Raw genomic sequence first — 115,343 nt, 5'->3', positions numbered from 1 at the left:
CGGTGCCACCAGGCCCCGGTGGTCCGAAGCTCCCGCCAGGTGGTGAACCGGTACCGGTAGAGCCGGGCGCGGACGTGGGCGGGGGGTGCGTCGGGGAAGGGGTTGTGCGCCAGCAGTCGCAGGGTGTCCCGGTCGTTCTCCAGGAGGCGTTGTACGAACGGACCGAACCAGGGGCGGGCGTAGACGGGGGAGAGCGCGGCGAACCACATCATCCAGTCGAGCCGCAGATGGTAGGGGGCGAACTGGCGGGGGAGGCGGCGCACGTCCGTCGGTTTTCCCTTGAAGCCGTACTCCCGCCAGACCGTGCCCTCGTGCGGTCGGGTCTCGTCGGTGCCCTCCACCACCAGCTCCATGCGGACCCGCCCCACTGTGCCGAAAGCGCCGTAGGCGTTGACCAGATGGAGGGAGTCGTAGGAGCGGTTCATCTGCTGCCGCCGGGAGAGCAGATTGCGTGCGGGGCGGTAACTCAGCACCAGCACGGCACCGGTGACCGCGATCACCGTGATCTCGTACCAGAGTGGGAACGGGGGAGGGTGTGCGGGCGGGGCGGTGAGGCGGGAGAGGTCCATGGCGGAGAGTGCGAGGGCGATGGTCAGCCAGTTCAGCCAGGAGAAGTTGCCCGAGAGCACCAGCCACAGCTGGGTCAGCACGATGGCGGCGGCGGCGAAGGTCGCCACCGGCTGAGGGGTGAAGAGCAGCACGGGCAGGACCAGTTGGACCGTATGGCTGGCGGCGGCCTCGGCCCGGTGCAGCGGCCGGGGCAGCCGGTGGAAGAACCAGCTCAGTGGGCCCGGCATCGGCTGGGTCTCGTGGTGGTAGTACAGACAGGTCAGATCGCGCCAGCAGCGGTCTCCCCGGATCTTGATCAGGCCCGCGCCGAACTCCACCCGGAACAGCACCCAGCGCAGCAGGAGGAGGACGAGCACGGGGGGAGCGGTTCGCTCGTTGCCGAGGAAGACGGCGAGGAAGCCGGTCTCCAGCAGCAGCGATTCCCAGCCGAATCCGTACCAGTTCTGCCCCACATTGACGATCGACAGATACAGCACCCACAGGACCGCCCACCAGGCCATCGCCGCCGCGAGCGGCAGCCGGTCCGCAGCGCCCGCCACCAGGGCCGCCGACAGCGCCGCCCCGGTCCAGCAGCAGAGTGCGAACAGCCGGTCGGAGTAGTACGGCCAGAAGAGCCCGGGAGCGTCCCGAAAGCGCGTCCGGCGGACGAACTCGGGCACCGGAAGCATGCCCTTCTCCCCGATCAGCGCCCGGAACTGCAACGCGGCGGTGAGGAAGGCGACCAGATACACGGCGGCCAGGACCCGCTGGAAGACCAGCCGGCTCAGCCAGTAGTCACCGTCGACGAACCACTCCATCACCACCAGTATCAGGGTGGGCGGCGATCCGGCGCACGGTGCGGCCGAGCCTTCGGGCGTACCACCGCTGGAACAGCGGGACGAGCGGCCCGGCCGCGCGGCTGTACCAGCGGGCCGGACGGCTGAAGGCCGTCACGGTGAACCACACCGAGCCGTCGTCCCGCAGCTCCACCACGAACGACTCCTCGCCGCACTCGGGATGGCCGGTGAGCGTGCCGTAGCCGAAACCGGCCCGCCGGCCGTCGTCCACCGCCCACACCACCTCGCACCGGCCGCCGAGCCGCAGCGGGCCCGTGCCGAGGGAGAGTTCGACCCGGACGCCGGGGTCGGCCCGCTCCGAGGACGCGCGCAGCCGGATCCCGGAGAGCCGGTGCATCCGCCAGTCGAGCACGGCCGCACCGGCTGCCTCGAAGACCGCCCGGCCGTGCCCCATCGGCGCGGTGTGGCGCAGATGGCCGTAGCCGTCGGGGAGCGGTTCGGAGCGGGTGGCGCCGACCTCCTGGTAGGTGAGCGCCCGCCGGACGGGCGAGGGCCGTCCGGCGGACGGGCACATGGGCCCGACGGCCGCCCCGACCCCCGAGCGGACCACTCTTCCGATCAGGCTGACCAGCACTGACATCCCCCGTGCCCTCCAGATCTGAACGTGTTCAAGTGTTGTGGCCCCGAGCGTACGCACCCTGCCCGGGGCGTTCAAGTGGCGGGGGCGGTGGGAGTCCGGCAGAACTTGAGGGACCGAAGCAGGGTGAGAAGGCGGGAGAGGCACGTGCGTTCCAATCGTCGTCGCGACACCGCGACGCGTCGTCGCCGGTACCCGGAGCGCGGCCGATGGCCGCGCCTGCCCGAAGCCCCGGGCCGCCGGCCCGTGGTCGTCGCGATCGCCGCCGGGATCTGTCTCGCGCCGCTGCTCGCCGGCTGTGGGACGGGCCCCGCCCCCGCGCCCCCCGCCGGCGAGGAGGTGATCCTCCAGCCGGTCGCCGCCCGGGGCCCCGACCCGTACACCGAATCGACGGTCCGGTCCCTCGCGGCCCCCGAGCCCCGGCCGCCCGCGCCGAACGCCGGGACGCGCGGAGCGCCGCTGCGCGGACAGACCCTGCGCACCCTCTCCGGCGGCACGCCCGGCCTCTACGGCGGGGTCGAGTCGGTCGGCAGCTGCGACGCCGAACGCCAGCTCGATCTGATCGGCGAGGACCGGGGCAAGGAGCGCGCCTTCGCCCGGGCCTCCGGGGTCTCCCCGGCGGGGCTCGCGGGCTTTCTGCGCGAACTGACCCCGGTCGTGCTGCGCACCGACACCAGGGTCACCGCGCACGGCTACCGGGCCGGTTCGGACGTCGCCCGGCAGGCCGTGCTCCAGGCGGGCACCGCCGTGCTGGTCGACCCGCGCGGTGTGCCGCGCGTCCGCTGCGCGGGCGGCAACCCGCTCCGGCCGCCGGTCGCGGCGGAGGGGGCCGTGGTCCACCGGGGCAGGCCCTGGGCCGGGTACGCGCCCGAGCGGATCGTCGTCATCGAGCCGTCGGACCGGGTGGCCGGCCATCTGGTGCTCGCCGACGTCCTCGACAGCGGCTGGATCGACCGGGCGACCGGGACCGACGGGGAGCGGGACAGCAGGCCCGAGCTGCTTCCGCCGGGCGATGCCCCGGACAACCTCTACAGCTATCCGCCCGCCGAATCGCTGTCGCGCACCCCCGCCCCGGCCCCGACGGCCCCGACCCCCGCTCCGCCACCGCCGCCGGTGGCGTCCGTACCGCGTACCGCCGAGCCCGTCCCCGAGCCCGTCCCCGACCCCGCCCTCGGTGACGACCTCGAACAGGACGGGGAGCCGGACGAGGACCTGGACGTGTACCTGGAAGAAGACCTGGACCCGGGCCTGGACGAGGGCTCCGACGTCTTCGCGGGCTGAGAGACCACCGACAGTCGAAGAATCCGACAAATGATGACAGAGTGGCTCCATGGTTGAGCGGGCGGCGGGGGCCCCGTCGCTTCCCGACGACTGGCCGGCGGGCCCGGAGGCGATCCTCGCCCTCACCCGTGTCGGCAGCTTCGACTGGGACCTGGCGAGCGGGCTCTGTCATCTGGACCGGACGGCCCTCGAGGTGCTCGGGCTGCGGCCGGGCGACTACGACGGCCGCCGGGCCAGCCTGACCTCCCGGATGCCGCCGGGCGAGGCCGCCCGGCTGGACGCGAAGGTGGCCAGCGCGCTCAAGGACGGCAGCGAGCACTACGGCGTGTACTTCCGCTTCCGCCACCCCGACGGCACTCTGCGCTGGACGCACACCCAGGGCCATGTCCACCGGGACGGCACCGGCCGCCCCCAGAGGATCGTCGGCACCGTCCGCGACGCCACGGAGGAACTGGCCGACTCCGCCGCCCGGATGGAGGCCGAACCGGCCCGCAGACGGCAGACCGGGGTGGTCGAGTCCACCACCGCCGCGCTGGCCCACGCCCGGACGGTGAAGGACGTGATCGACGTCCTCCAGGACGTCCACGGACTGGAGCACTTCGGGGCGGCCAGTCTGGTGATGGGCCTGCTGGAGGCGGGCGGCAGGATCCATCTGGTGGCGGAGGGCCCGCAGGCGGCGTTCATCCCCGGCACCCGCTACACCCATGTCGACGACCAGTACCCCATGAGCGAGGTGGTGCGGACCCTCGCCCCGTGCTTCATCGAGTCCCGCGAGGAGTTCGAGCGCTCCTTCCCCGTCCTCTGGCCCCATCTGGCGGGGCTCGGCATCACCTCCGCCGCCTATCTGCCGCTGATCGCCCAGGCCCGCCCGATCGGCGCGCTCGGACTGCTCTACAGCGACCGCACCGGATTCAGCTCCGAGGAGCGCGATGTGCTCGTCGCGCTCGGCAGCAGCATCGCCCAGAGCGTCCAGCGGGCGATCCTCTACGACCAGGAGCACGATCTCGCCGAGGGGCTCCAGCAGGCGATGCTGCCGCGCCGGATCCCCGAGGTGCCCGGCGCGCAGATCGCGGTGCGCTACCGCTCGGCGCGGATGGGCCGGGACATCGGCGGCGACTGGTACGACATCATCCCGCTGCCCGGCGGCCGGGTGGGCGCGGTCATCGGCGACGTACAGGGCCACGACACCGACGCGGCGGCGGTGATGGGACAGCTGCGGATCGTGCTGCGGGCCTACGCGGCCGAGGGCCACACCCCGGCCACCGTGATGGCCCGCGCCTCCGTCTTCCTCCACGAGCTGGACACCGACCGGTTCGCGACCTGTCTCTACGCCGAGGCGGACCTGTCCACCGGGGTGATGCAGCTGGTGCGCGCCGGTCATGTCGATCCGCTGCTCCGCGACACCGACGGCAGCTGCCGCAGAATCCCGGTGGAGGGCGGGCTGCCGCTCGGGCTCTCGGCCGAGTTCGGCCGGCTGGAGTACCCGGTGTCCACCGTGGAGCTGGACCCGGGACAGACCCTGCTGCTCTACACCGACGGCCTGGTCGAGCAGCCCGGCTTCGACCTCGACGACGGGATGCAGCTACTGACCGCGATGGTGCGCGGCGGGCCGCGCGATCTCCAGCAGCTGGCGGACCGGCTCTGCGAGGTGGTGGACGAGCGCGGCGGCGACGACGACGTGGCGATGCTGCTGCTGCGCCGGCGGGGGGCGTTCACTCCGCAGACGGGTGGCCGGCTCCAGCAGCATGTCGCCCAGAACGACCCCGAGGCGCTGGTCTCGGCCCGCCACATGGTCCGTTCGGCGGTACGCGCCTGGGGGGCCGGGGAGCGGACCGACGAGATCGAACTCGCCGCCGACGAGCTGATCACCAACGCGCTGCTGCACACCGACGGTGGGGCGATCGTGACGGCCCGGGTGCTCTCGGGGGTGGGGCGGCGGCTGCGGATCGAGGTGGAGGACCGCTCCAGCGCGCTGCCCAGACGGCGGGACGCGGGGGAGTCCGGGGTCTCCGGGCGCGGTCTGCTGCTGGTGGACCGGCTGGCCGACACCTGGGGTGTGGAGTCGCGCGGCACCGGAAAATGTGTGTGGTGTGAATTCCGGGTCGGAGCCCGATCGGGTCAGCGACGGACGGGCCAGGGACGGTCTGGTCAGGGACGGTCGGAGGACTGAGTGAATATCAGCTGGATATTTTATCTTGATTGAACGTGAATTGATCATACTTGGCCGCAATCGACCGAAGGCGATTGACTGCGGTTCTCCGGCCCGATAGGACATTCCTCCTGACGGCATCGATGGACACCGTTCCCTCCGGACGCGACGTCCGAGGACATGAGGACACCGTGAGCAGCGAGCTTCTCGCCCCCCTGGACCTGGCCTTCTGGCATCTGGAGTCCGACGGGCACCCCATGCACCTCGGCGCGCTCGCCTTCTTCGCCCCGGCGGACCGCCACCGCGGCGGCCACGACGTCATGGAACTCCTGACCGCCCGCACCGCCGCGATCCGCCGGCTGCGCATGCGGGTACGGGACGTCCTGCTCCCGGTCGGCGGCGCGGCCTGGCGGGCCGACAAGGAATTCGACGTACGACGCCATGTCCACCGGCTGCGGCTGCCGGGCGGCGACTTCCCCGCCGAGGCCGCCGCGATCGCCGGGGAACTCATGGAACGGCCGCTCGAACGGGGCCTGCCGCCCTGGGAGATGCATCTCCTCACGGGCCGGCCCGGCGGGGAGTTCGCCGTGCTCGTCAAACTCCATCACGCCCTCGCCGACGGAATGCGCGCCGTCGACATCGGCGCGGGCGTCTTCGACGAGATCGCCGCCCCGCGCGCCGCCCGCCTCCGCCGGATGCGGACCCCGCCCGACGAGCCCGGGGCCGCCGACCCCAGACGGCTCATCGGCTTCGCCCGCGACCGGATCGACGACCTGGGACGGGCCGTCGGCGTCGGAGCCTCGATCGTCCGGGCCAGCCGTCTCGACCCGCGCGGGCTGCCCGCCCTCTCGGCCGGGCCCAGCGGCACCCGCAGACTGGGCACCGCCCGGCTCGAACTGGAGGATGTGCGGCGGGTGCGCCACGTGGCCGGCGGCACGGTCAACGACGTACTGCTCACCGTGGTGTCCGGTGCGCTCCGCCGCTGGGCGGCGGAGCGCGGTGAGCCGCTGCCCGCCCCCGGGCCGCGCGCCCTGGTCCCGGTCTCCCGCCGCCGCCCCGGCTCCCCGCCCGGCTCGGCCAACCGGCTCTCGGCCTATCTGCTGGAGCTGCCGGTCACCGAGCCCGACCCGCGCGCCCGGCTGGACGCCGTCCGGACCGCCATGGACCGCAACAGGGCGGCCGGCCCGCTGCGCGGCGCGGGGGCCCTCGCCGTACTGGCCGACCAGCTCCCGCCGCTGGCCCACCGCTTCGGCGCACCGCTCGCGGGCGGCGCGGCCCGGCTGCTCTTCGACCTCCTCGTGACCAGCGTCCCGCTGCCGCGCTCGGCGCTCTCCCTGGGCGGCTGTCCGCTGAGCGCGATCTACCCGATGGCCCCGCTGGCGCGCGGGCAGTCCCTGGCGGTGGCGCTGACGATCTACGGGCGGCGGGTGCATGTGGGACTGGTCGCGGACGGCAAGGCGGTGCCGGACCTGGACCGGCTGGCCCAGGGCCTCGGCGAGGAGGTCGCCGAACTGCTCCGCCTGACCCGGTGAACCTGCGCCCCCGCCGCCGCCACGGCACCCTGGACGCATGCCCGAACTGCCCGAAGTGGAATCCCTCAGAGAGTTCCTCGACAGCCATCTCGTGGGACAGGAGATCGCCCGGGTCCTGCCGCTGGCGATCAGCGTGCTCAAGACCTACGACCCGCCACTGGGCGCCGTCGAGGGCACCCGGGTCACCGCCGTCGCCCGGCACGGCAAATGGCTGGACATCACCGCCGGAGAAGCACCGGACGCCCTCCATCTGGTCGTCCATCTCGCCCGCGCCGGCTGGCTCCGCTGGCAGGACGAGTTCCCCGCCGCGCCGCCCCGGCCCGGCCGGGGCCCGCTCGCCCTGCGTACCGTCCTCGCCTCCGGCGGCGGCTTCGACCTCACCGAGGCCGGTACCGCCAAGCGTCTCGCCGTCCATCTCGTCCGCGACCCCGCCGAAGTCCCCGGCGTCGCCCGCCTCGGCCCCGATCCGCTCGCCGCCGGATTCGACCGGGACGCCTTCGCCGCGCTCCTCGCGGGGGAGCGGCGGCAGATCAAGGGCGCGCTCCGCGACCAGAGTCTGATCGCGGGCATCGGCAACGCCTACAGCGACGAGATCCTGCACGCCGCGAGGATGTCCCCGTTCAAACCCGTGCGCAATCTCGGCGAGGACGAGATCACCGCCCTGTACGAGGCTCTGCGCGGCACCCTGGAAGAGGCCGTCGCCCGCTCCCGGGGAGTGGCCGCCGGCCGGCTCAAGGCGGAGAAGAAGAGCGGTCTGCGCGTCCACGGCCGCACCGGCGAACCGTGCCCGGTCTGCGGCGACACCATCCGCGAGGTCTCCTTCAGCGACTCCTCGCTCCAGTACTGCCCCACCTGCCAGACCGGCGGCCGGCCGCTCGCCGACCGCCGGCTCTCCCGCCTCCTCAAATAGCCCGCCCGGCCGGGCGGGTGCCTCAGCCGGCGAGCACCTGGCCGAAGTACGAAAGACCGGCGGCCCCGCCGACCTGGGCGGCGCCGAACGAGGTCGAACCGGTGGCGGTGACACCGCTCTTGTCGGACGGGAAGAGCCAGACCGAGCCCGCTCCGTCGTTCTCGGCGTACGCGCCGACCACCAGCTCCGCGCGGCCGTTCCGGTCGCTGTCCATGAGCCTGACGGCGGCGCCGAACTGGTCGTGGGCCTCGGCGGTGCCGGGGACCCCCGCCGTGTTCTGCGTGAAGCTCTTGGCGCCGGTGCCGGTCAGCCCGCCGCGAGAGCCGCGCAGCACGGTGACCGTGCCCGTCGCCCGAAGGCTCCCGGTGGCCTCGCCGATCGCGCCGATCGCGACATCCGCGTACCCGTCGCCATTGGTGTCACCGGCGGACACGCTCCAGCCGAACCGGTCGCCCTTCGCGGCGGTGCCGGGGACCTTGGCGGTGTCCTGGGTGATACGGACCGGGGTACGGGTGGACAGCCCGGCGGCGCTGCCGTAGGTCACCGTGATCGCGCCCCCGGGGCCGCCGTTCGGCTCGTCGGCGGACTTCTCCATGAAGTTGCCGGTGATGATGTCGCCGAAGCCGTCCTTGTCGACATCGGCTATGGCCGCCTCGTAGCCCCCGGCGACCTTGCCCGCGCTCTTGAGGCCGGACTTGCCCCCCTTGTACAGAACGCTGCGTGTCAGGTAGTTGTCGCCGCTCGACTGCTGGCCCATCACCAGCAGGTCGGTCGCGCCGTCGCCGTTGACGTTCCCCGCGAAGATGCCGGCCGCGCTGACGCCGGTCTCGTTGTCGGTGTCGATATTGGTCCGGCCCGCCGCCTTCCCGGAACGGGAGACCGGGCCCTTGAAGATGTTCAGCGTGGGCATGGAGTTGTTGAGGGCGGCGAGATCGGTCCGCCCGTCCCCGTCGAAGTCACCGGCGGCGACGCCCCAGCCCAGCTCGTTCCGGTACTCCGGCAGCGGCGAGGCGAGGTCGACGCCCGACTTCAGCCCCTTCGGGCCGCCCCAGACGACGGTGAGGACGCCGTAGGAGTCCGTGCTCCCGATCCGCTCGGAGTGCACGCCGACCACGAGATCGGTGTAGCCGTCACCGTCCAGGTCGCCGGTGGTGAGACGGTCGCCGAAGTAGTCCCCGCTCTCGGGTGTCCCCGGAATGCCCTCGGTGGCCTGGCTGATGATGGTGCGCCTGGACTTGTCGAGGCCGTTCTTGGTGCCGTAGACGACGGCCACGTACCCCGCCTTCGCCTTCCCGCCCGCCTTCCCGAGCGGCGCGCCGATCGCGAGGTCGCGGTACCCGTCGCCGTTGAAGTCGCCCGGCGTCCCGGCCGGCGCGGCGGCGGCCCCGCCTCCCGTGGCGAGGATCAGCCCGCCGACGAGGGCGGCGGACGCGGTGGTCGCGATGGTGGTGCGGAGGTGCTGTCGCTGTCGCTGTCGCATAGGTGTCTTCATTCTTCCTGCGCTGTGGTGACGGACGCCTCGGCGGCCGTCGGAGAAGCCCTTGTCCCGGTGTGACCGCCGAGAGCCCCCGGAGGTTGTACGGAATCCGAAGGGCCCGGGACTTCGCGGAGGGACGTCCTAGACTCCGCACCATGCTGCGCGTACTGGCCGTGGACGACGAGAGACCGGCGCTCGAGGAACTGCTCTACCTGCTGCGGTCGGACCCCCGGATCAGCCGTGCCGAAGGGGCCACCGACGCCACCGAGGCCCTGCGCCGCATCAGCCACGCCCTCGACGCGGGGCCCGGCGGCGACGAGGGGATCGACGTCGTCTTCCTCGACATCCACATGGCCGGACTCACCGGGCTCGACGTCGCCCGGCTGCTCGCCCGCTTCAGCGAACCGCCGCTGATCGTCTTCGTCACCGCCCACGAGGGCTTCGCCGTCCAGGCCTTCGACCTCAAGGCCGTCGACTATGTGCTCAAACCGGTCCGCAGGGAGCGGCTCGCCGAAGCGGTGCGGCGGGCCGGGGACCTCGTCGGAGCGGCGCGCGAGCCCCGCCCGCCGCGCGCCGGGCCGCAGGCCCCCGCCCCGGTGCACAGCGCCGCCGAGCAGATACCCGTCGAACTGGGCGGGGTCACCCGCTTCATCCCGATCGACGCCGTCACCTATGTCGAGGCCCAGGGCGACTACGCCCGGCTGCACACCGAGAACGGCAGCCATCTGGTCCGGATCCCGCTCTCCACCCTGGAGGAGCGCTGGGCCTCGCGCGGCTTCGTCCGCATCCACCGCAGCCATCTCGTCGCCCTCGCCCGGATCGACGAACTCCGTCTGGACGCGGGCACGACCACCGTACGGGTGGGCACGGCGGAACTGGCCGTCAGCCGCCGGCACTCCCGGCAGCTGAGGGAGCTGCTGATGCGCCACCCCCGGAGCTGACCGGCCGCCGCCGCCGTTCGTCGCGGAGCGGCGACCGCTCACCGCGCCCCGGCCGCCGTTCACCACCCCGTACACCCGCCCGGCGACCGCCGTCCCCCGTCGGCCGAGCCGCCTCCCGGATTCACCGTGCGCCGACTCGCCGGAGGCATAGCCTTGGCCGGGGAGTGAGGGGTCCGATGACCGACATCGAAGCGCTGCTGGAGGAACTCCGGAACCTGCCGGCGACCAGGGTGTCCGGCGCGCATGACGTCGAAGCCGTGCTGACCCGCGTCAGAAGCGCCGCCGGGCGCTGGGCCGATGTGCTCTACGAGATCCATGAATCCGCCCAGGGGCTCGTCGGCCCCCGCGCCGAGGCCGCGCTCGCGGTCGCCTTCCGGCGGGCCGAGGAGTCCTATGTCGAGCTGGAGATCGCGCTGAGCGCCTGCTCCCCGCCGCCCCGGCACTGAACCCGGGTCCTCTGCCTTCCGGCAAATCCCCTGCGTAGACTCCCCCATGCCGCCCGGGAGCCCTCCGGGAAGAACCGCCGAGAGACGCTGGAGCGGACGGACGATGTCTGCGGAACAACGCCCCCGCCGCGAGGTGGTCACCGGTGTGCCCCGCGCCGCCGGACGGGCCCCGGGCCACGCCCACGCCAGGTCCGAGATCACCGAACACACCACCCTCGGCACCACCTACGTCCGCTCCCTGATGCGCAGTCAGCTCCGCGCGGGGCTCTGCGCCCTCGCCTCGCTCGCCCTCCTCGTCGGCACACTCCCCCTCTTCTTCGCCCTCCCGGCGGCCTTCGACGACGGCTCCCCGGCGCCCGGCGCGGTCGTCTGGGCGGCCCTCGGCGTCGCCGTCCACCCCCTGATGTGGCTCACCGCCCGCTGGTACGTCCGCCGGGCCGAGCGCAACGAGCGGGACTTCCTCGGGCTCGTCGAAGGGCGCTGACCCATGCACCGCACCCACCGGCCCGAAGGCGGCGACCGCCGGTGAACCAGGCGTACGCGGTGACCGCCGTCGCCGCCGTGGTCCTCGCCACCCTTCTCATCGGCGGGCTCGGCCTGCGAATATCCCGTACCACCTCCGACTTCTACGTCGCCTCCCGCACCGTCAACCCCGGCCTCAACGCCGCCGCCATCAGCGGCGAGTACCTCTCCGCCGCCTCCTTCCTCGGCATCGCGGGACTGGTCCTGCTCCAGGGCCCGGACATGCTCTGGTACCCCGTCGGCTACACCGCCGGCTATCTCGTGCTGCTGGTCCTGGTCGCCGCCCCGCTGCGCCGCTCGGGGGCGTACACCCTCTCCGACTTCGCCGAGGCCCGGCTCGAATCCGCCGCCGCCCGCCGGATCGCCAGTCTCTTCGTCGTCGGGATCGGCTGGCTGTATCTGCTGCCGCAGCTCCAGGGCGCGGGACTGACCCTGGAGATCCTCACCGGCGCGCCCGGCTGGGCGGGCGGCCTGATCGTCGCCCTGGTCGTGGCCGGCGCGGTCGCGGCGGGCGGCATGCGCAGCATCACCTTCGTCCAGGCGTTCCAGTACTGGCTCAAGCTCACCGCGCTCCTGGTCCCCGCCCTCTTCCTGATCGCCGCCTGGACCGGCGACGACGCGCCGCGCGCCCGCTTCGACGCCCCCGCCGTCCTGCGCGAGCACACCGAGGTGCGGATCGAGGACACCGTACGCGTCGAACTCGACCGCCCCCTCACGCTCACCGTCTCCGGCTCGGTCGACGGCGAGGAGCACCACGGGCGCACCCTCACCCTCGCCGAGGGCGGCCACCGCGTCGGGGCGGGCACCGTGCTCGGCCTGCCCGCCGGCGCGCGGGTGCCTGCCCGTGTCACTTCGGAGACCGACCCGGCGAGCTGGTCCCAGCCGCTGTCGGCCGGGGACGGCCACGGCCTGTACGCCACCTACGGACTGATCCTCGCGACCTTCCTCGGCACGATGGGACTGCCGCACGTCGCCGTCCGCTTCTACACCAGCCCCGACGGCCGCGCCGCCCGGCGCACCATCCTCGCGGTCCTCGGCATGGTCGGCGTCTTCTATCTGCTGCCGCCGGTCTACGGCGCGCTGGGCCGGATATACGCCCCCGAGCTGGCCCTCACCGGGGACGCGGACGCCGCCGTGCTGGTCCTGCCTGAACGGATCATCGGCGGGACGGCGGGCGAACTGCTCGGCGCGCTGCTGGCGGCCGGCGCGTTCGCCGCGTTCCTGTCCACCGCCTCCGGGCTGACCATGTCGGTCGCCGGAGTCATCTCGCAGGACGTGCTGCCCTCGCGCGGGGTACGCCACTTCCGGCTGGCGACCCTGCTCGCGATGGCGGTGCCGCTCGCCGTCAGCGTCGTCGCCACCCATGTGCCGGTCGCCGACGCGGTCGGGCTCGCGTTCGCCGTCTCCGCCTCCTCCTTCTGCCCGCTGCTGGTGCTCGGCATCTGGTGGCGGCGGCTCACCCCGCCGGGAGCCGTGGCGGGCCTGATCGTCGGCGGCGGATCCGCGCTCACCGCCGTGATGGCGACCCGGGCCGGAATCGCCCCCGAGGGCTGGGCCCACACCCTGATGGCCTGGCCCGCCGTCTGGTCGGTCCCGCTGGGCTTTCTCACCATGATCGCCGTCTCGCTGGCCACCGCGCGCAGACTGCCGCCCGGCGTGGAGGCGACCCTCGCCAGACTCCACCTCCCGGAAGATCTCACCGGCCGTCACCGGCCAGAAGGAGCGGGGCGATGACGGGCACGGCGATCGCGGCGCTGACCGCCGCCGGACTGGTCCTGCTCGTCGCCGGAGTCCTCCTCGGCAGAGTGCTGGAGCGGCGCGCCGCCGGACCCGACCTCGATCTCGGCACCCCCGTCGAACGCGCCACCTTCCACACCCTGCACACCGCCTCCCTCGCCGCGCCCCCGCTGCGCGCCGGGCTCACCGAGGACACCGCGCGCAAGGCCGTCCGCCGGCTGCGCCCCCTGCTCGGCACCGAGGCCCTGTGCCTCGCCGACCGCCAGTCCGTGCTCGCCTGGGACGGACCGGGCCGCGACCACCACGAACAGCTGGTCATGGCGCGGGTGGCGCAGATGCTCGACTCCGGGCGCAGCCAGAGCGTGCAGAGCGAGTGCGCGGATCCGCAGTGCCCGCTGCGGTGGGCCGTCATCGCGCCGCTGACCGGCGAGGAGGGCGTCCTCGGCGCGCTCGTCGCCCATGGTTCACGGGAGTCGGCGGTGCTGGTCAGGGCGGCCACCGAGGTGGCCCGCTGGGTCTCCGTACAGCTGGAGCTGGCCGAACTCGACCGCTCCAGGACCCGGCTGATCGAGGCCGAGATCAGAGCCCTGCGCGCCCAGATCTCCCCGCACTTCATCTTCAACTCGCTCGCCGCGATCGCCTCGTTCGTCCGCACCGACCCGGAGCGGGCGCGGGAGCTGCTGCTGGAGTTCGCCGACTTCACCCGCTACTCGTTCCGCAGACACGGCGAGTTCACCACGCTCGCCGACGAACTGCGCTCGATCGAGCAGTATCTGGCGCTCGCCGGGGCCCGCTTCGGCGACCGGCTGAAGCTCACCCTCCAGATCGCTCCGGAAGTGCTGCCGGTGGCCCTGCCGTTCCTCTGTCTGCAACCGCTCGTGGAGAACGCCGTCAAACACGGGCTGGAGGACTCCCCGGGCGTCTGCCGCATCACCATCGCGGCCCAGGACGCCGGGGCGGAGGCCATGGTGACCATCGAGGACTCCGGGGTGGGCATGGACCCGGCCGTGCTCCGCCGGATTCTCGCGGGGGAGCGGACCGGTTCCCCGGGCATCGGCCTGTCCAATGTGGACGAGCGGCTGCGCCAGGTGTACGGGGACGATCACGGGCTGGTGATCGAGACGGGCGTCGGGGCGGGGATGAAGGTCACGGTGAGGGTGCCCAAGTACCGGGCGGGGGTGCACTCCTCGCCCGGCCGCCGGGCCCCGGGCGGAGCGGACTGAAGAGCGAGCCGGTCCCGGCGGCCGTCCGGCGTCAGAAGAGGTGGATGGCGAGATGGCTCAGCGGCAGTCCCAGCTGCCAGGCCGGTGTCCAGATCTGCTCGTACTCGTCCACATGGGCGTCGAGCGGCACCGCCGGGTGCCAGGGCTCCTCGTCGCCGAGGTCGGTGGCGAGCAGCTCGGTGGCGCGCAGCCACCGCCAGGACTGCCGGGCGAACGCGAGATCGGGGTCGTACCCGCCGTCGAGGTCCCGCTCGCACTCCTCCCGGGCGGCCATGCGCTCCCGTACCCAGTCCGACCAGGGGTGGCCGTAGGAGGTGAGGGTCAGCCACTCCTCGATCCTGGACATCGCGCGGACCCCGGCGAGTTCGTCGGAGGTGTCGCAGAGGTAGATGGTCAGGGCCAGCGTCTCCCGGCCCGCCCGGTACTCGAGCGATCCCCCCTCCACGAGCGCTCCGGTGCGGAGCATCTCGTCCGCCACGTATTCGGCGCAGAACCACGCCATGGGGATCGCCGGCGCGCCACCGCCGGTGCCGTCCGTACCCTCGGGGTGCACCCGTCCCACCTTCTTCCGTGCGCGTGCTCGTGCGGGCCTCGTCGTCTCGCGCCCAGAGACGAGCCTCCTCCGACTGGCATGGTTCGCGGCGGGTGTTTACCCAACTTCGGCGTGTCGATTCGCGCGGGACCGCACGGTTTCCGTGGCCCGAGGGGGAGGGGGGTACGGGCGGGATGTCCGGGACGCCGGTGACGGAGCCGCCGGACGGGTGCGGGCCGCTCGCGCTCATGCCCGTCCGTGCCCGGGGGAGCGGTGCGAGCGCGCGTAGCCGGGCAGACCCCGGGAGAGGGCGCGCAGGGCGTAGTGCGAGCGCGACTTGACCGTGCCGGGCGGTATGCCGAGCGCCTCGGCGGCCTCGCTGACGCTCAGTCCGTGGAAGTAGACGCTGATCAGCACCGCCCGGTGCTCGGGGCTCAGGGAGTCGACCGCCGCGCGGACGTCGAGCGCGGCGACGGCCTTCTCGGCGGGGTCGGCGGGGTCCGGGGTGGCGGCCAGCGCTCCGTCGCCGATCTCGACGGGGCGGGCCAGCCGGGAGCGGCGCGCGTCGATCGCCAGCCGCCGGCCGACGGTGAAGAGCCAGGGCCGCATGGACTCGTACGGGCGGCGGAACGCCTCGGGGTGCTGCCAGGCGCGGACGAGTGTCTCCTGGAGCAGATCCTCGGCGCGCTGCTGGTCGCCGTAGGTCAGCCCCTGGAGGAAGCTGAGCAGCGCGGGGCCGTGCTCGCGCTGGACCTCCGCCATGGTCTGCTCGTCGGTGGTCCGCTCGGCTGTGGTCGCTGAAGCGGGCGCGGTCGCGGTCGCCATGGCCAAACATCCTTTCGCGCGGAGTCGCTGTTACCTGGCTCACTGGTCTGGGGCGTATCCGAACGCATCGGGGCGCTCGGGGACAGACGGGCTCGCCGGGCCGTCGGCGAGCGGTCGCGGTGGAGCGGCGAGTGGTGCGCCGAACGGTTGGCCGGATCGGGACGGTCGGGGAACGGGCCGCTGAGCGGCAGTGAAATGGATGGCTGGGGTCCGTTTCAGTGACCGTGGCGGCTGTGACGCTTGACTCCGCACCGCCCGCGCTGTGCATTCACATAGTCATATTTAATGTGAATTGCAGCGATTGGGAGTCCCCCATGACACGGCAACCGAGCCGACAGTCGGCACTGCGGCCCGCACGGCGGCCGATCCGGCAGCCGGGACGAGGCCGGTCACCGCGCGCCCGCGCCGCCGCCCTCACCGCCGCCGCCCTCCTCGCGGCCACCGCCTGCGCGGGCCCCGGACGGCAGACCGACCCCTCCGCGCGGCGCTCCTCCCCGGCCGCCACCGCCGAACCCGCGCCCGCGCGCGAATTCACCCTCGTCGCCAGCGGAGACGTGCTCCCGCACGACTCGATCATCGACCGGGCCCGGACGGACGCGGGCGGCGACGGCTACGACTTCGCCCCCATGCTCGCGGCGGTGCGCCCGGTCGTCTCCGCCGCCGACGTGGCGATCTGCCACATGGAGACCGTCTACGGCGCGGACGGCGACTACAGCGGCTACCCCGCCTTCACCTCCCCGCCCGAGGTCGCGGCGGGCCTCGCCGCCACCGGCTACGACGCCTGCTCCACCGCCTCCAACCACTCCCTGGACGACGGCGCCGAGGGCATCCGCCGCACCCTGGACGCCCTGGACGCGGCGGGCGTCGCCCACCACGGCTCCGCCCGCACCGCCGCCGAGGCGAACACCCCGGCATGGCTGAGGGCGGGCGACGCGAAGGTGGCCCAGCTCGCGTACACCTACGGCACCAACGACTACCCGCTGCCCGAGGGCCGCCCCTGGGCGGTCAGCCCGCTCGACGAGGAGAAGATCCTCGCGGACGCCCGGGCCGCCCGGCGGGCCGGGGCGGACGTGGTCGTCACCAGCCTCCACTGGGGCACCGAGTGGCAGACCGACCCCGACGAGCGGCAGCTGTCCCTGGCCCGCTCGCTCACCGCCGCCACGACGGCGGGCCGCCCCGACATCGACCTGATCATCGGCACACACGCACACGTCCCGCAGGCCTACGAGAAGGTGAACGGCACCTGGGTGATCTACGGCATGGGCGACCAGGTCGCCGGGCCGATGTTCGACTACACGGGCGGCTACGACGCGCGTGGCAACCAGGGCTCCATCGGCCGCTTCACCTTCGCGCCGCCCGCCCGGCCCGGCGGGCGCTGGACGGTCCGGAAGGCCGAGTTCATCCCCCAGTGGTTCGACACCGGCACCGGACGGCTGGTCAATCTGCCGGACGCGCTGGAGCGCGAGGGGGAGCGGGACGACTACCGGGAGACCCAGGACTCCATCGCCGCCGCCGTCCTCGGCAGGGGCGCGGCCGCCGACGGGCTCACCATGGCGACCCGCTGACCGTCCGCCCGCCTCACCCCTGCCCGCCTCACCCCGCCCGGTCCGCCGCACAGCAGTGGGCCCTTCGCACGACTGCTCCCATCGGGTGCTTTCGTCCACCGGCGCGTGTTGATCATCATTCTGGCGCGGACACCGTGCGAGCTGTTGGGCATGACGAAGGATCAGAGACCGCCGGACCGCCGATCGGTGCTCCGCTTCACCGCGTTCCTCGGCGCAGCCGCCACGGCGGGCCTGCTGCTCCCCGAAGGGCTCACCCCCGGGGCGGCCACCCGCCCCGGAGCCGCCGCCGGGGGAGCGGCCGGGGCCGCCGGGCCCCCGATGGCCGCCGGACAGGCCGTACGGGCCTCCGCCTACCGGCTGGAGCCCATGACCGCCCAGCTGCCGGGGGGGCGCAGGGCCCTCCCCCCGGTGCGCCGCCGCCCCTTCCACCGACTGCCCGAGTCCACCGGCCGCACCATGGTCCTGACCTTCGACGACGGGCCCGATCCCCGCTACACCCCCGCCATCCTCCGCACACTCCGCCGGTACGACGTCCGCGCCATGTTCTTCCTCTGCGGCGAGATGGCCACCGTCCACCGCGACCTGGTGCGCGAGATCGCCGACGACGGCCATGTGATCGGCAACCACTCCTGGTCCCATCCGCTGATCCCCGGCCTCGCCCCGTCCGGCATCCGCGCCGAGCTGGGCCGTACCAGCGAGGTGATCGAGGAGGTGTCCGGGCTCCCCCCGCTCTGGTACCGCGCCCCCTTCGGGGCATGGAACCGGCACTCCTTCGAGATCGGGGCCGAACTGGGCATGGAGCCGCTCGCCTGGACCCTCGACACCCTCGACTGGACCGAACCCGGCACCGGCACCATCGTCAGCCGCGTGCTGGACGGCGCGGCCCCCGGAGTGGTGGTGCTCTCCCACGACGCGGGCGGCGACCGCTCCCAGAGCGTCGCCGCGATCCGCAACTATCTCCCCGAACTCCTGGAGGACGGCTACCGGATCACCGTGCCGCGCCGCTGAACCGCCCGCGCGGGCCGGTGGTCCTGCCGGTGCTCAGTCGCCGGTCAGCGCGGTGGCGAGGAGTCTCGCTGCGCTCTCTACCAGGGTGTTGTCCCAGGGGGCGTCGGGGGAGTCCTTGGCGGTGAGGACCGCGAGGACCACCGGGACGCCGTCCGGGGTCCAGGCGACGCCCACGTCGTTGGCGACGCCGTAACTCCCGGATCCGGTCTTGTCGCCGAGGGCCCAGTCGGCGGGGACGCCGGCCCTGAGGCGCTTGCCGCCGGTGGTGTTGGTGAGGAGCCAGCCGGTGAGCAGGCTCCGGGCGGCGCCGGTGAGCGCGTCGCCGACGACGAGCCGTTCGTAGCTCCGGGCGATGGCGTACGGGCTGGTGGTGTCGGTCGTACGGCCCGGCTCGGCCGAGTTCAGCTCGGGCTCCCAGCGGTCGAGGCGGGTGACCGGGTCGTCGATCGAGCGGCAGAAGGCGGTGATCGCGCCGGGGCCGCCCAGCTCTCGCAGGAGCAGATTGGCGGCGGCGTTGTCGCTGTGGTTGACGGTGGCGGAGCACAGCTCGTACACCGTCATGCCGCCCGAGATGTTCTTCTCCTCCGACGTGACCGACCCGCCGCCCGAGGTGTCGACGAACTCCCTGGTGTACCGGACGCGACGGCCGAGGAACCGGCCGTCCTGGTTCAGGTCCCGCAGCACGGCCGCCACGGCGAGCGTCTTGAAGACCGAGCACATCGGGAAGGTCTCGTCCGCCCGGTACCGCACGGTCCGTCCGGTGACCGTGTTCCGGGCGAAGACGCCGAGCCGTCCGCCGTGCGTCCGCTCCAGCTCCCGCAGCCGCCGCCGGACCTCGCGGTTCGCACCGGGCCCGGGTCCGGGTTCGCGGCCGGCCGGTGTCGCGGAAGCCGGCGACCCCGCGCCGAGGGCCAGCGCCGCTCCCGCGCCGAGACCGAGCACCGCCCGCCGGGCGGTTCCCCCGTCCGGTGCCGCCGTGCGTTCGTCCCTCTGCTGCCCAGCCTGTTCGGCGCGCCTCAACGCTCACTCCTTCGACGGTCCGCGGTGAGCCCACAGTCTGTGCCGACGGAAGGCCCGGGGACATGAGTACGCGTACTCAGGCCCCCGCGCCGACGAGGGAGCAGGCGGCCCGGACCCGGGCCGGGGGAGGGCCCGTCAGCCGGCCTTGACCAGCCGGGCGAAGACGACGACGTTCGCCTCGTAGCCGTCCGCCTTCGAGTAGCCGCCGCCGCAGGTGATCACCCGGAGTTCGGCGTGACCGGTGTCCCCGTAGACCTGGGCGGCGGGGAAGTCGTTCTTGGCGAACACCTCCACCCCGTACACCTCGAAGACGGCCTCCGAGCCGTCGAACCGGGGGACCTCGATCCGGTCGCCCCTGCGGACGGAGCCGAGACCGTAGAACACGGCGGGCCCCGAGCGGTTGTCGACATGGCCCACGACGACCGAGGTGCCGCGCTGGCCGGGGGAGATGCCGTTCTGGTACCAGCCCGCGATATTGGGATCCTTCGCCGGCGGGGCCTCGATCCAGCCGTCGGCGTCCAGACCGACGTCCATGATCGGAGCGTCGATCGAGAGGGCGGGGACACGGATCCGCTCGGCGGGGGCGAAGTCCATGGACTTCGGGGGGACCAGCGGGGCGAAGGTCTCCCCCGCCGTACGGCCGAGGGAGGCCGCGGCGGCGGGCTGCGGAGGGCCGAGCGAGACATCGACGCCGTCCTTCATCAGCGCGATCCCGGTCAGCATCACCAGGGCCAGCACCCCCCAGGGCGAGCGTCCGCGTGACTTCGAGCCGGGGTACCCCTCGCCCATGATTCTCCTTTTGTCCTATTTCTCTGGCGTCCAGGGGCACGCTAGGCGAGCGGCGGGGGAGCGGCGAGAAGGGAAGGGCGAACGGGTGGCGTCGGCCACTCGGGGTGGTCCATCCGTGGCACCGGCCGGACGGAATCCCGGAAAGGTCCATGACCTGCGCCTCCGTCAGATCGCGTCGGCGTGTCGCCGGTGTGTCGTCTCACTGGGGTGGACCAGCGCCGAAATGCGGGGAATGTCGGGTCCGGTGAGGGTTCGTCATGGAAGGCGTACTCGTCGAATCCCCGGAGCGCCGCTTCGGTGCGTCTTCCTCTGGAGGTTCACGATGCGTGCTTCACGCGCTCTCGCAGTGGCCGCCGCCGCGTGCGCTGCCGTAGGGCTGTCCGCCCCGGTGGCCGCCGCGGGCGGCGACAGCCAGGAACATGAATCGCTTCATGTCTCCGTCAGTCCGCACGCCGTCCATCAGGGCGCCACTCTGACGATCACCGTGCGCGGCTGCGGACGCGGGGGCACCATCACGTCCAACGCCTTCCCGCGCATCAGCCTGCACCGGGGGGAGAACCGCGAGGGCGGCCGGGGGGACGACCGGGGCGAAGACCGGGGCGAGGGCAGGGAGAACCGCGAGGACGACCGGGGCGGCGAGAACCGGGGCGGCGACAACCGCACCGACAACCGGGGTGAGAACCGGGGCGACGCGCGGGGCGGCGACGCGCGGGGCGAGGACCGGGGCGACGGCCGGGACAACCGGGGGAACTCCCTCAGCGTCGGCGCGCGGATCCACGACCACGCCTCACCCGGCCGCTACCATCTCGCGGTCCGCTGCCAGAGCAACTCGCAGGTGGAGACCGCGCGGTTCACCGTGCTCTCCGGCCGCGGCACCCATGGCGGCCTCGGCGGCTCGATGGGCCCCACCTCGGCCGAGATGGCCGTCGGCGCGGGCCTCGTCACCACGGCCGCCGTCGGCGGAACCCTCTTCATCGCCCGCCGCCGCCGCACGGTCGGCGGACGAGCCTAGGACCGCCCTCGCCCCGGTTCCCGGGCGGGAACCGGGGCGAGGCCGGCGGTGGGGTGAAGGGCGGTCAGTGCCGGTGGTCGTCCGCGGGCCGTCTGCGGACGGCGAGTACGGCCCCGCCGGACGCGGCCAGCACCAGCGCCGCGCCGATCACGATGTCCCAGATGTCCGTCTCCCCGACGCTGCCGCCGAGCCCGCCCCTGACGCCCTGCGGAGTGGCCGGGGCGCTGGAGCCGGGCGTGGCGCGGACGGTCGAGGCGGAACCGACGCTCACGGTGGAGCTGACGGTCGGGGTCGAGCTGCCGCCCGCGATGGTGAGATTGAACGAGCCGCGCCGGCTTCCGCAGGTGAACTGGACCGAGTGCTGGGTCCCGGGCCGGGCCCCGGCCGCCACGGTGACGACCGACGAGGTCCCGGGCTGGATGGTCACGGCTTCGAAGACCCCGGACGACGCGGTGGCCGTGGTCTCGCACCCGCTCGCGGAGAGAAAGACCCGACCGCCCGGCGTCACGGTCGAGGGGCTGACGGTGAAGAGGGGCGAGGCCTTTCCGTCGGCCGCGGTGGCGGCGGGCGCGGCCAGGGCGAGGGTCGCCGCTCCCAGCACGGCGGCGGACGCGGCACATATCGCGCGCATGGTGAGTCCTCCGGGTTCCCCGAGGAGCTGTCGCGGAACCGATTTCCACACAAGACAGGGAATGCCCCTCGATATCCGGAACGCTAAGAGCGCCGTCGCGGGCCCGCGATCCCTGCCGGGCGAATGGGTCATCCGCTTGGGCCGTGCGGAGGACACCCCTGAGGTGTCGGCCTCCCCCTGCCCCGCCCGAAAATGTCCGGCACCGGGCGTCCGGGCGTCCGGGCGTCCGGACGGACGACGGACGACGGAGAGCGGGAGCGGGCACGGGCGAGCGGCGCGGCAGCTCACTCGCGGTCACCGCGGTGTTCGTCCCCGTGCTCGCGGCGGCACCGGCGGACCGGCGGACGTGAGGGTTGTGTGACCAAGAACGGACCGCGAATTTCCGTTTGGACTCGCCCAATTGGCGGGCGATCAGTAGCCTCGGCTCGAACAGCGGCCATGAGCATGGCCGGACTTCCCCCGTGGCGACCCTGGCGACCTGGTTGGAGACATCGATGGAGCGTCCCGTCTGGGCCGCGCCCGGCATCGACATATCGATGCCGAGCGTGTCCAGAATGCACGACTTCTACCTGGGCGGTTCACATAATTTCGAGGTCGACCGGGAGGCCGCCCGCAGGGTCCTCGCGCTCCTGCCCGGCCTGCCGAAGGTCATGCAGGCCAACCGCGCGTTCATGCGCCGCGCGGTGCGCTACGCGGCATCCCGGGGCGTCACCCAGTTTCTCGACATCGGCTCCGGGATCCCCGCCTTCGGAGGCGTCCACGAGGTCGCGCTGAAGGCCGACCCCGACTCCCGGGTGCTCTGCGCCGACCGTGACCCGGTCGCCGTCGCACACGGCCGGGCCGCCCTCGGCGAAGGCCCGGCCGCCGCCTTCATCGCCGCCGATCTGCGCAGACCCGGGCAGATCCTCGACAGCCCGGAATTCGCCGGACTGTTCGATCGCGACCGGCCGGTGGCGCTTCTGCTGCTCTCCGTGCTCCACTTCGTCGAGGACGCGGACGACCCGTACGGCGCGGTGGCCGAACTGCGGGACGCCCTCGCGCCCGGAAGCCTGATCGTCATCAACCACGCCGCGTACGACGGAGTCCCGGTGCCGGAGGAACAGGCGGCCCGCGCGGTCGACGTCTACCGTGAGATCCGCAATCCGCTGATCATGCGTTCACAAGATCACATAGCTAGGTTCTTCGAGGGGTACGAGATGGTCGAGCCCGGACTGGTGTCGCCGCCCGACTGGCGGCCGGACGCCCCAGCCGAGCAGGAGGACCCATATGCCTTCACAGGCTTCGCCGGGGTGGGGCGCAAGGCGTGATGACGCCCTCGCAGATCGTGCACCCCGCGGCGGACCCGGACGGACTTGAGGACAGACTCCGCCGGTTCGCCACCATCTGGAGCCGTGCCGTCTTCCCCGTGACGGCGACCTCGCTCACCCGGGCCGAGGTCGAGGAGCATCTGCTGCCGCTGGCACGGATGCTGAGCGAGTCGCTGCACGCCCGGGTCTTCGACCCGAGGGCGGCCCAGCGGATCGGCGCGGCGCTCGTCGAGGCCCACTGCACCGACCCCGAGGCGCTCAGCCGTACGCTCGGAGTCGTCGACGCCTATCTGGTGCTCTACTGCGGCATCGGATCCGCGCAGGGCAACGACCCGGCGGCCGAGGACGGCCGCGCCCGCTGCGCCCGGCTCCAGCACGCGGTCGCCGCCGGCTTCGCCGGCGCGCTGCGCACCCGCACCCTCGGCGAGCAGGAGGCCATCGCCCGCTCCGCGCTCCAGGCCCGCTCGGACGCCGTGAGCGCGCTGCACGCCACCGAGACCCGGCTGCGCGCCGTGTTCGAGGGCGCGGCGATCGGCATCGGCATCGCCGATCTCGACGGCAATGTGCTGGAGCTCAACGAGACCCTGACCCGGATGTTCGGCGGCCTCGAACACCATGTCCGCGGCAAGAAGGTCACGGACTGGGCCCACCCCGAGGACCGGCCGCACGTCTGGCAGCTGCACCGCGAGCTGATCCGGGGCGAACGCGAGCACTTCCGGGTGGAGAAACCGTTCTTCCGCAACGACGGCACCGTGCTGTGGACCAATCTGACGGTCTCTCTGCTGCGCGACACCGAGGGCCGGCCGCAGTACCAGCTGGTGCTGCTGGAGGACACCACCGAGCGCCGGCTGCTCACTCTGCGGCTGCGGTACGAGGCCACCCATGACGCGCTGACGGGACTGCCCAACCGGACGCTCTTCTCCGAGCGGCTGGAGAAGGCGATCTCCGGCGGCGAGGACCGCCGTTTCGGCCTCTGCTATCTCGACCTCGACGGTTTCAAGGTCATCAACGACAGCCTCGGCCATGCCACCGGCGACCGGCTGCTGGTGGAGGTCGCCGACCGGCTCCAGAGCTGCGCCACCGCGCCGGGCGAGATGGTCGCGAGGCTCGGCGGCGACGAGTTCGTCGCGCTGACCACCGGCCCCGACACCCAGCACGAGGTGCGCGAGCTGGCCTCCAGGATCCTCGGCGTGCTCGCCGCGCCCATCCGGGTGGACGGGCGGGAACTCTCCGTCCGGGGCTCCATCGGCATCGTCGAGGGCCCGGCGGGGGAGCGCACCACGGCCGAGGTGCTGCGCAGCGCCGACATCACCATGTACCGCGCGAAGTCCGCCGGCGGCAACCGCTACGAGATCGCCGATCCCGAGCTGGACGCCCGCGCCATCACCCGGCACGGACTGACCACCGCGCTCCCCGCCGCGCTGGAGCGCGGCGAGTTCTTCATCGAGTACCAGCCGCTGGTGCACATGGACGACGGCAGCGTGCACGGCGCGGAGGCGCTGGTGCGCTGGCACCACCCCCAGCACGGGGTGCTGGGGCCGGACCAGTTCATTCCGCTGGCCGAGCACACCGGTCTGATCGTGCCGCTGGGGCGCTGGGTGCTCCAGGAGGCGGTACGCCAGGCGATGTACTGGCAGGAGAACCACGCCGACGGCGGCCCGCTGCGGATCAATGTGAACCTCTCGCCCACCCAGCTGCACCACCCCGGTCTGGTCACCGACACGGTCGCCGTCCTGGAGGGCTCCGGCCTCGCGCCGGGCGCGCTCTGCCTGGAGGTCACCGAGTCCGCGCTGATCGGCGCGGACGAGCAGCTGCTGAAGCCGCTGCGGCAGCTCGCCGACATGGGCGTCGACATCGCCCTGGACGACTTCGGCACCGGGTACTCCAATCTGGCGAATCTGCGCCGGCTGCCGGTCAGCGTCCTGAAGCTGGACCGCTCCTTCACCCAGGGCATGCAGCAGCTGCCGGTGGACCCGGTCGACGTCAAGATCGTGGAGGGGATCGTCTCGCTGGCGCACAGCCTGGAGCTGGCCGTGACGGTGGAAGGAGTGGAGACGGGAGCACAGGCGGCGCGGCTGAGGGAGCTGGGCTGCGACACGGCCCAGGGCTGGTACTACGCCCGCCCCGGACCGCCGGACCGGCTCCACGCGCTCTCGCTCGCCGACGCCGTCTGACCCGCGGGCCCGGCCCGTCGGCCCGTACGTACGCACCGCCCGCCCCTGCCCCACCAGGGGCGGCGTCCCCCGCCGCCGGTCGGTCCCCCCCCCGGAGGGCCGCCGTCTCACTCCCGGGAGTCCAGCAGCACCCGCTGCAACTCCCTCGCCGCCCTCGGCGGAGCCACATCGCTGCGATGGGCGAGCGCGATCGTCCGTCGCAGCCCCGGATCCGCGAGCGGGGTCACCCGGAACCCGGGCCCGGCCCGCCCCGCCACCATGCTCGGCACCACCGCGACCCCCAGCCCCGCCCGTACGAACCCCAGCACCGCGTCCATCTCGCCGCCCTCCACCGTGAACCCCGGCTCGAAGCCCGCCGCCCGGCACGCCGCCACCGTCAGCTCCCGCAGGTCGTACCCGTGCCGGAACATCACCAGCGGCTGATCCCGCAGATCGGAGATCCGCGCCGGCCGCCGGGGCGGCTTCCCCGACGCGGCCGAGACCACCACCAGATCCTCCTGGAGCAGCTCCACCGTCGTCAGCGCCGGCGACCCGGGCGGCAGCGGCAGCACGATCAGCGCGAGATCCAGCGCCCCCCGCGCCAGCTGGCGCACGAGATCGTGCGACCCGCCCTCCTCGATCAGCAGCCGGATCCCCGGATGGCGGTCGTGGAAGACCCGCAGCACCTCCGGCAGCAGACCGGTGCAGAGACTCGGCGTCGCCCCCAGCCGCACCCGCCCCCGCCGCAGCTGCGCCAGCTCCTGCACCTCCTGCCGGGCGGTGTCCGCGTCCGCCAGGATCCGGCGCGCCAGCGGCAGCAGCGCCTCACCCGCCTCGGTCAGCCCGATATTGCCCCGCGCCCGGCTGAACAGCTCCGCCCCCAGCTCCGTCTCCAGCGCCCTGATCTGCTGCGACAGCGAGGGCTGGGAGACATGGACCCGCTCGGCGGCATGGGTGAAATGCCGGGTCTCGGCGACCGCCACAAAGTACAGAAGCTGCTGAAATTGCATACTTCACGGTAGCGCACCATAGGCTTTGGCTATGGATATCAGCCGAATCATGTCTTGGACCTCTGAAGACTTCCGGCCATACCGTTCCCCCCATGGCTGTGGCAACGCGTACCGAAAAGGGACCGGCGGACCGGAAGACGCCACCCAGACGCACCTTCTGGGGATCGACGCTCGGCAAGAAGACCGTCATGGCGGTGAGCGGCCTGATGATGCTCGGCTACCTCGCCGCGCATGTGCTGGGCAACCTCAAGGTCTTCTTCGGCCCGCAGGAGTTCAACGAGTACGGTCACTGGCTGCGCACCATGGGCGCACCCGTGCTCCACCAGGAGTGGGCCCTGTGGATCGTCAGGATCGGCCTGCTCGCGGCGGTGGTGGCGCACGGCGTCGCCGCGTACCAGCTGAGCAGGCGCGACATCCGGGCCCGGCCCGTCTCCTACGCGCACAAGCGCAAGCGGGCGAGTTACGCCACCCGCACCATGCGCTGGGGCGGCATCATCCTCGCGCTCTTCATCGTCTGGCACATCCTCGATCTGACGACCCTCACCGTCAACGAGAACGCCCAGCCGGGACGCCCGTACGAGAACGTCGTCGCGACCTTCTCCACCTGGTACGGCAACGTCATCTACCTCACGGCGATGCTCGCCCTGGGCCTGCACATCCGCCACGGCTTCTGGAGCGCCGCCCAGACGCTCGGAGCCGGCAGCGCCACCCGGGACCGCGCGCTCAAGGCGGCCGCCAACGGTCTCGCCCTGGTGCTGACCGCGGGCTTCGTCGCCGTACCCGTCGCCGTCATGACCGGAGTGGTGAGCTGAGCATGGACTTCACGCAGTACACGACCGGCGCGCCGGTCGCCGACACCAAGGCCCCCGAGGGGCCGATAGCCGAGCGCTGGGACCGCCGCCGCTTCGAGGCCAAGCTGGTCAACCCGGCCAACCGCCGCAAGCACACCGTCATCGTCGTCGGCACCGGTCTCGCGGGCGGCGCGGCCGGAGCCACCCTCGGCGAGCAGGGGTACCACGTCGAGCAGTTCTGCTACCAGGACTCCCCGCGCCGCGCCCACTCCATCGCCGCCCAGGGCGGCATCAACGCCGCCAAGAACTACCGCAACGACGGCGACTCCATTCACCGTCTCTTCTACGACACGGTCAAGGGCGGCGACTTCCGCGCCCGCGAGTCCAATGTCCACCGCCTCGCCCAGGTCTCCGTGGAGATCATCGACCAGTGCGTGGCCCAGGGCGTCCCCTTCGCCCGGGAGTACGGCGGACTCCTCGACACCCGCTCCTTCGGCGGCGTCCAGGTCTCCCGTACCTTCTACGCCCGGGGACAGACCGGACAGCAGCTGCTCCTCGGCGCGTACCAGGCGCTCTCCCGGCAGATCGCGGCGGGCACGGTCACCCTGCACGCCCGCACCGAGATGCTCGATCTGATCGTCATCGACGGACGGGCCCGCGGCATCGTCGCCCGCGACCTGGTCACCGGCGAGATCTCCAGCCACTTCGCCGACGCGGTGGTGCTGGCGACCGGGGGCTACGGCAATGTCTTCTATCTGTCGACCAACGCCATGAACTCCAACGCCACCGCGATCTGGCGCGCCCACCGGCGCGGCGCTTACCTCGCCAACCCCTGCTTCACCCAGATCCACCCCACCTGCATCCCGCGCACCGGCGACCACCAGTCCAAGCTGACGCTGATGAGCGAGTCGCTCCGCAACGACGGCCGGATCTGGGTCCCCAAGGCCCCGGGCGACCAACGGCCCGCCCACGAGATCCCCGAGGACGAGCGCGACTACTACCTGGAGCGGATCTACCCCTCCTTCGGCAACCTCGTCCCCCGCGACATCGCCTCCCGCGCGGCGAAGAACGTCTGCGACGAGGGCCGGGGCGTGGGCCCCGGCGGGCAGGGCGTCTATCTCGACTTCGCCGACGCCATCGCGCGGATGGGCCGGGCCAAGGTCGAGGAGAAGTACGGCAACCTCTTCGACATGTACGCGCGGATCACGGCGGAGAACCCGTACGAGGTCCCCATGCGGATCTACCCCGCCGTCCACTACACCATGGGCGGACTCTGGGTCGACTACGACCTCCAGACCACCGTCCCCGGTCTCTTCGCCATCGGCGAGGCCAACTTCTCCGACCACGGGGCCAACCGGCTCGGCGCGTCGGCGCTGATGCAGGGGCTCGGCGACGGCTACTTCGTCCTCCCCTCCACCATCAACGACTATCTGGCCCGGGCCCCGCTCGGCGACCGGCCCGACGCCTCGCACCCCGCCGTCGCCGAGGTGCTCGCGGAGACCGAGGACCGGATCCGGCTGCTCCTCGCCGTCGACGGCGACCGCACCCCCGACTCCTTCCACCGCGAACTCGGCGAGCTGATGTGGGAGTTCTGCGGAATGGCCCGCACCGAGGAGGGGCTGCGCAAGGCACTCGACCGCATCCCGCAGATCCGCGAGGAGTTCTGGCGGCGGATCAAGGTCCCGGGCACCGGCGAGGAGTTCAACCAGTCCCTGGAGAAGGCCAACCGCATCGTCGACTATCTGGAACTCGCCGAGCTGATGTGCCTGGACGCCCTCCACCGCGCCGAGTCCTGCGGAGGCCACTTCCGCACGGAGTCCCAGACCCCGGACGGCGAGGCGGCCCGCCGGGACGAGGAGTTCGGCTACGCCGCGGCCTGGGAGTTCACCGAGACCGGCGCCGCGCCCGTCCTGCACAAGGAAGACCTCGTCTTCGAGTACGTCCACCCCACTCAGCGGAGCTACGCATGAAGCTCAAACTGCGTGTCTGGCGTCAGCGCGACGCCGGCGCGTCCGGCACGATGGCCACCTACGAGGTGGACGGCATCTCCCCGGACATGTCGTTCCTGGAGATGCTCGACACCCTCAACGAGGACCTCATCCTGCGCGGCGAGGATCCCGTCGCCTTCGACCACGACTGCCGCGAGGGCATCTGCGGAGCGTGCAGCCTGGTCATCAACGGCGACGCGCACGGCCCCGAGCGCACCACCACCTGCCAGCTCCACATGCGGTCCTTCGCGGACGGCGACACCATCGACGTCGAGCCCTGGCGGGCCGCCGCCTTCCCGGTGGTCAAGGATCTGGTGGTGGACCGCTCCTCGTTCGACCGGATCATCCAGGCCGGCGGCTATGTCAGCGTCCCGACCGGCGCGGCCCCCGAGGCCCACGCCACCCCGGTGCCCAAGCCGGACGCCGACTTCGCCTTCGAGCACGCCGAGTGCATCGGCTGCGGGGCCTGTGTGGCCGCCTGCCCCAACGGCTCGGCGATGCTCTTCACCTCGGCGAAGATCAATCACCTCAATGTGCTGCCACAGGGCGCGCCCGAGCGCGAGACCCGGGTGCTCGACATGGTCGCGACCATGGACGAGGAGGGTTTCGGCGGCTGCACACTGACCGGGGAGTGCGCCACCGCCTGCCCGAAGGGCATTCCGCTGCCGTCGATCACGGCCATGAACAAGGAGTGGCTGCGGGCAAACCGCAAGGTCAAGCGGTAGTCGGACGGCAGCCGAGCGAATCGGTGAATCGCTGAATCGGATGTACCCGACAAATGGTTGCTCGCTTTTCGGCCATGTTCACCCCTCGTATACAAGGCGTCAAGGCGTGACGGCCTCAGAAAGATCTTCACGCACAGGGCACACATTCAATGGAATCTCCTCTTCCGGACTGATGCGGCGCTTGCCCGCAGCAAGATCGAAGAGGTCGGTCCCCGTGTGACCCGCCAGGACGTGTCCGTATGACAGCCAACCGACGGACACCCTCTATTACGGGTGATCACTGTCCGTGTAGGCATGGTCAAGGCGGCCCCGACACCCGGGGGCCGCCTTCAGCCATGTCTCTCTGGGGGTTGTCTGTCATGTCCAAAATCACCCGCCGTCAGGCCGTGGGAGCCGTCACCGGCACCGCCGCCGGCCTGGCGCTCGTCGGTGTGGCCAGCGCCTGGGCGGACTCCTCGCCCGCCGACGGCGGCAAGAACAAGGCGGCCCCGCCCGGCGGCAACGGCGGGCCCGTGGCCTTCGACGAGGTCTTCCAGGGCCGCCGCATCCAGGGCGAACCCCTTGAGGGAGCCGCGGCCCACGCCCGGGGAGGGCACGCCGGACACGACTCCGCCTTCCGCGTCCTGATAGACGGCCGCGAACTCCATGTGATGCACCACGGGAAGAGCGGCTGGAGCAGCGCGATCAACCACTACGAGAGGTTCGCCTCCCCGCTGGAGACCGCGCGCACCGCCGTCACCTCACTCAAGGGCGCCTCCGTCGTCCCGTTCAACCCCACCGTCTGAGCCGGGAGCAGTCGCCATGACCGTACGCAAGAACCAGGCGAACCTCACGGCCGCCGAGAAGAAGGCCTTCGTCGACGCGGTGCTGGAGGTCAAGCGCATAGGCGTGTACGACGAGTTCGTCGCCGCCCACCGCCTCCGCTTCGCGCTGGACATGAACACCGGCGTCTACGTGGGCCACTTCGGCCCCTCGTTCCTGCCCTGGCACCGCAAGTTCCTCATCGACTTCGAGAACGAACTCCAGAAGATCGACGCGTCGGTGTCGATCCCCTACTGGGACTGGACCGTCGACAACTCCGTCGCCTCCTCGATCTGGGCGCCGGACCTCCTCGGCGGCACCGGACGCCCCCTGGACGACCAGGTGATGGACGGCCCCTTCGCGTACTCCGCGGGCAAGTGGCCGATCAACATCCAGGTCGACACCCGCCCCTTCCTCGCGCGCAATCTGGGCCACCGCGTCCCCACGCTCCCCACCCGCGCCCAGGTCGACGCCGCCCTCGCCATCCCCACCTACGACTCCGCGCCCTGGAGTGACGCCTCGGCCGGCTTCCGCTCCACGCTCGAAGGCACGGCGGCGTACATGAGCATGCACAACCGGGTGCACACCTGGATCTGGGGTCAGATGGAGACGAGCGTCTCCCCGAACGACCCGGTGTTCTGGCTGCACCACTCGTTCGTCGACAAGCTCTGGGCCGACTGGCACGCGCTCCACCCGACCAGCGCCGAGTACCTGCCCGCCGGGACCACGCCCAATGTGATCGACCTCAACGACACCATGCCGCCCTGGACCAACACGACCCCCCAGAGCATGCTGGACCACACCCAGTTCTACACCTACGCCTGACGCTCCCCGAGGGCGGACGCCAGAAACGGCGCCGTACGGCTCCCCGCCGCCGAGGCCACCTCGGCCGGGGTGCCCGCGGCGACGACGCGTCCGCCCTCGTCGCCACCGCCGGGCCCCAGATCGATCACCCAGTCCGCGTCCGCCGCCACCGCCATGTCGTGCTCCACGACGACCACCGAATGCCCGGCGTCCACCAGACCGTTCAACTGGCGCATCAGCACCTCCACATCGGCGGGGTGCAGACCGGTCGTCGGCTCGTCCAGGACATACAGGGTGTGCTCACGGCGCGGACGCTGAAGCTCCGTCGCCAGCTTGATCCGCTGGGCCTCGCCGCCCGACAGCTCCGTCGCGGGCTGCCCGAGACGCAGATAACCCAGCCCCACATCGAGCAGCGTGGCCAGGGCGCGGGACGCCGCCGGCACATCGGCGAAGAAGCCCGCGGCCGCCTCGACGGTCAGCTCCAGCACCTCGGCGATGCTCAGCCCCCGGTACCGCACCTCCAGGGTCTCCGGGTTGTAGCGAGCGCCCCGGCAGTCCGGGCACGGCGCGTACGTACTGGGCAGAAAGAGCAGCTCCACGGTGACGAACCCCTCGCCCTGGCAGGTCTCGCACCGCCCGCCCGCCACATTGAACGAGAACCTGCCCGCACGGTAGCCGCGCCGGCGCGCCTCGTCGGTGGCGGTGAACACCTTCCGCACCACGTCGAACAGGCCCGTGTAGGTGGCGAGATTGGAGCGGGGCGTACGCCCGATGGGCCGCTGGTCCACCGTCACCAGCCGTCCCACCCCCGGCGTATCCCCGGTGACCGACCCCACCAGGGTCGACTTGCCCGAACCCGACACCCCGGTGACCGCCGTCAGCGCCCCGAGCGGCACCCGTGCCGTCGCACCGCGCAGATTGTGCCGGGTGACCGGGCCGATCCCCAGCCACCCGGCCGGCTCCCGGACCGCCCGGGCGGGCGCGGGGGAGCGGTCGAAGAGAAACCGCCGGGTCGCCGACTCCCCGACGTCCGCGAGCCCCGCCACCGGACCGGAGTACAGCACCAGACCGCCGTGCTCGCCCGCCCGCGGCCCCACGTCGACGACCCAGTCCGCGCCCCGCACCACCTCCAGCTGGTGCTCCACCACGAACACCGAGTTCCCCGCCGCCTTGAGCCGCTCCAGAACCACCAGCAGCGCCTCGGTGTCCGCCGGATGCAGCCCGGCCGACGGCTCGTCCAGCACATACACCACCCCGAAGAGACCGGCCCGCAGCTGGGTCGCGAGCCGCAGCCGCTGAAGCTCCCCGGCGGAGAGCGTCGGAGTGGCCCGGTCCAGACTGAGATAGCCGAGGCCCAGTTCGGTGACCGTGCCGATCCGCGCCAGCAGATCGGCGGCCAGCACCCGGGCCGTCTCCTCCCCGTCCCCGCCCTCCCCGCCGCCGGAGCGCAGCACCCGGGCCAGCTCGGTGAGCGGCAGCGCCGCCAGGGCGGCGATCGTCCGCCCCGCGAAGGTCACCGCCAGCGCCTCGGGCCGCAGTCTGCCGCCCCCGCAGGACGGACAGGGCTCACTGGTGAGGAAACGTTCCGCCCTGGCCCGGAGCGCCGGGCTCTTCGAATCCGCGAAGGTGTGCAGCACATACCGCCGGGCACTGGTGTACGTGCCCTCGTACGGACGCTGGATCCGGCCCGCGTCCCGCACCGGGTGCACCGTCACCACCGGCCGCTCGTCCGTGAAGAGGATCCACTCCCGGTCCGCCGGGTCCAGCTCGCCCCAGGGCCGGTCGACGTCGTACCCGAGCGCGTCCAGCACATCGCGGAGATTCTTCCCCTGCCACGCGCCCGGCCAGGCCGCGATCGCGCCCTCGCGGATCGACAGCGAGGGATCGGGGACCAGCAGCCGCTCCTCGGTACGGTGCACCCGGCCCAGACCGTGGCATCGGGGACACGCCCCGGCGGCCGTGTTCGGCGAGAAGGCGTCCGAGTCCAGCCGCTCCGCGCCCTTCGGATACTCGCCCGCCCGGGAGAACAGCATCCGCAGCGAGTTGGAGAGCGTGGTGACCGTGCCCACCGAGGAGCGGGAGGAGGGCGCCGAACGCCGCTGCTCCAGCGAGACCGCCGGGGGCAGCCCCGAGATGTCGCCCACCTTCGGCGCGCCCACCTGGTGGATGAGCCGCCGGGCGTAGGGCGCGACGGACTCCAGGTAGCGCCGCTGCGCCTCGGCGAAGAGCGTGCCGAAAGCCAGCGAGGACTTGCCCGACCCCGAGACGCCCGTGAAGACGACCAGCGCGTCGCGCGGGATGTCCACGTCGACGCCCCGGAGATTGTGCTCCCGGGCCCCGCGGACGCGGACGAAGGGGTCATGAGGGTTGTGCATAACGGACAATTCTAGGCAGTGGTGCTGGTCAGGCGCTCACTCGGGGTCGGCGGTCCGCCGGTGTCCCCCGCGATCCGGGCCAGCCTGCGGTAGGAGTCCAGCAGCGCGTCACGCTCGTACGCGCTGGTGGTGACCAGCACTTCGTCCGCCTCCGTGGCCTCCAGCACCGACTCCAGCTCGGCCGCCACCTGCTCCTCGGTCCCCGCGATGTGGCCCCGCAGCGCCGACTCGTAGAACCCCCGCTCCCGCGCCGTCATCGTCATCGACTCGACCCGTCCGGCCGGGGCGAGCGGCGGGAAGACCCCATGGGTACGGGAGTGGGCCAGCGCCCAGGCCTCGGAGACGAGCAGCCGGCGGGCGGCCTCCTCGGTGGCGGCGACGGCGACCGTGCCGGAGTAAATCACCCGGGGATGCTCGGACCCCGACCCCGACCCCGACCCAGACCCCGACCCCGACCCGGACCCGGACTCCGGCTGGGCGGCGCGAAAGCCCTCGCGATAGCGGTCGATGGCCGCCAGCATCCGGTCCCGGCCCTGGAACCCGCTGATGACCAGGGGCAGCCCGGCCCGTGCGGCGATGTCCGCGCCCGAGCCGGTGGCCAGCACATACGCCGGGACCCGCAGCCCCTCGGCGGGATGCGCGTGCACCCCGGGGTACGCCGGCGAGCCGCCCGTACCGTGCTCGTCCGGGCCCCGGAAGAAGCCGAGCAGCTCGGTGAGGCGCGCCTCGAACTCCTCCGCGTCCGAGGCGTCCCGGCCCAGCGCCCGGCGTATCCCGTCGGTGAACCCGACCGAGCGGCCGAGCCCCATGTCGACGCGCCCGGGGAAGAGCGAGGCGAGCACGCCGAACTGCTCCGCGACCACCAGCGGCTGATGATTGGGCAGCATCACCCCGCCCGTGCCCACCCGGATCACCGAGGTCGCCGCCGCGACGGCCGCCGCGAGGACGACCGGCGCGGACCCGGCCACCCCGGGCACGCTGTGGTGCTCGGCGACCCAGAACCGGTGGTACCCGAGCGCCTCGATCCGCTGCGCGAACCGCACGGTGTCGCGCAGCGCGGCTGGTCCGTCGTACCCCTCCCGGGTACGGGACCGGTCGAGCACGGACAGCGGCGTGGACGCGAGTCGTGAGGTCACACTCGATTCAACGCTCCGCCGCCGCCAGGATTCCCGTGCGAGGGGCCTGGGCCGGCCGGGTGACGCGTGGGGCAGGAAGATGCCACGGAAGCGGGAGGGCGGGACGGGCGAAAGGAGCCCGGCGTGCGCCACCGGCGTGCGCCCGACCCGCGTACGCCCCGTCAGCCGCCGCCCTCCAGCCGGAAACCGACCTTCAGTCCCACCTGGTAGTGCTCGACGGATCCGTCGACGATCCTGCCCCGCACCTGCGTGACCTCGAACCAGTCGAGTTCGCGCAGGGTCTGGTTCGCCCGCGCGAGGCCATTGCGAATGGCTTGATCCACTCCATCGGGAGATGTGCCGACAATCTCAGTGACTCGATAGGTGTGATTGGACATGTTGTCGTACTCCTCTCGCTACACTCTCTCCACACGCTCTCCACCGTGCCCCACCAGGAGGCGGTGCGCGAGGCGTCGATATAGGGCTTGACCGGCCACTTTGGTACATACCAAAATCCAGCCACACCCGTGCGAGCCTGGAGCGCGCTTCCCCCCATCGGGTACACGTTTCCATGCCCTCGAAGGTGAACGCTGTGAAAATCCGCCGCCCGCTCTACACCTCTGTCGTACTTGTGTCTGCCCTCGCGCTCACCTCCGGCTGCGGCCTGATTCCGGGCAGCGGTTCCGAAAAGCGGACCGTGAAGATCTGGCTGATGCAGGAAAGCGTCTCCCAGGACTTCCTCGACCGTTTCACCAAGGCGTACGAGAAAGAGCACCCCTCGGTGAAGCTCCAGTTCAGCTTCCACTCCTGGACCGGCATCGGGAAGAAGGTCACCTCCGCCCTCGAGGGCAAGAACACCCCCGACGTCATCGAGGTCGGCAACACCCAGGTCGCCCAGTACGCCGAGAGCGACGCCCTCGTGGACCTCACGCTGGAGGCCGTGCGGGACCTCGGCAGCGAGGACTGGCTGGAGGGTCTCGCCGAGCCCGGCAACATCAACGGTTCGCAGTTCGGCATACCCTGGTACGCCGCCAACCGCGTCGTCGTCTACAACAAGGACATCTTCAAGGATGCCGGGGTCGACAAGTTCCCCAAGACGCGCGAGGAGTGGGTGGACCTCTCCCAGCAGCTCAACACCGACGGCACCCAGGGCATCTACCTCCCCGGCCAGGACTGGTACACCCTCGCGGGCTTCATCTGGGACGAGGGCGGCGACCTCGCGGTGGAGAACGCGGGCGACTGGGAGGGCCGCCTCCACACGGAGGAGGCGCTGCGCGCGATGGAGTTCTACAAGGAGCTCCAGGCGCAGGGCAAGGGTCCCAAGGACTCCGACGAGCAGAAGCCGCCGCTGGTCGACGTCTTCGCCAAGGGCAATATCGCCCAGATCATCGCCACCCCGGGCACGGCGGCCGTCATCGAGAAGAACAACCCGCAGCTCAAGGGCAAGCTCGGCTACTTCACCATCCCGGGCAAGACGGCCGACAAGGCCGGCGCGGTCTTCACCGGCGGCTCCGACCTGATCATCCCGGAGAAGGCGGACCAGCGCAGCGCGGCGATCGAGGTCGTCAAGGAGATGGCGGGCGAGCGCTGGCAGACCGAGCTCGCCCGGACGATGAACTACGTGCCCAACAAGAAGGCGCTCGCCCATGTCATCAAGGGGCAGGAGTCCGCTGCCGCGATGGCGGCCGGCGCGGCGGCCGAGGGCAGCAAGGCCACCCCGAACACCGTCAGGTGGGCCGAGGTCGAGGTCGACAACCCGATCAAGCCCTTCATGACCAAGGTGCTGCTGGGCGGGGACGCCGAGCGCGCGGGCAAAGAGGCCTCCGACCGCATCAGTTCCATCCTCGCCCCCTGATCCGCCGACGGCCCGCCGACCGCCTGCCGCGCCCGACCGGCGCGACGGCCCGTCGGCGGGCCGCTCTGTGACCGGACCTCTGTGACCGGACCTCAGCGACCGGAGCTCAGGGGGCCACCGTCGCCAGCGAGAGCGCGAACCTGCCCCGTACGTCCGTCCACCACCGGGACAGCTCCATTCCGGCGTCGGCCAGCTCCGCGCGCACCCCTTCCCGGCGGAACTTCGCCGAGACCTCCGTCCGCAGCTCCTCGCCCTCGTGGAACGGCACCACCACATCCAGCTCCGGGATCTTCACGGTCACCGCCCGGCGGGCGCGCAGCCGCATCTCGATCCACTCGTGCTCCCGGTCCCACAGCGCCACATGGTCGAAGTCCTCGGGATCGGCGTCCGCACCCAGCTCCCGGGCCAGGACATTCAGTACATTTTTATTGAACTCGGCCGTCACTCCCGCCCGGTCGTCATAGGCCCGGACGAGCACGCCCTCGTCCTTCACCAGATCGGTCCCCAGCAGCAGCGCGTCCCCGGGGCCGAGCAGCGCCCGTACCGAGCGCAGGAAGAGCGCGCGCTCGGCGGGCAGCAGATTGCCGATCGTGCCGCCGAGGAAGACGACCAGCCGGGGTCCCGGGGTCTCGGGCAGCGCCAGCCCCTCGGTGAAGTCCGCGATCAGGGCGTGGATGCGCAGCCCCGGACGCTCCTCGAGCAGCGCCCGGCCCGCGCCGCGCAGCGCGCTCTCGCTCACGTCGACCGGGACATAGCTCTCCAGGTCCGGCATCGCGTCCAGCAGATGCCGGGTCTTCTCGGACGAGCCCGAGCCCAGCTCCACCAGGGTGCGGGCCCCGCTCGCGGCGGCGATCTCGGCCGAGCGGGCGATCAGGATCTCCCGCTCGGCACGGGTCGGGTAGTACTCCGGCAAGCGGGTGATCCGCTCGAACAGCTCACTGCCCCGGGCGTCGTAGAACCATTTGGGCGGCAGCTCCTTGGGGGTACGGGTGAGCCCGTGGAGCACGTCTTCGCGCAGCGCGGCGCCGGTGGCGTCCTCGGGCAGGGTGCGGGTCAGCTGGAACGGGCTCACAGAGAGGGCTCCTTGAGCGGGGAGAGGAGAACTCCGGCGGCGGTGGCGACCAGCAGGGTGCGGTCGGGCACCTCGCGCCAGCGGGGATCGTCGTCATAGGGCTCCGATGCCACCGTGCACCGGCCCGGTTCGGCGAGCGACCAGAGCGAGTCGCCCCAGGCGGTCGCCGCGATCGTCTCGCCGTCGGTGAGGAGAAAATTCAGCCGGGAGCCGGGCGCGGCCTCGGCCACCTCGCGGACGGTGTCCGCGAGCGCCCGGCCCGGCTCGTCGCCGCCCTGGAGCCGGTGCAGCACCAGCGCCCAGAGCAGCGCCGTGTCGCAGCGCGCCTCCAGCGTGAGCAGCTCGGCCGCCGGCAGGGTCGCGGCGAGCGGGGCGAGCGAGCCGGGCCAGCCGGGGACCGAGCCGTTGTGGCTGAACAGCCAGGGACCGGAGGAGAAGGGGGCCGCCGCCGCCTCGCCGTCCGCGCCGGGCAGGGTGGCGTCGCGCACGGCGGCCAGCACGGCCCGGCTGCGGACCACCCGGGTGAGATCGGCGAAGGAGAGATCGGCCCAGATCGGACCCGCGCGCCGGTAGCGGGCGGGCGCCGGATCGCCCTCGGCGTACCAGCCCACCCCGAATCCGTCCGCGTTGACGGTGCCGTGGCGCTGGTGGCGCGGGGCCCAGGACTGCCGCAGCAGCCCGTTGGCCGGCACGGTGAGCAGCTCCCCGAGGGCGGCCGGCGGCCCGAGGGAGGCGAGGTGGCGGCACATCAGACGGTGTCCTCCAGGGGATCGGCGTCCCGCGCGGTGCGGAACCCGCTGAAGATCTGCCGCCGTACCGGAAGGTCCCAGTTGCGGAAGGTGCCCCGGCAGGCCACCGGGTCCACCCCGAAGGAGCCGCCGCGCAGCACCTTGTGCGCGCTCCCGAAGAAGACTTCCGAGTACTCGCGGTAGGGGAAGGCGGCGAAGCCGGGATAGGGGAGGAAGTCGCTCGCCGTCCACTCCCACACATCGCCGATCAGCTGCCGCACCCCCAGCGGCGACCGCCCCTCGCGGTAGCCGCCGGCCGGGGCCGGCCGCAGATGGCGCTGGCCCAGATTGGCGTGTACGGGGGTGGGCTCGGCGTCGCCCCAGGGGAAGCGGCGCGAGCGGCCCGTCTCCGGGTCGTGCCGGGCGGCCTTCTCCCACTCGGCCTCGGTGGGCAGCCGCCGCCCGGCCCAGCGGGCGTACGCGTCGGCCTCGTACCAGCTCACATGGAGCACCGGCTCGTCGAGCGGCACCGGCTCGGTCACCCCGAAGCGGCGGCGCAGCCACTGCCCGCCCTCCCGCCGCCAGAACAGCGGGGCCCCGATGTCGTGCCGGCGGATCTGTTCATAGCCCTCGGCCGCCCACCAGCGGGGGTCGCGGTAGCCGCCGTCCGCCATGAAGGCGAGATACGCGCCGCAGGTCACCGGGGTGGTGTCGATACGGAAGGCGGGCACCGTCCGCCGGTGCGCGGGACGCTCGTTGTCCAGTGCCCAGGGCTCGGTCGACGTGCCCATGGTGAAGGGGCCGCCGGGCACCAGCACATCGGCGGGCAGCTCCGCCGCGTCCGGCCCGGCGCGGGGCGGCTCGGGCGCGGACAGCGCGGCCGGGCCCTCGCGCAGCTGGTGTGTGATCAGCATCGTCTCGTCGTGCTGCTGCTCATGCTGGGCGATCATGCCGAAGGCGAAGGCGGAGTCGACCAGCGGCCCGCCGCCCTCCAGCGGGGTCCGCTCCAGCAGGTCCAGCACCCGGCCGCGCACCTCGGACGCGTAGCCGCGCGCCTCGGCCGGGGCGAGCAGCGGGAGCGAGGGTCGGGTGGCCCGGGGGTGTTCGAAGGCGTCGTACACCGAGTCGATCTCGGGCCGCAGGGCGGCGCGTCCGCCGACCGTGCGCAGCAGCCACTGCTCCTCCTGGTTGCCTATGTGGGCGAGATCCCAGACGAGCGGCGACATCAGGGGCGAGTGCTGGGCGGTCAGCTCCCGGTCGTCCACACTTTCGGTGAGCGTGGCGGTACGGGTCCGGGCCCGGGTCAGCGCGTCGAGCGCGCGCCGTCGGAGGTCTTCGTTCATATGCCCGGTTCCCTTTCCAGTGTTCCCCGGCCGTGCCCGGGCGCGGGGATGAGGAGCAGATCGTCGGCGGGACATCGGCCCCGCAGAACGTGGCGCTCGTTGAAGGCGGCGACCGCCTCGTGGACCGCGCTGGACGCGCCGACGCGCGGCAGGGCCTCCAGCGCCGTGGCGAAGCAGGCCACGGCGGCCGTGCGCAGCTCCGGATGGCTCAGTCCGAGCCGGGCCGCGTCGAGCCAGAGCGGATTGCGGGGCGCGGGCCGCGACCCGGCGTACTCCGCGAGCGGTTTGACCGTCCGGTACACGGTCTCCGCCGCCTCCGGGTCCTCGAAGAGGGCGGTGGTCACCGCGAGCGGGACCATCCAGCCGTCGTCGCCCGGCTGCGCGTCGATCATCCGCAGTTCGAGATGGCCGCGCGGGCGCACCGGGGGGAAGAGGGTGGTGAGATGGCGTTCCAGATCCTGCCGGGTCGCCGGGCGCGGGTCGCCGGAGCGCAGCCATGAGCGGAAGGTCAGCCCCTCGGGCCGGAGCCACGGCCCCTCGGGCGTCGCCATGAACATCACCGGGGCGTCCAGCGCGTGCGCGGCCCAGGCGGCCTTCGGCTCCCGGTCCAGCGGCGGCGAGACGGGGCGTACGGCGTCGAGTTCGTTCCAGATCGCCTGCCGGGTGGAGCGCCACCCGGTGAGGCGGCCCGCCAGGGCGGGCGAGTTGGCGAAGACGGCGGTGAGCACCGCGCCGAGCAGATGGGCGAGCTGCCACCGCCGGCCGTGCCCGAGCGGTCCCGGCTCCCGCTCGCCCGCGTCCAGGCACACCTGGATCGAGGCGGAGTTGCACATCATGACGCGACCGGACGGGCCGGTGCGGTCGAGGTAGGCCTCCATGGCGTCGTAGCGGGGTTCTCGCAGGATCCGGCGCGGGGACTGCCAGGGGTCGAGCCCCATTCCGGCGAGGGTGAGCCCGGTCGGCCGGAGGGCGGTCCGTACGGTGTCCAGATCGGCGGCGACGGTGTCCACGCACTCCATCAGGGAGGCCGCGGGCTGTGAGCTGAGTTCCAGCTGGCCGCCGGGCTCGAAGGTCAGAGCCGATGTCAGGGGGAGGGCGCGCACCAGGTCATGGGCGGCGGCGAGGCGCTCGGCCGAGAGGCGGAGACGGGGGTCGTGCCGTTCGTGTATGAGCCATTCCAGCTCCACACCCACCGTGGCGGGTGGGCCGTTCTTGAAGCAGATGCATCGCAGCAGATCCTCCGCTTCCTCTTCCGAGATGGGCCGGCCGTAGTCGCCGGCGTCGGGTGGACGCATGAGCGGCTCCTCTTTCGAAGGCCTTGCGAGGGCACTCTGCCAACCTAAAGCCAGGGTCGGCGCTTCGCACAAGAGTGCACTCCGGGGGTCCGGGGCCGGTCGCGGCTTCGAGAGCTGTCCGCCGGAAAAGCATTTGCCGCCTTTGTCGCAGGTCAAGGAGTATGTGGCCATGAGCGCACGACTGCGGGGGATGGCCCGGCAGACCGAGGATATTGTTGAAAATGGTCGCTATCTGGCCACCAATGGACGAGAAGTAGTCATCGCGGCGGAGGTCGCCGCGGCCCGGGCCGGGACCCGGATGTACGGACCGGATCCGGTGCCCGCCGCTCCGGACACCGGCCGCGAGACCGTCTTCGAGGTCACGGCGGAGAGCAGTACGGCGGCGGCCCGGCGGCTCACGTCCGGTGCCGGTGCCGGTGCCGAGCCGGGTGCCGCGTCCGGCCCGGAGTCCGGTGCCTCGTCCGGCTCGGAGCCGGGCCCGGTGGCCGTGCTCAGCTTCGCCTCCGCGCGCAACCCCGGCGGCGGGTATCTGAACGGCGCGCAGGCACAGGAGGAGGCCCTCTGCCGGGCCTCCGCCCTCCACACCACCCTGCGGCGCGCACCCCAGTACTACGAACACCACCGCGCCGACCGAGACCCGTTCTACTCGGACCGGGTCATCCACTCGCCCGCCGTCCCCGTCTTCCGGGACGACCGGGGCGCCCTGCTGGACACCCCGTACACCGTCGGCTTCCTGGCCTCGCCCGCGCCCAACGCCGGTGTGATCGCGCGCAACGCCCCCGAGGAGACGCACCGGATCCCCGCCGCCCTCGCCTCCCGCGCCGAGCGCGTCCTGGAGACCGCCGTCGACCGGGGCTACCGGCGGCTGGTGCTCGGAGCCTGGGGCTGCGGCGTCTTCCGCAACGACCCGGCGACGGTCGCGGGCGTCTTCCACACGCTGCTCACCGGCGACGGCCGCTTCGCGGGCCACTTCGACCTGGTCGTTTTCGCCGTGCTCGACCGCACGGCGGGACGCACGACCCTCGGGGCCTTCTCCCGCGTCTTCGCCGAACAGCTCGCTCCGGCGCGGGAATCGGCCGGAGCCGGCCCGTCCGCCGATCATCCCCAGCCGTAACGCTCCCGGAGCCGCTGGACGACGGTGTCGAACCGGGGCCGGTCCAGCGCGCACGCCTCCCGGCGCATGCCCTTCTCGCGCACCCGCAGCACGCGGTCCAGATCGACCCAGGACTCCCGCTCCTCCCGGTCCCAGGGCCCGACCCCGATCGGCACCCACTCGCGGTCCCGGTCGTGGCGCTTGCTGGAGAGCTGCACCGCGAGCAGCGTCCCCGCCTCCTCCCGGGCCACGATCAGCACCGGGCGGTCCTTTCCGCGCCCGTCGTTCTCCTCGAACGGCACCCAGGTCCAGACGATCTCGCCGGGGTCGGGATCGCCGTCGCGGTCCGGGGCGTAGGAGGTGCGGACCGGGCCCACCGCGGTGGGATCGGCCTCGGTGGTGGCCGAGGCGCCGCCGCGGCCGGGGGAGTCCGAGGCGCCCGATGCGCCGGAGAAGATCGTCACCGTCCCACGGTAGTGCCCGGGGGAGCCACCGGCCCGCACCGGCGGCGGACCCGGCTGCTCCGCGATCAGATCCAGCCCTCCAGCGCGGCCATGAATCCGTCGAAGTCGTCGCGGTGCACGGTGTGTCCCGCACCCGTGACGGCACGCACCTCGAAGCCGCGCTCCCGCAGCAGCGCCGCCCGCCGGGCCGGCACCAGCCGGCTCGGGTCCGCGGTCACCACGAGGGACGGCGCGACGGGCACGGCCGGCATCAGATCCCTGCCCACCGCCTCCGTCAGCCCCTGCGCCGTCGACTGGTCCCAGAGCGCCAGCGTCGCCAGCTCGATGTCGACGTCCTCCTCGTCCCAGCGCGGCGCGGTCTCCCGTATCGCCTCCCGGGACAGCCCCTTCGCCGCGGCGAACGCCTCCGCGCGGAAGCCCTCCGGCCCCTCGGGCAGATGCCAGACCGGGTCCACATAGACCACGCGCCCCGGCGACAGCCCGGCCGCCGCCAGGGACAGCGTCAGCCCCCCGAGCGAGTGCCCCATCGCCAGCTCCGCCCCGGCCGGCAGGGACTCCACCAGATCGTCCGCGTACTCCCGAAGGCCGTACGAAGCGGCACGGCCGCTCGCGCCGTGCCCCCGCAGATCGACCGCGACCACCCGATAACCCCGCTCCGCCAGCGCCGGGCCCACCCGCCGCCAGCTGCGATGGTCGGACATGACGCCGTGAACCAGCAGGGCGACGCGCTCGCCCGTACCCCAAGTCGTCGTGTGAAGACGCACGCCGTTCCCTCTCCCTCTCAAGTGCGCTGACACCACCAGAATGAGCGAAGGAAGATCAAAGCAATAGGGGCATCAGGATCCGGCCAACCACCGGACCGTGCCCGCGGGCGTTCTGGAAAGATTCCCAGGGCGATGAGCCAGACACCCAAGCAATCCGCCGAACGCTCCGTTCCCACCAGCGCCGACGTCGCCCGGTTAGCAGGGGTTTCCCGGGCCACGGTCTCGTACGTGCTCAACAACACGTCGTCCGTGCGCATCAGCGAGCCCACCCGCCGCCGGGTCCGGGAGGCCGCCGAAGAGCTGGGCTACGTACCCCACGCGGCCGCCCGCAGCCTGCGCGCGGGACACACCAGAATGGTCCTGCTGCCCGCCGCGACCTTCTCGCTCGGCCCCCTGTTCCACGAGTTCTTCAACGAACTCCAATGGGCCCTCAGACGCCTGGACTACACCGTCGTTCAGTACGGCAGCCTCGGCCTCGACGGCGACGAGGCCGCCCGGGCCTGGGCCGAGCTGAGACCCGTCGCGGTCGTCTCGCTCGGCGAGGTCGGACTCACGCCCCAGGGCGTCGAAACCCTCAAACGCTCCGGCGCGAAGGCCGTCATCAGCCTCGCCCCCCGACGGGTGGAGGGCGCGCACTCCCTCGTCATGGACCAGAGCGAGGTCGGCAGCTGCGCCGTCACCCATCTGATCCAGCGCGGCCGGCGGGACATCGGCGTCGTCATACCCGGCGAAGCGGGCCTCGAACACTTCTCCGAACCGCGCTTCGAGGGCGCGCGCCGGGCGGGCGCGGCCGGCCGGGTGCGCATCGAGCCGCTGCCCCTCTCGTACGACGAGGAGTCGGCGTCCGGGCTCGCCTCGGCCTGGCGGGGCCTCGGCCTCGACGCCGTCTACGCCTACAACGACGATTACGCCATGCTCCTGATGCGCGCCCTCCAGGAGGAAGGCATCGACATACCGGGGCAGACGGCGGTGATCGGCGCGGACGATCTGCTGCTGGGCAGACTGCTGCGCCCCCGGCTGAGCACCGTCCACATCGACATGGTGACCGGACGGCTGCTGGCCGAGATCGTCGACCGGGTGGTGCGCGACCCCGGGGACCATCTGGAGATCCGTGATCTGATGGGGGCCCGAGCGGTACACCGCGAGTCCAGCTGATTCCGCAGCCTTCCCGCCCCCCTGTGAGCCGGCCGGGCTGCGGACGGGCCCGCCGGGTGCCCAGCGTCACGCACAGCGACGACGCCCGCAGCAGAGGAGTCCCGGTGACGACCGAACCACAGCGCTTCGAAGTCCTGATCGTGCCCGAGCACGCCGAGGGACACGACCCAGGCACCCTTTCCGAGGTCGCCCTCCGGTCCGCCCTGGTGGCCGCCACGGGCGAAACCGGAGCCTCCGGCTACCCCCGGTTCGCCGGGGAGGGGATCGTGGCCGACATCGACCCCGCCACCCGTACGGTCGAAGCCCTCCTCATCGACGGCTCCGAAATCGACTACGGCCTGTCGGCCCGGGTCCGCGAGGTCGGCCGCTGACCCGGGCCGCCCCGCATCTCCCGCATTCCCGGCACGCGGTCAGCCCTTCGGGCCCTGGCCGTTCCCCGTCGCGCCCTCGGCCTTCTTGATCGACTGACGGACCTCGTCCATGTCCAGCGCCCTGGCCTGGCCGATCACATCCTCCAGCACGGACTCCGGCAGCGCGCCCGGCTGGGCGAACACCGCCACATTCTCGCGGACGATCATCAGCGTCGGAATGGACTGGATCTCGAACGCGGCGGCCAGCTCCTGCTGCGCCTCGGTGTCGACCTTCGCGAAGACCAGGTCGGGGTGGCGCTCGGCCGCCCCCTCGTACACCGGGGCGAACTGCCGGCAGGGGCCGCACCACGAAGCCCAGAAATCGATCAGAACGAATTCGTTCTCGGAAACGACCTGATCGAAGTTCTCCTTGGTGAGCTCTACAGTGCTCATGACGTGGTTACCTCTCCCTGTGTCCGGCTCTCCGGGTGTCCGGTGTGTACTCGCCCCCGACAACGGTGCCGAGGGCCGCGCTATTCCTGCGACTGCCCATGTGGCCAGGACGCACACCCGGTACCAGACTGTCCCTATGACCGAAGCTGTGGAGTTTGACGTCGTGGTGCTGGGCGCGGGCCCCACCGGCGAGAATGTGGCGGACCGGCTGCGGGCCGCGGGCCTGAGCACGGCGGTCGTGGAGAGCGAGCTGGTCGGCGGCGAATGCTCGTACTGGGCCTGCATGCCCAGCAAGGCCCTGCTGCGCCCGGTGCTCGCCCGTGCCGACGCCCGCCGGCTGCCCGGACTGAGCGAGTCGGCCGCCGCGCCGCTCGACGCCGAGGCCGTGCTCGCCCGCAGGGACGCCTTCGCCTCCCACTGGAAGGACGACGGACAGGTCTCCTGGCTGGATTCCACCGGCGCCCGGCTCTACCGGGGCCGCGGCAGACTCGACGGCCCCAAGCGCGTCGTCGTGGACGGCCCCGAGGGCGAACACCACGTACTCACCGCCCGGCACGCGGTCGCCGTCTGCACCGGCAGCCGCGCGGTCCTCCCCGACCTGCCGGGACTCCGCGGCGCGAGGCCCTGGACCAGCCGCGAGGCCACCAGCGCCCACGCCGTGCCCGCCCGGCTCGCGATCGTCGGCGGCGGAGTCGTCGGCGTCGAGATGGCCACCGCCTGGCAGGCCCTCGGCTCCCGGGTCACCCTCCTGGTCCGCGGCGACGGCCTGCTGCCCCGCATGGAACCCTTCGTCGGCGAGTACATCGCCGACTCCCTCACCGAGGCCGGAGTCCACCTCCGCACCCACGTCTCCGTCACCTCCGTCGACCGCCCCGACGCCACCGGCCCCGTCACCCTCCTCCTCGACGACGGCGACCGCGTCGAGGCCGACGAAGTCCTCTTCGCCACCGGCCGCGCCCCCCGCACCGAAGACCTCGGCCTCGAAACCGTCGGACTCCAGCCCGGCTCCTGGCTCCCCGTCGACGACAGCTGCCGCGTCGACGGCAGCAAATGGCTCTACGGCGTCGGCGACGTCAACCACCGCGCCCTCCTCACCCACCAGGGCAAGTACCAGGCCCGCATCGCCGCCGCCGCCATCGTCGCCCGCGCCCAGCACGTCCCCCTCCTCGAAACCGACCCCTGGGGCGCCCACACCGCCACCGCCGACCACGCCGCCGTCCCCCAAGTCGTCTTCACCGACCCCGAAGCCGCCTCCGTCGGCCTCTCCCTCTCCGAAGCCCAATCCGCCGGCCACCGCGTCCGCGCCGTCGACCACGACCTCGCCTCCGTCGCCGGCGCCTCCCTCTACGCCGACGGCTACAAAGGCCGCGCCCGCATGATCGTCGACCTCGACCGCCACATCCTCCTCGGCGTCACCTTCGTCGGCCCCGGCGTCGGCGAACTCCTCCACTCCGCGACCATCGCCGTCGTCGGCGAAGTCCCCATCGAACGCCTGTGGCACGCGGTGCCCGCGTATCCGACGATCAGTGAGGTGTGGTTGCGGCTGCTGGAGGCGTACAGGCAGGGGTAGTCACTCTCAGTCTTCCGCCGCTGAGGCGACGCGGTGATCCCTTGGTGGTCCGGGGAACGAAGGATTGTGCGGGGGCGGCTCTCGCTGTGGCACTCTGCGGACATGCAAAGGTGCCGTGCTGTCCGGAGCGTTCATCCGCTGCGGCGTGCCGGGTTTCTTGACGAGGAGTAAGGGCTACTGCACGCACTGGTTAGTGCCTTCTCCGTATGGCGGAAGGCGGGGCATGGCGGCCCGCGCCCTGAGTTCCGTGAGATGGGGTAACCGTGTCCTCGACCGTCTTCCGTAGCGGCATCGGACGGCTGCACTTCGAACGGGGACCCGATGAACTGAGGGTCTGGAGCGTGGAACAGGTGCCGGAGAGCGCGCTGTACGGTGGCCTCGTCGAGGTCAACCTTCTGCTCGAAGGCACCGATGATATCGACGCGGTCGATCTTGTCCTGGTCGGAGAGGTACTCGGTAGACTCGATCACTACCTGGAGACGGGGCTCCGCTTCGTGCGGGAGGCGTTGGAGGCAGACCCGGAATTCTTCGGTCTCACCGAAGCGGAATCGGAGTCCTACCGCAGCGTGTCGGACGCGGATTTTCCCCTGGATGCTCCACAACTCAACTTCTACGCCGACGAGTGGCACCTGCGTTTCGCCGAGGGGCGTTTGCCCGTCTGCGACCCCTACGGTCTCGTGATCGCATTCAGCGGACAACGGCCTCTGAGGGTGGAGGACGTGAGTGACGCCGCTGCCGTCGACACCGATGGCTCGGGGCGACACGCTTCCTGAACCACCGGCTCAGGAACTCCGCCGGATCTCGACCGCCACTGGAGTGCGGCGGTCGTTGTCGCCGGAATCGCCGCGGCCCACCGGGCCGGCGCCCTGACCGCAGCCGGTACCGACACCCGCTGTCGTCCACGGCCGCAGGACCACTCCCGGTGGCCGACCCCGGCGAAGGCCGCCAGGGTTCCTGTGACCCGTCATTGACGGATGTCCAGTGGGCGGTGATCGAGCCACTGCTGCCGATGCGGGAGCTCCGTCGCGCCGGTCGGCCGTCGCGGTTCTCGCGTCGGCCGGTCGTGGGGCACCGTGTCGCCCGCCCGGGGTCCGGCCGATGCCTGTGGCGTGGCGGCTAGGGTGTGTCCTTTACGGCGGTTGCTGAGGCGTATCGGCAGGGGTGCCGCCGCTAAAGCCATACTGGGCTGGAAGGGCGGTGTGGTCGGGGAGATCCGGGTGGCCGTCAGTGACTTCTCAGTCCCGCCGCGGCCGCCTCGGCGGCGAGAGTCGCGCCGCCGATCGTGAGGTCGCCTTCCCTCGGCTCGGCCCGCAACCGCTCGATCTCCTCATGCCGGACCGCCGGAGGCCAGTCGGGTATGACCCGTACCGTTGACAGTGGTGGAGAACACCACCTTCGGGAGCGGCTCTCCAGAGAGCGGCCCACTTGAGCATCGAGTCGTCGAGCGACAGATCGTCGTCCGCGATCTCTCAGCACAGCATTGCCTCGTACGGCCGTCGTTCAAACGGGTGGACGCCGACCGCGCTACTGCCGCTGGTGAGCAGACTCTCCGGTTCCATGGATGGGTTTCACGAAGCCGTTGTGTTGAGCCGCGGCGTGTTGGTCGCCGCCCGAGGCGGGCTACGTGGTGTGTCCTGTGCCGCGCAGCAGCGGTGGGCTGAGCAGCCATGCGTTTCCCCGGCGGTAGAGGGCGGCTGGGCGGCCGGTGGGGGGTAGTCGTTGTTCCCCCGTGGGCCGCACGAACCCTGAGGTGTTCAGTACTTTGCGGCGAAAGTTGCTCGGGTCCAGTTGCTGCCCCCAGATCACTTCGTAGACCGTGCGCAGCTCACTCAGGGTGAAAGGGTCCCGGCAGAAGGCCGTGGCGACTGCGGTGTATTCGAGCTTGCGGCGGACTTCCTCCAGGGCGTCCGTGAGGATGGCCGGGTGGTCGAACGCCAGCTGCGCCGCACCACTGCCTAGTTGTGACACGGGAGCCCAATAGGCTCGCCTGGCATCGGTGCCGCCCACGGGGGTGGGAAGATCCGGCCCCAGTGCGAGATAGGCGATCGTGACCACCCTTCCCCTGGGGTCACGTAGAGGATCCCCATACGCACCGAGCTGCTCTAGATGCAGCTGGCGGCCATCGATTCCCGCCTCTTCCTTGAGCTCACGCAGAGCTCCTTCGTGCAGAGTCTCGCGCTTCTGGACGTAGCCGCCGGGCAGCGCGGGCTGGCCAAGGAAGGGTTCCAGCCCACGCTCGATCAGGAGCACCATCAACTGATCGCCCCTCACGGTGAAGATCGCCAGGTCCACGGTCACCCACGATGCCTCCACCTCGGTTGAGGCTTTCAGCCAGTCCTCCACTGGAACCCCCTTAAGGTCGCATTGACTTAAACGCCTTCGGTACTTATGGTCTCATGGACCTTAACTCTACGAGGCAGGGGTAGAGCGTGATCACCTCCCATGCGCCACCGGCCAGGGACGCAGTCAGTGAGCCGACCGCTGCCACCCGTCACTTATGCGCTGGCGTGTACGTGGACGAACGATTTCGAGACCTCGTGATCGACGAGGTGTGTACCGCGCCGTATCGACGGGTCGCCCCGTCCTACGGATTCGACATCGTTCCCGTCATGCACCACGCGTGGCGGGCCGCTACGCTGAACGCGCTTCTTCGCATGGCGGTGACGGGAGCGGTGGTTGCTCCTGCTCTCGCGGGTGCCCTGCCCGCCGCCATCCTCGTCGCTTGTGGCCTCGCCCTTCTGTGGCTGCTCCGCCTCGCCATGCTGCTCCGGGATGTTGACCGGGAGTCGAGGCCCAGACGGAAGTCCAAACGCCGCGGTCTGGGGTCGGTGCGAGGCCAGTGGCATCCCTTAAGGTTGCTGTCTCCGCAGAAGTACCCGGAGAAGGCAGATGCGCTCAGACGTATCGGATTCGCCGCTCTGTCTCTGACAGTGGGTGGCCTGGCGATCGCACTGGCTCATCCGGACCAAGCCACGGCGGCCCTCCGCATAGCCGTGGGAATCACCCTCTTCTGCCTCGGCGTGGGAGCTTCACGTCAGCTGATGCTCAACCGCATCCTGCGCGCGCCAACCCTTCGGCCTGCGCGTTTGTCCGGTCGGCAACGAACTGCGGACGTACAGCAGCAACATCTCTGCGCCGTTTACCGCCGCCCCCGTCACAGCGAGGACGAAGGCGAGGACGAGGACGACCTCACCACGTTCACGCTCTTCGGGGATGAGTCACCCTTCATCGGGGCCGGCGAAATCGTCTACCAGTGGAACCCACCGATGAGCATCCAGTTGCTGCGCCCCGGCGACGATGCGCCACTCCATGAGCGCGAGCACCCCGTGCCGCCCTTCCAGGCACATGAGTTGGTCGATTACCTGCGCGAGGCGGTTCGACTGCTGGACGCTGACAGCGGGAACGTCCGGCTTCCCGCGCACGTCCGCGACCGCGTCTACGTGGCCGAGACCGATGTGGCGGTGGACCGTTCACTTCTTCCGCAGGAGTTCGACGAGGCAGACCTGAACACGATCATCAACACGCCTGGATCCAAACAGCACCACTTCCTCGAGGTGATAACTCCTGTCGAGGGATCGGAGTTCGTCGCGACCGTCCTGTTGCATGTCAGCCTGCAGGGACGCACCTTGAGTATCTCCACAGCAGCATGCGTCCTTGCCCATACGCCTAGATCTTTCCAGCGCACGGCGGAATTTGGCCATCATGGAGTTGCAGCCGTCATCTGGGCGGCATTTCGTGAACTGGCCGCATTGCCCTCGGAGATCCAGTGCTCATGGCGGCTCTTCCTTTACTTGTATGCCTTGAGTAAGGCGGCCATTCTCCCCCGCGACCTCACTTCCACGCCGATCCGCAATGTCCTGATCGGCAGTCGGGTGAGTATAAGGGAGAGATCGGCTCAGGCGTGGTCCAAGATCCAGCTGGAGAAGAGCGACATCCTGGGTCGGATGAAGACGATTGAGCAGCGTTTGCTTCGGGCAGCCGGCGACTTCCTGGCAGCTAAGGATGTGGACATATCGGATTTCAATGACCGCGCGCTCAAGATTATCAATAGTGGAATCTTCAATTTTGGTGACAATAATAGCTTCAGTAACAACGCGGTGGGCGACGCCGCTCAGGTCGGAGTCTCCGTAAACCAGTCCACAGGCCTGGAAACTCCCAGCGCTGGAGGAAGTAAGTGATTAACAATCGAGGCATCGCCAGTCAGGGTGACAACAATAACTTCAGCAGCAATGCCGTCGGAGAGCATGCCCATGTTTCCGTGGCCGCCCCTTCCTGCGACAGTACCCGCCCTGTCGAAGCCGAAGTAGCCGGTGAACAGGCCACTGTTTGGGACGTCGGAGTGGTTACGATCCTCAGCGAGGAATTGCGTTCAGTGGTAGATGAGTTGAAACTGGAACGCCGGAAGGAGCCAGGCGGGCTGTACTTCTACCAGGGCACACACGCCACTCCGGAAGGGACCGTTCGTATCGTGGCCACCCAGAGCCAGAGCCAAGGGCAACGGTCGGCGATGGCTGCTCTGGAGAACCTGCGCCGACACTACGAACCGAGACTGTGGGCACTCGTCGGAGTAGGCGGCGGCCTCCATGCCAAGCACGCTCGCATCGGCAACATCATTGTCTCTACCGACATTGTTTACTACGAGAATCGCAAGATCAATCCACGTGGGGACGTCCGCCGTCGAGGAGAGCATCGGCAGGCGCCGGCACCGGTCGTCCATGCGGTAAACGCCTTCTTCACCGATCATGGGACCCCGGCACGTATCAACGGTCAGCTCGCCACACATACCTCGGAGGAGTTCGAGGTCTACCCGGGAGTAATCGGGTCCGGCGAAGCCGTCATCGCCGACCGTGAGAGCGAAATCCGCAGCTACCTAACGAACTACCACGAGAAGGTTCTGGCGGTGGACATGGAAGCCGGAGGGCTGAGCCAGTACTGGCAGGAGAACTCTATTCACGGGGGAATCAACCCCGGCTGGATCGTCATCCGGGGTGTGTCCGACAACGCCGACGAGGGAAAGGGGCATACATATCACGAGCTTGCGGCTCGGAATGCCGCATATGTCCTGCGGAAGCTTCTTCCCTATCTCTGTTGATGGCGTAGTCAAGTGATCGAGATCGCCCAGACGCAGGGAGACGGCTCGTATGACTGCTTTTCTGTTCGGGATACTCAGTTCTCTGGTGGCAAGCGCGATCGTGCTTGTGCTCGGCCTCCTGCGCGGCTCACACCCAGTGGGGTGGCTGGTCAGCGCCAGCTCGCGGCTCACCGGCACAGGAATCGGCCGAGTCTACCGTCATCAGTCGTCCGCCGAGCAGGACATCGCACGCGACCTCGGCAGGGCTCGCTGGATCAAGGTCCTGGCGGGACGTGGAAACGTACTCACCCGTGACGTTTTCTCACCTTTATGGTCGGGTGAGTTGTCCCTGGATTCTGTCCAGGTTCTACTGCCTGACCCTCGCAACCAAGGTGACTCATGGCTTGACCGCCGTTCGCGCGACATACAGTTGTTTGATGCCGGGTTCACCCCCGACCTGCTCAGGAACCAGGTCCGGATGAACATGGACTACCTCGCGCATGTGGCCCGTACGCAAAGTAATTTCGAGCTTCGCAATTTTAACCTGCCGAGCACGTGCCGCGTGATCGCAACGGACCGGGCCGCCTACCTCACCTTCTACAGCAGATCTGCTCACGGTAGGAACTCCCCGTGCCTGTACGTCCGGGCACCCGGACTTCTGTACTCCATCGCCCTGCAGCAGTTTGACTCAGCATGGACGGCCAGCCCACCCTCTCACCCGGCGCCCCAGTCCTAACGTCCCCCGTAAGCCCTCACTGCCGTTGCCTCAAGCACGGCTCAAGCTCTACGTTGCCCATGCCAGGACGATCGGAGCCAGCCGGTCAGAGCAGTTCCACGCTTCCTCGGTACCGAGGGGCCGCTCTCGGGGCGACGACTTGCCGACGCCTCCGATGGAAGTGGCTAAGGTGTGTCCTTTACGGCGGCTGCTGGAGACCTACCGGGGTTGAGCACACACCGGCGGAGGCTGCGGTACGCGTGGTACGGCTCGAAACATGATCGAACGTCCCTATGACGGTTGTGGTCGACGCCTCGTCGGAGTCCGCCGCCACCAGCCCCCCGGAGTGTCGGCGTGACATGGTGCGCGACACCGGCAAGCTGCTGCTGGCCTACGGCCATGACGGCCCCTGGGACCTGGACGACCCGAACGGCGAGAACCGCTTCACCGTGGAAGCCTGGGGCGCGCAGATGGAACTGCGCGCCATCCAGCGCCGCAACCGCGAGGCGACCATCAAGGCCCGGCAGAAGGGACGGGTGAAGGCCAAGCTGTCCTATGCGGCCAGTGCCATACCCAGCTGAACACGCACCTCACCGGAGGAGCGAGGGCGACGGCGCTACCAGTGCAAGGCCCGCTGGAGGGGCATCCGCGGAGCCGAACACTGCGAGCCTTCACCCTCCTTCACGGTCAAGGGCCTGGATGCGCGGATCGAGAACTGGTTCCTCTCCCCGCACGGCAAGGGCATGATCACCACCTCGCCCGCCCCGCTCCGCGACCAGTTCCGTCATCAGCGTACCGACCGCGTCCATCGGCAGTGCGGACACGTTCGGCATGCCTCCGGCCAGCGAAACGATCTCGGGCCGGGACGCCACGGCGAACAGCGCTCGCACCTCGGACGCGACCATCCTCGCAGCCCGTGCCGCGTACCGCCCCCGCCACGGATCGACCCGTGAGCCCGGCCCGGAAGACTGCTCGCCGGACTTCATCGGCACACTTCTGTCCGTCACCGTCCAAGAGCACCGACCCTACCGAGCGGCGAGCGCTCCTCATGCGGAGTCTCGCGGAGGTGCTGCCCGTGCGTGGGGTGTGGTGGGCATGGGCTGCCCGGGACGGGTTCCGGTCGTTCTCGGGAGCCGGAAAGGGCGCGGGGGAGTGGGTGCGAGGGTTCCGGATACGGCCGGGACCGTGGGGCCGTCCCGGAGCCACGGGATCACGGCCTCCCCCGATCGGAGAGGTTTACGCCATTCCGCCTCTGTGCGAGCGCAATGGCCTGTCTGTTCGATTTCCGGTGAGGGTGGGGTGTGGTCGACTGTGCCCGGTTCGGCATGACCGTTTCTTTACCCTGCTCGCCGTGCGGCGGCTGTCCCTGCCCGTCCGGCACTCGCCTCTTCACGCCGCTCTTGGTCCAGGGCGGCGCCCGGGCAGGGACGGTCGCCGGATACGGGGTGGCAGGGGCGCGGGCCGGAAGGGGGCCGGCGCTCCCCGCCGCGGGGCGGGCATGCCGCTCCGCGGGCTTCACCTTCTCTGAGAGGAGTACGGGTCATGGGGTTCATGCGCTACAAGGCGGCGGCCTACAGCTGGGTGCTGGCCACCCCGGCGGGCAGTGAGTGGCGGCTGCTGTTCGGGCGGGGCACGGGAGGCGCCCTGATCAACGAGCAGCAGCGGATCGGTTCGGACTACCTCACCGCGCTGGCGCCGCAGTTGGTCAACTTCCTGGGGCGGGGTCTCGGCCTCGGCGCCGTGCTGCTGTCCCGCCCGGGAGAGAACCGGCAGAGCCTGTTCTTCTCGGGCGATAAGTACTACTGGTACGACTGGGACCAGAGGGCCACTCTGAGCGAGGGGCCGTGGACGACGCTGGCGAACTGGGGCACCGCGCTCCCGGCAGGCTACCGCTCCCAGAACGACGCCCTGCTCCAGGCGCCGGACGGAGCGGGCGGTTCCCGGCAGACGTACTTCTTCAAGGGCGGGCGGGTCCTCACCCTGAACTGGTCCACCGGCGTGGTGCGCGAGGCCCTGATCACCGAGGGCCCGGACGCCTCGGGCTGCGAGGGCTGGGCACGGTTACCGGAGGACTTCCGCTCCGGCCTGGACCATGTGGCACCGTACAAGCCCGCGGCCGACGGGACCCGGCAGAGCCTGCTGATCAAGGGCACTCAGGGCGTCCTGCTGAACTGGAAGACCGGGGTCCTGGCCTCCGGCGCGTTCGGCCAGCTCGGTGTGCCCGGCCTCGCCGCGCTCGCCGACCACCACCGCGAGCCCATCCGCCCGGTCACCGGCCGCTGGACGGGCACCGTCGGAAACCAGCGGGTCGAGGTCCGGGTCGATCTGGAGGGCGAGCGGACCCTGGGGGTGATCAGCGGCGATCTGTTCACCGGCGGCACCTGGACCGACTCCTTCCGTACCACCGCCGATCTCTCCATTGTGCCGGGCCACAGCGACTTCCTCGTCAGTGCCACGGGCCTCTCCTGGGCGAACAACTCACCCTGGACGCAGCTCACCCTCCTGCTCCCCCACGTCGTCGTGAACAGCCTCGCGCGCACCGCCCATGTGGCCCTCTCCGCACCCGCCACCTCCACGATGCTGCAACTGACCTGCTCCTATGTGGGTCCGGCGCTGCGGTCGGTCGAGATGGAGACCGATGCCATGGCGGGCACCCAGGTCTTCCAGAGCTACGACACCTCCCGAGGGGGCGTTCCGCGCGGCTACCGCAACCGGGTGCTGACCATCGCCTCCGCCTTCGCCGAGGCCGGCATCGAGCTGAAGAACGCGGGCCAGGTCAATGTCGTCGCCGACACCACGGGTGCCGATCTGAAGTGGTCGGAGGCCGAGCTGCACGCCGCGATGGAGGCCAACTTCAGCCTCCATCAGGACACCGAGCAGTGGAAGATCTGGACCTTCCTCGCCACCTACCACGTCCTGGACCCCAGGGTCGGTGGGGTCATGTTCGACTCGATCGGCAGGGGACGCCAGGGTATGGCCGTCTTCTACAACTCCCTGCGGGACGCCGAGTCGATCGGCAACGCCTTCGAGCTGTTCGCCTATGTGCACGAGCTCGGGCATGTCTTCAACCTGCACCACTCCTGGGAGAAGAACCTGTCCACCCCGCCCGCGCCGCTGGGGCCGGGCAACGGCTTCGGCGACCTGTCCTGGATGAACTATCCGGCGCTCTACAACTACGGCGGCGACAGGGCCGGAGCGCAGTACTTCTGGCAGGACTTCCCCTACTCCTTCAGCGACAACGAACTGCGCCATCTGCGCCATGGCTTCCACCGCCACATCGTCCCCGGCGGGGACTCCTTCCTCACCAACACCGCACTCGATCTCAGCGTCACCGCGCAGACGTTCACCCTGCCGGGCGCCGGTGAGGACCCGGGCCTGTCCCTGTCGCTGGGCGGGAAGCAGTTCTTCGGCTACGGCGAGCCGGTCATGGCCGAGCTGCGGCTCTCCCGCACCGGGGTGCGCGGGGACGTGACCGTGGCCGGTGCGATCGGTCCGAAGGGCGAGCGCACCAAGGTCGTGATCACCGATCCGTACGGCCGTACCCGGGTCTTCCGTCCCATCGCCCGTACCTGCTCCGGGCACGGGGACGCGGAGGCGACCGTCACCCTCACCGAGGCGAACCCGGCCGTCTACGAGACCGCCTATCTCGGCTACGGCGCGGACGGCCTGTACTTCGCCGAACCCGGCGCCTACAAGGTCACCGCAGTCCACACCGGCCTCGACGGCGCCCGTACGGTCTCGCCCACCCGGACCATCCGGGTCCGTACCCCGCTCGACCGCGCGGACCAGGAGGTCGGCGAACTCCTCACCGGCGACGAGCAGGGCACCCTGCTGGCCTTCCTCGGCTCCGACGCACCCCACCTCACCAGCGGCAATGACGCCCTCCAGGAAGTGATCGAGCGTCACGGCGACCACCCGCTCACGGCGTACGCCCGCCTCGCGCGGGGTGCCAACGCCGGACGCCACTTCCAGACCATCGGCGACGGCCGTGTCCAGGTCCGGCAGCCGGACATCGCCGAATCGGTCACCCAGCTCACCGAGGCGATCACCACTTCCCGCACCGACCAGGAGACCGGCCTCGACAACCTCACCCTGAACGCCGCCTTCCGCCGGCTCGCGACCGTCCACGCGAAGGCCGGTGACCTGGAACGGGCCGAGGCCACCCTCGACACCCTCACCACCCACTTCGAGGAACAGGGCGTCCCCGCCGCCGTACAGCGGCACATTCAGGAACAGGCCGATTCGACCCGCGCCGCGATCCGCGAAACCGCCGGGGAGCAGCCGGAGTCCTGAGACGGTGATCCCGCCTCTGCCCGCCGGTGGTGTCGCGGCGGGCAGAGGCGGGGCGGCCGACGCGGTCCTCGGCGGAGTCGTCGCCCGCTGCCGGCGGATCTCCGGCTCGGGGTCGCTAGATCTCGCGGAGCTTGAAGCTCTGGTTGGTGTCGCCGTTGCAGCCGTACTGGATGATGGCCGCACCGGCCGCTTCGTCGGCGTTCTCGACGTCGAAGCACCTGAGGTCAATGGTGTGGAATGTGGAGAGCCCGGTCCCGGCGGGGAAGGTGAGGAAGGTCTGGGTGAACCTGGGGAGCGATCCGCACGGATACTGGATGATCTTTGTGTTGTTGCCCCGCCTCGCCGCCTCCAGGTCGAGACAGAGGTTCGCGGCGGTGCGGATCTCCACCCCGCCGGCGACGGTGTTCACCCAGAATCGCTGGGTGCGGGAGGTGTTGTCGCAGTCGGCCTGGACGACGGGGGAGCCACTGTCCTGGTTGCGCACGTCGAAGCATTTGGCGGCGAAGGTCTCGATGGTGACCTGGGTTCCCGGCGGATAGGCCGGAGCAGCTGCTTCCGGCGCGGCCAGGGCTGCTTGACCAGTGATGACTCCCACAGCGGCGGCGAAGACGGCCAGGGCGGTGAGCGCCTTGTGACGTGTACGCATGGCAACACCTCGGTTCCTCATGGTCTTGGGGACAGTGGGTTGTGCGGGGTCCGTCCCAGGGGCAGGAGGGGGCTTGCCGGTTGCGGCCGGGGGAAACGGGCCGGGCTGTCCAGTCACCCTTTCGAGTAGGGACGTTGTGGGTGTTGACGGGGCACCGGTCGAGGGCTGCCCGCGGTTCGGTACGAGACGGGGGGCTGCTATTCCGCCGCAGGCCGACCGGTGGCCGGACTGGCCTTCCGGGCAGCGACGGCGGGCTCTCCACGGTGACATGCCCCGCGCGTCCACCGCGCCCGGCACATCTACACCCGCCACAACGGCGCGCACCAGCCGTGGCGCTTCGAAGTCGACCTCCACGGCACCAAGTACACCTTCTCCTACCTCGTCGATGTCCACAGCGGCCTGGTCCTGACTGTTCACCCGGACCGCACGATCACCCAGCAGCCCAAGCCGGCACACGAAGAGAGAGGGGAACGCCGGCAGAAGTGGGTCATGGGCTACCCCGGCTTCAACGGCAGCACCTTCGACCCGGCCAAACCCTCCCAGCCGCACCCCACCGGCTCCCGGGGCACCCGCCTGCGCGTGGGCGTCCTTCGCAACCGGTTGGACGTTCATCGCCGCGACCTGACCCCACCCATCTCTCCTCAATCCCCGGGCACCGCCGGGCACTCCCGCGCTGTGGACGGATGTGAGGTTCGTACGAGTGGGACGGAGCCGGGAATCGGGTGGCTGCCGAGGACTTCTCCACATGCCGAGTCCGGCCGGGCCGAACTGTGGCTGTTCCTGCCGAACGAGGGATCTGTCCGCTGGATCCCCGGAGGACGGTCATGGGCCTGTCTCGACGGCAACGCGGCACGCCGCCCGGGGCCTGGTCCCCGGCCGGGCGTCCGCGTCGACCGGGGACACCGCGACCTGATCACCCCCGGTGGCCCGGTCCAGGCCGACACCGCCTTCGTCACCCCGCACAAGTCCCTGCGGGTCATCTGCACCGGTGACCGGGGTGCCGTCGACCCGGCCGGTGCCCCCCTTTCGTCCGCGTGTATCTGCCGCGCCGCACCGCGTTCGTCCGCTCCACTCCACCTCCTCCCAACGCTCCGAGGGGCAGATCCTCGCCGCCGACGTCGGCCACGCGGTCATCGCCGTCTCCCTCGCCGTCGAACTCGACCTTGCGCGGATCGAGCGCTTCCTCGCCCTGGCCTGGGGGAGTGCCACGTACAACAGCAGGACCCTCACCTGCGCAGATGTCGTTGGACCGGCCGGATCTGTGTTGCAGGAGGGCTATGGCCAAGAACGTGGTGGTGGAGGAGTTCCGGGACGCCGGTCCCGAGGAACTGGCGGAGAAGACGCCCGATGAGCTTGTCGACATCTGCCCAGCCGGGCAGCCGGATCGTCTTCGCGATCCTGGCCGAGCGCGCTCGCGACGAGAGCGAGAACCTCACCCTGCGGGTGACCACCGGAAAGACCGCCGCGCGCACGGCGGGCCGCCGGCCGGGTGGCCGCACCCCGTACGGTGTCCGCTCGCCCCTGGGGTCGGGACGCATCGAACCCGACCCGGCGGAGTGAGTACCCGCACGCCGCGCAGCCGATGAACTCCTCGCCGGGAAGTCGGCGATGCGAGTGGCCCACGGGCTGAACCACGACGGCATCAGGACCCGCGACAGCGTCCGGTGGACGCCCGGCCGATCACCCACATGGTCCGCTCACCCGCCTGGGCGGGCCTCGACGTGGAGAAGCAGGCCCGCCACGAGGACGTCATGGCCTGGGCCGACGCCTGGGAGGTCTCGGGCGCCGACCCGATGACCCGCCCGTAGCCCGGCCCCCGCCCGGCACCCGGATGTACCGCACCGTTGACCTAGCCCGCTGGGACTCCAGAGGAAACCCGGAGTTCATCGGCCGCGCCGGCTTCCAGGCCAGGATCCGCGCCTTCCAGGTCGATTCGGCGAGCGGGCCCGTCATGCGGTGGGCGTACCCCACTCCAGACCTCGGAGGTCCTGACCCGGTGCAGGGCCCGGATCGGGAACGGGGTGGCTCAGCGAGCGCCTGGCCCACCGGCCCGATATGTGGCCGTGGGTGCCGGTGGTGCAGGTGTGGTTGGCCGGTGCCGCCCAGGACGCAGTGTGCGTTCAGAGGGTCTCCGGCCACGGTGCGGCTCCGGACGGCCGGGGAGGAGGTGTTCTCCGGCTGGATCACTTTTCCGGTACTTGACTTACCCGGTGCCGCTTCCCGAATCTATGGCTCTCACCACACGCCCCGAGAGCCGGAGGGCCCCATGGCGGGCACCATCCCGATGGACGACGTTCCCTGGTTCGATGTCGCCGACCCGGGCTTTTCGATCACCTCCGCCGCGGTGCACGAGGCGCGCGAGAAATCCTGGTACGCCCGGACCGGCTACGGACTGGCCGTGCTGCGCCACGCGGAGACGGAAGCACTGCTCAAGCACCCCCTCCTCCGTCAGGGCAGTGTGGCCTGGCCCGCTCACAACGGGGTGACCGAGGGCCCCTTCACCGACTGGTGGGCGAGCTGGATCCTCAACAAGGAGGGGGAAGAACACCGCAGACTTCGGCGGCTGATGAACCCGGCCTTCTCCGCCCGGCTCACCACCGCGCTGTTACCCCGGTTCCGTGCCCTCGCCACCGAGGTCACCGATACCTTCGCCGGGAGCGGCTCATGCGAGTTCGTCTCGGATTTCGCCGAGCCCTACGCGGCCCGGGTGATCACTCTTCTGCTCGGCCTCCCGGAGTCGGAGTGGCCCGGCATCGCGCGTGCGTCCGCCGTTCTGGGACTGGCCCTGGGGGTGACCGTCCGCCAGGATCTCGACCGGATCGAACGAGCCCTCGCCACGCTCCACGCCTACGTCGACGAACTCATCGCCGACCGCCGGCGCCGGGAACGCGACGACTTCGTCTCCCAACTGGTGCGCGTCAGCCGGGACAGCGACCGGCTCGGCGGCGACGAACTGCGTGATGGACTGGTCCTGCTGATCTTCGGGGGCTTCGACACCACCCGCAACCAGCTCGGTCTGGCCCTGCAGACCTTCCTGCACCATCCCGACCAGTGGAGACTGCTTGCCGAGCGGCCCGAACTGGGTGCGCGAGCAGTGGAGGAGGTGATGCGTGTCAATCCGACCGTCCGCTGGGTCACCCGTGAAGCCCTTGAGGACTTCACCTTCCGGGGTTTGGACATCTCCGCAGGGACCACCATCCATCTGTGGAACGAGTGCGCCGGTACCGACCCCCGCGTCCACGGTCCGTACTCCTTCGACATCACCGCCGAGCGCGAACCGCACTTCGGCTTCGGCGGCGGGGTCCACCACTGCCTCGGTCACTTCGTCGCCCGCGGCGACATGGCCGAGGCCCTGCCGGTGCTCGCCCGGCGCCTGCGCGACCCCGTGGTCGCCGAAGGCGCCGAATGGCTCCCCGACTCCGGCAACACCGGTCCCGTACGGCTTCCGCTGACCTTCACCCCCACGACCTGATCGGGCCCGCTCTCCCCGCTGCCTCTGCCTCTGCCGTACGACTTCTCCGAGGTGCCCGCATGACCACCCGAAGCCTGAATACCACCGCGCTGGACAGCCATCGTGAGCAGAACGCCGACCGTGACGCGGTGGACACTGTGCGCAAACGGATCACCGAGGCCGGTGTCGAGTACCTCTACTATCAATCGGTGACGCTCGGCGGCCGGGCCGTCGGCAAGGTGGTACCCGCCGTCCACCTCCTCCGCAATCTGGAGCGCGGCGTCCAGATGCACCGTGCCGTCGTCGCCGACTTCCAGACCGACCGGAGCGGCACCCTCCTCGGCGGCGGCGAACGGGCGGCCGAGTTCACCGCCCTGCCCGACCTCGACACCTTCGCGGTACTGCCCTGGGACACCGGTGTCGGCCGGTTCTTCTGCCGTCTCTATGAGCCCGCGCACCGTCCCGAGTGCGGTGGCGAGCCCTTCGCCGCCGATGTGCGCGGCCATCTCATCCGACGGCACCGGGAGTTCACCGAACACACCGGACTCGTTCTCCGCTCGGGCTGCGAGCCCGAGACGACATGGACCGGGCCCGGCCTGGAAGCGTCCCACCGCCCCGATGCCAGTCCGGCGTACCGGATCGAAATGCTGGAGCGCAACAGACCCGTCTACCAGAAAGTGATCACCTACGGCAGGGCGCTCGGACTCGACATGATCGAGGGCGACTACGAGGACCCCGGTCAGCTCGAACTGAACTGGATGTACGACCGGGCCGAGCTGACCGCCGACCGGCTCATCACCTTCCGGCAGATCTGCCGACAAGTCGCCCGTGAACTGGGCGTCACCGCCAGTTTCATGCCCAAGCCCGCCATCGGGGTGATGGGCAACGGCTGCCATCACAACCTCAGCCTGTGGCGCGGCACAGAGAATGTGCTGGCCGATCCCGGCCGCCGCGAACTGCATCTCTCCGGGACCGGGCGGCATGCCCTCGGCGGCATCCTGGCGCATGCCGCGGGCGCCATGGCCGTCATGGGATCCACCGTCAACTCCTACAAGCGCTACTGGGACGCGGGCCTCTTCGCCCCCGGGAGAATCGACTGGGGCATGGATGACAAGACCTGCACCGTGCGCCTGTCCGCCAATGGACGGCTGGAGTTCAAACTCCCCGATGCCATGGTCAACCCTTATCTCTCCCACGCTGTCCTGCTCGCCGTCATCTCCGACGGTCTGGAGAACCGGATCGACCCCGGACCCCCGCAGGCCACCGCCGAGGATCCCGGGTTCCGGTTTCCCGCACTGCCGATGAACCTGGGCGAGGCCCTGACGGCCTTCGGCGATGACGCCGTGGTCAGAGGCGGACTGACCGAGGAGATCGCCGCTCTCCATCTCGCCTGCAAGTCGGACGAGTGGGCCCGTTTCTGCGCCGCCGTCACCGACTGGGAGCACATGATGTACGCGGAGGACACGCCGTGACCGGGGCCGCGCCCTCCGGCCCGCCGAGATCGCACCGAGGACGGCGACAAGCGGAAGGCTCGACACCGCCGTCGAACTCGCACAACGACGAGGCGCACGGGGACACACTGGCTACGGTGTGTCCTTTACGGCGGTTGCTGGAGGCCTACCGGGGTTGAGCACACACCGGAGGAGGCCGCGACATGCCCGCCGTGGTCGAGCCCATCGGCGGGTACGTCGCGCACATTCCAGGGAGGCGCGACCGATTCGTTCGCCGTGGGAGAGCACACCGAGCCTCATGAGCTGCCCGGCCTCAGACGTTGACCGGGCGCTTCGCCGTGGTGTGTTCGGGACGGCACCCGGCATGCGGCCCCGGCTCGGCTGCCGCTTCCCGGGAAGCCTCAGCCGTCCGCGCCGCGCGCGCCCCTGGTCCGGCTGACCTTCACGCGCTCGCCGGAGGGCAGCTCCGGCTTCAGGTCGACTTGGATCTGGTGCGTGGTCTGGCGGTCGACCGTGCCGCCGAATTCGGCTGTCACCACGCCGATGTTGACACCGCCGCGGCCGGTTCCGGAGCGGTGGACCTGGAAGGTCAGGGTGAGGTTCACGTTCTCCACGGTGAAACCGACGTCCCGGCCTTGGGCCTCCGCGCGGGCCTCCTCCAGTTCGCCGCGGATCTGACGGATCACCTCGGCCAGCCCCACGGACTCCGATTCGTTCGACAACTCACCTCCACAGTAGGCATGTTGATCCTCTGTCTCGCCAGTATGCGACAGGAGTGGGCGCCCGTATAGTTTCGATATGGCTGCTGGCGGGGGAGTCCGGGCCGCTTCGTCGATGGGGACGCCCAGCTGGGCGGCGCGGATCCGGGGAGCGGACGGGCACATCGTGGGGGCCGGTATTCTGCTGAGCCCCGACAGGGTCCTCACCTGCGCTCATGTGGTGGACGCGGCGGCGGGGCGGATCACCGCGGAGTTCGTCGGCGCCACAGGTCACAGCGTCCCGTCGATGGCGGCCTGGGTGGACGGGGACGCCTATGTGCCGGAGACCCAGGACGCCGACGGCGATCCCAGCGGGGATGTCGCACTGCTGAGGTTGGAACGGCCCAGGCCCGCCGAAGAAGCGGTACGGCTCCACCGGTTGTCCGCGTCCAACCGTGACGTGCGGATGTACGGTTTCCCCGAGGACCACAACGGCGGCATCTGGTTCCGGGCCACCGTCGTCGGCGGCTGCGGACGCGACGGGCAGGTGCAGCTCATCCCGACCAGCCCCGGTGAGCTGGCCAGCCCCGGATGCAGCGGCGCGGGCGTCGCCGACAGCCTGACCGGCGAGGTCTTCGGCATGGTGCTGACCGGGCAGAGGGACGCACACGGGAACCTGTTCTCGTTCATGACCCCGGCCGAGACCATCGTGCGGCATCTGCACCAGGTCCACCCGTTCACGGTGGGCCGTACCGCAGTCGACGACCGGCTCAGATCCACCGGCGACGACGCATCCGACACCCTGCTCGACGAACCGTTCGCCCACCGCCTCGCCGCCTGGTTGCGGGACGACGGGCAGCAGGTGAAGATGAGCGTCGTCCGGCCCGGCGACAGCGCCCGGGCTGCCACGCTGCGCCGTGCCATCACCCTCGCCGACCGGGAGTTGCGCACCGCCGCGTCCGTCCGTCGCGCCTCGCTCGATCCACCGGGCACGATCCCCTCGGCCGGCGGCCACGATCTGGCGGTGGACGCCGGCGGGCTCACCTGCGCCGAGATCGCCGAGCGGATCTCCGAGCGCATGGGGCTCCGGCAGCACTCGGCGGATTTGGCCACCGACGGGATCCGGGAGGCCAAGACCAGCCTCAGCCTTGTCGTCGTCGGCGTCGACGAGGCCGTGGATCCCCCCGCCCTCCTCGATCTGCTGGAAGTGCTGCGCGCCGGGGGCAGCAGGCTGCTGCTCGTCTTCCGCACGGCCGGTGCTCTGCACCGCCGTGCCCGCGACGAGCTGCTGATCAGGCCTGAGCGTGAGCGCCGAGCCCGGCTCGTCGAGCGGCTGAGGGAGATCACCGGGCCACTCGCCGGGGCCCTCCACGAGCGCCGGGCCGCCGTGGTGCCCGACGGCATCCGCCCCATGGACTCGGACCTGGTGGCCGCCCACGCCGCCCTCGCCGACCTCACCCGCGCGGAGGACGACCCGGGCCGGGGCCCGGATCGGGTCCGCTACGAGCGGCTGGCCGAGTGGGTGGCCGCCCGGCTGGCCAGACACATCGACCGCCTCGACCGGCTCCTCGACCGGCGCGACGAACTGGGCGGACGCCTGCGCGGCTACCACGTTCTGCACCAGCACTCCGCCCAGGGCGAGGAGGACCCCGCGGTGGACGCTCTCTATCTCCGGGCGCACGCCCTGCTCCAGGCCAGGCCCTGCGATGTGCGCGCGGCCGAGGCGGCGGTGGACGCCTACACGCGCAAGGTCGACGACCGCGACGGGCAGCGGCGCAGCCACCTTGGGGGGCCGCCGTCATGACCTCCGAGGTATGTGTCAGACCCGGCTGCCAGAGCGGCCGCATCATGGCGACCGGCTTCTGCGACACATGCTTCCGCCGCCCCGCGGCCCCCAAGCCCCTGCCCGCCCCGGCACCGGAACAGCCAGAAGCCGAGCAGCCAGAAGCCGAGCGGCCCGATCCCCCACACCGCTCCTCCGGCCCGGCCGCCGGAGAGCTGGACCGCGACGGCCTGCCGGTCCTGCCGTATCTCCCGTCCCCCGACCCCTCGGAGGCCGCCGACACCACCGCCCAGCCGCCCACCGGCGGCCGACGCTGCGGTGTGGACAACTGCGCCGGCACCATCGGGCTTTCGTACGGCGGCGACCCGCCCCCCGACCACGGGTTCTGCCCGGAGTGCGGTACGGAGTACTCGTTCAGGCCGAAACTGCGCCCCGGCGACGTGGTCGGCGGCCACTACAAGGTGCTCGGCTATCTCGCCGCGGGTGGCCACGGCTGGATCTACCTGGCCGAGGACACCCGGGTGCCGGATCTCCACGTCGTCCTCAAAGGGCTGATCAACACCGGTGACGCCATGGCCCGGCGCGCGGCCGTCGAGGAGCGCCGCTCGCTCACCACGCTCCGCCACCCGGACATCGTCCGCATCATTACTCATGTACAGCACCGGGCGACCGGAGACCCGGAACCCACCGGCTACATCGTGATGGAGTACGTCGGCGGCCGTTCGCTCGCCTGGATCCGGTTCGCCCCGGACGAGGAGCTGACCCGGCTGCTCGGCGGCCCCCTGGAGTTCGGGCATGTGATCACCTACGGCTGCATGATCCTCGGCGCCCTGGAGTACCTCCACGACCAGGGTCTGCTGTACTGCGACATGAAGCCCGAGAACGTCATCCACTACGGGCGGCGGATCAAGATCATCGACCTCGGGGCCATTCGAACCATCGGCGACCGGACCTCCGTCCTGACCTACACGCACGGCTTCCCGCCCGGCCGGCCGGAACTCGATAAGCGCGGCTTCCACATCGACAGCGACCTGTTCACCGTCGGCCGGACCCTGAAGTCCCTCGCCGCCCGTGCCACGGAGCCCGTCGGGCTCGCCGCCCGCTCGTTCGACGTGCTGATCCGCCGCGCCACCCACCCGGACCCGGCCGCCCGGTTCGGCTCGGCGGCCGAGATGTCCCGCCAGCTGTGGGAGGTGCTGCGCGAGCATCAGGCGCTCGCCGGGCACGAGCCGTACCCGGAGCGTTCCACCCGGTTCGAGCCGACCGCGGCGGTCTTCGGCGCCGATCTCGGCACGGTCCCGGAGCTGAAGCACTGGACGCGCCGCTCCGGGGCCGAGGCACCGGAGTTGCCCGTCGGGGCTCCGGAGCCCCGGGAGACGGCCCTGGCCCTGCCGGTCCCGATCCCCGACGCCGAGGACGGTGCCGCCGTGCTGCTCGGCGGACTCGCCGCCGACAGTCCGGACCGCATCGCGGAGCAGGCGCGCCAGGACCCGAAGCTGCGCACCGTGGAGGCCGCGCTGTGGCTGTGCCGCGCGTATCTGGAAGCCGACGAGGCGGACCGGGCCCACGCGTGGGTGCGGACGGCGAAGGGGTGGAGCGGCGACTACGACTGGCGGATCTTCTGGCACCAAGGCCTGGTCCATCTGACGCGCGGGGAGGTGCACGAGGCGGAGGCCGAGTTCACCGCCGCCTACCACGCGCTCCCGGGCGAGTCCGCGCCGAAGCTGGCCCTCGGGTACTGCGCGGAGTACCGCGAGTCGGCGCGGCTCGCCGGGGAACAGGACCGCGGGCGGCGTGCCACGGAGTACTACGAGGCCGTCCGGCGGCGGGACCCCGCCCAGGGCAGTGCCGCCTTCGGGCTGGCCCGCGTCCATCTGCGCCGGGGCGAGCGGGACCGGGCCCTCGCCGTGCTCGACGAGGTGCCGACGACCTCACGGCACTACGACGCCGCGCGCGTCGCCGCGGTCCGGCTGCTGGCCGGCCGGCTGCCGGGCGGGGCCGGGCCGGGACCCGCCGAGTTGGGCGGGGCGGCCGAGCGGCTGGCCGGGCTGCACCTGGACGGCAGCGGGCCCCGGGACCGGCTGGTCACCGAGGTGCGGGAGCACGCGCTCGCCTGCCGTCCGCGCGCCGGCTGGGGGACCGGCTTCCCCGCCGGTGACCTGCTCGGGCCCGAGGACACCCCGGAGGCCTTGGCAGTCCTGCCGTCCCGGTCGCTGAAGCGGCTCGCGGACCAGGCGGGCAGCGTCGGTGAGCGCGGCGATCTGCTGGACCGGGCGTACGCGGTGCTCCCCGAGCCCCCCGGGTTCCGGGACCTGCTGCGCGGATGGCGGCGTACCGCCTGAGGAAGCGACGACGAGGGCGAGGAGTACGGACACAGTGGACAGAGAAACGCCCGAGGCGGACGAGGTGACCGCGCAGGCCGCCGTAGGACTGGAGATCAGCCAGTGGAAGTACCTCTCCAGCGAGGCCGACGACCCGCAGATGCACGCCATCCTCAGCGTCCGGGTGAACGGCGCGGAGGGCGGCGGCCGCGGCCCGGTGCTCGCACAGGTCCTGGCCGTGGACTGCTCCAGCTCGATGACCTGGCCGCCGGAGAAGCTGCACGCCGCCCAGCAGGCGGCAGCGGCGGCGATCCGGATGCTGTCCGACGGCACCCCGTTCGCGGTGGTCCGGGGCAACGAGAAGGCAGCGGTGGTCTACCCCGGCACCCCCGGCATGGCCCGGGCCGACGACCGGAGCCGGGCGGCGGCGGAGCGGGCCGTGCACCGGCTGGTCGCGGGCGGCGGCACCTGCATCGGCGCCTGGCTGGACCTGTCCCATCGGCTTCTGGCCGAGCAGGACGCGCCCATCGGACACGTGCTGCTGCTCACCGACGGCAAGAACCAGCACGACGAGCGGATGCCGCTGGCGAAGGTCCTGGAAAACTGCGCGGGGCGCTTCGTCTGTGACGCGTGGGGCATCGGCGACGGCTGGGACGGCCGGGAGTTACTGCGCATCACGCGTCGGCTGCACGGCAGCGCCTCGTCCGTCCACGAGGAGGCGGCCCTTCCGGCGGAGTACGAGAAGCTGATGGAGCGCCTGCTCACCAAGACCGTGCCCGAACTGGAGATCACCGTGACCCCGATGGCCGGGGCCGCCGTGCGCTACCTCAAGCAGGTCTATCCGACCGAGGCCCAGCTGATCCCCGAGGGCGGGACCCAGCGGTTCGTCACCCGAGCCTGGGGCGACGAGACCCGCCGCTACCAGCTGTGCCTGTCCGCCGACCCGGCCGCCCGGCCGCGCCACGAGGACCTCCAGCTCGCCGTGGTCACCGTCGAGGCACCCGGCGGCACCGAGGTGCGGCTGCCGCCGCCGCAGCCCTGCGTGGTGCACTGGACCGACAACCCCGCGCTCTCCGCGCGGACCGACGCCCAGGTCGAGCACTTCGAGCACCACCAGCGGCTCGGCGAGGCCATCGCGACCGCGACCGACGCGCACCGCCGCGGCGAGCGCGACCTGGCGGAGCGGAACCTCGGCTGGGCCGTGCGACTCGCCCACGCCATGGGCGCCGATCAGCAACTCGGCAGACTGGCCAGGCTGGTGGAGATCGACGACGCGCGAGCCGGGCAGGTCAGACTGCGCTCCGAGGTGACGGCCGTCGACTTCGAGCGCCTGATCACCGCGAGCAGCCACAGTACCTACGGTCCCGCGTCAGGCACCGGCACCGGCAGCGCCACCGATGCCGCGGGACCGGGCGGCGGGGCCGCTGTGCCATGCCCGAGCTGCGCCCACCAGGCACCGGCCACCGCACGGTTCTGCCCCTCCTGCCGCCACCGCTTCCCGGGGCGGCCGTGAGCACCACCGGCCGGGAACTGACCCGCAGGCTCCGGCTGCTGCTGACGCTCGGGGCCGCCGCCACGCTCGTACTGTTCTTCGCCTACCGGGGCGTGCACGACGACACCGTACCGCTGTCGTCGTCGAGCACCCCGGGGATCCTCGCCGTCGACACCGCGCGGAACGCGCTCGGCACGGCACACCGGATCGTCGGCGACAGCGGGCCGGAAGGTGACATGAGCGACGAGTTCCACACTCAGGTCTCGGTCGCCCACCAGAGCCTCGCCCTGACCGCGTCGGAGGACGTCATCGGCGTGGAGGGCCGCCACGACCTCCAGACGATCACCGGGCTGATCGCCGTCTACTCGGGGTGGGTGGAGCGGTGGGGCCGGGAGGACCACCAGGCGCTGAGCACCGCCTATCTGCACTACGCGGAACGGGTGCTCGGCCTGGAGTCCGAGCCCGGAACCGACGGGGACATCATGAGCCGCCTCGACGCCCTGCGCGACAAGCAACTCGACGTGGCCGAGCGGCAGGCCGCGTTCCCCTGGCAACTGTGGCTCGGGTGGGGAACGGTCGCGGTGCTGTACCTCGCGCTGCTCCTGGCCCTGCTGGACACTCAGCGGTTTCTGCGGCGGCGCTTCCGGCGCCCCGTGCAGACGCGGCTGCTCGCCGCCACCGCGGTGTGCGGACTCGGCGTGCCGGCGCTGGGCTGGATCACATGGACCGCGCAGCGCGCGATGAGTGGGTCCCTCGACGGGATCCGGGTACGGGAGAAAGACCCGGACGGGATCCCCAAGACCGCCGGCCAGGTGCAGAGTGCCCTGGCGGATGCCGGTTTCTGGGCGTCGCTGTCCGGCTGGGTGCTGATGGGAGGGGCCGTCGCGATGGCGCTCATGGTGTGGGGGCTGTGGCCGCGGATCACCGAGTACCGATGGAGGGCACCGCGATGAGACGGCTGCGACCCCGCACGGCGGGCATCCTCTGCGCCTGTCTGGTCCTGCTCGGAGCCGGAGTGTTCGCCGGGGCGCGCTGGACCCAGGGCTGGAAGGGTTCGGTGACGCTGCTCGCCAACTGGAGCGGCGAGGAGCGCGATCAGTTCGAGGAGAACGTCATCGATCCGTTCGAGAGGAAGTACCGCATCGACGTCGTCTACCAGGGCAGCTCCGCGCTCAGCCAGGTGCTCGCCGCCGACATGGTGGCCGGTAACCCGCCGGACGTGGCGGTGCTGCCCGGCCCCGGCGAACTGCTGGCCTACGCCCTCGACGGCCGGCTCCAGCCGCTGGACGGCCTGTTCGACGCCGGGCACTACGACCGGATCTGGGCGCCCGAGGTGGCGGTCCCGGGCCGGGAGGGCCGGAGCACGTACTGGCTGCCGGTCAAGACCGGCCTGAAGAGCATGGTGTGGTACTCGGGCGAACGGCCCACCGTGGAGTCCGCGGCCGATCCGGAACGCTGGTGCCTGGGCATGGAGTCCGGCGCGACCTCCGGCTGGCCCGGCACCGACTGGGTGGAGGACATCCTGCTCCAGCAGGCCGGACCGCAGATCTACGAGAAGTGGGCGAACGGCGGGCTGGAGTGGACCCACCCCGCCGTACGGAAGGCATGGACGACGTGGGGGGAACTGGTCGGCGCGGGCCGGGACCACGCCGTGCGGGCGCTGACGACCGGATACGGGGAGGACTGCGCGGGCCGGAGCCTGGAGCACCAGGGGTCCTTCCGCGCCGGCCACTGGCGGGCGGCGGGCGGCGACTACGTCCACTCCTCCGAGATCCTCTCCGACACCGGCCCGGACGCCGGGGCCTGGGAGGTCTCCGGCGACCTCGCGATCCTGCTGAACCCGACCGAGGAGGCCCGGCAGCTGATCCGCCACCTGGCCGGCACCGGCGCAGCGCTGCCGGACCACTCGGCGAACGAGTCGGCGGCACCGGACAGCGCCCAGGACGCCACCCAGAAGGAGATCGGCGACATCCTGCGCGGCAGGCAGCGGGAGACTCGCTGCTGGGACGCCTCCGACACGATGCCCCGCGCCATGCGGGACGCCTTCCACCAGGCGGTGCTGCGCTTCCTCGTCGAACCAGCTTCGCTGGAAGCCCGGTTGAAGGAGCTGCAGAAGCTGAGCGTGGAGCAGTCCCTGCCCGTGTGCAGCCGTGACTGATCGCCGGGGCCTGGCCCGGCCACCCTCGACTGGAGTTCTTCGGCCCGCTGTCCGAGCGAGGGTGCTCAGCCCCGGAGCGGGCCATGCGCCCATGTCCATGTACGGCGCGGTGGACAGCGTCCGCGGCGGGCTCAGGCCCCGGTGGTGCCCGTGACCGCGTGACTCAGGGCCGACCGGTTTCCGGCCAGGTCCTTCGCCAGCACGTGGAACATGTACGTGGTGTTGGGCCGGAGCCCGGTCACACGGTGGGAGGTGACGCCGGTCAGGGTGGAGTGCCGGACACCGTCGACGAAGAGCTCGTACTCCACCACCGGGCTGCGGTCGTCGACCGATGCGGTCCAGCTGAGCGTGAGCGCCCCGCCCTCGATCCCGGTGACATGCACGCCGGTGGGAACCGTCGGGGGCGTGATGTCCGAGTCCTCTTCACAGGGTCCGCCCTGGTTGACCACGCACCGCCCGGGCATACCGCCGCCCTGGGCCACCCATCCGAAGGTGGTGGAGGCCCCGGGGGCGAGCGAGCCGTTGTAGCCGACGTTACGGAAGCTGTACCGGCTCCCGTCGCGGGTGAGCCGGGCGTCCCAGTGGGTGGTGACGACCGTGTTCACGGGCAGGGAGAACTCGACGGTCCAACCGTCCAGCGCCGTACGGCTGTGATTCTTGATCGTGTACGTGCCCTGGTAGCCGCTCTCCCAGGAAGAGGTCTCGCGGAATTCCGCCGTCACCGGCACCAAGGGGCTGGTGGCGGAGGCGGGCGGGGCACCCAACAGGGTGAGGACGCCGAGAAGGGCGGCGACCAACGACGTCAATGGTCTTGGCATTGCTGCCTCCCAAACGGGGAACGGGCGCGAGCCCAGCTTGATCCAAACGACAGGTCCTAGGAATCTGTGCATTCCGCCGCCGCACCCGGTGGCGGCCGGGTCGCCCCCGCCCGCCACCGGGTCGCAGCCGCGGGTCAGCGCCGCAGACCGCGGTCCAGTGCGGTGATCAGAGAGCCCTGGGCGTCGTCCCCGTCCAGGGACCAGACCATCACGCCGCCGAGGCCGTTCCGCTGGGTGTAGCGGGCCTTCTGGGCGGCGGTGGCCGGGGTGTCGTAGGTCCAGAACTCGGTGCCGTCGTACTTCCAGGCCGCGCCGTGCCTGCGGTCGGTGTGCACGGTGCCCGGCAGGTCCTTGACGGCCTTGTAGGGCAGTTGGCCGCCGCCGCGCGGGGACATGCCGGTGGCGGGCTGGTAGAGGCCGTTCTTCGTCCCGGCGGGCACTCCCGTCCAGCCGTAGCCCCAGAACGGCACCCCGAGCACCGCCTTGCGGGCCGGCAGGCCGCCGGCCAGGTAGTGCCGCACCACCCGGTCCGCGCTGTAGCTGTGGCCGGTGCCGGAGGGGTCGGCCGGGTCGGTGTAGAGGTTCGCCTGGTGGTTGGTCGGGCCCTGCGGCTCCCAGGAGCCGTGCATGGTGTAGGTCATCAGGTTCAGGTAGTCCACCTGGCGGGCGACCTTCCGCAGCTCCAGCCGGTCCGCGACGTCGGTGTTGGCGGCGACGGCCGCCGTCAGCAGATGGCGCCCCCGCGCGCCGTCGCCCAGCGCGTCCAGCTGCCGCCGGAACTCGGCCAGCAGCAGGGTGAAGTTGCGGCCGTCCTCGGGGCGCACCGAGTTGTCCGGCAGACCGTCGCCGCCCGGGTGCTCCCAGTCGAGGTCGATGCCGTCGAAGACGCCCGCGCCGCTGCCCGGGCCGCCCTCCAGCGAGCCCAGCCGGGGCAGGTTGCCCTTGATGTAGAGGTCGACGCAGGAGGCCACGAACTTCTTGCGGGCGGCGTCGGTGGCGGCCACGTCCGAGAAGTACTTGGACCAGCCCCAGCCGCCGAGCGAGATGACGGCCTTCAGACGGGGGTTCTTCGCCTTCAGTTTCCGCAGCTGGTTGAAGCTGCCTTTCAGCGGCTGGTCCCAGGTGTCGGCGACGCCGTCCACCGAGTCGGCCGCGCTGATCGGGCGCTGGTAGTCGGCCCAGGCGTCGGCCTGGTCGGCCTGGTTGTCCTCGAAGCAGGTGCCCTCGGGGGAGATGTTGCCGAAGGCGTAGTTGATCACGGTCAGCTTCGCCGCCTGGCCCGAGTCCTGGACCTTCTTGGCGGAGAAGCCGCTGTAGACGCTCCACGCGGTGAAGTAGGCCACACGGTGGCCGGGCAGCCGGCGGCCGTCGTCGTCATCGGCGTGAACGGTCGTGGGGACCGCGACGAGCGAGGCGAGCAGAGCCGTCGCCAGGAACGCGGAGGTGCGTCTGAACATACTGGTGGCCTTGTCTGAGCGGGGTCAGATGGTCTGTACCAATCGCGAGAAGAGATCTAGTCCATCCGGGGGGTGCGCACAAGAGGCCGGACTGCATGAAGTGGCCTGACACCCTTGAGAGTTGATGGAGCATCAGCGGATGGGGCCGCGCGGTGCGTGCTGCCGACTGTTCACGGCGGCGGATTTTGACCGAACGGAATATGGCGGGGCCGCCCGGGTCGGTTTCACCTCCGTGAGCGCGGGGACAAGTTCTTCTCGGTACGGGGACGGACACTGCTGATGACATTCCCGAATCCGGGTTCCCACGGGACCGCTGAAGAGCGTCATTCAACACTCCGGCGAACGAAGGCACTCCATTGCTTCTGAGACGACGAGCGACCTCCAAGACCGCCCTGGGCATCGTCGCGCTGCTCGCCCCCGCACTCCTCTGCACCGAGGCCGCGACCGCGCTCACGGCCGGTCCCGGTTCGCCGGTGGCAGCGCCGGCCGTCGTGTCCTCACTGACCTGGCAGGGGTGCGGCGGCGACATCCCCGCTGACGTCGAGTGCGCGACCCTCAAGGTCCCCCTCGACCACCGCAGGCCGGGCGGCGAGAAGATCGAAGTGTCGTTGTCGCGGATCAAGGCCGCCGACCCGGGCAAGCGCCGCGGCGTGCTCCTGTTCAACCCGGGCGGTCCCAGCACCTCAGGGCTCTTCTATCCCCTGGCGCTCAGCGGCTATCTGCCGCGCTCCGTGAAGGACCGGTACGACCTGATCGGTTTTGATCCGCGGGGGGTCGGTGCGAGCAGCCCCCTCGCCTGCGGGACGACCGACGCCGGCGAGCGGAAGACGTACCGGCCCTACACGAGGGCGAGGTTCGCCGAGGACGTCGCCTGGGCGCGCGACATCGCGGAGCGGTGCCGGGATCGCAGCGGGCGGACGCTCCCGTACATCAACACCCGCAACACGGCACGTGACATGGACGTCATCCGCGAGGCCCTCGGGGAGCGGAGGATCTCGTACTTCGGGCTGTCGTACGGGACCTATCTCGGCTCTGTGTACATGGAGTTGTTCCCGAACCGGGCCGACCGGTTCGTCCTGGACAGCGCGGTCGACCCCCAACGGGTCTGGCGGGGCATGGCGCAGTCATGGGCGGTACAGGCCGAGGCCTCGTTCGACCGGTGGACGGAGTGGACCGCCCGCCATGCGGCGCGGTACGGACTCGGTGACACGCCTGCCGAGGTCGAGAAGGTGTTCCGGGACATCGTGGCGCGCGCCGACCGGGAGCCGCTCGATTTGGGCGGGACCAGCTTCAACGGTGCCGAAGTGCGCGAGTACATACGGTGGGAGATCTCCCACCCGTCGCTCGCGGCAAGGACTCTGGGGCTGCTGAGGGACGCCGCCGCGGGCAAGCCCGTCCCGACGTTCCCGACCTTCGTGCCGACCGACAACGAGCTGGCGAGCTACACGGCGGTCATGTGCGGTGACGCCCGCTGGCCCACCGACCCGGCCGTCTATCGGGCCGATGCCCGGCGTGACAGCGCCCGCTACCCCCTGTACGGGGACTCCGTCTCGAACATCTTCCCGTGCGCGTTCTGGGACCGGCCCGCCGAAGCGGCCACCAGGATCGACAACAGGGTTCCCGCGCTCATCGTCCAGAACGAATGGGACCCGCAGACGCCCCTGGCCACGGCGCTCGGCCTGCGGCGCGCGCTGAAGGGCTCCCGGATCGTCACCGTGGACGAGGGGGAGGGCCACGGCGTCTACTTGCGCGGCATCAGCGCTTGCGCCGACGACGCCGCCACGGAGTATCTGACCACCGGCCGGCTTCCCGCCGGGGATGTCACCTGCGCCGCCACCGGGAGCTCCGCGGCCGGCTCCCGTTCCACCGTGCCGGACTCCGCCCGACTCTTCTCCGGCCGTCCGTCAGCCGATTCATGACACTGACCCGGTGAGCGGTCCGGTGCCGGGAATCCGGCGGTGGACATCCTCCACCAGGTTCCGCACCCCTCGGCGGAAGATCTCGGCCTGGTGCTCGCCGAGGAAGACGGTGTGCCCGAACACCTCCAGGACGACGAGACCGTGCAGATGTCCCCACGCGCTCAGGAGGAGGATGACCGCGGGCGGCGGCAGGGCTCCCAGGCCGTGCGGCGGCAGTTGCTCCAGATGTGCCCGTAGCGAGGGTGTGAGCGGCGGGGCGTCGGCGGCTTCCAGTTGAGCAGTGGTGAATCCGTCGAACATCTCGTGCTGGAAGATCGTGCTCATCCGGACCATCGCCCGGGTGGTCGGCCCTCCGACGGGTGCCGCGTACTGCCGCAGCGGTGTTCCGTAGAGGAGTTGGAACCGCTCGGGATGGGTGACGGCCCATTGGCGGTACTCCTCTGCCGCGATCAGCACCCGCGGCACGGCCGGGTCCTCCGCCGCCCTGTCGACGGCGGCCTGCACGGCGTCTGCCATGTCGTCGTAGGCCTTGGCGATGAGCGCGGTGACGAGATGGGACCAGCTGGGAAAGTAGTGGTACAGCGCCTGGACGGTCATCCCGAGGTCCCGCGCGACCGCACGCAGGGACAGGGCCGCCGGACCGTTCTCGACGATGCGGCGTTCGGCGGCTTCCAGGATCTCCTGAGTGGCGGCTGCCCGGCGTCGTTCGCGCAGCGAGGGCCGGGCTGTTCTTTCTTCCGCGGACATGCGACGACCCTACGACGGCAACCCTGTACAGAGTAGAGGAAGTTGCTGCATATGAAAAAAATCTAACACTGCCAAATTTTCTAGTGCCCCACTAGCGTCGATGGCGGCGACGAGAACCGCGGCAGCGGATCCGCGCCGGCGCGGTGGAGAGGTCTGCGGAGGCACCCAGGTGCGGACCGCACTCGCCCGGCTCGGCCTTCCCCGAAACACCCTGCTCCGGTCCGGCCTGCCCGAACTCGTCCGCCGTGCTCTCACCATCAGTGCGCGAAAGGGAGAACAAGCGTGTTTGAACGCATAGCCGAGCTGGTGATTCGCCGGCCACGGCTGGTACTTGTCATAGCTGTCGTGGCGGTGGCCCTCATGGGTGTCGCGGGCACCGGAGCATTCGGCAAGCTCCTGGAAGGCGGCTATGACGACCCGGCCTCGCAATCCACCCGGGCGGGGAAGGTCATCGGCGAGAAGTTCGGCGGGGAGACCAATCTCGTCCTGCTGGTCCGTCCCGCCGAAGGCGGTGTCGACACCCCGGCCGCCGAGCGGAGCGGCCGGGCGCTGGTGGCCGACCTGAGGAAGGAGCGGCGTCTGGAGAACGTGATCTCGTACTGGGACGAGACGAACCCCGGCCTCCGCTCCGAGAACGGCCGCGAAGCCCTGGTGCTCGCCCATGTCAAGGGCGATGAGACAGAGCAGAGCGAGAACGCCGAGGCCGTCATCAAGACCTACACCGGAACGTACCGGGACGTTCTGACGGTCCGGGCGGGCGGCGGCGCGGCGGTGGGGGACGAGATGGGAAGCCAGGTGGGCGACGACCTCATCCTGGCCGAGATCATCGCCGTGCCCCTGACCCTCGTACTCCTCCTGCTCGTCTTCGGCGGCGTGGTCGCGGCCCTGCTGCCGCTGGTGATCGGACTCATCGCCGTCATCGGGACATTCGCCCAGCTCTTCGTGCTCGGCAGCGTCACCGATGTCTCTGTCTTCGCGATCAACCTGACCACCGCTCTGGGCCTCGGCCTGGGCGTCGACTACGCCCTGCTGATGGTCAGCCGGTTCCGTGAGCAACTCGCCGCCGGAGAGACCGTGGAGGACGCCGTCCGCCGTACGGTGCGCACGGCGGGCCGTACGGTCGCGTTCTCCGCGGCGACCGTGGCCGCCGCTCTCGGGGCGCTCCTGGTGTTCCCGCAGTACTTCCTGCGCTCCTTCGGATACGCGGGGACCGGTGTCGTCGTCATCGCCGCCGTCAGCACCCTGTTCGTGATGCCGGCCCTGTTCGTCGTCCTGGGGCACCGGGTCAACAACGGCCGGCTGCCATGGGTGAAGCCGGGCCGCTCCGATGCCCGGGGACGCGTCTGGGGACAGCTGGCCCGCACGGTCATGCGGCGGCCCGCCCTCACCGCGCTGCCCGTACTCGCGGTGCTCCTCCTCGCGGCGAGTCCGCTGCTGGGCATCAGCTTCGGCACACCGGACGAGCGCGTGCTGCCCGAGGACGCCCAGAGCCGCCAGGTCGCTTCGGTGCTGGAGGAGAGCTTCGACGGCACCGACGAAGCGGCCCTGCATGTCGTCATCGACCGGCCCGTGAGCAAGGCCCCCCTGGAGTCCTACGCGAGTGCCCTGTCCGGTCTCGACGGGGTGGCCCGCGTCGAGGCCAGTACCGGAACCTACACCGACGGCCGGTCCACGGCGACGGGCCCCGCGAACGCCGCCCTCGGCCGTCCCGACGCGCAGCGGATCAACGTGGTGAGCGCCCTGCCGGCGAAATCGGACGAGGCCCAGCGCCTCGTCGGGAAGGTGCGGACGGTCACCGCGCCCGCCGGATCACACCCCCTGGTGGGCGGAGTCGACGCCGTACTGGTCGATTCCAAGGACTCCATCGGCGGCCGGCTCCCGCTCGCGGTGGGGCTGGTCGCCCTGACCACCTTCCTCCTGCTCTTCCTCTTCACCGGCAGCGTCGTGCAGCCGCTGCGTGCGCTGCTGCTCAACCTGATCGGCCTGGGCGCCACCCTCGGCGTGATGACCTGGATCTTCCAGGACGGGAACCTCTCCTCCCTGCTCGGGTTCACCGCGCAGCCGATGGATGTGTCCATGACCGTGCTGATGTTCTGCGTCGCCTTCGGCCTCTCGATGGACTACGAGGTGTTCGTCACCAGCAGGATCAAGGAACTCCACGATCTGGGTGAGAACAACGAGTCCGCCGTGGCCGACGGCCTGGGGCACACGGGACGGATCGTCACCGCGGCGGCCTGTCTGCTCGCCGTGTCCTTCTTCGCCTTCGGGACCGCCGAACTCAGCTTCCTCCAACTGTTCGGGCTGGGCAGCGGACTGGCCGTCCTCATCGACGCCGTCGCCGTACGCGGTGTCCTGGTCCCCGCCGCGATGCGCCTGCTCGGCCGCTCGGCCTGGTACGCACCCCGCTTCCTGCGCACGCTCCACCGGCGATACGGCCTCAGCGAGGACGACCCCGCCTCCCGCGCCGCGACCGCGCTGGAGCCCTGGACCGGGTCGCCGCACGCGAAGGACCCGACCAGGGTCTGACACGTCGGCGGGGTGGTGCCCCGGCGGGTTCGGCTGCCCCGCCGGGGCCGCCGAGCCGGGGCCGGGGCCGGTCAGGCGCAGGTGGCCAGGAGGACCGAGAGGACGGTGCAGGTGGCGGAGGCACTGTCGTTGGCCGGGTTGGGGTCGGCGGGGGAGGAGGCGGTTCGGGTGCCGGTGACCTTCACGGGGCCGAGGGACAGCAGGTGCAGGGGCACGCGGAAGGTCTTGCTCGCGACGGCTCCCGTCGCGATGGTGCCGTAGGAGCAGGTGACGGTTCCGGTCGTGGTGGTGCACCCGGGTGACAGGCCGGTGGCGGTGGCACCGGTCGGCAGGGTCGCGGTGACGGTGGCCGCGGTGGCCGCGTTCGGACCCAGACCACGGGCGGTCAAGGTGTAGGTGAGGTAGGGGACCAGGATGCCCAGGTTCGGCCGGGCGGTGACATCGACGTCGATGTCCGCGGCGGACGCGGCGGCCGGGGTGAACGCGACGGCGTACGGTCCACTGCCGACGGGGACGGTGGCGGTGACGGTGTCCGTGGCGGTGTCGATCACCGATGCGGTCCCGCTGTTGCTGTTGGCGACGTAGAGCTCGCCGCCGTCGGGGGTCACCGCGACGCCGATCGGGGTCGAGCCGACACCGATGGTGGACACGGTGGTGCCGGTGGCGGTGTCGATCACGGACGTGCTGTTGCCGCCGATGTTGGTCACGTAGACGCGCGATCCGTCAGGGGACGCCGCAGCGCCGAAGGGAGTGTTCCCCACGGGGACGGTCGCGGTGACGGCGTTGGTCGCGGTGTCGATCACGGTGACCACGCCCGCGTTCTGCGAGCTGACGTAGAGCCGGGTGCCGTCGGGGTGCACCGTGAGGCCGTTGGGCCTGCCGACGGGAACGGTGGCGGTCACGGTGTCGGTGGCGGTGTCGATCACCGAGACCGCGGCGGCGCTGCTGACATAGACACGGTCCCCGCCCGGGGCGGTCGTGACGCTGTTCGGCAGCGCGCCGACCGGGACGGTGGCGGTGACGGTGTTCGTCGCGGTGTCGATCACCGACACCGAGTCCGACAGGGAGTTGGTGACGTAGGCCCTGCCGCCGTCGGGGGCCACGGCCACTCCGAACGGGCCGTCGCCGACGGGGACGGTCGCGGTGACGGCGTTGGCGGCGGTGTCGATCACCGACACCGAACCGGAGCCGCGGTTGGTGACGTAGGCCTTGCCGCCGTCCGGGGTCACCACCACTCCGGAGGGCCGGTCGCCGACGGGTACGGTCGCGGTCACCGCGTCGGTGGCCGTATCCACGACCGACACATTGTCCGACTCGCTGTTGGCGATGTACGCCACCGGGGCGGCCGCGCGCGCCGGGGCGGCGGTCGCGGCCGGAACGGCTGCCGCGACGAACCCGGAGCAGAGCAGCGCGCCCGTGGCCAGCAACGCGGTGGGCCGCCGACGCGACCCCGCACGCGGCACCGGGCGTAAGGCGGAGCGTGAAGACATGATGACGGTGTTCCCCTTCCCTGTCCGCGCCGCGACGGGCGGGGACCGGCCGGCCCCTCGGAAAACCGTGGCGGGGCGGCCGACAGCCACGGACCCGACCGCGGGGGCCGAGGACCAGGACGCGGGCCACCCGGCCGCTATCTGATCAGCGCCCCCGGGACGGGTCCGGAACGGTCTGAACATGCCCGACAGCCGACACGGCGCAAGCCCCCGCGTCAGCGTGTTCAGCATGGCACCGCCAGGCCGCGCGTCCGGGCGGAATCGTCAACATCGGTACCCGCCCTCGACCTGGACGGCGTGGGCCGGCTCCGTTCGGCTTGACCCTGACGTGCGGGTCAAGGGTTAACGTCGCCGTATCCCGCGGCGGACTCGTGCCGGGCCGCGGCCCCCGACCCGCCCAGGAGCCCCGCATGAGCGCAGCCCTGCCCAGCACCACCCGCGAAGTCCGGCTGGCCGCCATCCCCGAGGGATTGCCCACGCAGGAGCATTTCGCCGTCGTCGAAACGCCGTTGCCCGAGGTCGGAGCAGGGCGAGTGCTCATCAGGAACCGGTACTTTCTGGTCTTCCCCGGCCTGCGCACCTTGATCGGCGGGGAGGTCGACGGAGTGCCGCTGCCTCCGCTGCGCAGTGGTGACACCCTGTTCGGCCCCGCCGTCGGCGAAGTCGTCGCCGCCCCGGCCGGCTCCGCCCTGCGCACGGGCGAGGTCGTGGCGCACCTGCGCGGCTGGCGGGAGTACGCGCTGGTGGAGGCCGCCGAGTGCACCCCCTTGGAGAACGAGTGGCCTGACCCGGTGTCGTACCTCGCCCAGGGGGCGGCGGCCTATGGTGCGCTGACCCGCCTCGCCGACGTCCGGGCGGGCGATGTGGTCTTCGTCACCGGAGCGGCGGGAGCGGTGGGCTCCCTCGCGGGGCAGATCGCCCGGCTGCTGGGGGCGAGCAGGGTGATCGGCAGCACCGGCTCGCCGTGGAAGGCCGAGCGGCTGGTGTCCGAGCTGGGCTACGACGCGGTCGTGCTGCGGGGAGTGGGGTCCGTGGCGGACCAGCTCGCCGAGGCGGCCCCCGGGGGCATCGACGTACTGGTGGACACCGTCGCGGGGGAGCAACTCCGCGCGGCGCTCGGCGCGGCGCGCCAGGGCGCACGGTTCGCCCTGGTGGGGGCTCTGTCGGGGCAGTTGTCAGCGTGGCGGGCCGGCGGTAGCGCGCCGGTGGAGATCGATGCCTTCCGCCTGGTGGTCAAGGGCGTCTCGCTGCGCGGGTACAGCGGTGCGGACCACCCTGATGTGGAGAGGGAGTGGGCGGGCCGTTTCCGTGAGTGGCTGCGTTCCGGCGAGATCGGTTTCCCTCACACGCGGATCGCGGGCATCGCTCGTGCCCCGCGGGCGTTGCAGGAACTGATCGAGGGCCGGCACTTTGGAGCTGTCGTCGTGGAGTTGTGGCCCGGTGACGCGGCGGTGGCGGCCCGGTGACCCTGGGCGGGCGGGCGGAGACGGGGAGTGGGAGTGGGAGTGGGAGACCGTGCGGATCGGTGAAGCGGCGGCAGCGGCCGGCACCACGGCCAGGGCGCTGAGGTTCTACGAGCAGCGCGGGCTGCTGCCCCCGCCCGCCCGCACGGCCTCGGGGCAGCGGACATACACGCCCGGGGATGTCGCGCGAGTCCGTGCGATCCGTGACCTGCTGGCCCTCGGACTCACCGTCGAGGATCTGCGCGGCCGTGCCGACCGCCTCCATCTGCTCACCGAGTACCCGCCCCCTCGCTGTGGCTCCGACGAACCCGGCGGTGCCGCATCCGAGGTCGCCGCCCGGAGGCTCGCTGCTCTCGATGCCGAGATCAGCCGGCTGACGAGGCTTCGCGAGAGCCTCGCGCGACGGGCCGCCGGAGACTGAACCCGGACTCGCTGGAGCTCTCGGTCCGGCGGCCCCTGAGGTGCGGTGGCGCTGTGGAAGCCGCGCGTCAGCGCTTCCAGACGGTCGCGCGCCAGGTGGTCGCGTTGCCGGCGCCGTCGGTGCCGACGGCGAATCCGGCGATCACTCCGGCGTCGTTGATCGCGAACGCCGCGGCGTAGGGACCGAGCGGCGACGGCGGCAGCGGGACGACCGTGCCGTCCGGCTTCCACAGCAGGGCCTTGTCCAGAGCGGGGTTACCGGCCGGCGGCCACGCGTACCCGACGGCCGTCCCCCGGTTGTTGATGGACAGCACTTCCCCGGCGGCTTCCGCCGGATTGGCGAGCACGGTCCGGGTGCCGTCCGCGTTCCAGCGGGCCGGGTCGCCGTTCGGGTTGTCCTTCAGCGAAGCCCCCACGGCGGTGCCCGCCCGGTTGACGTCGTATCCCCGCCCGCGCCCGGCGTCGCGGACGGTGCCGTCGGCCGCCCACACCAGGACCCGGTCGTACGAGGTGCTCCCGGCGAGCCGCCCATGACCGAAGATCACGCCGTTGTCGGTGATCTGGCTCGTCCGGGCCCCGGCGAACCCCGCCGGGAGGGGCAGCGCACTCGCGACACCCGCCGTGTTCCAGCGCACGGGGTGCGCGGGCCCGTCGGTGCCGTCGCGCTTCTCGGTCCATCCGACCGCCGTACCCGCGTTGTTGACCGACGTCGCGGTGCCGCTGTCGTCGCCGGGCAGCACGGGCAGGTCGGTTCTGCTGCCGTCGGACCGCCAGCGCAGCGGATGGGAGCGGCTGTTCTCCCCGGACGCGTCGCCGACCGCGACCCCGGCGTTGTTGACGGCCACCGCGTTACCACTGCGGGCCCCGTCGGGAAGCGTCAGTCGCGTCGGGGTGGCATCCGGTGCCCAGCGGACGGGGGCGGAGTCGGGGAGGCTGTTGTAGCTGGTCCCGACCGCCCATCCCCGGTCGCTGAGCGCGGTCGCGCGACTGAACCGCTCACCGGGCAGCGGTGCCAGGCGGGTGTAGCCGGGGCGGTTCGCGTTCCACCGGATCGCGAGCGGCCCGTCGGAGCCCTCCACGTAGTACTCGCCGACGACCGTGCCACCGCTGTTCAGCCCCTTGACGAAACTGTGGAGCCCTCCCGGCGGGATCGGGAGAAGCCGCGAGGTCCGCTCCGACTCGGAGGATTCGGCCACCGCCACGGGTGTCGAACCCAGGAGGAGCAGGGCGGTCGCCGTAGCGGCGGCAAGGGCCGCACGTCGGGAAATGTGCAAGCGGGACATCCGGAAACTCCTGCTCTCGTCAACGACATCGACGTACAAGTGCATGGGTATTTCGTCTGTTCCAGGCCTGGCGGAGGGCCCGCATCGCAGCTCAATTCTGCGATTCCGGTGCCTCATTGCCAGTCCGATCTCCGAAACGGCCGGATTTATCAGCCGTTCACTTTGCTCCGCGCCACCCGCGACCCCACGCGTCCGCCCGCCCCGCGGATGGGTCCGGCCTCCGGGTGACCTATGCCAGCAGCACTTCTGATCCCACGGCGACGGTCGCGACCGACGGCCGGTGAGTGCTCTCGCCCACCCGGGGCACGGCAGGAGGGCGCGGCGGTTTCCGGCCACCGGCCGCTCCCGCTTCGACGAGTCGCACAGCTGTGTCCCAGGTCTTCGTCGAGGTACTCCTCGCTCGTGCCCCCGGCTCACAGGAACCGTGCCGTGCGCTCGCCGCTGCCCGGGCTCCCCGACCGCTGGGCCCGCTCCCTGCTCTCACTGACCGAGGGCCTTCGACCCTCCTGAGCGGACGGCCGGACCGGGCGGCTCCGGCGATTCCGGCCGCTCCGGCGGTTCCGGGGGGTCGTGCTTGGGCATCGCGAGGAGCACCGACACGGCCAGCAGGGTTCCCGCGATCCGCAGGGTGAGCCGCACGGGATCGCCGGGGAGGGTCTCGCCGAACGCGAGGGTGCCCAGGACGGCGGTGAAGACGCTGGTGACGGTCGTGCACACCGGCACGATCAGCGAGACCCGGCAGCGTTGCAGGGCCGCCTGGGACATGATCAGCCCGAATGCGCCGGTGAACAGGAGGAGGTACGGGTACGGGGAGCGCAGCGCGTCGAGGGGGTCGGTCAGCCGGCCCGAGAGTCCCTTGATCGCCAGGGAGCTCACCCCGTACAGCAGGCCCAGGGCGACCGCGTACTCGACCCCGGCCGTCGGCCGCCGGTGGGGTTGCCGCGACCGGCGTTCGGCGGTGGTGTAGATCCAGGGGCTCGCGGCCAGGGCCGGAAGGCAGACCAGCAGGATCAGAGGGGTCGGCGCGTCGCCGCCGACGGTGTCGGTGGCCGGGGAGAGGGAGAGGACCACCATGACGAGGGCGGCGAGGATCGCCCCGACGGCGAACCGTTCGCGTGCCGGGGCGCGTTCGCCGAGCAGGCGCGCGGACAGCAGCAGGAGCAGCACCAGGCCGGAGACGAAGATGCCTTGGGCGGCGGCGATCGGCAGCGTCCGGTAGACGATGAGCTGAGCGCCGAATCCGGCGGCCAGCGCCAGCGCGCCGCCGATCCACAGCGGGCTGCCGAGGACCAGGCGCAGCAGCCGGGCGGGCTCTTTGACCGATACGGCGGGCAGACGGCCGAGGGCCTTCTTCTCCAGGACGAATCCCGTGCTGTAGAGCACGTTCGCCAGCAGCGCCGCGGCCACCCCCCACCCCATGGCCTAGGCCCTCCGGGCGTGCAGCAGCAGGATCGAGGAGAGCGAGGGGGCCGCGCACGCCAGCCGGTCCAGGGGGCGCAGGGGGCGCGGCACCCCGTGGAAGGGCGCGCCCGCGAGCCGGACCACCTCGAAGCCGGACGCGGTCACGAACTCCCGCAGCGCGCGGGCGGTGTAGAGGCGCAGGTGCCCGACGACCTCGCTGCCGGGACGTCCGTGGATGCCGCGCAGGCTGACCTCGGAGAAGACGGGCTGGACGCCGGCGAGCAGCAGGGCCCGGTTGTACCAGGCGGCCAGGTTCGGGGTGGACAGCATCAGATGGCCGCCGGGGCGCAGGACGCGCCGCAGCTCGTCCAGGGCGCCGTCCGGGTCGACCAGATGCTCGATCACCTCGCTGAACAGCACGGCGTCGGCCACGCCGGATCTGAACGGCAGCCGGCCGGAGGTGAGTTCGCCGCGCACCACGTCGGTGAGCCGGGTCCGGGCCCGGCGCAGGGCGTCCTGCGACCAGTCGACGCCGATGACCCGGTGCCCGGCGAGCAGCGGTGCCGCGGTGGCCGCTGCCGTGCCGTCACCGCAGCCGACGTCGAGGACGACGGCGGGTCGCGCGGCGGCGGGGCCGAGCGCGGCGGCGAGCATCCGGGCCTGCCGCAGACTGCGGGCGTCGCCGGAGGCGACGGGCACGGCGGGATTCTCGTAGAACTCCCGAAGCCCTCGGGGCGGCGCGGCACCGGCGTCCCCCTCCGTGTCCTTCCTCAGCCGTGCCGTTGTCGTCATCCCGTCCCCCTTTCCGTGTTCTCCGTCGCGCCCAGGCACTGCTCGAACAGCTCCAGCAGCCTTTCCCCGTCCTGCCGGCCGAGCAGCTCCTTCGACCAGCGCAGCGCGAGGTGCAGCCGCCCGGCGGTGGACGCCGTCATCACATTGAGCCCCCGGGGCATCCGGGCGGGCGCGGAGAACCAGACGGCGTCCGCGCGGCCCGCGTCGCCGAAGTCCAGGGCGTACGGAACGCGTCCGATGTTGCTCAGCAGGGTCGTGGACGCCCACGGCCCCGCCGCCCGCCGCAGGCCGCGGGCGACGGCGGCCCGCCACGCCACCGGCGCGACCGGAGCCGTCAGCAGGGCGGCTCCGTACCCGAGCTGCGGGCGGGGTACGGCCTTGAGGGCGCGGGTGCGGCAGGCGGTGCGGTGCAGCAGCCCGCTCATGTCACCCCGCTCACCGGACGCCGGCTCGGCCGCGGTGAAGGGGACCTCGACGAGCCGGGTGCCGTTCCCGATGGGCATGTCGACACCGCGCGGCCGATCGTCCACCGGCATCGTGATCCGTATCGGGCGCGGTGGGACGCCGTGCTCCCGGTTCCAGCGCGCGATCATCAGCGCGGTGGCGACCAGGAGCTGGTCGTTCACGGTGTACGCGGCACCCGCCGGGCGGCGCGGTACGGCCAGATCGGCCACGAGCAAGCCGTTGCCCGGGGGACCGTACGGGGTGCCGGGGGCCACGCGGGCGGAGGGCGACCACGGGAACGGCCCCGGGGCCGCCGGGGCCCGGCCGCCGGGGGCGGCACGGACCGGGGGGCCCGCCGGGGCGCCGGCCCGGCCGCCGTACAGCTCGGCGGCGGTCGCGAGGACCCGCAGACACGCGGGGCCGTCCAGCGCGGTGTGGTTGACGGTGAGGAACAGGGCCGTGCCGCCGGGCCGTTCGGGATCCTCGACGATCTCGAGCCGGACCGGCGGGGACGCCGAGAGCGGGGGAGCCGAGGCCAGGCAGCGCTCCCTGGCCCGCTCCAGCGCCCCGGGCCCCGGGGCCGCGACCGTCACCACGTCCACGCCCGGGTCCGGCTCCTCGGTCAGCTCCCAGAAGTAGCGCCGCCGGTACCAGGGGCCCGCGGCCTGCCGCACCTGCGCGCGCGGGTGGCGGCGCAGCGCCTCGGTGAACGCCCGCCGCAGCCGCGCCGGGTCGGGCCGGCCCGGCAGCCGGATCTCCAGATGGATGGTCTCGGGCTCCTCCTCCCGGAGACCGTGCCGCGTTACCTCGTCGACGACGGGGAAGGGCACGAGGGCGGGCCGCCCGGCCGGCGCGGAGCGCGTGGGACCCTCCACGGCGGTCACTGGACGCCACTGCCGGGAGCATCGGTGTCCGAGCCGGAATCAGCCTCGGGCGACCCCCGGCCGAGCCGTCCGGGCCCTCCGACGGTCACCAGGGCCGCGAACAGCGCGACGAACGCCAGGAGCTGGGCCGTGTACCCGAAGGCCCCCACCCCGGCGGCCGGAGCCTCGCCGGCGCCGGTGGCCGCGGCGACCCCCGCCCCCGCCATCGCGGTGAACGCGATCGGCGTCAGCAACGTGTGCCGCCGCAGGGCGATCAGCGCGAGCGCCGGGACCAGCAGCGCGAACCAGCCCGCGACCACCACGGCGACCAGGGTCAGCGCCACCACCCCGAGGGCCGTCCCGGGCCCGTTCGGCACCGGCGTCGCCGCGGTCCCGTCCGCGCGCTCGGGGTTCTCCTCGCGCCTGCGGTACAGCACCAGACCGATCAGCGCCAGCAGGGCGAAACCCCCGGCGATCAGCCCCGCTTCGTACACCCGGGACGGTTCGTACGACAGCTTGACCGTCCCGCCCTCGCCCTGCGGGATCTCGAAGGCCTGCTGCCAGCCGTCGAGCCGGAGCGGCGAGAGTTCCTCGCCGTTCAGCGTGGCCTTCCAGCCGTCGTTGAAGTTCTCGTACGTCGTCAGATACGAGGCGGCCCCCGGTCCGACCGACACCTCACGGCGGTCGGACGGCCAGTCGCCGACGGTGAGTTCCCGGCTGTTCGCGGCCGGCGCGGCCGGCTCGCCCCGGGTGAGGGTCACATCGGTGATCGCGAGCGGACCCGCGTCCCCGGCCTCGACCTGGTGCGTGCCCGCGCCGAGGGCCAGCCGTGCGTTCGGCTCGCCCTTCTGGCAGAGCGTCACCTCGATCGGGCGGCGCTCCACCAGGTCCCCGACGGTGCCCTTCGCGCCGGTCGCGTGCAGGGTCCCGTCGACCGCGAGGGCCGGCCCCTCGCCGCACTTCAGGGTGAACGGGCGGTCGGCGGGGGGCTGCTCGGTGCGGTGGTCGGCGAGCGCCGGGACATGCAGCTCGGTGAGGCCGACGGGGAGTTGGAGGTCGTCGTCGGCGATCGGGTTGTGCAGGGTCACCGGCGCGGTCCGGGTGACCGTGATGTCGAGCCGGTCGGTGGTGATCGCCTCGAAGCGGGCCCAGCCGTTGTCGTCGACGTTCGCGATCGCCGCGCCGTCGGGGGAGCTGATCTCGATCTTCGTGGGCCGGGCCGAGAGTCCGCCCGCGCCGGCCAGCACCAGCGAGTCCACGGACTTCTCGCCGGACCAGCTCAGACGGATCACCGGCTTGTTCCCGGCGATCCACGCGGTCGTCAGATCACCGTCGGTCAGATTGCGCGCCGACAGCTCCGTGCCGAGCCGGGCCGTGGAGTCGGCGGTCGCGACGATCCGCCCCTTCTGCTCGGGAGCGACCCGGTACAGCAGCCTGTCCAGCGCCTCGCCGGGCACCGGAACCGCGCTGATCCCGATGGACCGGACCCCGGCCGAGCCGGTGGCGAAGGAGCGGTGCAGCCCCGACTCCGTACCGGCCGGGGAGAGCCCGCCCGGGTCGGACGGCCGGTGCAGCGACACCGTCTCGGCCGCCGCGTCCGAATCCGCGCCGTCCGTGGGCAGCTTCAGCATCCGCGTCACCGTGACACCGGGAATCGCGATCTCCGCGAACCCCGCGCCGATCAGCCCCGGCCGCCCGGCCTCCGCGTCCACGATGGTGAGCTTCACCCAACTCGTCTCACCACGGGGCGACGCGATGTCCTGGGTCGTGCCGCCGGCCGCCAGCGGGCTGGTCTCACTGCCCTGTTCGGTCTCCACCCGCACCCGCGTCGCGGCGGCCCGCACCCCGTCCTGCGGAAGCGGGGTCACCTTCAGCGACGACGGAAGCCGCTCCTTCCCGTCGAACGCGATACGCAGCCACTGCCCCTCCGCGCCGGTGTGCGAGCCCTCGGCCCACGCCGTGTCCGGGTTCCCGTCGAAGGCGTTCACGGGGTCGTACTGCGGCAGATGGAACAGCCAGTTGCCGCTGGAGGACGCCGTCACCTCACGCGCCCCGCGCAGCTCCGCGACCGTCTGGCGCTCGATGCCCTTCGTCGGCAGGATCTGATGCGGCGCGTCCGAGGGGTTCTGCACACTGTCGGGATGATTGCGCTCGTCCTTGGTGTAGGTGTACGAGGTGTTCGTGTTCACCAGGCCGAACCGGGTGTCGGCGCGCCGCAGCCCGTCACCGGTGACCTGGAGCGCCGGCCTGTCGACGCCCGGGTGCCCGTCCCCGGTCAGCACGGTGGGCCGGCCGCGCAGCGAGGGGTCGGCGGAGAGCGGCAGCAGCGACTCCGGCCCGCCGGACACCACGGCCGTGTCGGCGGCGGTGTAGATTCCGGCCCGGCCGGGCCGCCGGATGTCCTCGGCGGGCGCGAAGATCTCCACCGCCTGCTGCCGCGGATACACCGCCTCCACCTGGAGGGGGGTGTCGTCCGCGATCCTGCCGCCGGTCATGACCGGGCCGAGGGCCTTGACCCGCTCGTAGCCGGACTGCTCCAGCGCCCGCTTCACGGTCGGCGTCGGCACATGGCCGAGCTGGTCCGGATCCAGGTCGTTGCGGACCACCACGTAGTGCAGTCCCGCCCGGCCCAGATAGTCCCGCAGCCCCGGTATCTCACCGCCGGTGAGCAGGGCCTGCTCCACGGCGTCCATCGCGCGCCGGTTCCCCGGCGTGCCGAACGGCACATAGTCGCGCTGGGCCCAGGGGGAGTCGGCGAGCACATCGAGAGGCTGGTCGATCGGGGAGCCCCAGGTGTAGGTGCCGTGCGCGGTCGCCGGGACCACCAGGGCCCGGCTGTCCGGCGAGTGCTTCTCCAGCCAGTCGGCCGTGTCGCTCCAGTGCTCCGGCAGCTTCGTGAACGAGCCGGGTTGCAGGACCGCCCCGCTGAGATACGGCAGGGCGAGCCCGGGGAGCACCAGCAGCGCCGCGATCGGCGCGGCGTACCGCCGCCCCCACCGCACCCCGTGCCCCGGACGCGTACCGCGCTCCCGCGCCATGCCGACGGCGGTGAGATGGACGAGTCCGAGGACCAGGGCGAGCGCCAGCCCCGGCTGGAACTTGTAGACGTTCCGGAACGGGGACAGCGCCCCGTCCAGCAGACCCTGTACCGGCCCGGCGAACGGCGCGCCGAACTTCCCCGCGTACCCGGCGAGGGTGAGCAGCGCGACCGTCAGCACCGTCAGCGTCAGCCAGCGGCGCTCCGGCAGATCCCGCCGGGCGAGCCCGCCGAGCCCCAGCGCCGCGGCCAGCGCCGAACACACGATGACCAGGACCGAGGTCGCGACGCTCCACCCGGCGGGCAGCCAGGCCTCGCCGAAGTTCAGATACGCCACCCAGTTGCCCGCGCCGCGCAGGGCCTCCGTCGCCGCCATCGTGTCCGTGGTGACCTGTGATGTCTCGACGTACGGGAGGAAGTTCTCGCCGTACACGCTGAGCAGCAGCAGCGGGATCACCCACCACAGCGTCGCCAGGAGGACCCCCGGCACCCACCACAGGATGAGCTTCCACTTCCGCGGACCGTTCGGCCGGGACAGCAGATACAGCGCCACCGGCAGCAGCGACGCGAGGGTCGACACCGCGTTGACCCCGCCCATGAACGGGATCAGCAGCGCGGAGCGCAGCGCCGCGACCCGCGCGCCGTACCGGTCGTCGGTGAGCGGCAGCAGCACCCACGGCAGCAGCGCGCCGGGCAGCGCGGCGGCGGAGGTGGACCCGACGACGATGGTGAACGTCGGCCACAGCGCGTACGCCACGGCACCGAGGAGCCGCGTCGGACGGGTGCCGACGCCGAGGCGTTCGGCCAGCCGCAGCGCCCCCCAGAAGGCGGTGGTCACCACCAGCGAGAGCCACAGCCGCTCCGTCAGCCACACCGGCGACTGCGCCAGATCGGCGAGCCCGTGGAACGGGAGCATCGGGAACGCGTACCCGATGTACTGGTTCGAGAGCCCGCCGAACCCGCCGGTGTCCTGCCACAGCCCCCCGAGATCGGCCATGAACCGCCAGGGATCGGTGACGACGCCGAGCTTGGTCTCGAACGTCATGCGCCCCGGCGACGCCGCCAGGAAGAGCACGAACACCACGGCCCAGAACCCCAGCGGCCACCAGCGCGACCGGGGCCCGTCGGGAGGGTCCTGGGCCGCACCGGTCGTCCGGACGGCAGCCGGAGGGGGAGCCTGGGCCGCTGGGGCCGTACTGGTCATGGACACCGCCGAAGAATGAGAAGGAGATTCCAGGTAACGAACTCACGCAGGCCCGGCACCCGGGTCACCGCCCCGGCCAGGAACGGCCAGTAGCGGGAGCGGGCGGAGACCACCGTGACGTCGGTCCTGGCCCGTACCTGGCGCAGGGTGGGACCGATGTGCACGGCGAAGAGGTTCTCGCCGAGGGTGTGCTTGGCGGGGCGTCCGGCACGCCGCTCGTAGCGGGCCTGGGCCCTCGCCGCGCCCAGATAGTGCCAGGGCGCCCACTCATGACCGCCCCAGGGGGACAGCCAGTTGGTGAACGAGAGGTAGATCAGCCCGCCGGGGCGGGTCACACGGATCATCTCGCCGAGGAAGCTCCGCGGATCGGCCACATGCTCCAGGACGTTGGAGGAGAAGCACACATCGGCCGAACCGTCCGCGAGCGGCAGCAGACAGCCGTCCGCGACGACCGTCCCGCCGGGCGGCTCCGGCCCCAGCTCCCGTACATCCGCCTCGAAGAGGAAGGCGCGCGCACCGCGCCGGCGGAACTCCTCGGTGAAGTACCCGCCCCCGCCGCCGATGTCGACGACGGTCCGCCCGGCGACCGGTCCGCCGTAGTACGCCTCGACCTGATCGGCGGCGTCCCGCGCCAGCAGCGTGTAGCACGAGTCCGGGTCGTCCTGCTCCCGCATGAAGGCCCGGAACAGGGCCAGCGAACGTCTGAGGGAGGCGTCTTCCGGCGCTGTACGGACTCCTGGACCAGGGGCCGGCATCGCCCGCTCACTTCCGCCGGGAGCGCGCGGCGGCCTCCACGGCGACCTCGTGGAACGCCCGTACCGTGCTGTCCCAGGTGTATCCGGTCGCCGCCTCCCGCGCGGCCCGCCCCATCGCCGAGCGGTGCTCCTCGCCGAGCGCCAGCGAGCACCAGGCGGCGGCGAACGAGCTCTCCCCCCGGGCCAGCACCCCGCTCACCCCGTCGACGACGGAGTCCCGCAGCCCCGGCACGTCGAAGCCGATCGTCGGGGTCGACCTGATCGCGGCCTCCGTGACCACCAGACCCCATCCCTCCACGGCCGAGGGATGCAGCAGCAGCCAGGCCGAACAGAGCAGCCGGTGCTTCTCCGCCTCCGTGACATGGCCCGTGAACTCCACCCCGGGGCCCGCGAGCCCCGCCAGCCGCTCCCGCTCCGGACCGTCCCCGACGATGACGAGCCGGCCACCGGTCACGGGTCTGACCCGCTCCCACATCCTCAGCAGCAGATCGATCCGCTTGTACTCCACGAGCCTGCCCAGAGCCAGGAACAAGGGCTCGGGCGAGCGCGGCAGCCGGGGACCGGGCTCGTCGACACCGTTGTGCACCACCCGTATGCGGTCCTGGTCGACGCCGATCCCGCGCAGCGCCCCGGCCGTGGACGGGGACACCGCGACCACCAGATTCCGCCGCTGCGCCTCCTTGAGGGACCAGTGCTCCAGCCGCCGTCCCAGCCGCCCGGCGGGCGCGAGGACACGGCCGCCGAAGCGCATGTTCCACAGCTCGGTGTGGACATGGTTGACCAGGCACAGCGTCGGACCGCGATGCCACAGCGGCGTCAGGTACGGCATGCCGTTGCACACCTCGACCAGCAGGTCGCAGTCGCCGACCCGCCGGGCCAGGGCCCCGCGGGCCCGCAGGAAGTGACCGAGGTCGCCGCCCGCCGACACCACACGGTAGTCGCGCCGGGCCGCCGGGCCGCCGCAGACAAGGGTGACCTGATGGCCGAGGCGGGTGAGACCGCCGGCCAGCCGGTCCACCAGGAGTTCGGAACCGCCGGCGGCGGGATTGCCGAGGTCGCGGCGGGAGAGGAACACAATGCGGCGCGGCTCGGAGGGCGGCGCGTGAAGGGGCTGAGCGGGCCGGGGGCCGGCCTTGCGCAGCGAAGCGGGCACGTGCTGGGGCATTGGTGCTCCGACTCGTCTCGGGGTACGGAACGGTGCGGCGGTACCAGGGAGGTCCACGGCGGTACGGAGTTCGAGCGGGTACGGACGGGGTGAGGTACGGGAGGGTGGGCCGGTCCGGGACCGCGCGGGGAACGACTGCTGCCGCGCGCGGTCCCGGCGGGACTCCGGCCCCGGGCGGGGCGCCGGCTCCGGGCGGGCCCCGGAGGGTGCCGGGGCCGCTCGAATGTGACGGGGTCTTGCACGGATGGTGTGTTCGGGTGGGTGGGATGGACAGTTTTCGCCCAGAGGTTCGCCGCGGCTACTCACCGGGGTGACAAATTGCGCCCCCGTCACCGGCCGTACCTCATCACCGAGTGGAGGGTTCCGGCTCCCCGGCCGAAGCCGGCACCGCGCCGGTGTCCTCGGGACGCCTCCGGAACAGCAGGACCGAGCCCGCCACGGCCAGCACCAGGCCCAGTCCGCCCGCCCCCACGGGCACCGTCAGCCCCAGCAGCCGGAACTTGCGGTTATCGGCCTCCGCCAGCTCGACCTGCTTCTTCTGCGTCTCCTCGGTGAACGCGATGCGCTCGCTCTCCAGCAGCACCACCTCGTTCTCGCCGGAGTCCGCGCCGGGCGCCCGCAGTGTCTTCCTCGGCCCGATGGACGCGAACAGGATCCGCCCGGTCTTCCGGTCCGCGACCAGCTCGATGCCGTGGTTCGCGTACCACTCCTCGGCGAGAACCTGCCCACGGTCCGGCCGGCCGACGAGCACCCCCGGCACCTGCCGCGTCCCGGTCTTCACCGGGTCGACCGTGCCCGTGAAGAGATACCCCTCGTGTCCCTGGACCTTCGTCCCGCCCTCGAACTCCAGCTCCACGGTGCCGCCCAGCGTGCTGTCCCACCAGCGGTACGAACGCTTCTCCACGTTGAACGGGAACTTCAGATACGCCTCGCCCTCGAATCGCGGGCTCTCCTCGCAGCAGTGCACCGGAGTGTTGGTCCGCCGGTCGGTCACCCAGCGTTCCACCGTCCACTGGAACGAGTCGTGGGTGTCGGACGCGGGCAGGGTGTCGTCGGTGTCGACGCTCGTCGACACGTCCCAGACGGCCCGGCCGCTCTCCTCGCTGTCGGCCACGTCCCCGCGGACCTTCCGGGTGACGGTGAGCTTCGCACCGTCGACGGTTTTGACCTTCTTGGCATCGAAATAGCTGCCCTGACCAGTGAAGACCGTGGTCGCATCGGTGTCGATCGGGGTGCGCTGGGCGCGCGGCTCGACATACCAGGCGAGCATCGCGGCCAGCACCAGCAGAAAGGTGCCGACGCCCAGCAGAACGAGCGGGACGGGTGAGGCGGTACGTCGCATCCGGGCACTCCAAGAGGGTTCGGGACGAGTTCGGGGCGGCTCGGCCGGTGGCGGAGAATCGCGGTCACAAGGTGACGGAACGTGTGCGCGCGTAGGGAGAAAACGCAGGCGCCGTATGGGCCGGGAACCGTAGGCGCCCTCTTGACTAGGTGTCAATGCATTGTCGAGACTGACCCCAGCCGGTCGAGGGAGTTCGAGAACACGACCCGAACCGGCACGCGCCACCACGGGAAGGCGGTACCAGGGACCCGTGACCGCTCATGAGCAGGGAACCCATGAGCACCGGCGCGGATCGTGTGGATCACCCGGGGTGGGGACGACCTTTCGACCGGAGAGGCTGGACCCCAGCATGCCCAGACTGCTCACCGCCGCACTCACCGTCGTGGCCGCCGCGGCCCTCGCCGTGGGCGCCGCCCTCGGTGTCGTCGCCCTGCTCGACACCACCCCGGAGCAGCCCAACACCCCCCTTGTCACCTACGAGACGGCCCCCCGGGAGCGCTGACCCTTGCCCTCTCCCACTTCCCCGGGGCTCTCCGCGGCCTCCCCCGCCACGGGCGACCGCACCGTGCCGCCACTCGGGACCCGCTCGGCCTGGCACGACGTACCGCGCACCCAGGTACGCCGGTTCGCGGCACTCGTCATGGCCGAGGCCCCCACGCTGGCCGAGGAGATCCTGCGGGAGATCCGCCGCGAGTACCCCCATGTCCCGGTCATCCTCGACGACTCCGGGGAACCCAAGTCCCTCATCGGCATCCGGCGCGCCATCGAGATCTTCGTACTGCGTCTGGAGACGGCCGAGGACCGGCCCCGCGTCCACCCCGAAGTCTTCCAGGACTTCGGCCGCGGCGAGGAGATCGGCGGTCGCAGCCTCGACTCCCTCCAGGCCATCTACCGCCTCGGCGTCCGCCTCACCTGGCGGCGGCTCGCCGAGATCGGCCAACGCGTCGACATCCCGCCGCCCGCCATGTACGAGCTGGTCGACGCGGGTTACGAGTACCTCGACGGCCTCGTCGACCAGTCGGTACGCGGCTATGCCGAGGCCGCCGCCCGACAGGCCGGTGAACGCCTCCGGCTCCAGCGCGAGCTGATGGAACTCCTCCTCGCCGAACGCGGCACCCGCCCCGCCGCCGGCCCGCACGAGATCGCCGCCGCCCTCGCGGAACGCGCCGCCCGGATCGGCTGGCCACTGCCCGCCAAGGTCGCCGCCGGAGTGCTGCTGCGCCCCGCCCGCCAGGCCGTCGCCCCCGCCGTCGACCAGGGCATCCTCCTGGACATGGAGGCCGAACAGCCCCGAGTGATCGTCCCCGACCCGTACGCGGCGGGCCGCCCCGAACTGCTGCGGCGCGCCATGACCGGCTGGGCCGGCGCGATCGGGCCACCCGTGCCGCTGGTCGACGCCGCGAAGTCGCTGCGCTGGGCCGAGGCCGCCGTACGCCTCATGGAACGCGGGCTGCTTCCGGCGGGAGAGGTGCTCCACTGCACCGAGCACACCGAGGCCCTGGTGCTCCTCCAGCCCGAGGAACTGATCGACGACCTCGCCCGCCGCACCCTCGCCCCCCTCGCCCACTGCGGCCGGACCCCCGCCCGCCGCCTCGCCGAGACCCTCCTCGCCTGGCTGGAGACCCGGGGCGGCGCTCCCGAGGTCGCGGCCCGCCTCGGGGTCCACCCCCAGACCGTCCGCTACCGGCTCCGCCAGATCCGGGAGCTGTGGGGGGACGAGATCGACGACCCCGACCGCCGCTTCGAACTCGAACTGGTGCTGCGCGCCCAGCGGCTCCGCGGAGACCTGGGCGGCTTCACCCCCTGAGCCCGGGGCCGCAGACGTGCACGACCCGGCTGAGGAGCGGTCACCGAGTACGCCAGCCGCGTGATCGAGGGTGGCCTCCGCCTTCAGGGGGACGGTGGCCCCGTCGGCGGCGCGGGCGGCGTCCGCCCGGGCTGCCGGTCCACCGTGGGTCGTCGGAGACGACCGGTGCCTGGCGGTCGGCCTGGGCGCGGATCTCGATGTGGGACTCGTGGGAGGTGATGCGCAGGGCCTCCTCGTAGGAGGCCAGCGCGCCGCGCAGAGCGGACCCGGCCAGTCCGCGGCGGAGCACCAGGCGCTTCAGCCAGGTGAAGAACCCCATCACCGCGATCAGGAAGCCGGACACCACCAGGCAGGCGACGGCTTCACTCACGCGTCGCCGCCTCGCCGGCCGCGCCCATGGCCCTGGCCCCGCCGTCCCCGACGTCGCTCCGGATCCGCACCGTGCCCGCGTCCGGGTCGACGTCGAAGGGCGGCTCTCCGGCGGGCCGTACGCTCTTGCGGGTCCGCTCGTCCCGCATCGCCCGTTCGAGCGCCTTCGCCGCGGGGGAACCTTCCAGCATCAGATCCACCCCCATGGCCTTCAGCCCTTTGGTCTTTCGCCAGTACACCCAGCCGCGGGCCTCCAGCCGCAGCAGCGCACGGTCCGCCAACCAGCAGAGCGCCGCCGGCGCGCCGACGGATCCCGCCACGAAGGCCGCTGTCTCGATCATCACCGGGCTGACTCCCGCCTCGTCCGAAGTGCCGGCCGACCCCACTAAAGTAACGTAGCGTTTCCAGAAACGCTACGTTACTGAATGAGGGTGGGGCGGATGGGCAGGTTGACACGGGCCGAACAGCAACAGGTCACCCGCGGAAGGCTGTTGGAGGCCGGCCGTTCGGTGCTCCGGCGCCGGGGGTTCCTGGCGGCGACGGTCGACGAGATCGCCGAGGAGGCCGGCTACACGCGAGGTGCCGTGTACAAGCACTTCGGAGGCAAGGAGGGCTTGTGGCAAGCCGTCGCCGACGCCCACACCGAGGCGCATCTGGAGCTGCTCGGCGAGACCCTGGACCGGGTGTCCGGCCGGGAGGAGCTGATCGCCGCACTGGTTCCGAGTGCCTTCGCCGATGACCAGGACGCGGCGAGGTGGAGCACCGCGGCCATGGAGTTCATGGCCGCGGTGACGCGTCACCCCGATGCCGCCGCCGTCTCGGCGGCGGCTCAGCGCCGCCACGAGGAGCGGATCGTCGCCTTGCTGGAGGGTGTTTGCCGCCGCCTGCGCATCCGGCCGGCCATGCCGCTGGAGCAGCTCGTCGTGGTGCTGGGCGGGCTGGGCGGCAGCCTCGGGCTGCGGGCCGCGGTCGACCCCGCCACGGATGTGGCCGCCCTCGCCGCCGGCTTCATGACGGTCATGTTCCCCGAGCCGGCGGAGTGAGCTTCTCAAGCGGCCCTGCGGGCTCAGCCGAGCTTCACGCGGTCGCCCCACCAGTGGGCGGCCGGTACGTCCCAGGAGCGGAGCGGGGTGCCGAATTCTCCGGAGGCGTTCGACTTGAAGGTGTAGAGGGCGGCGCGTCCGTCGCTGTAGCCGTAGAAGGCGGCGACGTCGGACCGGCCGTTGCCGTCGTAGTCGCCCGAGGCGATCTGGACGTTCTCCACCCACCAGTTGCCCGGTGCCGTGGTCCAGGACTTGACCGGGTTCTCGAAGGTGCCGTCGGTCCTGGTGGCGAAGGTGAAGAGGGAGATGCCGCCGTTCTCGTAGCCGTACATGGCGGCCACATCGGCGCGGCCGTTGCCGTCGTAGTCGCCGGCCGTGAGTTTGACGTTCTTCCCCCACCAGTTGCCGGGGGCGGTGTTCCAGGACTTCACGGGGCTGGCGAAGCCGCCGTCGGTCTGGGACGTGAAGGTGAACATCGCCGCGCGGCCGTCGTCGTAGCCGTAGAAGGCGCCCACGTCGTCGCGTCCGTTGCCGTCGAAGTCCCCGGAGGCCAGCTTGACGTTCTCGCCCCACCAGTGGTTCTCGGGGACGTTCCAGGAGCGGAGGGGGGTGCCGAATTCTCCGGAGGCGTTGGGTTTGAAGGTGTAGAGGGCGGCGCGTCCGTCGCTGTAGCCGTAGAAGGCGGCGACGTCGTCGCGTCCGTTTCCGTCGTAGTCCCCGGAGGCCAGTTGGACGTTCTCGGGCCACCAGTTGCCGGGGGCGGTGTTCCAGGATTTCACCGGGTTGGCGAAGCCGCCGTCCGCCCGCGCCAGGAAGGTGAAGAGGGCCACCGAACCGTCGGCGTAGTCGTACATGGCGGCGAGGTCCGCGCGGCCGTCGCCGTTGAAGTCGCCCGCCACGGGTTTGATGCTGCGGTGGGTCCAGTTGCCGGGGCTCACGTTCCACGACTTGACGGGATCGGCGAAGCCGCCGTCCGCCTTGGCGAGGAAGGTGAAGAGGGCGACCGAGCCGTCGGCGTAGCCGTAGAAGGCGGCCGTGTCGTCGCGGCCGTCGCCGTTGAAGTCCGCGTTCACCCGGGGGGCGGCGTCGTCCCGCCAGGCGGCCTCGGCGGGTTCGGCGGGATAGGGATCGGCGGTGTCGCTGCCGAGGCCCGCGCGGGGGCCGCAGGTGGGCCAGGTGCGTTCGCCCCGGTCGGCGAGGGCCTTCTCGCCGATGAGTATCTGTTCCTTCTTGGTGGCCAGGTGCGGGTAGGTCGCGTAGCGGCTGCCGCCGTACGCCTTCCAGGTGCTGAGCTTGAACTGGAGGCCGCCGTAGTAGCCGTTGCCCGTGTTGATGGACCAGTTTCCGCCGCTCTCGCACTGGGCGACCTTGTCCCAGGTGGCGACCGAAGCGGCGTGTGCGGGCGGCGCCGGCAGCAGGGTCGTCGCGCCCAGCAGCAGGGCCGTCGCGAGTGCGCCGCGGGCTGCCGCGCCGAGGGTTCTGTGTCCCATGACATCTCTCGTTTCGTCAAGGAGGGCGGCGGCACGCGCGAGTGCCGCCGCCCGGAGCGGAGCCGGTCTCAGCCGAGCTTCACGTGGTCGCCCCACCAGTGCTCGGCGGGTACGTTCCAGGAGCGCAGCGGGGTGGCGAACCTGCCCGCCGTGTCCGACTTGAAGGTGTAGAGGGCGGCGCGTCCGTCGCTGTAGCCGTAGAACGCCGCCACATCACCCCGGCCGTTTCCGTCGAAGTCGCCCGAGGCGATCTGGACGTTCTCCACCCACCAGTTGCCGGGTTCGGTGGTCCAGGACTTCACCGGGCTCTCGAAGGTGCCGTCCGCCCTGGTGTCGAAGGTGAAGAGGGCGACCGCGCCGTTCTCGTAGCCGTACATGGCGGCCACATCGGCGCGTCCGTTGCCGTCGTAGTCGGCGGCGGTCAGCTTGACGTTCTCGCCCCACCAGTTGCCGGGGGCGGTGTTCCAGGACTTCACGGGGTTGGCGAAGCCGCCGTCGGTCTGGGACGTGAAGGTGAACATCGCGGCGCGGCCGTCGGCGTAGCCGTAGAAGGCGGCGACATCGTCCCGGCCGTTGCCGTCGAAGTCGCCCGAAGCCAGCTTCACATGGTCGCCCCACCAATGCTCGGCCGGTACGTCCCAGGAGCGGAGCGGGGTGCCGAATTCTCCGGAGGCGTTCGACTTGAAGGTGTAGAGGGCGGCGCGTCCGTCGCTGTAGCCGTAGAAGGCGGCGACGTCGTCGCGTCCGTTGCCGTCGAAGTCCCCGGAGGCCAGTTGGACGTTCTCGGGCCACCAGTTGCCGGGGGCGGTGTTCCAGGATTTCACCGGATCGGCGAAGCCGCCGTTGGTCTCGGACGTGAAGGTGAAGAGGGCCACTGAGCCGTCGGCGTAGTCGTACATGGCGGCGAGGTCGGCGCGTCCGTTGCCGTCGTAGTCGCCCGCCGTCAGTTTGACGCTCTTGAAGGTCCAGTTCCCCGGCGGGCGGGTCCAGGATTTCACCGGGGTGCCGAAGCCGCCGTCCGCCTTGGCGAGGAAGGTGAAGAGGGCGACCGAGCCGTCGGCGTAGCCGTAGAGCGCGGCCACGTCGTCGCGGCCGTCGCCGTTGAAGTCCGCGTTCACCCGGGAAGCGGCGTCCTCGCGCCATGCCTCGGGCTGCGGGGCGGGGGCGGGGGCGACGTCCATGTAGTTGCGGTCGATGTTGAGGTGCACTCCGCCGTGCGTCTCGCCCACGTCGCCCGCGTACTGGTGCACGCGCCGCTTGCCCGGCCAGTAGGAGCTGCCGGGGAGGCCCATCGAGGAGTTGGAGATGTCCGCCACGCCGTTCCAGTTGGCGGCCCACAGCACATCGGGCTTCGCATAGCGGGAGTTGTTGTGGAGCGCGGCCATGTCGCCGGAGTTCTGGGCGTTCACATACACGCCCGGGCGGAAGCCCAGTTCGCGGACTCTGGCGCTGTAGCCGGAGATGTAGTCGATGACCCGGGTGCGGTAGACCGCCGAGGAGTAGGGCTCCATGTCCGTGTACAGCACGGTCTGGGCCGCGAACCCGAGCGCCTTCGCCCGGTCCACCGCGCTGTCGGCGGAGTCCCTGCCCTGCCTGACGGCCTCGCCGGGCGAGATCCCGCCGGCCTGGAGGCCCGCGTAGATCGGGATCATGTGCCAGCCGTCGGCCGTACGGTCGGACACCCAGCCGGCGGTCAGGTTGGGCTGGGCGCAGACCCTGGTCGGGCCTCCGATGTAGATGCCGACACCCTCGTAGGGCGAGGCCTTCCACGCCTTCATCAGGCTCGCGGAGGGGGCGGCGCAGGCGTCGAAGGCCTTGCCGGTGTATCCGGTGCTGGGGGCCGCGGCCACCGCTCTCGCCGCGGCGCGGGGAGCGGGGAGTTTGCCCGGGACCGCCGCCGGTCCGGTGCGGCCCGAGCCGACGACGCGGGACACGGTGTCGGGGCTCGTGCCGTAGACGGCCGTGACGAGCAGTCCGGCACCCTCGACGGACAGGGTGATCTCATGGTCGGCGTTGCCCGTGAGGCGGGTCGGGAGGGGCCGGCCGGCCGGTACGCGGAGCACGGACGCGGGGTCGGTGACGGTGGCCCCGGCCAGGGGTTCCACCACCAGGGCGTCGGCCCGCTCGCCGACCGCGTCGGCGGGGCAGGACCGCTGCGCCCCGGGCCGCCCCAGATAGACGGTGGCCGTGTTGAACCGTACGCACGCGTCGGGCGACTTCTCCAGGTCGACGACGCGCCAGTGCTCGGGGACGTCCAACCGCAGTCCTCGGTACTCCACGGGCTGGGAATCGCCCGCCGGTGCGGACGCCCCGGTGACCGGCGGGAGGACGGATGCGGTGGTCGCGGCGGACGCCGAGGAGACGGCCGCCCCGGGCAGCGCCAGAGCTGTCAGAGCCGTCAGAGCTGCGGCGACGGTCCAGCCTCTGCGCTGTTCTCGGACGATACGGGCAGGCGGTGAGTGCATGGTGGGTTCGCTTCCGGTGTACGGGGCGGTGAGGGGACGGCGGAGAAGGAGGCGGGGCCGCCCGGCAGGTGCCGGGCGGCCCCGTTCGGAGAGGGAGGGCCGGGCTCGGACGCCCGGCCCTGCGGGCTCAGCCGAGCTTCACGCGGTCGCCCCACCAGTGGGCGGCCGGTACGTCCCAGGAGCGGAGCGGGGTGCCGAATTCTCCGGAGGCGTTGGGCTTGAAGGTGTAGAGGGCGGCGCGGCCGTCCTCGTAGCCGTAGAAGGCGGCCACGTCGGACCGGCCGTTGCCGTCGTAGTCGCCCGAGGCGATCTGGACGTTCTCGCCCCACCAGTGGGCAGCGGGCACATTCCAGGACTTCACCGGGCTGTTGAAGGTCCCGTCGGTCTTGGTGAGGAAGGTGAACAGCGCGGCGCGGCCGTCGCTGTAGCCGTAGAACGCGCCGGCGTCCGCCCGGCCGTCACCGTTGTAGTCGCCCGCGGTCAGCTTGACGTTGGAGAAGGTCCAGTTCCCCGGCGCGGTCGTCCACGACTTCACGGGGGTCGCGAACCCGCCGTCCGTCTCGGACTTGAAGGTGAACATCGAGACGGTGCCGTCCTGGTACCCGTACATCGTGGCCAGGTCGTCGCGTCCGTTGCCGTCGAAGTCTCCGGCCGCGAGCTGGACATGCTCGCCCCACCAGTGGTTCTCGGGGACGTTCCAGGAGCGGAGGGGGGTGCCGAATTCTCCGGAGGCGTTGGGTTTGAAGGTGTAGAGGGCGGCGCGGCCGTCGCTGTAGCCGTAGAAGGCGGCGACGTCGTCGCGTCCGTTTCCGTCGAAGTCTCCGGAGGCCAGTTGGACGTTCTCGGGCCACCAGTTGCCGGGGGCGGTGTTCCAGGACTTCACCGGATCGGCGAAGCCGCCGTTGGTCTCGGACTTGAAGGTGAACATCGCGACCGAGCCGTCGGCGTAGTCGTACATGGCGGCGAGGTCGGCGCGTCCGTTGCCGTCGTAGTCGCCCGCCGTCAGTTTGACGCTCTTGAAGGTCCAGTTGCCCGGGGGACGGGTCCAGGATTTCACCGGGGTGCCGAAGCCGCCGTCCGCCTTGGCGAGGAAGGTGTAGAGGGCGACCGAGCCGTCGGCGTAGCCGTAGAGCGCGGCCACGTCGTCGCGTCCGTCGCCGTTGAAGTCCGCGTTCACCCGGGAGGAGGTGTCCTCCTTCGGGGCCTCCGGCTTCGGGACGACATCGTCCACGATGTTCTTCAGACGCACCGGAGCGAAAGGCCCGTTGCCGCTGTAATAAGGGTAGGGAATGATGCGATGGTGAACGCCGCTGGGGGTGAACTCATAACCCCAGTAGGCGGACTTGTCGCTCTTCGCCCACTCCTCGAAGATCACGATGTGGCCGCTCGCTCCGCCGTCGTCGTCGAGCAGCGCGTCTCCTGCCTTGAGCTCGGCCTTCGTTATCCACTCGGCCGTTCCCGGCACGAAGTAGGGGGTCGCCAGCGAGGTGCTGAGGCCCCATGCCATGGAGACATAACCGGAACAGTCCATCCGGTAGCCCTGGTGGTAGTTCGTCCAGCTGTAGTCCAGGCCCTTTCCGACCCAGGACTTCGCCCGTTTGATGACCTCGCTCCGAGTGATCGTGGCCGCCGCCGAAGGGCTCCGCTGGAGTGTGTCCCTGCGGAATTCCTCGGGGACCGGGGTGACCTTGCCCTGTCCGGCACTCGGGTAGTCGGGTTCGCCCGCCTTCACGGCCGGGCTGCTGCCCGCCGGTCCGGCCTGCTGGGCGACCGCGGTGCCGCTCACTCCGAGCCCGAGGGCCGTGGCCGCGCACAGGGCCACGGTGAGCCGACGGGTGTTTCTGAACCCAGTCATCTTCTGCCTTTCAAGAGAATGGGAATGTGTTCTGCGAGAGAGACGGGGGAGAGGGGAAAGAGGAATTCGCTCACTGCCAGCCGAGCGTGGCCTTGACGAGCGGGCTGTCCGCCATTGCGCTGGTACTGAATCCGGTGAAGACGAACGCGAGGAACAGAGCGGTGGCAAGGCGGGCACGCAGCACGGCGAAGTCCTTTACGGAGTCGGTGAATTCGGCGAACCGAAATGCGAATGATTGGATCCTGCACCAGATGGTGGTTCCGGTGAAGCGGCTGACGCTGTCCGCATCGGGACAAGGCCGCTTCGGGACACCCCCGTCGGGCACACCGCCGGCGGAAGGGCCGCTCCTACGACTCCAGGAGCGACCAGACCAGCACGGCACCGCAGGAGACGGCGACGAACCCCCAGGCCGGGTGCCGGCTCAGCGCGCGGAGACACACCGCGGCGGCCGTCTCCTCGGCGACGGCGAGACTCTGAACCCGGAGGAACAGGCCGACGACGGTCTCGCGGCCGGAGACGCGGTGCACCGCGACATGCTCCACGCCCTCGCCCGGGGCCGCCGTGGCGAGGATCTCCCGCGCCATCTCCTGGGCGGGCTCGCCATCGGCGAGACGGCACAGCCGTACATGGATCAGATGCATTCCTCGATCTTCATGAGCCGCCCCGCCCATGCCTCCGGTCCGGGGTGTCCCCAACCGGCCAAGGCCACAACCGGACACATCAGAACCCACTCGCGCCACCGAAGCGAAAGAGGGGTGGACACCGTGTGATGATTCGTTCACGTATCTATGTGGGGGGTACACGCATGCTTGACGCGCTGGGAATCGACACCCGAACGGAACATGTCTATCGGACGCTGCTTCAGCATGCCGACTGGGGAGTCGCGGAACTGGCGGTCTCTCTCTCACTGCCCGAGGCGGATGTCCGGGCGGCGCTCGACCGGCTCAGCGAGCTGTCTCTGCTGCGCCCCTCCGCCACGGAGCGGGCCCGGCTCCATCCGGTCAGCCCGGAACTGGCGATGGAGACGCTGCTCGCCCGCCAGCAGGCGGAGTTGCTCGCGCGGCAGCAGAAGCTGGAGGCGTCCCGCGCCGCCGCCGCCCAGCTCATCGCGGACTGGGTCGGCCGTCAGCCCCTGACGGACTCTCCCGGTGTGGAGACGGTCGTCGGGGTGGACCGGATACGCGACCGGCTGGCCGAGCTGAGCCGCCACATCGAGCATGAGGTCATGGCGTTCGTCCCGGACGCGCCCGACGCGAAGAACATCGAATCGGCCAAGCCGCTGGACTCGAAGCTGCTGGCCCGCGGCGTGCGGATGCGCACCCTGTACCCCGAGTCCCTGCGCAACAACCCGGCCGGGACGGACTACGCGAACTGGCTCGCGTCCATGGGCGGTGAGGTGCGCACCACCCCCGACGTCCCGGTCCGCATGACCGTCATCGACCGGCGGGTCGTCGTCCTGCCGGTGCACGGCGAGAACAGCGGGCACAGCGCCGTCCTGCTCACGGGGAACGGGGCCCTCATCGCCCTGTGCGCCCTGTTCGACCTGGCCTGGGACCAGGCGGACCCGCTCGGCGCGGCGAGAACGCGCGACGAGCGGGGACTCACCTCTCAGGAGCGCGAGACGCTTCGGCTCCTGGAGCACGGGCACACCGACGAGACCATCGCGAAGCGGCTCGGAGTCTCCAGCCGCACCACCCGCCGGATCGTGGCCGGGATCATGGACACGCTCGGAGCGCGGAGCCGCTTCCAGGCCGGGGCACTGGCCTCGCAGCGGGGCTGGCTCACCGCCCCCGCCCTCCCCCGTACGCGGGACGAATCCCACCGTACGCAGGACGCCCCGGCCCCCCACCCCTCCACCTGAGCCCGCGCCCCGGGGAGCGGGGTGCCGGAGAGCGCCCCGCTCCCCGGCCGGGCGACTGGCGGAGGCTCTCCTACGGCGTCCGCTCGCCCTCCCCGTTCCCGCGCGCGCCGGGCAGATGGATCAGTACGAGGACGAACGCCGCCAGCATCACATTGCGTCCCGCGGGCTCCAGGCCGTTCCAGTCGGACGACTGCCACATCTGGAACCACTCGCCGCCGATCACGATGAAGCCGAGCCCGAAGAGCAGCAGCACCATGAGCAGCCCCAGGGTGGTCGTCCGGCGCGCCGGGCCGATGTCCCCGCGGGTCCCGCGTCTCAGTCCGCGCACCCACAGCCACACCGCGCCCAGCAGGACGGCGGCGGCCAGCGTCTCCCAGACGATGATGCCCACGTACGCCACGTCGGCCAGGGCGCGCGACTCGATCGCCCGCCACATCACGTCCTCGTCCCGGAAGGTGGTGTCCATGGCCAGGACATGGCGGACGAACTCGCGGTTCGTCCCGAAGTCGGTGATGTTCCCGAACGCGACCAGGGCCATGTAGGCGGCGACGATGCCCGTGAGCACGGCCCCCGCGACCGGCAGGCTCCCGAACCGCGACAATCCGCCCCCTCTTCCCCCGCCGGTGTCCCCGGCCGCCTCCCCGCTCCGTATGCCGTCGCCGCTCTTGTTGCCCTTGCTGCTCTCGCTGCTCTCGCCGTTCTCCGTCATGGAATCCCCTTTCGTCACACAAGTCCCATGCGTCTCATGCGCATTGATCCAGCGCATCGTTCCACGCCGGGGCCGGGCCCCGCGGCCTTGACCCCGCGCGGCCGGGCCGCGTCCGGGGCGGCCGGGGGGCGGGATCGCGGTGCCGTTATCCCGTGAACTGTGCCCGGGTGGGGGCGGGGACGGGGAGCGGGTGCGCGTTCCCGGTGCGCAGGCCGTCGAAGACCAGGGCCAGATAGCGCTGCCAGAGGCCGGGGGCGTCCTCGCTGATGCTGAGGACGGCCTGGGAGGCGGCGCTCAGCAGGAGCACGATGTCGAGGCCCGTGATGTCGTCACGGATCGCCCCGGCCCGCTGCGCCCTGGCGACGAGGGTCTCGGCCACGTCCGCGAGGCGTTCGCGGGAGGTGTGGACGGCCGATTCGCTGCGGGAGAGGGCGGCGGCGGCCTGGCAGAAGGAGCGGTCGCGGGCCTGGATCTCGGTGCCGATCGTCATGAACTCGAAGAGCGCGCCGGCCGGGTCGTCGGACTCGGCGAGCCGGAGACCGGCCGTGACCAGTTCCTCCAGACGGTCGCTGAAGATCTCGGCGAGCAGTTGTTCCTTGGTGTCGAAGTGCCGGAAGACCGTCCCCTTGCCGATTCCGGCCCGGGTGGCGATACGGGTGATCGACACATCCATGCCGTTCTCGGCGAACTCCGCCGCGGCGGCGTCCATCAGCAGGCGGCGGTTGCGCACGGCGTCAGCTCTCATCATGGGTCCCATCCTACCTAATCGGACCGCGCGGTCATGTTGTGCTACGGTTCAGAACATGACCGAGCGGTCCGGTTGTCCGGATCGTGTGGCGCGGGGCACCTCTGGGCCCAGTGCCACAGGTCTCGGCGCGGGCCCAGGACGGGGCCGCGCCCGATCAGACCTCCCCCGCCCCGCCGGAGTCACGGCAGGGCCCGCCCCGAGCGGGATCGCCCGATCCGGGGAGTGGCAGCACGCAGTGAGAGAGGAAACAACCATGGACGTCCGCGGCTACGAGACCGGCCCGATCAAGGCGGAGGCGGCCTTCACCTCCGACTTCCCCCTGGATGACCGCTACTCCACCCAGGACCTCGTCGACATGCTGGAGCGCGAGCGCCCCAACATGGACATCCGCCCGGGCATGCGCCACAAGTACACCCCGCTGCGCTTCGACCCGGCCACCGGCGTCAAGTACATCGGCGGTCGCTACCTCTTCGACACCTGGGAGAACGTCCTCGACTACAACCACTTCACCAACGAGGAGCTCTTCCCGGAGCCCGGCGTGAAGTTCTGGTCGCGCTTCCCCGGTGTGGACAAGCACTACTGGAAGGTCACCGGCGCCCACGACTTCAAGCCGATGGCCACCTCGCACCACATCAACCGGTTCGAGCGCTACTCCTACCTCAACGAGGACGTCGAGCAGCTGCTGGCCGAGGTGTGGCCGGCCATCCGTGACGAGGCCGAGAAGCAGGGCCAGTCCAGCATCTGGCTGATGTTCCAGCCCGAGGAGAAGCAGATCGGCATCCTGACCGTCGCCGAGAAGACCGGCGACGCCGACCAGTCCGTCGCCATCTCCAAGGGCCTGGAGCGCCTGGAGAAGGTCGAGCCCTTCGGCCGCTTCCTGCCCGGGCGGCTCGGTGCCGAGCGGCTGATGGACCGGACCAGCCTGATCATCTCGTCCTGGCTGCCGGAGTCCCGGGCGCTGGGCGGGGCGCACTCGTCCTTCGACGTGTCCCCGCCGCACCCGAAGCCGCAGATCTGAGCGGATCCGAGCTGAGCTGAGCTGAGCGGATCCGAGCGGATCCGACGGCGAACGGGCGCCCGGCCGGAACACTCTCACTGTTCCGGCCGGGCGTCCGTGAACCGTACCGCTCGCGGACCGGTCCTTCAGTTCTTTGTCGGCCCTTCAGCCGTCGCCGGCGGGCCCGGCCGTCAGGTCCAGGCTTCCCGGTACGGCGGCGAACGCGCGGTCGGTCAGGGCGATCAGCTCCGGCCGGCCCGCGTTCGCGGGCCCGGCGGACCAGGCGTGCAGCGCGCACCGGAAGGCGGCCACGGTGATCTCCAGCGCGATCCGCAGCCGCAGCCCGTCCATCCCCGGCCCGTCCGGACCGCCGTCGTCCGCGATCAGCGGTCCCCGGGGCCCCAGCCGTTCGGAGAGCAGCGCCAGGACGGCTTCGGAGGTCTCGGCGCAGTGCTGGAGGCTGTGCGCCGAGAGCGCCGGGATCCGCTCCACGAGCCGCCGGCTCTCCGCGAACCGCCGCTCCCACTCCTCTCCCATCCGCTCCAGAGAGGTGATCAGCGCCCGGTGCAGCACGCCGAGGACCGGCCCGGACAGCTCGGCCACCCGGAGCACGTCGAGGAAGGCGGCCCAGAACTCCTTCTCCGGCGCGAGCGCCACATCCTCCTTGGACGCGAAGTAGCGGAAGAAGGTCCGCTTCGAGATCTCGACATCGTCGGTGAGGTCGTCGAGCGTCGTCCGCTCGAAGCCGTCCCTGGCATACCGGGCGAGCGCGGCCTCGACCAGGGCCCGCCGGGTGCGCAGCCGCTTGCGCTCGCGCAGCGGCAGCTCTTTCCCCTCCGGCCCCGGTGCCGTCGCCGTCCCAGTCGTCATACCGGCGAGTGTAGGCGGAATCGGCCCCTGGAATACCTGAGCCACCAAGCAGCGTTTGCCCACTATAAGCAAGTGCCACTGAGTGACATTTTCTCCCGCGGCGGCCCGTCCGCCGCGGAGACCGACCGGAGGAACCCCATGCGTGCCCTGATCGCCGACCGCTCCGCACCGGGGCGGCTGCGCCTCGCCGAAGCGCCCGACCCCGTCCCCGCGCCCCACCAGGCGCTCGTCCGCGTCACGGCGATCTCGCCCAACCCGGCCGAGTTCCGCTACATCCTTCCGGGCGCGCCCGACGGCTCGGTGATCGGCTGGGACGCGGCCGGTGTCGTCGAGCGGGCCGCCGCCGACGGCTCGGGCCCGGCGGCCGGCACCCCCGTGACCACACTCGGCCTCAGCGAGGGCTGGGCGGAGCTGCGCGCCGTCGACACCGCGCTGATCGGCACCGTCCCCCAGGGGGCCGACCTCGGAGAGATGAGCACCCTGCCCGTCTCCGGCGGGACCGCGCTGCGCGCCCTGCGCGCACTGGGCCCGATCCTGGGCCGGCGGGTCCTGGTCAACGGCGCCTCGGGCGCGGTCGGCCGGTTCGCCGTCCAGCTCGCGGCCCGGGGCGGTGCGTATGTGATCGCCGTCGCCCGGAAGCCGGAGACCGCCGGCGAGCTGCGCGCCCTCGGCGCGGACGAGGTCGTCACCGGCCCCGACGGGATCACCGCGCCCGTCGACGGCGTGCTCGACCAGGTCGGCGGCCCCGATCTCGCCCCGTACTTCGACGCGCTCGGCGAGGGAGGCACGCTCGTGCTGACCGGTGCCGCCTCCGGCGGTGCCACCACCTTCGCGCCGGGCGGGCTGCTCGCCGGCCCCACGCGCCAGAACCGCTCGATCGTCACCTTCTTCGAGATGGCGGGCGGCGGCATCGACACGGATCTGACCTGGCTCGCCGCCGAGGTCGCCGCCGGGAGGCTGCGCACGCACACCGTGTGGCGCGGCGACTGGAACGACGCCGCCGGGACGCTCGACGCCGTACGGACGAGCCGGCTCGCCGGAAAGGCCGTCCTGGACCTGTCCTGACGCCCCGCCCGCCGTGCCGATCACGGCCCGTTTCCGCCACCGTTCCATCACCGGAACCGGAACCGGGCCCCGACCCCACCCACCACCCCCGCGCGGGGACCGCCCCCGGCCCCCGCCCACCGTGAAAGAACCGTCATGACCCGCTACTCCGACATCCCGCTCTCCGTCCTCGACCTCTCCCCGATCCGCACGGGCCGCCCCGCCGCCGAGGCGCTGGAGAACACCGTCGCGCTGGCCCGCGCCACCGAGGCGTACGGCTACCGCCGCTTCTGGATCTCCGAGCACCACAACACCCCGGCCATGGCCAGCTCCGCGACCTCGATCATCATCGGCCGGGTCGCCGCCGCCACCGAGCGGATCAGAGTCGGAGCGGGCGGCGTCATGCTCCCCAACCACGCCCCGTACGTGGTCGCCGAGCAGTTCGGCACCCTCGCCACCTACCACCCGGGCCGGATCGACCTCGGCCTCGGCCGCGCCCCCGGCACCGACCCCTGGACCACCCGTGCCCTGCGGCGCGAGCACCAGAGCGGCGCCGACTTCCCCGAGCAGGTCGCCGAACTCCGCGGCTACCTCGCGCCCGGCAGCGCCGAGCGCAAGGTCCGCGCGATCCCCGGCGAGGGCGTCGACCTGCCCGTCTACATCCTCGGCTCCAGCACCTTCGGCGCGGCCCTCGCCGCCCGCGAGGGGCTGCCGTTCGTCTTCGCCTCCCACTTCTCTCCCGACCAGCTCGGCACCGCGCTGGAGCTGTACCGGAACGCGTTCCGCCCGTCGGCGACGCTGGCGAAGCCGTACGCCGTCGTCGCGGCCAACGCGGTCGTCGCCGACACCGACGAGGAAGCCGTACGGATCTTCAGCACCATGCGGCAGAAGTTCCTCACCCACTTCCGGGGCGGTATGGAGTTCCTGCCGCCGGTCGACGACATCGACGCCGTCTGGACCCCGCAGGAGGCGCGGATGGTGAACGCCATGCTCGCCGAGTCCTTCACCGGCACCCCGGAGACCGTCCGCCGGGGCCTGGCGGACCTCGTCGACCGGACCCGGGCCGACGAGCTGATGATCGTCAGCGAGGCCTGGGACTTCGACGCCCGGCTGCGCTCGTACGAACTGCTCGCCAAGACCTGGAACCACTGACCCCGGCACCCCCGCGAAAGGAGTCCGCCGTGAACGCGCCCGCCGCCCTCTTCCGGCCCGCCCGGCTCGGTGACCTCGCCCTGCCCAACCGTATGGTCATGGCACCGATGAGCCGCGCCCGCGCGGACGCCGACGGCACCCCGGGGCCGCTGATGGCCGACTACTACGCCCAGCGCGCTTCGGCGGGGCTGATCGTGGCCGAGGGCACCCACCCGGTCCCCGCCGGAGCCATCGGCCCCGGCGCGCCGGGTCTGTTCACCGACGCCCACCAGGACGGCTGGGCACGGGTCGCCGACGGGGTGCACGCGGCCGGCGGGCATCTCTTCCTCCAGCTCATGCACGCGGGCCGGCTGGCCCACCCCGACTTCCTGCCCGGCGGGTCGCCGCCGGTGGCCCCCTCGGCGGTGGCCGCCGGCACCCTCGTCCACACCTCCGCCGGCCGGGTGCCCGCCGTCACCCCGACGGCCCTCACCGACACCGCGATCCAGGAACTGATCGACGCCTTCGTCCACTCCGCCTGCCGGGCGGTGGCCGCGGGCCTCGACGGGGTGGAGATCCACGCCGCCAACGGCTATCTGCTCCACCAGTTCCTCGCGGAGAACGCCAACCTCCGCACCGACCGCTGGGGCGGCGACACCGAGGGCCGCGTCCGCCTCACCGTCGCGATCGCCAAGGCCGTCGCGGACACCATCGGCCCCCACCGGGTCGGAGTGCGCATCTCCCCGTCCACCCCCTTCGGCGACCTCGCCGAGACCGACCCCCACACGACCTACACCGCCCTCGTCCGCACGCTCGCGCCCCTCGGCATCGCCTATCTGCACCACGGCGAGACGGGCACGCCACTGGACACGGCGGTACGGGAACTCTGGCCCACAGCCCTGATGGTCACCCCCCTCCCGGCCGACCGCGACAAGCCGCAGGCCGCCGCCCACTCCCTCGAACGCGGCGCGGACCTCGTCTCCTTCGGTCGGGACTTCCTCGCCAACCCCGACCTCGTCACCCGCTGCCGCATCGGCGCGCCCCTCAACGAGGCGCGGCCGACGGGCTTCTACGGCGGTGGGGCCCACGGCTACACCGACTACCCCGCGCTCGGCGGGCGCGCACGGCGGGGCTGAGGGCGGGGCCGAGGACGGGGGAGGCGCGCCGGGTTCAGCCGGTGACGGCGCGGACGGCGGCGGTGATGACGCGGGTCACCTCGGCCGGGCGGGAGACGGTGACGGCGTGGCTGGCACCGGTCACCTCCACGACGGTCGCGCCCATCCGCTCGGCCATCCGCCGCTGTCCCGCGACGGGGATCATCAGGTCGGCGTCCGCGACCACGTACCAGCTGGGCAGGGTCTCCCAGGCGGGCGCGGCGGCCGGCTCGCCGAAGACGGCGGCGGCCGTCGGGCGCTGGGCCTCGTTCATGGCGGCGGCGCGGGCCTCGGTGAGGTCGGCGGCGAAGCGCCGCCGGAAGGCGTCCTTCTTGATGGTCAGTTCGACGTTGTACTCGTCGGGTACGTCCGGGTCGGCGGGCAGCGGTCGGGCGTCGGTGATGGCGAGGGTGGACTCGCCGTCGCCGAAGGAGGCGTCGAGCCCGCCGACGGTCTCGCCCCCGGCCGGGGCGAAGGCGGCGACATGGACGAGGGCCGCGGCCTTCGGGTGCCCGGCGGCGGCCTGGCCGATCACCGCGCCGCCGTAGGAGTGGCCGACGAGGACGGTCGCGCCGTCCTGCCGGTCGAGCAGGGCGCGCACCCGTGCCGCGTCGCCGCTCAGCCCGCGCAGCTCCAGCTCGGCGACGGTCACCGGGTGGCCCTCGCCCTCCAGCAGCTCGGCGACCTCCCGCCAGGTGGAGCCGTCCGCGAAGGCCCCGTGGACGAGGAGGACCGAGGGCGGGGCGGTGGGGGTGGCGGAGGCGGCGGTCTCGTCGCGCGGTGTGCCGGGCATGGGGTCCTCCATGGACGAAGTTGGTGGAAAGACAGGTCTGTCTACCTCGTTGGCCCCTGAAGTGGACAGAGGGCGCTCGGGCGAAACTGTCCGCGCACGCCGCGATCGAGGCCTTCTTCAACGGCCCGGGCGGCGTCGGCGACCAGCTGAGCTGGCCGGGCTTCCGGGGCTGCCCCTTCCTGAACGCCGCCGCCGACCGGCTGATGCTCCCGCGCCACGGCGGCATGAGCCAGGCGCAGTTCATGGACCCGGCGCTGCGCCCGCGCCGTTCTGGAGTCGGCCGTCCGGGACCTCCTCGCCGTGCCCTGAACCGGCCGGTACCGCTCCGCCGGGCACCTGGTGGAGGTGGCGCTGATGGTGCCCCTGAGGGCGCTGCACCTGCGGCGATACCTTCGTTCGGGCGAATCGGCCTCCTCAGGGCTTGTGCGGTGCCCTCATGGCCGGATGATGCGGTCACGGAACAACCCCCGTCTGGAGCCCAAGATGACTGAACGGGACCAGGACACCACCGAAACCGACGGCGAACCACTGGACCTGGCCGACCAGGAGCTGGTCCGTGATCCATTCACCGCGTACGCACCCGTCCGTGAACGCGGGCGGATGGTGCGGGGGCGCGTAAGAGGCGTCGACCTCATGTGGGTGGCCACACGCCACGACGACATCCGTACGATCATGAGCGATCCCCGCTTCACCATCGACGCGACGGCCGTCCCCGGCGCGTCGGTGGCGCATCGCACCGAACAGACCTGGCAGGCCCGCGGCATGTACGCGGGACACGAGAAATATCTGCGCGCCGGGATCTTCGACGCGGACGGAACCGACCACCGCCGTCTGCGCGGCCTGGTCACCGCCGCGTTCTCCCCGCGCCGGGTGGCCGCGCTCCGCCCCAGGATCGACGCCATCGCCGCCCAGTTGCTGGACCGTCTGCCGGACCACGCCGAGAACGGCGTCGTCGACCTGGTCGAGCACTTCGCCCGGCCGCTGCCCATCACCGTCATCTGCGAACTCATCGCCGTCCCCGAGGCGGACCGGGACCGCTGGCGGGCACGGAGCGCCACACTGAGCGCCGGTGTGTGCGGCGAGGAGCTGGGCGAGGCCCTCGCCGGCATGGTCGAAGACGCCCGCACACTCATCGACCACCACGCCGCCCACCCCGGCGGCGACCTCATCTCCGAACTGCTGTCGCCCCGCCACCGCGATCGACTGAGCACCGACGAGCTCGTCGCGCTCATCACCAACCTGGTCGTCGCCGGGCACATCACCACCGTCAACCTCATCGCCAACAGCACCGAGGCCCTCCTCACCCACCCCGACCAGCTCGCTCTGCTGCGCGAGGACCCCACCCTCATGCCGTACGCCGTCGATGAACTCATGCGCTACTGCGGCCCCGTGGTGCGCGCCCTCCCGCGCTACGCCACCTGCGACACCACCGTCGGCAGCACCCCGGTACAGGCCGGGGACGCCGTCCTTCCGATCGTGTCCGCGGCCAATCGCGACCCGGCCGCCTTCACCGACCCCGACCGTCTCGACCTCGGCCGCACCCGCCGCGGCCGGGAACCCCACCTCGGATTCGGGCACGGTGCCCACCGCTGTCTGGGCGCGCACCTCGCCCAGGAGGAGGCCGCCGCCGCCCTGACCGCGCTGTTCGACCGGGTGCCGGACCTCCGGCTCGCCACCGATCCAAAGGATCTGCGCCGCGGCACCAACCCCGTCAACTGGCATCTGAAAGCCCTCCCCGTGCGCCTGTGAACCGCCCGGCGAGGCCCGGCGGTCACTCGTTCCGGCGCCGCCGGAGACGGTCGAGGAGGACGGGTACGTGACTGTGCTCCGGGTCCTTGACGGCGGTGACCAGGGTGACGGTGGAGTCGCGGGCCAGCTCGAGCAGACGGCCGACCGCCGCCGTGCCGTCGGGCCCGGCCAGTTCCTCCTCGTAGCGGGCCCGGAAGGCGGCGAAGTCGAGCCGTCCGGAGTGGTAGGCGGTGCGCAGCCCGCCCGAGGGCGTCACCTCCTTGAGCCATTCGTCCACCGAGGCCCGCTCCTTGGACACCCCGCGCGGCCACAGCCGGTCCACCAGGACCCGCAGGCCGTCGGCGGGCTCGGGAGGATCGTAGACCCGGCGTACCCGGAAATCAGGGTCAGACGGCATGGTGTGCCTCCCGGAGCGCGGACCTGTCACGAGGAACGCTATCCCCGGGCCGCCGTCCGGCTCCGGTGAACCGCCGTGGCGGCCGTCGGCCGTCGGCGTCCACCGAGGGCCCGGGACCGTTCGCGACACGCGCAGTTCCGTGAGGTACCGCTTGGTGACCCGGCCTCCGTACCGCCTGCCGATCAGCGTGGCGATGCAGTCGAGGAGTCCTTGCCGCGCCTTCGGCGGCAGCGCCCGATGGCCGGAAAAGGTCCGCAGTACCTCCAGGTACCGGGCGGGTGGGCGCGGCCCCGGAGGGGTGGCCGGGTCGAAGCGTTCACAGCACTCCTGCACCCGGCCGACGACGGCCGGGCTGGCGAGGTCCTCGAACAGCTCCGGCGGATACCCGGGCCTGGCCCGGCCGTACAGCTCCGGTACCGGCGGAGCACGAACCGCCGGAAGACGGAGAGCCGGGGGAGAGCCGAGGAGGCTCTCAGACGTCGGGCAGCGACGCCGCGAGGTGCTCCCAGGCCGTGTGGACCTGCTCCCCGACGATTCCGAACTGGGTGATGACCGCGACGCACCGCCCGTGCTCGTCGTCCAGCTCGATCGCCGAGGTCGGGCCGTGCGCGGCCGTGGAGCGGACCAGGTGGCACGCGCGGACGGCGGGGAGGTCGATCACCACCGAACTCTCCGCGACCGCCGCGAACACCTGACCGCGGACGGTCTGGTCGGTGACGTGCACCCGGCCGGCGCACGCCTGCATGGCCGCCGGGCCGAACACCGCGACGCCGATCGGCAGCCCGGCGGAGCAGACGTACTCCAGAACCGAGGGCAGGACGGCGACGTCGATCTCCCGGTGCTCACCGGGATACCGGTCGAA

97 protein-coding genes and 3 pseudogenes (2 of these 100 running past the window's edge) are annotated in these 115,343 nt (G+C 71.6%); 52 read left to right on the top strand and 48 right to left on the bottom strand.

The window, feature by feature from the left end; all coding sequences use genetic code 11:
- Together ABD371_RS17175 and ABD371_RS17170 are read right to left on the bottom strand one after the other, a co-directional pair.
- Positions 1-1,367, bottom strand: partial view of a lipase maturation factor family protein gene (locus ABD371_RS17175; protein ID WP_344477767.1) — the 5' portion only. It extends 46 nt beyond the left edge of the window; 1,367 of the gene's 1,413 nt are visible here — the first part of the coding sequence; its start codon is at positions 1,365-1,367; its stop codon lies off the left edge, out of view.
- Positions 1,345-1,920: a DUF1990 domain-containing protein gene (locus tag ABD371_RS17170; RefSeq protein ID WP_344477849.1), complete on the bottom strand. Its 576-nt coding sequence runs from the start codon at positions 1,918-1,920 to the stop codon at positions 1,345-1,347. Before ABD371_RS17170 ends, ABD371_RS17175 begins: the two co-directional genes overlap by 23 nt.
- Before the next feature lie 210 nt (positions 1,921-2,130).
- Between ABD371_RS17170 and ABD371_RS17165 the strand changes: the two genes are divergently transcribed.
- From ABD371_RS17165 to ABD371_RS17150, 4 genes are all read left to right on the top strand, one after another.
- The gene (locus ABD371_RS17165; protein ID WP_344477765.1) at positions 2,131-3,264 is read left to right on the top strand and encodes a DUF6777 domain-containing protein; all 1,134 of its coding nucleotides are present in this window, start codon (positions 2,131-2,133) and stop codon (positions 3,262-3,264) included.
- A gap of 49 nt (positions 3,265-3,313) precedes the next feature.
- Complete coding sequence (locus tag ABD371_RS17160) at positions 3,314-5,434, top strand: SpoIIE family protein phosphatase (protein WP_344477763.1); 2,121 nt, start codon at positions 3,314-3,316, stop codon at positions 5,432-5,434.
- 170 nt (positions 5,435-5,604) lie between these two features.
- The gene (locus ABD371_RS17155; protein ID WP_344477761.1) at positions 5,605-6,945 is read left to right on the top strand and encodes a wax ester/triacylglycerol synthase family O-acyltransferase; all 1,341 of its coding nucleotides are present in this window, start codon (positions 5,605-5,607) and stop codon (positions 6,943-6,945) included.
- Between the two features lie 37 nt (positions 6,946-6,982).
- Positions 6,983-7,855 carry an Fpg/Nei family DNA glycosylase gene (locus ABD371_RS17150; protein ID WP_344477759.1) on the top strand — a complete coding sequence of 291 codons (873 nt, stop codon included), beginning with the start codon at positions 6,983-6,985 and terminating at the stop codon, positions 7,853-7,855.
- 22 nt (positions 7,856-7,877) lie between these two features.
- On the opposite strand, the gene ABD371_RS17145 is transcribed toward ABD371_RS17150, so the two are convergent.
- A complete protein-coding gene (locus tag ABD371_RS17145; protein ID WP_344477757.1) occupies positions 7,878-9,335 on the bottom strand; it encodes an FG-GAP and VCBS repeat-containing protein in 1,458 nt (485 codons plus the stop codon).
- A 152-nt stretch (positions 9,336-9,487) separates the two neighbouring features.
- On the opposite strand from ABD371_RS17145, the gene ABD371_RS17140 reads away from it, so the two are divergent.
- The 5 genes from ABD371_RS17140 (at position 9,488) to ABD371_RS17120 (ending at position 14,201) form a co-directional block, all read left to right on the top strand.
- Entirely contained in the window at positions 9,488-10,273 is a 786-nt protein-coding gene (locus tag ABD371_RS17140) for a LytR/AlgR family response regulator transcription factor (RefSeq protein WP_344477755.1), read from the top strand.
- A gap of 176 nt (positions 10,274-10,449) precedes the next feature.
- Positions 10,450-10,719 carry a hypothetical protein gene (locus ABD371_RS17135; protein WP_344477753.1) on the top strand — a complete coding sequence of 90 codons (270 nt, stop codon included), beginning with the start codon at positions 10,450-10,452 and terminating at the stop codon, positions 10,717-10,719.
- Positions 10,720-10,822: 103 nt separating this feature from the next.
- On the top strand, positions 10,823-11,203 hold the full coding sequence (locus ABD371_RS17130) for a hypothetical protein (protein WP_344477751.1): 381 nt from the start codon (positions 10,823-10,825) through the stop codon (positions 11,201-11,203).
- Between the two features lie 41 nt (positions 11,204-11,244).
- Positions 11,245-12,975, top strand: coding sequence for a sodium/solute symporter (locus tag ABD371_RS17125; RefSeq protein WP_344477749.1), 1,731 nt, complete (start codon positions 11,245-11,247; stop codon positions 12,973-12,975).
- Entirely contained in the window at positions 12,972-14,201 is a 1,230-nt protein-coding gene (locus ABD371_RS17120) for a sensor histidine kinase (protein ID WP_344477746.1), read from the top strand. Before ABD371_RS17125 ends, ABD371_RS17120 begins: the two co-directional genes overlap by 4 nt.
- Before the next feature lie 31 nt (positions 14,202-14,232).
- Here the strand turns inward: ABD371_RS17120 and ABD371_RS17115 are convergent, their stop codons facing one another.
- Both ABD371_RS17115 and ABD371_RS17110 read right to left on the bottom strand, forming a co-directional pair.
- Complete coding sequence (locus tag ABD371_RS17115; RefSeq protein WP_344477744.1) at positions 14,233-14,754, bottom strand: hypothetical protein; 522 nt, start codon at positions 14,752-14,754, stop codon at positions 14,233-14,235.
- A 225-nt stretch (positions 14,755-14,979) separates the two neighbouring features.
- A complete protein-coding gene (locus ABD371_RS17110) occupies positions 14,980-15,558 on the bottom strand; it encodes a sigma-70 family RNA polymerase sigma factor (RefSeq protein ID WP_344477742.1) in 579 nt (192 codons plus the stop codon).
- Positions 15,559-15,872: 314 nt separating this feature from the next.
- Here ABD371_RS17110 and ABD371_RS17105 point away from each other — a divergent pair, with 314 nt between their 5' ends.
- Positions 15,873-17,123: a CapA family protein gene (locus ABD371_RS17105; RefSeq protein ID WP_344477740.1), complete on the top strand. Its 1,251-nt coding sequence runs from the start codon at positions 15,873-15,875 to the stop codon at positions 17,121-17,123.
- A 150-nt stretch (positions 17,124-17,273) separates the two neighbouring features.
- On the top strand, positions 17,274-18,131 hold the full coding sequence (locus ABD371_RS17100) for a polysaccharide deacetylase family protein (RefSeq protein WP_344477738.1): 858 nt from the start codon (positions 17,274-17,276) through the stop codon (positions 18,129-18,131).
- Between the two features lie 33 nt (positions 18,132-18,164).
- Here the strand turns inward: ABD371_RS17100 and bla are convergent, their stop codons facing one another.
- Complete coding sequence (gene bla / locus ABD371_RS17095; RefSeq protein WP_344477847.1) at positions 18,165-19,073, bottom strand: class A beta-lactamase; 909 nt, start codon at positions 19,071-19,073, stop codon at positions 18,165-18,167.
- 213 nt (positions 19,074-19,286) lie between these two features.
- Positions 19,287-19,940, bottom strand: a complete 654-nt coding sequence (locus ABD371_RS17090; RefSeq protein WP_344477736.1) for a class F sortase — start codon at positions 19,938-19,940, stop codon at positions 19,287-19,289.
- A gap of 322 nt (positions 19,941-20,262) precedes the next feature.
- Here ABD371_RS17090 and ABD371_RS17085 point away from each other — a divergent pair, with 322 nt between their 5' ends.
- Complete coding sequence (locus ABD371_RS17085; protein WP_344477734.1) at positions 20,263-20,952, top strand: hypothetical protein; 690 nt, start codon at positions 20,263-20,265, stop codon at positions 20,950-20,952.
- A gap of 64 nt (positions 20,953-21,016) precedes the next feature.
- Here ABD371_RS17085 and ABD371_RS17080 read toward each other — a convergent pair whose 3' ends face one another.
- Positions 21,017-21,583 carry a hypothetical protein gene (locus tag ABD371_RS17080; RefSeq protein WP_344477732.1) on the bottom strand — a complete coding sequence of 189 codons (567 nt, stop codon included), beginning with the start codon at positions 21,581-21,583 and terminating at the stop codon, positions 21,017-21,019.
- Between the two features lie 494 nt (positions 21,584-22,077).
- Between ABD371_RS17080 and ABD371_RS17075 the strand changes: the two genes are divergently transcribed.
- A complete protein-coding gene (locus ABD371_RS17075) occupies positions 22,078-22,890 on the top strand; it encodes an SAM-dependent methyltransferase (RefSeq protein ID WP_344477730.1) in 813 nt (270 codons plus the stop codon).
- Positions 22,890-25,064, top strand: coding sequence for a putative bifunctional diguanylate cyclase/phosphodiesterase (locus ABD371_RS17070; protein ID WP_344477728.1), 2,175 nt, complete (start codon positions 22,890-22,892; stop codon positions 25,062-25,064). The genes ABD371_RS17075 and ABD371_RS17070 overlap by 1 nt, the downstream gene beginning before the upstream one ends.
- 107 nt (positions 25,065-25,171) lie before the next feature.
- On the opposite strand, the gene ABD371_RS17065 is transcribed toward ABD371_RS17070, so the two are convergent.
- Positions 25,172-26,053, bottom strand: a complete 882-nt coding sequence (locus ABD371_RS17065) for a LysR family transcriptional regulator (protein WP_344477726.1) — start codon at positions 26,051-26,053, stop codon at positions 25,172-25,174.
- A gap of 92 nt (positions 26,054-26,145) precedes the next feature.
- Between ABD371_RS17065 and ABD371_RS17060 the strand changes: the two genes are divergently transcribed.
- The 5 genes from ABD371_RS17060 to ABD371_RS17040 all read left to right on the top strand — a co-directional run bounded on the left by ABD371_RS17060 (position 26,146) and on the right by ABD371_RS17040 (position 31,183).
- Positions 26,146-26,865: a succinate dehydrogenase gene (locus tag ABD371_RS17060; protein ID WP_344477724.1), complete on the top strand. Its 720-nt coding sequence runs from the start codon at positions 26,146-26,148 to the stop codon at positions 26,863-26,865.
- Positions 26,866-26,867: 2 nt separating this feature from the next.
- Positions 26,868-28,814, top strand: a complete 1,947-nt coding sequence (locus ABD371_RS17055) for a fumarate reductase/succinate dehydrogenase flavoprotein subunit (RefSeq protein WP_344477722.1) — start codon at positions 26,868-26,870, stop codon at positions 28,812-28,814.
- Positions 28,811-29,557, top strand: coding sequence for a succinate dehydrogenase/fumarate reductase iron-sulfur subunit (locus tag ABD371_RS17050; RefSeq protein ID WP_190123970.1), 747 nt, complete (start codon positions 28,811-28,813; stop codon positions 29,555-29,557). Before ABD371_RS17055 ends, ABD371_RS17050 begins: the two co-directional genes overlap by 4 nt.
- A 359-nt stretch (positions 29,558-29,916) precedes the next feature.
- Positions 29,917-30,342 (top strand): apotyrosinase chaperone MelC1, encoded by a 426-nt coding sequence (gene melC1, locus ABD371_RS17045; RefSeq protein ID WP_344477719.1) that lies wholly within the window; start codon positions 29,917-29,919, stop codon positions 30,340-30,342.
- A 16-nt stretch (positions 30,343-30,358) separates the two neighbouring features.
- Positions 30,359-31,183: a tyrosinase family protein gene (locus tag ABD371_RS17040; protein WP_344477717.1), complete on the top strand. Its 825-nt coding sequence runs from the start codon at positions 30,359-30,361 to the stop codon at positions 31,181-31,183.
- On the opposite strand, the gene ABD371_RS17035 is transcribed toward ABD371_RS17040, so the two are convergent.
- From ABD371_RS17035 to ABD371_RS17025, 3 genes are all read right to left on the bottom strand, one after another.
- On the bottom strand, positions 31,174-33,537 hold the full coding sequence (locus ABD371_RS17035) for an ATP-binding cassette domain-containing protein (protein WP_344477715.1): 2,364 nt from the start codon (positions 33,535-33,537) through the stop codon (positions 31,174-31,176). The genes ABD371_RS17040 and ABD371_RS17035 overlap by 10 nt on opposite strands.
- Before the next feature lie 11 nt (positions 33,538-33,548).
- Positions 33,549-34,673, bottom strand: coding sequence for an MsnO8 family LLM class oxidoreductase (locus ABD371_RS17030; protein ID WP_344477713.1), 1,125 nt, complete (start codon positions 34,671-34,673; stop codon positions 33,549-33,551).
- 161 nt (positions 34,674-34,834) lie between these two features.
- On the bottom strand, positions 34,835-35,050 hold the full coding sequence (locus ABD371_RS17025) for a dodecin (RefSeq protein WP_344477711.1): 216 nt from the start codon (positions 35,048-35,050) through the stop codon (positions 34,835-34,837).
- Positions 35,051-35,244: 194 nt separating this feature from the next.
- Between ABD371_RS17025 and ABD371_RS17020 the strand changes: the two genes are divergently transcribed.
- Entirely contained in the window at positions 35,245-36,507 is a 1,263-nt protein-coding gene (locus tag ABD371_RS17020; RefSeq protein ID WP_344477845.1) for an extracellular solute-binding protein, read from the top strand.
- A gap of 106 nt (positions 36,508-36,613) precedes the next feature.
- Here the strand turns inward: ABD371_RS17020 and egtD are convergent, their stop codons facing one another.
- Genes egtD through egtA form a run of 4 tightly spaced genes read right to left on the bottom strand, consistent with a single transcriptional unit; the run spans position 36,614 to position 40,945 of the window.
- Positions 36,614-37,579: an L-histidine N(alpha)-methyltransferase gene (egtD, locus tag ABD371_RS17015; RefSeq protein ID WP_344477709.1), complete on the bottom strand. Its 966-nt coding sequence runs from the start codon at positions 37,577-37,579 to the stop codon at positions 36,614-36,616.
- Positions 37,576-38,328, bottom strand: a complete 753-nt coding sequence (gene egtC / locus ABD371_RS17010) for an ergothioneine biosynthesis protein EgtC (protein WP_344477707.1) — start codon at positions 38,326-38,328, stop codon at positions 37,576-37,578. Before egtC ends, egtD begins: the two co-directional genes overlap by 4 nt.
- On the bottom strand, positions 38,328-39,650 hold the full coding sequence (gene egtB / locus ABD371_RS17005) for an ergothioneine biosynthesis protein EgtB (RefSeq protein WP_344477704.1): 1,323 nt from the start codon (positions 39,648-39,650) through the stop codon (positions 38,328-38,330). Before egtB ends, egtC begins: the two co-directional genes overlap by 1 nt.
- Positions 39,647-40,945 (bottom strand): ergothioneine biosynthesis glutamate--cysteine ligase EgtA, encoded by a 1,299-nt coding sequence (egtA, locus tag ABD371_RS17000; protein WP_344477702.1) that lies wholly within the window; start codon positions 40,943-40,945, stop codon positions 39,647-39,649. The genes egtB and egtA overlap by 4 nt, the downstream gene beginning before the upstream one ends.
- 169 nt (positions 40,946-41,114) lie before the next feature.
- On the opposite strand from egtA, the gene ABD371_RS16995 reads away from it, so the two are divergent.
- Positions 41,115-42,059, top strand: coding sequence for a TIGR02452 family protein (locus tag ABD371_RS16995; RefSeq protein WP_344477700.1), 945 nt, complete (start codon positions 41,115-41,117; stop codon positions 42,057-42,059).
- Here ABD371_RS16995 and ABD371_RS16990 read toward each other — a convergent pair.
- Both ABD371_RS16990 and ABD371_RS16985 read right to left on the bottom strand, forming a co-directional pair.
- Positions 42,044-42,502 (bottom strand): type II toxin-antitoxin system PemK/MazF family toxin, encoded by a 459-nt coding sequence (locus ABD371_RS16990; RefSeq protein WP_344477698.1) that lies wholly within the window; start codon positions 42,500-42,502, stop codon positions 42,044-42,046. The two genes, ABD371_RS16995 and ABD371_RS16990, sit on opposite strands and share 16 nt — an antisense overlap.
- 65 nt (positions 42,503-42,567) lie before the next feature.
- On the bottom strand, positions 42,568-43,266 hold the full coding sequence (locus tag ABD371_RS16985) for an alpha/beta fold hydrolase (protein ID WP_344477696.1): 699 nt from the start codon (positions 43,264-43,266) through the stop codon (positions 42,568-42,570).
- 132 nt (positions 43,267-43,398) lie between these two features.
- Between ABD371_RS16985 and ABD371_RS16980 the strand changes: the two genes are divergently transcribed.
- Positions 43,399-44,421 (top strand): LacI family DNA-binding transcriptional regulator, encoded by a 1,023-nt coding sequence (locus ABD371_RS16980; RefSeq protein ID WP_344477694.1) that lies wholly within the window; start codon positions 43,399-43,401, stop codon positions 44,419-44,421.
- A 104-nt stretch (positions 44,422-44,525) separates the two neighbouring features.
- Entirely contained in the window at positions 44,526-44,792 is a 267-nt protein-coding gene (locus ABD371_RS16975) for a hypothetical protein (RefSeq protein WP_190123955.1), read from the top strand.
- A gap of 39 nt (positions 44,793-44,831) precedes the next feature.
- Here ABD371_RS16975 and trxA read toward each other — a convergent pair whose 3' ends face one another.
- Positions 44,832-45,341, bottom strand: a complete 510-nt coding sequence (gene trxA / locus ABD371_RS16970) for a thioredoxin (protein ID WP_425575809.1) — start codon at positions 45,339-45,341, stop codon at positions 44,832-44,834.
- Between the two features lie 19 nt (positions 45,342-45,360).
- Between trxA and ABD371_RS16965 the strand changes: the two genes are divergently transcribed.
- Together ABD371_RS16965 and ABD371_RS16960 are read left to right on the top strand one after the other, a co-directional pair.
- Complete coding sequence (locus tag ABD371_RS16965; RefSeq protein ID WP_344477689.1) at positions 45,361-46,794, top strand: dihydrolipoyl dehydrogenase family protein; 1,434 nt, start codon at positions 45,361-45,363, stop codon at positions 46,792-46,794.
- A 263-nt stretch (positions 46,795-47,057) separates the two neighbouring features.
- On the top strand, positions 47,058-47,567 hold the full coding sequence (locus tag ABD371_RS16960) for a hypothetical protein (protein ID WP_344477687.1): 510 nt from the start codon (positions 47,058-47,060) through the stop codon (positions 47,565-47,567).
- Between the two features lie 463 nt (positions 47,568-48,030).
- Here the strand turns inward: ABD371_RS16960 and ABD371_RS16955 are convergent.
- Together ABD371_RS16955 and ABD371_RS16950 are read right to left on the bottom strand one after the other, a co-directional pair.
- Positions 48,031-48,314 (bottom strand): annotated as a pseudogene (locus ABD371_RS16955) (dihydrofolate reductase family protein); the annotation flags it as partial.
- A gap of 100 nt (positions 48,315-48,414) precedes the next feature.
- A complete protein-coding gene (locus ABD371_RS16950; protein ID WP_344477685.1) occupies positions 48,415-49,137 on the bottom strand; it encodes an NUDIX hydrolase in 723 nt (240 codons plus the stop codon).
- 194 nt (positions 49,138-49,331) lie between these two features.
- On the opposite strand from ABD371_RS16950, the gene ABD371_RS16945 reads away from it, so the two are divergent.
- From ABD371_RS16945 to ABD371_RS16930, 4 genes are all read left to right on the top strand, one after another.
- Positions 49,332-50,972, top strand: a complete 1,641-nt coding sequence (locus ABD371_RS16945; RefSeq protein WP_344477683.1) for a hypothetical protein — start codon at positions 49,332-49,334, stop codon at positions 50,970-50,972.
- Positions 50,969-51,886 carry a 5'-methylthioadenosine/S-adenosylhomocysteine nucleosidase family protein gene (locus ABD371_RS16940; RefSeq protein ID WP_344477681.1) on the top strand — a complete coding sequence of 306 codons (918 nt, stop codon included), beginning with the start codon at positions 50,969-50,971 and terminating at the stop codon, positions 51,884-51,886. The genes ABD371_RS16945 and ABD371_RS16940 overlap by 4 nt, the downstream gene beginning before the upstream one ends.
- A gap of 49 nt (positions 51,887-51,935) precedes the next feature.
- Positions 51,936-52,601 (top strand): hypothetical protein, encoded by a 666-nt coding sequence (locus tag ABD371_RS16935; protein WP_344477679.1) that lies wholly within the window; start codon positions 51,936-51,938, stop codon positions 52,599-52,601.
- 272 nt (positions 52,602-52,873) lie between these two features.
- Entirely contained in the window at positions 52,874-53,161 is a 288-nt protein-coding gene (locus ABD371_RS16930) for a hypothetical protein (RefSeq protein WP_344477677.1), read from the top strand.
- Between the two features lie 90 nt (positions 53,162-53,251).
- Here ABD371_RS16930 and ABD371_RS16925 read toward each other — a convergent pair whose 3' ends face one another.
- Positions 53,252-53,485, bottom strand: a complete 234-nt coding sequence (locus ABD371_RS16925; RefSeq protein WP_344477675.1) for a hypothetical protein — start codon at positions 53,483-53,485, stop codon at positions 53,252-53,254.
- A 637-nt stretch (positions 53,486-54,122) separates the two neighbouring features.
- Here ABD371_RS16925 and ABD371_RS16920 point away from each other — a divergent pair.
- Positions 54,123-56,873 carry a hypothetical protein gene (locus ABD371_RS16920; protein ID WP_344477673.1) on the top strand — a complete coding sequence of 917 codons (2,751 nt, stop codon included), beginning with the start codon at positions 54,123-54,125 and terminating at the stop codon, positions 56,871-56,873.
- A 115-nt stretch (positions 56,874-56,988) separates the two neighbouring features.
- On the opposite strand, the gene ABD371_RS16915 is transcribed toward ABD371_RS16920, so the two are convergent.
- The gene (locus tag ABD371_RS16915) at positions 56,989-57,519 is read right to left on the bottom strand and encodes an RICIN domain-containing protein (protein WP_344477671.1); all 531 of its coding nucleotides are present in this window, start codon (positions 57,517-57,519) and stop codon (positions 56,989-56,991) included.
- 865 nt (positions 57,520-58,384) lie between these two features.
- Between ABD371_RS16915 and ABD371_RS16910 the strand changes: the two are divergent.
- The 4 genes and pseudogenes from ABD371_RS16910 to ABD371_RS16895 all read left to right on the top strand — a co-directional run.
- Positions 58,385-58,828, top strand: a pseudogene (locus tag ABD371_RS16910) (ribosome small subunit-dependent GTPase A); the annotation flags it as partial.
- A 38-nt stretch (positions 58,829-58,866) separates the two neighbouring features.
- Entirely contained in the window at positions 58,867-59,079 is a 213-nt protein-coding gene (locus ABD371_RS16905; protein WP_344477669.1) for a hypothetical protein, read from the top strand.
- 706 nt (positions 59,080-59,785) lie between these two features.
- Positions 59,786-60,991, top strand: a complete 1,206-nt coding sequence (locus ABD371_RS16900) for a cytochrome P450 (RefSeq protein ID WP_344477667.1) — start codon at positions 59,786-59,788, stop codon at positions 60,989-60,991.
- Between the two features lie 59 nt (positions 60,992-61,050).
- On the top strand, positions 61,051-62,442 hold the full coding sequence (locus ABD371_RS16895; RefSeq protein ID WP_344477665.1) for a glutamine synthetase family protein: 1,392 nt from the start codon (positions 61,051-61,053) through the stop codon (positions 62,440-62,442).
- Between the two features lie 380 nt (positions 62,443-62,822).
- Here the strand turns inward: ABD371_RS16895 and ABD371_RS16890 are convergent, their stop codons facing one another.
- A complete protein-coding gene (locus ABD371_RS16890; protein ID WP_344477663.1) occupies positions 62,823-63,143 on the bottom strand; it encodes a trypco2 family protein in 321 nt (106 codons plus the stop codon).
- Between the two features lie 76 nt (positions 63,144-63,219).
- Here ABD371_RS16890 and ABD371_RS16885 point away from each other — a divergent pair, with 76 nt between their 5' ends.
- From ABD371_RS16885 to ABD371_RS16865, 5 genes are read left to right on the top strand one after another with little or no spacing between them, the layout of a single operon-like run.
- Positions 63,220-64,923 carry a trypsin-like serine peptidase gene (locus tag ABD371_RS16885; RefSeq protein ID WP_344477661.1) on the top strand — a complete coding sequence of 568 codons (1,704 nt, stop codon included), beginning with the start codon at positions 63,220-63,222 and terminating at the stop codon, positions 64,921-64,923.
- Positions 64,920-67,244 (top strand): tetratricopeptide repeat protein, encoded by a 2,325-nt coding sequence (locus ABD371_RS16880; RefSeq protein ID WP_344477659.1) that lies wholly within the window; start codon positions 64,920-64,922, stop codon positions 67,242-67,244. The genes ABD371_RS16885 and ABD371_RS16880 overlap by 4 nt, the downstream gene beginning before the upstream one ends.
- Before the next feature lie 34 nt (positions 67,245-67,278).
- Positions 67,279-68,736, top strand: coding sequence for a VWA domain-containing protein (locus tag ABD371_RS16875; protein ID WP_344477657.1), 1,458 nt, complete (start codon positions 67,279-67,281; stop codon positions 68,734-68,736).
- Positions 68,733-69,668, top strand: a complete 936-nt coding sequence (locus ABD371_RS16870; protein ID WP_344477655.1) for a hypothetical protein — start codon at positions 68,733-68,735, stop codon at positions 69,666-69,668. Before ABD371_RS16875 ends, ABD371_RS16870 begins: the two co-directional genes overlap by 4 nt.
- A complete protein-coding gene (locus ABD371_RS16865) occupies positions 69,665-70,873 on the top strand; it encodes an ABC transporter substrate-binding protein (RefSeq protein WP_344477653.1) in 1,209 nt (402 codons plus the stop codon). The genes ABD371_RS16870 and ABD371_RS16865 overlap by 4 nt, the downstream gene beginning before the upstream one ends.
- A 131-nt stretch (positions 70,874-71,004) precedes the next feature.
- Here the strand turns inward: ABD371_RS16865 and ABD371_RS16860 are convergent, their stop codons facing one another.
- Positions 71,005-71,691 (bottom strand): cellulose binding domain-containing protein, encoded by a 687-nt coding sequence (locus ABD371_RS16860; RefSeq protein WP_344477651.1) that lies wholly within the window; start codon positions 71,689-71,691, stop codon positions 71,005-71,007.
- Positions 71,692-71,825: 134 nt separating this feature from the next.
- Entirely contained in the window at positions 71,826-73,148 is a 1,323-nt protein-coding gene (locus tag ABD371_RS16855; protein WP_344477649.1) for a glycoside hydrolase family 18 protein, read from the bottom strand.
- Positions 73,149-73,504: 356 nt separating this feature from the next.
- On the opposite strand from ABD371_RS16855, the gene ABD371_RS16850 reads away from it, so the two are divergent.
- Positions 73,505-75,067: an alpha/beta hydrolase gene (locus tag ABD371_RS16850; RefSeq protein WP_344477647.1), complete on the top strand. Its 1,563-nt coding sequence runs from the start codon at positions 73,505-73,507 to the stop codon at positions 75,065-75,067.
- Here the strand turns inward: ABD371_RS16850 and ABD371_RS16845 are convergent.
- Entirely contained in the window at positions 75,062-75,814 is a 753-nt protein-coding gene (locus ABD371_RS16845) for a TetR/AcrR family transcriptional regulator (RefSeq protein WP_344477645.1), read from the bottom strand. The two genes, ABD371_RS16850 and ABD371_RS16845, sit on opposite strands and share 6 nt — an antisense overlap.
- A 282-nt stretch (positions 75,815-76,096) precedes the next feature.
- On the opposite strand from ABD371_RS16845, the gene ABD371_RS16840 reads away from it, so the two are divergent.
- Positions 76,097-78,340: an MMPL family transporter gene (locus ABD371_RS16840; protein ID WP_344477643.1), complete on the top strand. Its 2,244-nt coding sequence runs from the start codon at positions 76,097-76,099 to the stop codon at positions 78,338-78,340.
- Positions 78,341-78,411: 71 nt separating this feature from the next.
- Here the strand turns inward: ABD371_RS16840 and ABD371_RS16835 are convergent, their stop codons facing one another.
- Positions 78,412-79,830, bottom strand: coding sequence for a YVTN family beta-propeller repeat protein (locus ABD371_RS16835; RefSeq protein ID WP_344477641.1), 1,419 nt, complete (start codon positions 79,828-79,830; stop codon positions 78,412-78,414).
- A gap of 410 nt (positions 79,831-80,240) precedes the next feature.
- Here ABD371_RS16835 and ABD371_RS16830 point away from each other — a divergent pair, with 410 nt between their 5' ends.
- Together ABD371_RS16830 and ABD371_RS16825 are read left to right on the top strand one after the other, a co-directional pair.
- A complete protein-coding gene (locus ABD371_RS16830; RefSeq protein WP_344477639.1) occupies positions 80,241-81,296 on the top strand; it encodes an MDR family NADP-dependent oxidoreductase in 1,056 nt (351 codons plus the stop codon).
- A 49-nt stretch (positions 81,297-81,345) separates the two neighbouring features.
- Entirely contained in the window at positions 81,346-81,714 is a 369-nt protein-coding gene (locus tag ABD371_RS16825; protein WP_344477637.1) for a MerR family transcriptional regulator, read from the top strand.
- A gap of 67 nt (positions 81,715-81,781) precedes the next feature.
- On the opposite strand, the gene ABD371_RS16820 is transcribed toward ABD371_RS16825, so the two are convergent.
- The 8 genes from ABD371_RS16820 to pgfA all read right to left on the bottom strand — a co-directional run bounded on the left by ABD371_RS16820 (position 81,782) and on the right by pgfA (position 93,999).
- Positions 81,782-82,909, bottom strand: a complete 1,128-nt coding sequence (locus ABD371_RS16820; RefSeq protein ID WP_344477635.1) for a hypothetical protein — start codon at positions 82,907-82,909, stop codon at positions 81,782-81,784.
- Positions 82,910-83,476: 567 nt separating this feature from the next.
- Positions 83,477-84,415 carry a DMT family protein gene (locus tag ABD371_RS16815; RefSeq protein ID WP_344477633.1) on the bottom strand — a complete coding sequence of 313 codons (939 nt, stop codon included), beginning with the start codon at positions 84,413-84,415 and terminating at the stop codon, positions 83,477-83,479.
- A gap of 3 nt (positions 84,416-84,418) precedes the next feature.
- Entirely contained in the window at positions 84,419-85,189 is a 771-nt protein-coding gene (locus ABD371_RS16810; RefSeq protein ID WP_344477631.1) for a class I SAM-dependent methyltransferase, read from the bottom strand.
- Positions 85,186-86,517 (bottom strand): condensation protein, encoded by a 1,332-nt coding sequence (locus ABD371_RS16805; protein WP_344477629.1) that lies wholly within the window; start codon positions 86,515-86,517, stop codon positions 85,186-85,188. Before ABD371_RS16805 ends, ABD371_RS16810 begins: the two co-directional genes overlap by 4 nt.
- Positions 86,514-90,737, bottom strand: a complete 4,224-nt coding sequence (locus ABD371_RS16800; RefSeq protein WP_344477843.1) for an alpha-(1->3)-arabinofuranosyltransferase — start codon at positions 90,735-90,737, stop codon at positions 86,514-86,516. The genes ABD371_RS16805 and ABD371_RS16800 overlap by 4 nt, the downstream gene beginning before the upstream one ends.
- Complete coding sequence (locus ABD371_RS16795; RefSeq protein ID WP_344477627.1) at positions 90,734-91,492, bottom strand: class I SAM-dependent methyltransferase; 759 nt, start codon at positions 91,490-91,492, stop codon at positions 90,734-90,736. Before ABD371_RS16795 ends, ABD371_RS16800 begins: the two co-directional genes overlap by 4 nt.
- A 7-nt stretch (positions 91,493-91,499) precedes the next feature.
- The gene (locus tag ABD371_RS16790) at positions 91,500-92,657 is read right to left on the bottom strand and encodes a glycosyltransferase family 4 protein (protein ID WP_344477625.1); all 1,158 of its coding nucleotides are present in this window, start codon (positions 92,655-92,657) and stop codon (positions 91,500-91,502) included.
- A 346-nt stretch (positions 92,658-93,003) separates the two neighbouring features.
- A complete protein-coding gene (gene pgfA / locus ABD371_RS16785) occupies positions 93,004-93,999 on the bottom strand; it encodes a cell envelope lipid trafficking protein PgfA (protein WP_344477623.1) in 996 nt (331 codons plus the stop codon).
- 349 nt (positions 94,000-94,348) lie between these two features.
- Here pgfA and ABD371_RS16780 point away from each other — a divergent pair, with 349 nt between their 5' ends.
- Both ABD371_RS16780 and ABD371_RS16775 read left to right on the top strand, forming a co-directional pair.
- Entirely contained in the window at positions 94,349-94,501 is a 153-nt protein-coding gene (locus ABD371_RS16780) for a hypothetical protein (RefSeq protein ID WP_344477621.1), read from the top strand.
- Between the two features lie 63 nt (positions 94,502-94,564).
- On the top strand, positions 94,565-95,806 hold the full coding sequence (locus tag ABD371_RS16775) for a PucR-like N-terminal domain-containing protein (RefSeq protein WP_344477841.1): 1,242 nt from the start codon (positions 94,565-94,567) through the stop codon (positions 95,804-95,806).
- 40 nt (positions 95,807-95,846) lie between these two features.
- On the opposite strand, the gene ABD371_RS16770 is transcribed toward ABD371_RS16775, so the two are convergent.
- The gene (locus ABD371_RS16770) at positions 95,847-96,176 is read right to left on the bottom strand and encodes a hypothetical protein (RefSeq protein ID WP_344477619.1); all 330 of its coding nucleotides are present in this window, start codon (positions 96,174-96,176) and stop codon (positions 95,847-95,849) included.
- The gene (locus tag ABD371_RS16765; protein ID WP_344477617.1) at positions 96,169-96,516 is read right to left on the bottom strand and encodes a hypothetical protein; all 348 of its coding nucleotides are present in this window, start codon (positions 96,514-96,516) and stop codon (positions 96,169-96,171) included. The genes ABD371_RS16770 and ABD371_RS16765 overlap by 8 nt, the downstream gene beginning before the upstream one ends.
- 99 nt (positions 96,517-96,615) lie before the next feature.
- Here ABD371_RS16765 and ABD371_RS16760 point away from each other — a divergent pair, with 99 nt between their 5' ends.
- The gene (locus ABD371_RS16760) at positions 96,616-97,218 is read left to right on the top strand and encodes a TetR/AcrR family transcriptional regulator (RefSeq protein ID WP_344477615.1); all 603 of its coding nucleotides are present in this window, start codon (positions 96,616-96,618) and stop codon (positions 97,216-97,218) included.
- Between the two features lie 23 nt (positions 97,219-97,241).
- Here the strand turns inward: ABD371_RS16760 and ABD371_RS16755 are convergent, their stop codons facing one another.
- The 4 genes from ABD371_RS16755 to ABD371_RS16740 form a co-directional block, all read right to left on the bottom strand.
- Positions 97,242-98,708 (bottom strand): transglycosylase family protein, encoded by a 1,467-nt coding sequence (locus ABD371_RS16755; protein WP_344477613.1) that lies wholly within the window; start codon positions 98,706-98,708, stop codon positions 97,242-97,244.
- A gap of 68 nt (positions 98,709-98,776) precedes the next feature.
- Positions 98,777-101,173, bottom strand: a complete 2,397-nt coding sequence (locus ABD371_RS16750; RefSeq protein ID WP_344477611.1) for a glycoside hydrolase domain-containing protein — start codon at positions 101,171-101,173, stop codon at positions 98,777-98,779.
- 127 nt (positions 101,174-101,300) lie between these two features.
- Positions 101,301-103,028, bottom strand: coding sequence for a C40 family peptidase (locus tag ABD371_RS16745; protein WP_344477608.1), 1,728 nt, complete (start codon positions 103,026-103,028; stop codon positions 101,301-101,303).
- A gap of 347 nt (positions 103,029-103,375) precedes the next feature.
- Entirely contained in the window at positions 103,376-103,669 is a 294-nt protein-coding gene (locus ABD371_RS16740) for a hypothetical protein (RefSeq protein ID WP_344477606.1), read from the bottom strand.
- Between the two features lie 164 nt (positions 103,670-103,833).
- Between ABD371_RS16740 and ABD371_RS16735 the strand changes: the two genes are divergently transcribed.
- Positions 103,834-104,889, top strand: a complete 1,056-nt coding sequence (locus tag ABD371_RS16735) for a LuxR C-terminal-related transcriptional regulator (RefSeq protein ID WP_344477604.1) — start codon at positions 103,834-103,836, stop codon at positions 104,887-104,889.
- Between the two features lie 70 nt (positions 104,890-104,959).
- Here the strand turns inward: ABD371_RS16735 and ABD371_RS16730 are convergent, their stop codons facing one another.
- Both ABD371_RS16730 and ABD371_RS16725 read right to left on the bottom strand, forming a co-directional pair.
- Entirely contained in the window at positions 104,960-105,598 is a 639-nt protein-coding gene (locus tag ABD371_RS16730; RefSeq protein ID WP_344477602.1) for a DUF2165 domain-containing protein, read from the bottom strand.
- Positions 105,599-105,863: 265 nt separating this feature from the next.
- Positions 105,864-106,271: pseudogene (locus tag ABD371_RS16725) on the bottom strand (TetR/AcrR family transcriptional regulator); the annotation flags it as partial.
- Positions 106,272-106,599: 328 nt separating this feature from the next.
- Here ABD371_RS16725 and ABD371_RS16720 point away from each other — a divergent pair.
- Positions 106,600-107,364, top strand: a complete 765-nt coding sequence (locus tag ABD371_RS16720) for a hypothetical protein (protein ID WP_344477598.1) — start codon at positions 106,600-106,602, stop codon at positions 107,362-107,364.
- Positions 107,365-107,508: 144 nt separating this feature from the next.
- On the opposite strand, the gene ABD371_RS16715 is transcribed toward ABD371_RS16720, so the two are convergent.
- Entirely contained in the window at positions 107,509-108,213 is a 705-nt protein-coding gene (locus ABD371_RS16715; protein ID WP_344477596.1) for a TetR family transcriptional regulator, read from the bottom strand.
- Between the two features lie 138 nt (positions 108,214-108,351).
- On the opposite strand from ABD371_RS16715, the gene ABD371_RS16710 reads away from it, so the two are divergent.
- The 3 genes from ABD371_RS16710 to ABD371_RS16700 all read left to right on the top strand — a co-directional run bounded on the left by ABD371_RS16710 (position 108,352) and on the right by ABD371_RS16700 (position 111,524).
- Positions 108,352-109,278, top strand: coding sequence for a zinc-binding dehydrogenase (locus ABD371_RS16710; protein ID WP_344477593.1), 927 nt, complete (start codon positions 108,352-108,354; stop codon positions 109,276-109,278).
- A gap of 135 nt (positions 109,279-109,413) precedes the next feature.
- Positions 109,414-110,409, top strand: coding sequence for an LLM class flavin-dependent oxidoreductase (locus tag ABD371_RS16705; protein ID WP_344477591.1), 996 nt, complete (start codon positions 109,414-109,416; stop codon positions 110,407-110,409).
- A 29-nt stretch (positions 110,410-110,438) separates the two neighbouring features.
- Positions 110,439-111,524, top strand: coding sequence for an alkene reductase (locus tag ABD371_RS16700; protein WP_344477589.1), 1,086 nt, complete (start codon positions 110,439-110,441; stop codon positions 111,522-111,524).
- A 34-nt stretch (positions 111,525-111,558) separates the two neighbouring features.
- On the opposite strand, the gene ABD371_RS16695 is transcribed toward ABD371_RS16700, so the two are convergent.
- Positions 111,559-112,335 (bottom strand): alpha/beta fold hydrolase, encoded by a 777-nt coding sequence (locus ABD371_RS16695; protein ID WP_344477587.1) that lies wholly within the window; start codon positions 112,333-112,335, stop codon positions 111,559-111,561.
- A gap of 483 nt (positions 112,336-112,818) precedes the next feature.
- Between ABD371_RS16695 and ABD371_RS16690 the strand changes: the two genes are divergently transcribed.
- Complete coding sequence (locus tag ABD371_RS16690; RefSeq protein WP_344477585.1) at positions 112,819-114,084, top strand: cytochrome P450 family protein; 1,266 nt, start codon at positions 112,819-112,821, stop codon at positions 114,082-114,084.
- Positions 114,085-114,106: 22 nt separating this feature from the next.
- Here the strand turns inward: ABD371_RS16690 and ABD371_RS16685 are convergent, their stop codons facing one another.
- Both ABD371_RS16685 and ABD371_RS16680 read right to left on the bottom strand, forming a co-directional pair.
- Complete coding sequence (locus tag ABD371_RS16685; RefSeq protein ID WP_344477583.1) at positions 114,107-114,481, bottom strand: DUF488 domain-containing protein; 375 nt, start codon at positions 114,479-114,481, stop codon at positions 114,107-114,109.
- A 472-nt stretch (positions 114,482-114,953) separates the two neighbouring features.
- On the bottom strand, positions 114,954-115,343 hold the 3' end of the coding sequence (locus tag ABD371_RS16680) for a hypothetical protein (protein ID WP_344477581.1). Its footprint extends 537 nt past the window's final position; only the last 390 of its 927 coding nucleotides appear in the window; its start codon lies beyond the right edge, outside the window; it ends in the stop codon at positions 114,954-114,956.

Origin of the sequence: Streptomyces amakusaensis, from assembly GCF_039532665.1 — a bacterium.
GTDB lineage: Bacteria > Actinomycetota > Actinomycetes > Streptomycetales > Streptomycetaceae > Streptomyces > Streptomyces amakusaensis.
Note: the sequence above shows the minus strand (reverse complement) of the source record. Positions and strands in the feature narration are given on the sequence as shown.

Coding starts and splice junctions, on each gene's coding strand:
- ABD371_RS17075 (WP_344477730.1), top strand. CDS start 22,078: ATGGAGCGTCCCGTCTGGGCCGCGCCCGGCATCGACATATCGATGCCG.
- ABD371_RS16745 (WP_344477608.1), bottom strand. CDS start 103,028: ATGACTGGGTTCAGAAACACCCGTCGGCTCACCGTGGCCCTGTGCGCG.
- ABD371_RS16900 (WP_344477667.1), top strand. CDS start 59,786: ATGGCGGGCACCATCCCGATGGACGACGTTCCCTGGTTCGATGTCGCC.
- ABD371_RS16765 (WP_344477617.1), bottom strand. CDS start 96,516: ATGATCGAGACAGCGGCCTTCGTGGCGGGATCCGTCGGCGCGCCGGCG.
- ABD371_RS16705 (WP_344477591.1), top strand. CDS start 109,414: ATGACCCGCTACTCCGACATCCCGCTCTCCGTCCTCGACCTCTCCCCG.
- ABD371_RS17135 (WP_344477753.1), top strand. CDS start 10,450: ATGACCGACATCGAAGCGCTGCTGGAGGAACTCCGGAACCTGCCGGCG.
- ABD371_RS17080 (WP_344477732.1), bottom strand. CDS start 21,583: ATGCGCGCGATATGTGCCGCGTCCGCCGCCGTGCTGGGAGCGGCGACC.
- ABD371_RS16895 (WP_344477665.1), top strand. CDS start 61,051: ATGACCACCCGAAGCCTGAATACCACCGCGCTGGACAGCCATCGTGAG.
- ABD371_RS16965 (WP_344477689.1), top strand. CDS start 45,361: ATGACCGAAGCTGTGGAGTTTGACGTCGTGGTGCTGGGCGCGGGCCCC.
- ABD371_RS16800 (WP_344477843.1), bottom strand. CDS start 90,737: ATGACCAGTACGGCCCCAGCGGCCCAGGCTCCCCCTCCGGCTGCCGTC.
- ABD371_RS17035 (WP_344477715.1), bottom strand. CDS start 33,537: ATGCACAACCCTCATGACCCCTTCGTCCGCGTCCGCGGGGCCCGGGAG.
- ABD371_RS16855 (WP_344477649.1), bottom strand. CDS start 73,148: ATGTTCAGACGCACCTCCGCGTTCCTGGCGACGGCTCTGCTCGCCTCG.
- ABD371_RS17070 (WP_344477728.1), top strand. CDS start 22,890: ATGACGCCCTCGCAGATCGTGCACCCCGCGGCGGACCCGGACGGACTT.
- ABD371_RS16690 (WP_344477585.1), top strand. CDS start 112,819: ATGACTGAACGGGACCAGGACACCACCGAAACCGACGGCGAACCACTG.
- egtC (WP_344477707.1), bottom strand. CDS start 38,328: ATGTGCCGCCACCTCGCCTCCCTCGGGCCGCCGGCCGCCCTCGGGGAG.
- ABD371_RS16995 (WP_344477700.1), top strand. CDS start 41,115: ATGAGCGCACGACTGCGGGGGATGGCCCGGCAGACCGAGGATATTGTT.
- ABD371_RS17100 (WP_344477738.1), top strand. CDS start 17,274: ATGACGAAGGATCAGAGACCGCCGGACCGCCGATCGGTGCTCCGCTTC.
- ABD371_RS16880 (WP_344477659.1), top strand. CDS start 64,920: ATGACCTCCGAGGTATGTGTCAGACCCGGCTGCCAGAGCGGCCGCATC.
- ABD371_RS17085 (WP_344477734.1), top strand. CDS start 20,263: ATGCGTGCTTCACGCGCTCTCGCAGTGGCCGCCGCCGCGTGCGCTGCC.
- ABD371_RS17140 (WP_344477755.1), top strand. CDS start 9,488: ATGCTGCGCGTACTGGCCGTGGACGACGAGAGACCGGCGCTCGAGGAA.
- ABD371_RS17025 (WP_344477711.1), bottom strand. CDS start 35,050: ATGTCCAATCACACCTATCGAGTCACTGAGATTGTCGGCACATCTCCC.
- ABD371_RS16695 (WP_344477587.1), bottom strand. CDS start 112,335: ATGCCCGGCACACCGCGCGACGAGACCGCCGCCTCCGCCACCCCCACC.
- ABD371_RS16740 (WP_344477606.1), bottom strand. CDS start 103,669: ATGCATCTGATCCATGTACGGCTGTGCCGTCTCGCCGATGGCGAGCCC.
- ABD371_RS17040 (WP_344477717.1), top strand. CDS start 30,359: ATGACCGTACGCAAGAACCAGGCGAACCTCACGGCCGCCGAGAAGAAG.
- ABD371_RS17150 (WP_344477759.1), top strand. CDS start 6,983: ATGCCCGAACTGCCCGAAGTGGAATCCCTCAGAGAGTTCCTCGACAGC.
- ABD371_RS16685 (WP_344477583.1), bottom strand. CDS start 114,481: ATGCCGTCTGACCCTGATTTCCGGGTACGCCGGGTCTACGATCCTCCC.
- ABD371_RS17145 (WP_344477757.1), bottom strand. CDS start 9,335: ATGCGACAGCGACAGCGACAGCACCTCCGCACCACCATCGCGACCACC.
- ABD371_RS16860 (WP_344477651.1), bottom strand. CDS start 71,691: ATGCCAAGACCATTGACGTCGTTGGTCGCCGCCCTTCTCGGCGTCCTC.
- ABD371_RS17110 (WP_344477742.1), bottom strand. CDS start 15,558: ATGGCGACCGCGACCGCGCCCGCTTCAGCGACCACAGCCGAGCGGACC.
- ABD371_RS16790 (WP_344477625.1), bottom strand. CDS start 92,657: ATGCCCCAGCACGTGCCCGCTTCGCTGCGCAAGGCCGGCCCCCGGCCC.
- ABD371_RS17050 (WP_190123970.1), top strand. CDS start 28,811: ATGAAGCTCAAACTGCGTGTCTGGCGTCAGCGCGACGCCGGCGCGTCC.
- ABD371_RS16935 (WP_344477679.1), top strand. CDS start 51,936: ATGACTGCTTTTCTGTTCGGGATACTCAGTTCTCTGGTGGCAAGCGCG.
- ABD371_RS16885 (WP_344477661.1), top strand. CDS start 63,220: ATGGCTGCTGGCGGGGGAGTCCGGGCCGCTTCGTCGATGGGGACGCCC.
- ABD371_RS16780 (WP_344477621.1), top strand. CDS start 94,349: ATGCCCAGACTGCTCACCGCCGCACTCACCGTCGTGGCCGCCGCGGCC.
- ABD371_RS16835 (WP_344477641.1), bottom strand. CDS start 79,830: ATGTCTTCACGCTCCGCCTTACGCCCGGTGCCGCGTGCGGGGTCGCGT.
- pgfA (WP_344477623.1), bottom strand. CDS start 93,999: ATGCGACGTACCGCCTCACCCGTCCCGCTCGTTCTGCTGGGCGTCGGC.
- ABD371_RS16980 (WP_344477694.1), top strand. CDS start 43,399: ATGAGCCAGACACCCAAGCAATCCGCCGAACGCTCCGTTCCCACCAGC.
- ABD371_RS17060 (WP_344477724.1), top strand. CDS start 26,146: ATGGCTGTGGCAACGCGTACCGAAAAGGGACCGGCGGACCGGAAGACG.
- melC1 (WP_344477719.1), top strand. CDS start 29,917: ATGTCCAAAATCACCCGCCGTCAGGCCGTGGGAGCCGTCACCGGCACC.
- ABD371_RS16830 (WP_344477639.1), top strand. CDS start 80,241: ATGAGCGCAGCCCTGCCCAGCACCACCCGCGAAGTCCGGCTGGCCGCC.
- ABD371_RS17065 (WP_344477726.1), bottom strand. CDS start 26,053: ATGCAATTTCAGCAGCTTCTGTACTTTGTGGCGGTCGCCGAGACCCGG.
- ABD371_RS17105 (WP_344477740.1), top strand. CDS start 15,873: ATGACACGGCAACCGAGCCGACAGTCGGCACTGCGGCCCGCACGGCGG.
- ABD371_RS16915 (WP_344477671.1), bottom strand. CDS start 57,519: ATGCGTACACGTCACAAGGCGCTCACCGCCCTGGCCGTCTTCGCCGCC.
- ABD371_RS17055 (WP_344477722.1), top strand. CDS start 26,868: ATGGACTTCACGCAGTACACGACCGGCGCGCCGGTCGCCGACACCAAG.
- ABD371_RS16810 (WP_344477631.1), bottom strand. CDS start 85,189: ATGACGACAACGGCACGGCTGAGGAAGGACACGGAGGGGGACGCCGGT.
- ABD371_RS17090 (WP_344477736.1), bottom strand. CDS start 19,940: ATGGGCGAGGGGTACCCCGGCTCGAAGTCACGCGGACGCTCGCCCTGG.
- ABD371_RS16815 (WP_344477633.1), bottom strand. CDS start 84,415: ATGGGGTGGGGGGTGGCCGCGGCGCTGCTGGCGAACGTGCTCTACAGC.
- ABD371_RS16905 (WP_344477669.1), top strand. CDS start 58,867: ATGAGCTTGTCGACATCTGCCCAGCCGGGCAGCCGGATCGTCTTCGCG.
- ABD371_RS16720 (WP_344477598.1), top strand. CDS start 106,600: ATGGACGTCCGCGGCTACGAGACCGGCCCGATCAAGGCGGAGGCGGCC.
- egtA (WP_344477702.1), bottom strand. CDS start 40,945: ATGCGTCCACCCGACGCCGGCGACTACGGCCGGCCCATCTCGGAAGAG.
- ABD371_RS16920 (WP_344477673.1), top strand. CDS start 54,123: ATGGGGTTCATGCGCTACAAGGCGGCGGCCTACAGCTGGGTGCTGGCC.
- ABD371_RS16755 (WP_344477613.1), bottom strand. CDS start 98,708: ATGGGACACAGAACCCTCGGCGCGGCAGCCCGCGGCGCACTCGCGACG.
- ABD371_RS16730 (WP_344477602.1), bottom strand. CDS start 105,598: ATGACGGAGAACGGCGAGAGCAGCGAGAGCAGCAAGGGCAACAAGAGC.
- ABD371_RS16930 (WP_344477677.1), top strand. CDS start 52,874: ATGACGGTTGTGGTCGACGCCTCGTCGGAGTCCGCCGCCACCAGCCCC.
- ABD371_RS16750 (WP_344477611.1), bottom strand. CDS start 101,173: ATGCACTCACCGCCTGCCCGTATCGTCCGAGAACAGCGCAGAGGCTGG.
- egtB (WP_344477704.1), bottom strand. CDS start 39,650: ATGAACGAAGACCTCCGACGGCGCGCGCTCGACGCGCTGACCCGGGCC.
- ABD371_RS16845 (WP_344477645.1), bottom strand. CDS start 75,814: ATGTCCGCGGAAGAAAGAACAGCCCGGCCCTCGCTGCGCGAACGACGC.
- ABD371_RS16760 (WP_344477615.1), top strand. CDS start 96,616: ATGGGCAGGTTGACACGGGCCGAACAGCAACAGGTCACCCGCGGAAGG.
- ABD371_RS16925 (WP_344477675.1), bottom strand. CDS start 53,485: ATGGTCGCGTCCGAGGTGCGAGCGCTGTTCGCCGTGGCGTCCCGGCCC.
- ABD371_RS17170 (WP_344477849.1), bottom strand. CDS start 1,920: ATGTGCCCGTCCGCCGGACGGCCCTCGCCCGTCCGGCGGGCGCTCACC.
- ABD371_RS16735 (WP_344477604.1), top strand. CDS start 103,834: ATGCTTGACGCGCTGGGAATCGACACCCGAACGGAACATGTCTATCGG.
- ABD371_RS17130 (WP_344477751.1), top strand. CDS start 10,823: ATGTCTGCGGAACAACGCCCCCGCCGCGAGGTGGTCACCGGTGTGCCC.
- ABD371_RS16865 (WP_344477653.1), top strand. CDS start 69,665: ATGAGACGGCTGCGACCCCGCACGGCGGGCATCCTCTGCGCCTGTCTG.
- ABD371_RS16710 (WP_344477593.1), top strand. CDS start 108,352: ATGCGTGCCCTGATCGCCGACCGCTCCGCACCGGGGCGGCTGCGCCTC.
- ABD371_RS17120 (WP_344477746.1), top strand. CDS start 12,972: ATGACGGGCACGGCGATCGCGGCGCTGACCGCCGCCGGACTGGTCCTG.
- ABD371_RS17160 (WP_344477763.1), top strand. CDS start 3,314: ATGGTTGAGCGGGCGGCGGGGGCCCCGTCGCTTCCCGACGACTGGCCG.
- ABD371_RS16715 (WP_344477596.1), bottom strand. CDS start 108,213: ATGACGACTGGGACGGCGACGGCACCGGGGCCGGAGGGGAAAGAGCTG.
- ABD371_RS16795 (WP_344477627.1), bottom strand. CDS start 91,492: ATGCCGGCCCCTGGTCCAGGAGTCCGTACAGCGCCGGAAGACGCCTCC.